This window comes from Robertmurraya sp. GLU-23 (assembly GCF_052983275.1).
Map to the genome: position 1 here is coordinate 1 of NZ_JBRKCV010000007.1, position 115,343 is coordinate 115,343.

93 protein-coding genes, 12 pseudogenes and 1 riboswitch (1 of these 106 running past the window's edge) are annotated in these 115,343 nt (G+C 33.9%); of the genes and pseudogenes, 49 read left to right on the forward strand and 56 right to left on the reverse strand.

All coding sequences use genetic code 11. From position 1 onward, the window contains the following. Positions 1-116: 116 nt before the first annotated feature. Both ACVBAX_RS12730 and ACVBAX_RS12735 read left to right on the forward strand, forming a co-directional pair. Positions 117-716: pseudogene (locus ACVBAX_RS12730) on the forward strand (LTA synthase family protein); the annotation flags it as partial. 234 nt (positions 717-950) lie between these two features. Beyond that, on the forward strand, positions 951-1,349 hold the full coding sequence (locus ACVBAX_RS12735; protein ID WP_447117368.1) for a FixH family protein: 399 nt from the start codon (positions 951-953) through the stop codon (positions 1,347-1,349). Between the two features lie 72 nt (positions 1,350-1,421). On the opposite strand, the gene ACVBAX_RS12740 is transcribed toward ACVBAX_RS12735, so the two are convergent. Then, on the reverse strand, positions 1,422-1,913 hold the full coding sequence (locus ACVBAX_RS12740; protein ID WP_447117515.1) for a PCYCGC motif-containing (lipo)protein: 492 nt from the start codon (positions 1,911-1,913) through the stop codon (positions 1,422-1,424). 335 nt (positions 1,914-2,248) lie between these two features. Here ACVBAX_RS12740 and qoxA point away from each other — a divergent pair, with 335 nt between their 5' ends. The 4 genes from qoxA to qoxD all read left to right on the forward strand — a co-directional run bounded on the left by qoxA (position 2,249) and on the right by qoxD (position 6,087). After that, positions 2,249-3,178: a cytochrome aa3 quinol oxidase subunit II gene (qoxA, locus tag ACVBAX_RS12745; protein ID WP_447117369.1), complete on the forward strand. Its 930-nt coding sequence runs from the start codon at positions 2,249-2,251 to the stop codon at positions 3,176-3,178. A gap of 80 nt (positions 3,179-3,258) precedes the next feature. Further along, on the forward strand, positions 3,259-5,208 hold the full coding sequence (qoxB, locus tag ACVBAX_RS12750) for a cytochrome aa3 quinol oxidase subunit I (protein WP_447117370.1): 1,950 nt from the start codon (positions 3,259-3,261) through the stop codon (positions 5,206-5,208). Further along, positions 5,205-5,801 carry a cytochrome aa3 quinol oxidase subunit III gene (gene qoxC, locus ACVBAX_RS12755; RefSeq protein ID WP_447117371.1) on the forward strand — a complete coding sequence of 199 codons (597 nt, stop codon included), beginning with the start codon at positions 5,205-5,207 and terminating at the stop codon, positions 5,799-5,801. Before qoxB ends, qoxC begins: the two co-directional genes overlap by 4 nt. A gap of 1 nt (position 5,802) precedes the next feature. Further along, entirely contained in the window at positions 5,803-6,087 is a 285-nt protein-coding gene (qoxD, locus tag ACVBAX_RS12760) for a cytochrome aa3 quinol oxidase subunit IV (RefSeq protein ID WP_447117372.1), read from the forward strand. A 22-nt stretch (positions 6,088-6,109) separates the two neighbouring features. On the opposite strand, the gene ACVBAX_RS12765 is transcribed toward qoxD, so the two are convergent. Next, the gene (locus ACVBAX_RS12765; RefSeq protein ID WP_447117373.1) at positions 6,110-6,364 is read right to left on the reverse strand and encodes a hypothetical protein; all 255 of its coding nucleotides are present in this window, start codon (positions 6,362-6,364) and stop codon (positions 6,110-6,112) included. Positions 6,365-6,625: 261 nt separating this feature from the next. Here ACVBAX_RS12765 and ACVBAX_RS12770 point away from each other — a divergent pair, with 261 nt between their 5' ends. Beyond that, positions 6,626-7,966 carry a peptidoglycan DD-metalloendopeptidase family protein gene (locus ACVBAX_RS12770; protein ID WP_447117374.1) on the forward strand — a complete coding sequence of 447 codons (1,341 nt, stop codon included), beginning with the start codon at positions 6,626-6,628 and terminating at the stop codon, positions 7,964-7,966. Between the two features lie 32 nt (positions 7,967-7,998). Here the strand turns inward: ACVBAX_RS12770 and ACVBAX_RS12775 are convergent, their stop codons facing one another. Both ACVBAX_RS12775 and ACVBAX_RS12780 read right to left on the reverse strand, forming a co-directional pair. Further along, positions 7,999-8,760 (reverse strand): hypothetical protein, encoded by a 762-nt coding sequence (locus ACVBAX_RS12775; RefSeq protein WP_447117375.1) that lies wholly within the window; start codon positions 8,758-8,760, stop codon positions 7,999-8,001. Between the two features lie 474 nt (positions 8,761-9,234). After that, a pseudogene (locus tag ACVBAX_RS12780) lies at positions 9,235-9,514 on the reverse strand (ATP-binding protein); the annotation flags it as partial. Positions 9,515-9,719: 205 nt separating this feature from the next. Between ACVBAX_RS12780 and ACVBAX_RS12785 the strand changes: the two are divergent. From ACVBAX_RS12785 to ACVBAX_RS12795, 3 genes and pseudogenes are all read left to right on the forward strand, one after another. Further along, on the forward strand, positions 9,720-9,992 hold the full coding sequence (locus ACVBAX_RS12785) for a copper resistance CopC family protein (protein ID WP_447117376.1): 273 nt from the start codon (positions 9,720-9,722) through the stop codon (positions 9,990-9,992). A gap of 92 nt (positions 9,993-10,084) precedes the next feature. Continuing rightward, positions 10,085-11,008, forward strand: a pseudogene (locus ACVBAX_RS12790) (MFS transporter); the annotation flags it as partial. Between the two features lie 88 nt (positions 11,009-11,096). Beyond that, a complete protein-coding gene (locus ACVBAX_RS12795) occupies positions 11,097-11,318 on the forward strand; it encodes a rhodanese-like domain-containing protein (protein ID WP_447117516.1) in 222 nt (73 codons plus the stop codon). A 127-nt stretch (positions 11,319-11,445) separates the two neighbouring features. On the opposite strand, the gene ACVBAX_RS12800 is transcribed toward ACVBAX_RS12795, so the two are convergent. From ACVBAX_RS12800 to ACVBAX_RS12810, 3 genes are read right to left on the reverse strand one after another with little or no spacing between them, the layout of a single operon-like run. Further along, the gene (locus tag ACVBAX_RS12800; RefSeq protein ID WP_447117377.1) at positions 11,446-11,622 is read right to left on the reverse strand and encodes a twin-arginine translocase TatA/TatE family subunit; all 177 of its coding nucleotides are present in this window, start codon (positions 11,620-11,622) and stop codon (positions 11,446-11,448) included. A 12-nt stretch (positions 11,623-11,634) separates the two neighbouring features. After that, positions 11,635-12,804 (reverse strand): ZIP family metal transporter, encoded by a 1,170-nt coding sequence (locus tag ACVBAX_RS12805; RefSeq protein ID WP_447117378.1) that lies wholly within the window; start codon positions 12,802-12,804, stop codon positions 11,635-11,637. 15 nt (positions 12,805-12,819) lie between these two features. Next, complete coding sequence (locus ACVBAX_RS12810) at positions 12,820-13,833, reverse strand: multicopper oxidase domain-containing protein (RefSeq protein WP_447117379.1); 1,014 nt, start codon at positions 13,831-13,833, stop codon at positions 12,820-12,822. Positions 13,834-14,562: 729 nt separating this feature from the next. Here ACVBAX_RS12810 and ACVBAX_RS12815 point away from each other — a divergent pair. From ACVBAX_RS12815 to ACVBAX_RS12835, 5 genes and pseudogenes are all read left to right on the forward strand, one after another. Beyond that, positions 14,563-14,980 (forward strand): annotated as a pseudogene (locus ACVBAX_RS12815) (Mu transposase C-terminal domain-containing protein); the annotation flags it as partial. Further along, positions 14,973-15,773: an ExeA family protein gene (locus ACVBAX_RS12820; protein ID WP_447117380.1), complete on the forward strand. Its 801-nt coding sequence runs from the start codon at positions 14,973-14,975 to the stop codon at positions 15,771-15,773. The pseudogene ACVBAX_RS12815 and the gene ACVBAX_RS12820, both read left to right, overlap by 8 nt. Before the next feature lie 20 nt (positions 15,774-15,793). Further along, complete coding sequence (locus ACVBAX_RS12825; RefSeq protein WP_447117381.1) at positions 15,794-16,009, forward strand: DUF5348 domain-containing protein; 216 nt, start codon at positions 15,794-15,796, stop codon at positions 16,007-16,009. Between the two features lie 454 nt (positions 16,010-16,463). After that, positions 16,464-17,171, forward strand: a complete 708-nt coding sequence (locus tag ACVBAX_RS12830) for a ZIP family metal transporter (RefSeq protein WP_447117382.1) — start codon at positions 16,464-16,466, stop codon at positions 17,169-17,171. Between the two features lie 56 nt (positions 17,172-17,227). Continuing rightward, entirely contained in the window at positions 17,228-17,566 is a 339-nt protein-coding gene (locus tag ACVBAX_RS12835) for an ArsR/SmtB family transcription factor (RefSeq protein ID WP_447117383.1), read from the forward strand. A 183-nt stretch (positions 17,567-17,749) separates the two neighbouring features. Here the strand turns inward: ACVBAX_RS12835 and prsW are convergent, their stop codons facing one another. Next, a complete protein-coding gene (prsW, locus tag ACVBAX_RS12840) occupies positions 17,750-18,436 on the reverse strand; it encodes a glutamic-type intramembrane protease PrsW (protein ID WP_447117384.1) in 687 nt (228 codons plus the stop codon). Between the two features lie 1,294 nt (positions 18,437-19,730). Between prsW and ACVBAX_RS12845 the strand changes: the two genes are divergently transcribed. Further along, positions 19,731-19,976, forward strand: a complete 246-nt coding sequence (locus tag ACVBAX_RS12845) for a hypothetical protein (protein ID WP_447117385.1) — start codon at positions 19,731-19,733, stop codon at positions 19,974-19,976. A 302-nt stretch (positions 19,977-20,278) separates the two neighbouring features. Here the strand turns inward: ACVBAX_RS12845 and ACVBAX_RS12850 are convergent, their stop codons facing one another. The 4 genes from ACVBAX_RS12850 to ACVBAX_RS12865 all read right to left on the reverse strand — a co-directional run bounded on the left by ACVBAX_RS12850 (position 20,279) and on the right by ACVBAX_RS12865 (position 23,142). Further along, positions 20,279-20,701 carry a disulfide oxidoreductase gene (locus ACVBAX_RS12850; protein ID WP_447117517.1) on the reverse strand — a complete coding sequence of 141 codons (423 nt, stop codon included), beginning with the start codon at positions 20,699-20,701 and terminating at the stop codon, positions 20,279-20,281. An 11-nt stretch (positions 20,702-20,712) separates the two neighbouring features. Next, on the reverse strand, positions 20,713-21,393 hold the full coding sequence (locus ACVBAX_RS12855; protein ID WP_447117386.1) for a DsbA family protein: 681 nt from the start codon (positions 21,391-21,393) through the stop codon (positions 20,713-20,715). Positions 21,394-21,459: 66 nt separating this feature from the next. After that, the gene (locus ACVBAX_RS12860) at positions 21,460-22,551 is read right to left on the reverse strand and encodes a copper resistance D family protein (RefSeq protein ID WP_447117387.1); all 1,092 of its coding nucleotides are present in this window, start codon (positions 22,549-22,551) and stop codon (positions 21,460-21,462) included. A 3-nt stretch (positions 22,552-22,554) separates the two neighbouring features. Next, positions 22,555-23,142, reverse strand: coding sequence for a copper resistance protein CopC (locus ACVBAX_RS12865; protein WP_447117388.1), 588 nt, complete (start codon positions 23,140-23,142; stop codon positions 22,555-22,557). 244 nt (positions 23,143-23,386) lie between these two features. Between ACVBAX_RS12865 and ACVBAX_RS12870 the strand changes: the two are divergent. Together ACVBAX_RS12870 and ACVBAX_RS12875 are read left to right on the forward strand one after the other, a co-directional pair. Further along, positions 23,387-24,646 (forward strand): annotated as a pseudogene (locus ACVBAX_RS12870) (IS110 family transposase). A 1,291-nt stretch (positions 24,647-25,937) separates the two neighbouring features. Further along, positions 25,938-26,804: a peptidylprolyl isomerase gene (locus ACVBAX_RS12875; protein ID WP_447117389.1), complete on the forward strand. Its 867-nt coding sequence runs from the start codon at positions 25,938-25,940 to the stop codon at positions 26,802-26,804. A 258-nt stretch (positions 26,805-27,062) separates the two neighbouring features. On the opposite strand, the gene ACVBAX_RS12880 is transcribed toward ACVBAX_RS12875, so the two are convergent. Further along, positions 27,063-27,899: a hypothetical protein gene (locus tag ACVBAX_RS12880; RefSeq protein WP_447117390.1), complete on the reverse strand. Its 837-nt coding sequence runs from the start codon at positions 27,897-27,899 to the stop codon at positions 27,063-27,065. Positions 27,900-28,580: 681 nt separating this feature from the next. On the opposite strand from ACVBAX_RS12880, the gene ACVBAX_RS12885 reads away from it, so the two are divergent. Next, complete coding sequence (locus ACVBAX_RS12885; protein WP_447117391.1) at positions 28,581-29,438, forward strand: cytochrome c oxidase assembly protein; 858 nt, start codon at positions 28,581-28,583, stop codon at positions 29,436-29,438. A gap of 524 nt (positions 29,439-29,962) precedes the next feature. Beyond that, the gene (locus ACVBAX_RS12890) at positions 29,963-31,213 is read left to right on the forward strand and encodes a murein hydrolase activator EnvC family protein (protein ID WP_447117392.1); all 1,251 of its coding nucleotides are present in this window, start codon (positions 29,963-29,965) and stop codon (positions 31,211-31,213) included. 270 nt (positions 31,214-31,483) lie between these two features. Here ACVBAX_RS12890 and mntR read toward each other — a convergent pair whose 3' ends face one another. Further along, positions 31,484-31,903 carry a transcriptional regulator MntR gene (mntR, locus tag ACVBAX_RS12895; protein ID WP_447117393.1) on the reverse strand — a complete coding sequence of 140 codons (420 nt, stop codon included), beginning with the start codon at positions 31,901-31,903 and terminating at the stop codon, positions 31,484-31,486. A 230-nt stretch (positions 31,904-32,133) separates the two neighbouring features. Here mntR and ACVBAX_RS12900 point away from each other — a divergent pair, with 230 nt between their 5' ends. Beyond that, a complete protein-coding gene (locus ACVBAX_RS12900; protein ID WP_447117394.1) occupies positions 32,134-32,997 on the forward strand; it encodes a cation diffusion facilitator family transporter in 864 nt (287 codons plus the stop codon). Positions 32,998-34,040: 1,043 nt separating this feature from the next. After that, positions 34,041-34,331 carry a hypothetical protein gene (locus tag ACVBAX_RS12905; protein WP_447117395.1) on the forward strand — a complete coding sequence of 97 codons (291 nt, stop codon included), beginning with the start codon at positions 34,041-34,043 and terminating at the stop codon, positions 34,329-34,331. A gap of 442 nt (positions 34,332-34,773) precedes the next feature. Here ACVBAX_RS12905 and lspA read toward each other — a convergent pair whose 3' ends face one another. Further along, positions 34,774-35,223 (reverse strand): signal peptidase II, encoded by a 450-nt coding sequence (lspA, locus tag ACVBAX_RS12910; RefSeq protein WP_447117396.1) that lies wholly within the window; start codon positions 35,221-35,223, stop codon positions 34,774-34,776. A gap of 314 nt (positions 35,224-35,537) precedes the next feature. On the opposite strand from lspA, the gene tnpA reads away from it, so the two are divergent. The 4 genes and pseudogenes from tnpA (at position 35,538) to ccsB (ending at position 40,185) form a co-directional block, all read left to right on the forward strand. After that, on the forward strand, positions 35,538-35,945 hold the full coding sequence (tnpA, locus tag ACVBAX_RS12915) for an IS200/IS605 family transposase (RefSeq protein WP_447117397.1): 408 nt from the start codon (positions 35,538-35,540) through the stop codon (positions 35,943-35,945). A gap of 3 nt (positions 35,946-35,948) precedes the next feature. Then, positions 35,949-37,028 (forward strand): annotated as a pseudogene (gene tnpB / locus ACVBAX_RS12920) (IS200/IS605 family element RNA-guided endonuclease TnpB). Between the two features lie 324 nt (positions 37,029-37,352). Further along, positions 37,353-38,996, forward strand: coding sequence for a cytochrome c biogenesis protein ResB (gene resB / locus ACVBAX_RS12925; RefSeq protein ID WP_447117398.1), 1,644 nt, complete (start codon positions 37,353-37,355; stop codon positions 38,994-38,996). A 13-nt stretch (positions 38,997-39,009) separates the two neighbouring features. After that, positions 39,010-40,185 (forward strand): c-type cytochrome biogenesis protein CcsB, encoded by a 1,176-nt coding sequence (ccsB, locus tag ACVBAX_RS12930; protein WP_447117399.1) that lies wholly within the window; start codon positions 39,010-39,012, stop codon positions 40,183-40,185. A 591-nt stretch (positions 40,186-40,776) separates the two neighbouring features. Here the strand turns inward: ccsB and ACVBAX_RS12935 are convergent. Beyond that, entirely contained in the window at positions 40,777-42,156 is a 1,380-nt protein-coding gene (locus ACVBAX_RS12935; RefSeq protein ID WP_447117400.1) for an alkaline phosphatase, read from the reverse strand. Positions 42,157-42,953: 797 nt separating this feature from the next. Here ACVBAX_RS12935 and ACVBAX_RS12940 point away from each other — a divergent pair. Together ACVBAX_RS12940 and ACVBAX_RS12945 are read left to right on the forward strand one after the other, a co-directional pair. Then, a complete protein-coding gene (locus tag ACVBAX_RS12940) occupies positions 42,954-43,322 on the forward strand; it encodes an ArsR/SmtB family transcription factor (RefSeq protein ID WP_447117401.1) in 369 nt (122 codons plus the stop codon). After that, positions 43,315-45,450 (forward strand): annotated as a pseudogene (locus tag ACVBAX_RS12945) (heavy metal translocating P-type ATPase). Before ACVBAX_RS12940 ends, ACVBAX_RS12945 begins: the two are co-directional and overlap by 8 nt. A gap of 739 nt (positions 45,451-46,189) precedes the next feature. Here ACVBAX_RS12945 and ACVBAX_RS12950 read toward each other — a convergent pair. Both ACVBAX_RS12950 and ACVBAX_RS12955 read right to left on the reverse strand, forming a co-directional pair. Further along, complete coding sequence (locus ACVBAX_RS12950) at positions 46,190-46,396, reverse strand: capping complex subunit for YIEGIA (RefSeq protein WP_447117402.1); 207 nt, start codon at positions 46,394-46,396, stop codon at positions 46,190-46,192. A gap of 1 nt (position 46,397) precedes the next feature. Next, positions 46,398-47,309 (reverse strand): YIEGIA family protein, encoded by a 912-nt coding sequence (locus tag ACVBAX_RS12955; protein WP_447117403.1) that lies wholly within the window; start codon positions 47,307-47,309, stop codon positions 46,398-46,400. A 1,726-nt stretch (positions 47,310-49,035) separates the two neighbouring features. Here ACVBAX_RS12955 and ACVBAX_RS12960 point away from each other — a divergent pair. Both ACVBAX_RS12960 and ACVBAX_RS12965 read left to right on the forward strand, forming a co-directional pair. Next, a complete protein-coding gene (locus tag ACVBAX_RS12960; RefSeq protein WP_447117404.1) occupies positions 49,036-49,329 on the forward strand; it encodes a hypothetical protein in 294 nt (97 codons plus the stop codon). A gap of 522 nt (positions 49,330-49,851) precedes the next feature. Beyond that, on the forward strand, positions 49,852-50,169 hold the full coding sequence (locus ACVBAX_RS12965) for a type II toxin-antitoxin system PemK/MazF family toxin (RefSeq protein WP_447117518.1): 318 nt from the start codon (positions 49,852-49,854) through the stop codon (positions 50,167-50,169). Between the two features lie 1,042 nt (positions 50,170-51,211). Here ACVBAX_RS12965 and ACVBAX_RS12970 read toward each other — a convergent pair. Next, positions 51,212-51,472, reverse strand: a complete 261-nt coding sequence (locus ACVBAX_RS12970; RefSeq protein ID WP_447117405.1) for a hypothetical protein — start codon at positions 51,470-51,472, stop codon at positions 51,212-51,214. Between the two features lie 247 nt (positions 51,473-51,719). Between ACVBAX_RS12970 and ACVBAX_RS12975 the strand changes: the two genes are divergently transcribed. From ACVBAX_RS12975 to ACVBAX_RS13000, 6 genes are all read left to right on the forward strand, one after another. Beyond that, complete coding sequence (locus tag ACVBAX_RS12975; RefSeq protein ID WP_447117406.1) at positions 51,720-54,083, forward strand: heavy metal translocating P-type ATPase; 2,364 nt, start codon at positions 51,720-51,722, stop codon at positions 54,081-54,083. Between the two features lie 551 nt (positions 54,084-54,634). Continuing rightward, on the forward strand, positions 54,635-55,204 hold the full coding sequence (locus ACVBAX_RS12980) for a class I SAM-dependent methyltransferase (RefSeq protein ID WP_447117407.1): 570 nt from the start codon (positions 54,635-54,637) through the stop codon (positions 55,202-55,204). 243 nt (positions 55,205-55,447) lie between these two features. Continuing rightward, positions 55,448-55,699 carry a hypothetical protein gene (locus tag ACVBAX_RS12985; RefSeq protein ID WP_447117408.1) on the forward strand — a complete coding sequence of 84 codons (252 nt, stop codon included), beginning with the start codon at positions 55,448-55,450 and terminating at the stop codon, positions 55,697-55,699. Beyond that, positions 55,692-57,635, forward strand: a complete 1,944-nt coding sequence (locus ACVBAX_RS12990) for a transposase (protein ID WP_447117409.1) — start codon at positions 55,692-55,694, stop codon at positions 57,633-57,635. The genes ACVBAX_RS12985 and ACVBAX_RS12990 overlap by 8 nt, the downstream gene beginning before the upstream one ends. 15 nt (positions 57,636-57,650) lie before the next feature. Then, on the forward strand, positions 57,651-58,157 hold the full coding sequence (locus tag ACVBAX_RS12995) for a hypothetical protein (RefSeq protein WP_447117410.1): 507 nt from the start codon (positions 57,651-57,653) through the stop codon (positions 58,155-58,157). Between the two features lie 49 nt (positions 58,158-58,206). Further along, entirely contained in the window at positions 58,207-58,641 is a 435-nt protein-coding gene (locus ACVBAX_RS13000) for a hypothetical protein (RefSeq protein WP_447117411.1), read from the forward strand. 385 nt (positions 58,642-59,026) lie between these two features. Here the strand turns inward: ACVBAX_RS13000 and ACVBAX_RS13005 are convergent, their stop codons facing one another. Further along, a complete protein-coding gene (locus ACVBAX_RS13005; protein WP_447117412.1) occupies positions 59,027-59,227 on the reverse strand; it encodes a small, acid-soluble spore protein, alpha/beta type in 201 nt (66 codons plus the stop codon). 308 nt (positions 59,228-59,535) lie between these two features. Here ACVBAX_RS13005 and ACVBAX_RS13010 point away from each other — a divergent pair, with 308 nt between their 5' ends. The 5 genes and pseudogenes from ACVBAX_RS13010 to xerS all read left to right on the forward strand — a co-directional run bounded on the left by ACVBAX_RS13010 (position 59,536) and on the right by xerS (position 63,484). After that, positions 59,536-59,919 (forward strand): DUF302 domain-containing protein, encoded by a 384-nt coding sequence (locus ACVBAX_RS13010; protein ID WP_447117413.1) that lies wholly within the window; start codon positions 59,536-59,538, stop codon positions 59,917-59,919. Between the two features lie 30 nt (positions 59,920-59,949). Then, a pseudogene (locus tag ACVBAX_RS13015) lies at positions 59,950-60,651 on the forward strand (tyrosine-type recombinase/integrase); the annotation flags it as partial. Between the two features lie 556 nt (positions 60,652-61,207). Next, complete coding sequence (locus ACVBAX_RS13020; RefSeq protein WP_447117414.1) at positions 61,208-61,414, forward strand: hypothetical protein; 207 nt, start codon at positions 61,208-61,210, stop codon at positions 61,412-61,414. 41 nt (positions 61,415-61,455) lie between these two features. Beyond that, positions 61,456-61,959 carry a hypothetical protein gene (locus ACVBAX_RS13025; protein WP_447117415.1) on the forward strand — a complete coding sequence of 168 codons (504 nt, stop codon included), beginning with the start codon at positions 61,456-61,458 and terminating at the stop codon, positions 61,957-61,959. Positions 61,960-62,359: 400 nt separating this feature from the next. Then, a complete protein-coding gene (gene xerS, locus ACVBAX_RS13030) occupies positions 62,360-63,484 on the forward strand; it encodes a tyrosine recombinase XerS (protein ID WP_160548506.1) in 1,125 nt (374 codons plus the stop codon). 326 nt (positions 63,485-63,810) lie between these two features. On the opposite strand, the gene ACVBAX_RS13035 is transcribed toward xerS, so the two are convergent. Together ACVBAX_RS13035 and ACVBAX_RS13040 are read right to left on the reverse strand one after the other, a co-directional pair. Next, the gene (locus ACVBAX_RS13035) at positions 63,811-64,356 is read right to left on the reverse strand and encodes a hypothetical protein (protein WP_447117416.1); all 546 of its coding nucleotides are present in this window, start codon (positions 64,354-64,356) and stop codon (positions 63,811-63,813) included. Continuing rightward, complete coding sequence (locus tag ACVBAX_RS13040) at positions 64,331-65,485, reverse strand: ImmA/IrrE family metallo-endopeptidase (protein WP_160548504.1); 1,155 nt, start codon at positions 65,483-65,485, stop codon at positions 64,331-64,333. Before ACVBAX_RS13040 ends, ACVBAX_RS13035 begins: the two co-directional genes overlap by 26 nt. Before the next feature lie 393 nt (positions 65,486-65,878). On the opposite strand from ACVBAX_RS13040, the gene ACVBAX_RS13045 reads away from it, so the two are divergent. Beyond that, positions 65,879-66,577 (forward strand): hypothetical protein, encoded by a 699-nt coding sequence (locus tag ACVBAX_RS13045; protein ID WP_160548503.1) that lies wholly within the window; start codon positions 65,879-65,881, stop codon positions 66,575-66,577. A 1,092-nt stretch (positions 66,578-67,669) separates the two neighbouring features. On the opposite strand, the gene ltrA (ACVBAX_RS13050) is transcribed toward ACVBAX_RS13045, so the two are convergent. The 9 genes and pseudogenes from ltrA (ACVBAX_RS13050) to ACVBAX_RS13090 all read right to left on the reverse strand — a co-directional run. Beyond that, positions 67,670-69,436, reverse strand: a complete 1,767-nt coding sequence (gene ltrA, locus ACVBAX_RS13050) for a group II intron reverse transcriptase/maturase (RefSeq protein ID WP_447117417.1) — start codon at positions 69,434-69,436, stop codon at positions 67,670-67,672. A gap of 697 nt (positions 69,437-70,133) precedes the next feature. Next, positions 70,134-71,943: pseudogene (gene ltrA, locus ACVBAX_RS13055) on the reverse strand (group II intron reverse transcriptase/maturase). A gap of 966 nt (positions 71,944-72,909) precedes the next feature. After that, a complete protein-coding gene (locus tag ACVBAX_RS13060) occupies positions 72,910-74,229 on the reverse strand; it encodes a TrkH family potassium uptake protein (protein ID WP_447117418.1) in 1,320 nt (439 codons plus the stop codon). A 1-nt stretch (position 74,230) separates the two neighbouring features. Beyond that, on the reverse strand, positions 74,231-74,884 hold the full coding sequence (locus ACVBAX_RS13065; protein WP_160548501.1) for an NAD-binding protein: 654 nt from the start codon (positions 74,882-74,884) through the stop codon (positions 74,231-74,233). Between the two features lie 69 nt (positions 74,885-74,953). Further along, a riboswitch (cyclic di-AMP (ydaO/yuaA leader) is annotated at positions 74,954-75,081 on the reverse strand. Positions 75,082-75,321: 240 nt separating this feature from the next. Beyond that, positions 75,322-75,795 carry a hypothetical protein gene (locus ACVBAX_RS13070; RefSeq protein WP_340906682.1) on the reverse strand — a complete coding sequence of 158 codons (474 nt, stop codon included), beginning with the start codon at positions 75,793-75,795 and terminating at the stop codon, positions 75,322-75,324. A gap of 539 nt (positions 75,796-76,334) precedes the next feature. After that, positions 76,335-77,629, reverse strand: a pseudogene (locus ACVBAX_RS13075) (IS110 family transposase). 461 nt (positions 77,630-78,090) lie between these two features. Beyond that, positions 78,091-78,504 carry a type II toxin-antitoxin system death-on-curing family toxin gene (locus ACVBAX_RS13080; protein WP_160548499.1) on the reverse strand — a complete coding sequence of 138 codons (414 nt, stop codon included), beginning with the start codon at positions 78,502-78,504 and terminating at the stop codon, positions 78,091-78,093. Then, entirely contained in the window at positions 78,501-78,638 is a 138-nt protein-coding gene (locus ACVBAX_RS13085; protein WP_160548498.1) for a hypothetical protein, read from the reverse strand. The genes ACVBAX_RS13080 and ACVBAX_RS13085 overlap by 4 nt, the downstream gene beginning before the upstream one ends. Before the next feature lie 548 nt (positions 78,639-79,186). Then, positions 79,187-79,330 (reverse strand): annotated as a pseudogene (locus tag ACVBAX_RS13090) (transcriptional regulator); the annotation flags it as partial. A gap of 382 nt (positions 79,331-79,712) precedes the next feature. Between ACVBAX_RS13090 and ACVBAX_RS13095 the strand changes: the two are divergent. Next, a complete protein-coding gene (locus ACVBAX_RS13095; protein ID WP_160548497.1) occupies positions 79,713-80,612 on the forward strand; it encodes a cytochrome c oxidase assembly protein in 900 nt (299 codons plus the stop codon). A 90-nt stretch (positions 80,613-80,702) separates the two neighbouring features. Then, on the forward strand, positions 80,703-82,607 hold the full coding sequence (locus ACVBAX_RS13100; protein ID WP_447117419.1) for a copper resistance protein CopC: 1,905 nt from the start codon (positions 80,703-80,705) through the stop codon (positions 82,605-82,607). A 560-nt stretch (positions 82,608-83,167) separates the two neighbouring features. Here ACVBAX_RS13100 and ACVBAX_RS13105 read toward each other — a convergent pair. Beyond that, complete coding sequence (locus tag ACVBAX_RS13105; protein WP_160548495.1) at positions 83,168-83,788, reverse strand: methyltransferase domain-containing protein; 621 nt, start codon at positions 83,786-83,788, stop codon at positions 83,168-83,170. Positions 83,789-83,959: 171 nt separating this feature from the next. Between ACVBAX_RS13105 and ACVBAX_RS13110 the strand changes: the two genes are divergently transcribed. Continuing rightward, positions 83,960-84,343 (forward strand): hypothetical protein, encoded by a 384-nt coding sequence (locus ACVBAX_RS13110; protein WP_160548494.1) that lies wholly within the window; start codon positions 83,960-83,962, stop codon positions 84,341-84,343. A 349-nt stretch (positions 84,344-84,692) separates the two neighbouring features. Next, the gene (locus tag ACVBAX_RS13115; protein WP_160548493.1) at positions 84,693-86,102 is read left to right on the forward strand and encodes a fused MFS/spermidine synthase; all 1,410 of its coding nucleotides are present in this window, start codon (positions 84,693-84,695) and stop codon (positions 86,100-86,102) included. A gap of 104 nt (positions 86,103-86,206) precedes the next feature. Here the strand turns inward: ACVBAX_RS13115 and ACVBAX_RS13120 are convergent. The 4 genes and pseudogenes from ACVBAX_RS13120 to ACVBAX_RS13135 form a co-directional block, all read right to left on the reverse strand. Then, positions 86,207-86,802 (reverse strand): annotated as a pseudogene (locus ACVBAX_RS13120) (cell wall hydrolase). Positions 86,803-87,052: 250 nt separating this feature from the next. Next, positions 87,053-88,339 carry a murein hydrolase activator EnvC family protein gene (locus ACVBAX_RS13125; protein WP_447117420.1) on the reverse strand — a complete coding sequence of 429 codons (1,287 nt, stop codon included), beginning with the start codon at positions 88,337-88,339 and terminating at the stop codon, positions 87,053-87,055. 311 nt (positions 88,340-88,650) lie between these two features. Then, complete coding sequence (locus ACVBAX_RS13130) at positions 88,651-89,247, reverse strand: DUF1405 domain-containing protein (protein WP_160548492.1); 597 nt, start codon at positions 89,245-89,247, stop codon at positions 88,651-88,653. A gap of 123 nt (positions 89,248-89,370) precedes the next feature. Then, on the reverse strand, positions 89,371-91,341 hold the full coding sequence (locus tag ACVBAX_RS13135) for an LTA synthase family protein (protein ID WP_447117421.1): 1,971 nt from the start codon (positions 91,339-91,341) through the stop codon (positions 89,371-89,373). A gap of 588 nt (positions 91,342-91,929) precedes the next feature. Here ACVBAX_RS13135 and ACVBAX_RS13140 point away from each other — a divergent pair. Then, a complete protein-coding gene (locus tag ACVBAX_RS13140; protein WP_447117422.1) occupies positions 91,930-92,610 on the forward strand; it encodes a response regulator transcription factor in 681 nt (226 codons plus the stop codon). A 171-nt stretch (positions 92,611-92,781) separates the two neighbouring features. Here ACVBAX_RS13140 and ACVBAX_RS13145 read toward each other — a convergent pair whose 3' ends face one another. The 4 genes from ACVBAX_RS13145 to ACVBAX_RS13160 all read right to left on the reverse strand — a co-directional run bounded on the left by ACVBAX_RS13145 (position 92,782) and on the right by ACVBAX_RS13160 (position 97,132). Next, positions 92,782-93,738, reverse strand: coding sequence for a metal ABC transporter solute-binding protein, Zn/Mn family (locus ACVBAX_RS13145; protein WP_447117423.1), 957 nt, complete (start codon positions 93,736-93,738; stop codon positions 92,782-92,784). A gap of 147 nt (positions 93,739-93,885) precedes the next feature. After that, positions 93,886-95,385, reverse strand: a complete 1,500-nt coding sequence (locus tag ACVBAX_RS13150) for a UDP-N-acetylmuramoyl-L-alanyl-D-glutamate--2,6-diaminopimelate ligase (protein ID WP_447117424.1) — start codon at positions 95,383-95,385, stop codon at positions 93,886-93,888. 65 nt (positions 95,386-95,450) lie between these two features. Beyond that, positions 95,451-96,206, reverse strand: a complete 756-nt coding sequence (gene motB / locus ACVBAX_RS13155; RefSeq protein ID WP_447117425.1) for a flagellar motor protein MotB — start codon at positions 96,204-96,206, stop codon at positions 95,451-95,453. 752 nt (positions 96,207-96,958) lie between these two features. Beyond that, positions 96,959-97,132, reverse strand: a complete 174-nt coding sequence (locus tag ACVBAX_RS13160; RefSeq protein WP_160548485.1) for a hypothetical protein — start codon at positions 97,130-97,132, stop codon at positions 96,959-96,961. A gap of 279 nt (positions 97,133-97,411) precedes the next feature. Between ACVBAX_RS13160 and ACVBAX_RS13165 the strand changes: the two genes are divergently transcribed. Further along, the gene (locus ACVBAX_RS13165) at positions 97,412-98,083 is read left to right on the forward strand and encodes a response regulator (RefSeq protein ID WP_160549373.1); all 672 of its coding nucleotides are present in this window, start codon (positions 97,412-97,414) and stop codon (positions 98,081-98,083) included. Between the two features lie 329 nt (positions 98,084-98,412). On the opposite strand, the gene ACVBAX_RS13170 is transcribed toward ACVBAX_RS13165, so the two are convergent. From ACVBAX_RS13170 to ACVBAX_RS13230, 13 genes are all read right to left on the reverse strand, one after another. After that, a complete protein-coding gene (locus ACVBAX_RS13170; protein WP_447117426.1) occupies positions 98,413-99,348 on the reverse strand; it encodes a F510_1955 family glycosylhydrolase in 936 nt (311 codons plus the stop codon). A 129-nt stretch (positions 99,349-99,477) separates the two neighbouring features. After that, the gene (gene spoIIP / locus ACVBAX_RS13175) at positions 99,478-100,641 is read right to left on the reverse strand and encodes a stage II sporulation protein P (protein ID WP_447117427.1); all 1,164 of its coding nucleotides are present in this window, start codon (positions 100,639-100,641) and stop codon (positions 99,478-99,480) included. A gap of 180 nt (positions 100,642-100,821) precedes the next feature. Beyond that, complete coding sequence (locus ACVBAX_RS13180) at positions 100,822-103,254, reverse strand: heavy metal translocating P-type ATPase (RefSeq protein ID WP_447117428.1); 2,433 nt, start codon at positions 103,252-103,254, stop codon at positions 100,822-100,824. Positions 103,255-103,599: 345 nt separating this feature from the next. After that, positions 103,600-103,806, reverse strand: coding sequence for a copper chaperone CopZ (gene copZ, locus ACVBAX_RS13185; RefSeq protein ID WP_447117430.1), 207 nt, complete (start codon positions 103,804-103,806; stop codon positions 103,600-103,602). Between the two features lie 185 nt (positions 103,807-103,991). After that, positions 103,992-104,621, reverse strand: a complete 630-nt coding sequence (locus ACVBAX_RS13190; protein ID WP_447117431.1) for a YdhK family protein — start codon at positions 104,619-104,621, stop codon at positions 103,992-103,994. 100 nt (positions 104,622-104,721) lie between these two features. Next, on the reverse strand, positions 104,722-105,534 hold the full coding sequence (gene lgt, locus ACVBAX_RS13195; RefSeq protein WP_447117432.1) for a prolipoprotein diacylglyceryl transferase: 813 nt from the start codon (positions 105,532-105,534) through the stop codon (positions 104,722-104,724). A gap of 334 nt (positions 105,535-105,868) precedes the next feature. Beyond that, positions 105,869-106,366 (reverse strand): QcrA and Rieske domain-containing protein, encoded by a 498-nt coding sequence (locus ACVBAX_RS13200; RefSeq protein ID WP_447117433.1) that lies wholly within the window; start codon positions 106,364-106,366, stop codon positions 105,869-105,871. 99 nt (positions 106,367-106,465) lie between these two features. Next, on the reverse strand, positions 106,466-106,666 hold the full coding sequence (locus tag ACVBAX_RS13205; RefSeq protein ID WP_447117434.1) for a DUF2933 domain-containing protein: 201 nt from the start codon (positions 106,664-106,666) through the stop codon (positions 106,466-106,468). Positions 106,667-106,702: 36 nt separating this feature from the next. After that, on the reverse strand, positions 106,703-107,098 hold the full coding sequence (locus ACVBAX_RS13210; protein ID WP_447117435.1) for a hypothetical protein: 396 nt from the start codon (positions 107,096-107,098) through the stop codon (positions 106,703-106,705). A gap of 425 nt (positions 107,099-107,523) precedes the next feature. Beyond that, the gene (locus tag ACVBAX_RS13215; RefSeq protein WP_160549364.1) at positions 107,524-107,775 is read right to left on the reverse strand and encodes a hypothetical protein; all 252 of its coding nucleotides are present in this window, start codon (positions 107,773-107,775) and stop codon (positions 107,524-107,526) included. 14 nt (positions 107,776-107,789) lie between these two features. Next, positions 107,790-108,455, reverse strand: coding sequence for a response regulator transcription factor (locus ACVBAX_RS13220; protein WP_447117519.1), 666 nt, complete (start codon positions 108,453-108,455; stop codon positions 107,790-107,792). Further along, the gene (locus ACVBAX_RS13225; RefSeq protein WP_447117436.1) at positions 108,442-109,836 is read right to left on the reverse strand and encodes a sensor histidine kinase; all 1,395 of its coding nucleotides are present in this window, start codon (positions 109,834-109,836) and stop codon (positions 108,442-108,444) included. The genes ACVBAX_RS13220 and ACVBAX_RS13225 overlap by 14 nt, the downstream gene beginning before the upstream one ends. Before the next feature lie 257 nt (positions 109,837-110,093). Continuing rightward, positions 110,094-111,173 carry a YncE family protein gene (locus ACVBAX_RS13230; protein ID WP_447117520.1) on the reverse strand — a complete coding sequence of 360 codons (1,080 nt, stop codon included), beginning with the start codon at positions 111,171-111,173 and terminating at the stop codon, positions 110,094-110,096. Positions 111,174-111,351: 178 nt separating this feature from the next. Between ACVBAX_RS13230 and ACVBAX_RS13235 the strand changes: the two genes are divergently transcribed. Beyond that, positions 111,352-112,593 carry a hypothetical protein gene (locus ACVBAX_RS13235; RefSeq protein ID WP_447117437.1) on the forward strand — a complete coding sequence of 414 codons (1,242 nt, stop codon included), beginning with the start codon at positions 111,352-111,354 and terminating at the stop codon, positions 112,591-112,593. A 199-nt stretch (positions 112,594-112,792) separates the two neighbouring features. Here the strand turns inward: ACVBAX_RS13235 and ACVBAX_RS13240 are convergent, their stop codons facing one another. The 3 genes from ACVBAX_RS13240 to ACVBAX_RS13250 form a co-directional block, all read right to left on the reverse strand. Beyond that, the gene (locus tag ACVBAX_RS13240; protein ID WP_447117439.1) at positions 112,793-113,317 is read right to left on the reverse strand and encodes a DUF2269 domain-containing protein; all 525 of its coding nucleotides are present in this window, start codon (positions 113,315-113,317) and stop codon (positions 112,793-112,795) included. Next, a complete protein-coding gene (locus ACVBAX_RS13245; RefSeq protein WP_160549362.1) occupies positions 113,301-113,537 on the reverse strand; it encodes a hypothetical protein in 237 nt (78 codons plus the stop codon). Before ACVBAX_RS13245 ends, ACVBAX_RS13240 begins: the two co-directional genes overlap by 17 nt. A 551-nt stretch (positions 113,538-114,088) precedes the next feature. Beyond that, on the reverse strand, positions 114,089-115,343 hold the 3' portion of the coding sequence (locus ACVBAX_RS13250) for a 4Fe-4S binding protein (RefSeq protein ID WP_447117440.1). It continues 104 nt past the right edge of the window; the window shows 1,255 of its 1,359 coding nt (coding positions 105-1,359); its start codon lies off the right edge, out of view; it ends in the stop codon at positions 114,089-114,091.

A 115,343-nucleotide genomic window follows, 5' to 3' on the forward strand; every position in this document is an offset into this window, starting at 1 on the left:
GCTCCAAATTTATCCTTACGAGATAAATCCAACCATAGTATCGAGCTTAAACTCTAAAATTACAATTTATAAAATACTGAGAATACTGGAGAAAACGCGAGTTTTCACTTTGTTTATTGAGGGAGTTTTTTGACTATCTAAAGAAGTCTGGTTTATACGACAATTCTATCATCATCATGTATGGTGATCATTATGGAAATTCGGTTAATCGTAATAAAGCAATGGAGAAAGTATTAGGAAAAGAAATTACACCTTTTGAGAGTGCGGGTTTACAAAGAGTACCATTATTTATTCGTGTACCTGGGATAGAAGGTGGAGTGAACCAAGAATATAGTGGTCAAATAGATATTTTACCAACACTACTTCATTTACTTGGAATTGATACAAAAAATTATATACAATTTGGAACAGACCTATTATCAGAAACTCATAATGAAGTTATTCCGTTTCGAAATGGTGACTTTGTAAGTCCAGAAGTTTCATCCATAGAGGGTAAATATTATGACTCGAAGACTGGCCTTGAATTGCTTCTTGAAGATAAGTTAGTGCTTGCAAAGGAATATAAAAAAAATGTAGAACTTAAATTAGAGGAATCCGATAGAGTAGTAAACGGAGATTTGTTAAGGTTCTATACTCCAGAAAACTTTACTCCTGTGGATAGATCTAATTATGATTATAATAAAGATGATACCCAGGAAGTTAATAATCAAAAATAAAACACAAAAAGGCTGAATTGAGAATAGCTCAATCAGCCTTTTGTGTTTTATTTTCATTAATCAGTTATTAGTTTATATAAATTCATTTGTAAAAAGAGCGAACCTCAAAATACCCAATATAAATATAACTATTGGAAATAATGACGTATATTTGTCACAATGACAACTTCTATATGTGATAAAATTAATTAAAGTAAATTTATTAAAGAAAAAAGTGTAGAGGTGAGCTTTTTTATGGCGAAATTCGGAACCTATTTATTGGCCATATTATTTTTTGTGGTTGGTTGTAATAACAACGTTGAAACTCAAATTAATGATGAGGTCCCTGAAATAATTGAGGTTACGGTTGAAACTATCCCTGATGAACTAAAAGTCAATGAGGAAGTAATTATTCAAGCTAAAATTACACAAGGAGAAGATATAGTAAAAGATGCTGACGAAATGCAGTTTGAAGTTTGGAAAGAAGGTCAATCTGATCAGGAACATGTAAAAGTAGAAGGAGAGTTAGATAAAAAAGAAGGTGAATATTACGTCAAGAAGACTTTTACCGAACCTGGTCTTTATTTTGTAATTGCACATGTTACGGCAAGAGGGATGCATAATATGCCAAAAGTCGAGTTCCAAGTTAAATAATAGATGAAAAGGAATGTATACAAGGTTGATAATGAATAAGACCGGTAGCTTTGAAGCTGCCGGTCTTATTCATTAACCTTTAGGCATTGGAGTAGGTGTAGCTGGTGTACCTAAACCTTCATATTTTTTGTCAATGATTTCACGAATGGTTTTTAAATCTGTTCCTTTTTCATATTCTAGTTTCGCCTCACGGGCGATATCCACACAGACACCTCAGCCAAAGCCCATGGTATCTAAAAGGGCTACATCACCTTGTATTGAATCCACAAAGCAGTTTGTATTGCTTGTATGTCCGTCTTCTTCATAACAACCACAATAACATGGCATGTAATCCAAAACTTCTGGATGTTCAACTGCAAATTGATAGGCTTCTAAAATTTTGGGATTGTCTGTTAAATCAGTAACTACAGACCAATCATTACTTCCTATTGTATACTCTAACTTTGGTTGAACTTGTTCAGATTTGCTAGGTGGTTGCTCTTGTTCATTTTCTTGACTCTCTAAGGATGAACAACCTGTAATAACTATTGTACTAAATACTAGAGTGGTAATTATTTTATTCAGATAACTCACCTCAGTTTTTACAATTTTGATATTAAAATAATATCATTGGTTGTCTTGTAATACAATTGCCAAAAATTCGAATCAAATTAAAGTGAATTATCATGGAAACCTATAGGAAGTAACGGATTAAATGTAAAAAAATAACAAAAATTTGAAAAAAAATCCTTTTTAATATTGTCACATTTATTCTACTAAACTAATGTTATTATTATAATTGCATAAATTCTTATTTGTATATCTAACTTTGTGAAGAAATGTGCATGTAAGCAGAGATATCTATGAGTATATGTGCACTTATTAAAATGATGAAAATATTTAAAGAAAGGGGTACCTCTATGAAAATGAAATTGGCATTATTTTCGTTAATTTTCACTATTGCCACTGTGCTAACGGGATGTGAACCGCTTCTCGTTTTAGACCCGAAAGGACCTCAAGGTCGTACAACATCCGATGTTATAATGATTTCGATTTGGACAATGGCTATTGTCGTAATTGTAGTCTTCACACTCTTTGTGTATATAGTTAGGAAATATCGTGCTTCTAAACAAAGGGAAGATTATGAACCACCTCATATTGAAGGAAGTATTAAATTAGAAATTCTTTGGACATCTATTCCAATCTTAATCGTTGCTTTCCTTTCGTTTATTACTGTTAAGTCAACCTATGAAGTGGAGGATGTCCCAAAGGGATATGAAGAAGAGCCATTAGTTATTTATGCTTCTGCATCTAATTGGAAATGGCATTTTAGTTACCCAGAGGAAAATATTGAAACGGTTAACTATCTCTTTATTCCGACGGATCGTCCCGTTCAGTTTAAACTATATTCTTATGGGCCAATTGCGAGTTTCTGGATACCACAGCTGGGAGGTCAGAAATACGCAATGTCTGGAATGGTAAATACCTTAAATTTAGCAGCTGATGTTCCTGGTGAATATATGGGTCGAAACGCTTCGTTTACTGGAGAAGGATTTGCTGAACAAACGTTCAACGTTCAGGCAATGACTTCTGAGGAATATGATGAGTGGGTAAAGGAAGTTAAAGAAACTGCTGAACCTCTTACAGAAGAAAAGTTTAACGAATTATTAAAACCAGGCCACCTTGGACAGTCGACCTACACTGGAACACATTTAGAGTTTTCGCCACCTCCGGCAGCTCATCATAATGGTGGTTCAACTGAAAATAATGAAACAGACACAGAAAAAGCAGATCAATCTGACTCAGATTCATCTGAAGGGAATTCTGATCATAGCAACATGAATCATTAATAATTAACTCTCACTAGCTCAAAGTTAGTTTTTATGAAGAGCAATTAGCAATATTATTCCTGAAAGGAGTTAAAAAAAGTATGGATTTCTTTGATCGATTTGCCGTACCTAATCCAGGTCCAACAATATATGCATCGATGGCAGCCATTGCACTTACTATGATTGCAATTGTTGTTGGGTTAACCTATTTTAAAAAATGGGGGTATCTTTGGCAAAACTGGTTAACAACTGTTGACCATAAACGAATCGGTATAATGTATTTAGTTTCTGCCTTATTGATGTTATTCCGAGGCGGAGTAGATGCGATTATGATGCGTGCTCAAACTGCTGTACCTGATAACAAATTGTTAGGTGCACAAGAGTATAATGAAATATTCACAACTCACGGAGTTGTGATGATTATATTTATGGCTATGGCTTTCATTATGTTTTTTATGAACTTTGTAGTACCATTACAAATTGGTGCTCGTGATGTGGCCTTCCCTAGATTAAATGCAGTAAGTTTTTGGTTATATTTTTTCGGAGCAATGTTATTTAACATTTCGTTTGTAATCGGTGGTTCACCAGATTCAACCTGGACATCTATTTTCCCTTTAGCGGGTAATGAATTTAGTAAATCTGTAGGAACGAACTATTATATGATTGCTCTTCAAATTTCTGGTTTAGGAACGTTAATAACTGGTATTAACTTTATTACGACCATTCTCAAAATGAGAGCACCTGGATTGACATTGATGAAAATGCCGATGTTCACATGGTCTGCTTTGATTACAAATCTAATCATCGTTTTTGCCTTTCCAGTATTGACTGTTGCTCTTGCAATGGGTACTTTCGATCGTCTGTTTGGTGCTAACTTCTTTTCAATGTCGAATGGTGGTATGGATATGCTTTGGGCAAACCTTTTCTGGGTTTGGGGACATCCGGAAGTTTATATATTAATCCTACCGGCATTTGGGATATATAGTGAAATCATTTCAACTTTTGCAAGACGTAATCTTTATGGCTATAAATCAATGGTTATCTCTATGGTGGCTATTTCTGCACTATCATTCTTAGTGTGGGTTCACCATTTCTTCACAATGGGTCAAGGAGCATTTGTTAATAGTATTTTTTCTATAACAACCATGGCTATTGCGGTACCGACTGGTGTTAAGATTTTCAACTGGTTATTTACCCTTAGAAAAGGAAAAATTGTCTTTACAACACCAATGCTATACACATTGGGCTTTATTCCGATTTTTACTATCGGTGGTGTAACAGGTGTTATGCTTGGTATGGCTAGTGCTGACTATCAATACCATAATACTATGTTCTTAGTTGCTCACTTCCACCTAGTGATTATTCCTGGTGTAGTTTTTGCAATGATTGCAGGACTCTTTTATTGGTGGCCAAAAATGTTCGGCTTTATTTTGAATGAACGATTAGGAAAATGGTCATTCTGGTTCATCTCTATCAGCGTTTGTGTAACATTCTTCCCAATGTTTATTTCTGGTTTAGATGGTCAAGCTCGTCGTATGTATACCTACTCAGAATCAACTGGATTTGGAATTTGGAATATGATTTCGTTTATCGGTGCATTGGGATTAGCGGTAGGGTTTGCTTTAATTGTGTACAATATATATTACAGCATTCGCTACGCACCAAGAGATATACCTGCTGATCCATGGGATGCACGTTCTCTTGAATGGGCTACTCATAGTCCGGTTCCAGAATACAATTTTGCAATTGTACCTGAAGTTGATTCAACGGAAGCATTTTGGGATTCAAAGAAAAAGGGATATAAATTGTTTAAGGGGGAAATTAAAAAAATTCATATGCCAAATAACAGTGGAATGCCGTTTATCTTAGGAGCAATCTTTTTCGTATGGGGCTTTGCGTTTGTTTTCGGTATTTGGATTCTTCTAATCCTTTCGACAATCGGACTTTTTGCTTGCTTAGCATTTCGTTCATTTGAGAAAGATCATGGTCGCTACATCTCTGTTGAAGAAGTAAAAGAAACAGAAGAAAAATTGGGAGGTACTAGAATATGAAGATAGATCACTCGCTCCCTCTCGAATATAGTACAGAACAAAACCGTTTAAATATCTTAGGGTTCTGGATTTTCCTTGGAGCCGAAATTGCACTTTTTGGAACGCTCTTCGCATCGTATTTTACATTAGTAAATGGAACTGGCAATGGACCAACAGGAGCAGAGATTTTTGAGATTACTCCAGTACTAATTGAAACAATCTTACTATTAACAAGTAGTTTTACAATTGGCCTTGCGATCCATGCAATGCGTATTGGAAGACTAAAAGCAATGATGACATTCTTTGTCATAACACTAGTTCTTGGCCTAGGATTCCTAGGAGTAGAAATATACGATTTTGTAGTATATATTCACGAAGGCGCTACGCTACAAACTAGTGGTTTTACATCGATCCTTTTCCTTACGTTAGGAACTCACGGTGCTCACGTTGCGTTTGGTCTATTCTGGGGTCTGTTCATCCTAATACAAATTAAGAAACGTGGATTAACCCCTGAAACAACTAATAAAGCGTTCATTTTCTCTCTTTACTGGCATTTCTTAGACGTAGTATGGATCTTCATCTTTAGCTTCGTCTTCTTGAAAGGAATGATGTAACTTGAAAGAATTGTTCCCAATAAACCAAGTATTAGGTTTTGTATTTTCGTTAATTTTAACTGCTGTTGCACTAACTGTATACTTCTTTGATTTATCATTCACAGTAGGTGCGACAATTCTTCTAGTGACAGCATTCATACAGGCAGCCTTACAGTTAATTGTGTTTATGCACGCTGGTGAATCAAAGGATAAGAAAGCAATTTATACGGCAGTTTATTATGGTTTCTTCATAGCTTTAGTTACTGTATTTGGTACCTTACTAACTCTTGTATGGGGATATTATTAATTGCTTTTTCCAGGGGGCGTCTTTAATGGCGCTCCTTTTTTGTTATAGAAACGATTCTATTTGGAAGGTACATTTTATTAAGAATTTCTTCTGTTACTACAAAGAATACACCCATAAGAAAGATAAAAACAGAACCGATTACTATCCCAACACCAATTGGTGTCAAAACACTGTAACCGTTTACAAACAGTCCGATAAAGAAAGAAATGATTCCAAATGTAAGACTCGTTAAACTAACGTACTTTACTACATTAAGTATTTTCACTTTAGATTTCATCACATTCATCTCCTTCATTTCTTTATATATAAATTATTCACTAAGTTCACAAAGTTGTCAAACATTTTTATAAAAAGATGCAAAATTACGCTTGACTTTAAAATGAATTTCGGTGTAAGTGGAATGTGTGTTTAAATTTCAATAAAATCCATTTAAAAGTAGATTACAATTTTGTAACATTTTGTCGATTGATAATTTCGTATGTTATTATAGAAAGGGATTGAAAGAATGGACATCAAGTTTATAGGGAAGTGGTAACTTTTGGCCTCAAATAATGTTATAAAAAAAATATTATACATAACATCCACTTTATTAATAGTATCAAGCTCTATTAGTTCGGGAGAAGCTTCAGCCAAAGTTGAGTTGCAAAAAATTTATCATGTTTATGTAGGTAATCAATATATTGGCATTGTCCACGATATTGATGAAGCTCAATCAGCTATTAAGCAAAAGATACAGGAATCAAAAAATAATTATCCTAACTTAGAAATGGACACGTCAAAAGAGGTTGAATTTGTCCCTGAAAATACTTTTCAACCTAAAGAGCATGATCAACAAACAATAGAATGGATTAATAATAATATTGAAATCAATGCAGTTGGACTGGGAATTAGATTCGGTGATCAGGCAGTTTTTGTAGCTAGTAAACCAGAAGCTGAAGAAGTAATAAAAAATCTAAAGTTAAAGTTTACTAGCGATAGTACGGTTACAACCTACATTTCACCAGAACCTATTGTTGAAGAAGTAAAGGTAAGTCCCGAAAATGTATTAAAGGTTACAGATGCTGTTAACTACATTTTAAAAGGAACTCGTAAAAACGATTACCACCTAGTAAAAGAGGGCGAAGTTCTGGGGGAGATTATTAATAGTTATGACATATCTAAGGAGGAGTTTTTCGAACTTAACTCTTTTAATGAAAACTCCATTTTACAAATTGGTCAAAAACTAATAGTAAAATCCTACAAACCTATTGCTGATGTAATAGAAGAGAAACTTGTAACTGAAAACGTGCCTATTCCTTTTGAAACTGAAGTTGTAGAGGACGAGTCTCTATACAAGGGGGAACAAAAGGTTAAACAAGCAGGTTCAAATGGTGAAAAAGTAGTTCAATACAAGTACATTAGTAAAAATGGTCAGTTAGAAAATAAAGAAGTTGTAAAAGAGGATATTATTAAACAACCTGTGAAACAAATTGTGGTTAAAGGGACAAAAGTTATTCCATCAAGAGGAACCGGTACTTTCACATGGCCAACAGTTGGTGGCTATGTATCTAGTAAAACAGGGGAAAGATGGGGTACCTTACATAAAGGTACAGACATAGCTAGGCCAAGTGATCTTTCTATACTATCTGCAGATAACGGTACAGTAACATTTGCGGGATGGAACGGAGGTTATGGGAATAAGATTGAAATATCCCACAACAACGGCTATAAAACGATCTATGCACATTTGAACTCTATTAGTGTAAATGTTGGTCAAACCGTGGAAAAGGGAAGTAAAATCGGAATTATGGGAACAACAGGTGATTCTACAGGTGTTCATCTTCATATTGAGTTATATAAAAATGGACAATTAAAAAATTTCTTAGATTATGTAAACTAATTATATAAAAGAGAAGGGAGAGACCAAATTACTTAGTCTCTCCCTTCTCTTTTTGCTGTAATTGTAGCACATATGGTAATTGTAAAGGTAGTAAGAGTCAAATGCATGAAAGAGGTAAATACATTTTGCTCGTGTAATCTTGGTAAGACCCCAAATAAGATAGTTAATAGTAATGTTGCTATTAAATATATTGATCTTGTTTTATATACATTATAAGAGATGGATAAGGATAGGATATATGCAGCAATTAATAATATTGTAATTCCAAGTATTCCATGTAAGGAGTATACCGTACTTGAAATTATTGTACTGCTGACCAAGGAAAGATTTTTCATAGCTGAATAAAGTAACTCACTATTATTAGAGTGTTTAAAAAATGCACCAATAAAAGTTTCAACAAAAATAACTATTAATAAGATTTTTGCTGGCTTCTTAATAAAATTTAAATTAACAACTTCTTTTGGTTCTTGTAATGAGTAGTGCAAATGAATAACAGAAGTGAGTAATAGTAGATTTAGCATAACTTCTATTGTTGAAAATTCGAGCCTCTCGTTTAGCACTTGTAGTAAATAAAGAAAACTAGAAAGTACTGCAAAGACCTTGAAATTCTTCTTATCTGGATTTTTTGATGCGTAAATAGAAATCAGAAATAAAAAAAATCCTAACACAATATAAATTGTTCGTTGACAATATTCGATCCATTTTTCCCCAGAATCCGTAGTAATCCCTAAGTTTCCAATAACAAGTCCAATTATTGTTATAAAGATAGTAAGTTTTGTAGTCTCTTTTATCATATAAATCATCCCAATCTATATATATGAGTATATTTGCATATACTCTTTTTATAATATCATGTAAGGGTCCTAGGCTCAATAATAAGTCACTATTAACATTTGAGTATTTGTATAATCGGATTATCCACAATCAAGGTAGTAGTACTATTCAATCCCTTCCGCTATTTAGGCAAAAAGCCAAATATTATTGGGGTTTATTAAAACAATTAGATTTAGGGTTAAAACAAGACCCTATGAATTGTCATATTACATAAAATAAGTGAGACTGTTTTTAAGTTGATTAGTGTTGTGAGGACTAATGAAAGAAAGTGGAAATTCTTGAAAATTACAGTTTTGTTATTATGTTAACCATTGTATGTTTTCATGTGTAACCTCATATCGGTAAATATTTGCTTGTTCAACTTCGCATACGCTTGCGTATAAATGTCAACACAAATATGTTGTACAATTACGCTTGTATAAGGATGTACAATATTACTCATTTTCTTTTGCTAAATGATCTTTTAAGCGATAGTACTTTCCAACCATTGTCACGATAGTGGCATGATGTAAGATACGGTCTAAGATTGCATTTGCTAGTTTGGATTCTTGGAAACCTCATCCCATCCCTTAAAGTTTTCGTTCGTAGTAATGACGGTACTACGTTTTTATATCTCATATCAATAAGCTAAAAAAATAGTTTTGCGTCTTCATGATCGATAGATAAGTAGCCTATTTCATCAATAATAAACAATTTGTACTTGGTATAGTTCTTTTTGATGGAAAAGGTCTTCCTGTACATAAGAGAGGAATTACCAGAAAAAAAGGGTTATACTTCTTAGGGATGCCCTGGCAATATCGCAAAGGCTCTGCCATACTGCAAGGGGTTGGTATGGATGCGAAACATCTAACTGAAAATCTATAAAAAAGAGGTACGTATATGAAAAAAGGTTATTATTTTTATTAGCATGTTGATGTTGGTGCTGCCAATAGTTGTCTTTGCACACACTGAAATTACTTCTTCGACGCCAGAGGCAGGTCAAGTGGTTACGGAAGAACCAATAGAAATCTCTTTAACGTTTGGTGGGGAAATTGAGTCATTAAGTACGATGACGCTAGTAAAGGATGGCCAGGAAATATCTTTTACGAGCGTAATACCTCGCGGAAATCAAATGATTGGTACCTTATCTGAGCCTTTAGAGAATGGTTCTTATACGATTCAGTGGATATTGCTGGGATCCAATCACAGGTAAAATTCCATTCAGCGTTCAATTACCTGAAGAAGAAACCAAAAATACCATAGAAGAAGAGCCAATCAAGGCTGAAACTACTCAAGAAGAAAAGGTTTCTTTTATTTGCTTCTCTACTTATTTATGGTGCAGGTACTGCAACAAACTTACAAGCCCGTTATGCAGGTACGGACTTAGCAAATAATAAACAGCGAGCGACTGCTGTTAGTAGTACGATGGTTTTTACAACATTCGGTGCAGTTGCAGGTCCCAACTTAGTGAATGTCATGGGTAATTTTTCTATTTCTATTGGTGTTCCATCACTTGCAGGTCCTTTCATATTATCAGCAGTAGCATATATCTTTGCAGGTCTTGTACTTTTCATAATGCTTCGTCCAGACCCTTTAGTTATAGCAAGAACGATAGAAGCATCCCTCGGAGAACAAAGTGGTATAGGGCATTTGGCTATAACTGACCATATAGAAAACAAACGAGGAATTATCGTAGGCTCAACAGTTATGTTGCTTACTCAGATCGTTATGGTCGCCATTATGACAATGACACCTGTCCATATGATACATCATGGACATGGCTTGGGTACGGTAGGTCTTGTTATTGGTTTTCATATAGGTGCAATGTATCTGCCTTCACTGATTACAGGAGTTCTAATTGATAAAATAAGTCGAACAGCGATGGCGATAGCTTCTGGAGCTACTTTACTTTTGGCAGGTCTAGTAGCAGCGATTATTCCAGGAGATTCAATGCTCCTTTTAGTAATTGCTCTTTCCTTACTTGGGTTAGGGTAGAATTTTGGTTTGATAATTGGGAAAGCTCTGATTGTTGATTCAACTGAAACTTCAACACGGGCAAAAACTCAAGGTACAGTGGATGTTCTAGTTGCGTTATCGGGAGCTTCAGGTGGTGCCTTATCTGGAATGATTGTGGCTAGTTCAAGTTACACTACGTTATCCTTGCCTGGAGGAATATTGTCCTTATTACTGATTCCAGTGGTAATCTGGTCTCGTGGAAGTAAGAAATAAATAACCTATTGTTTATTCAATAAATTGATGTAGGAGGCATTTTTAAATGAATAAAATGAATGAAATGATTATTGATGTTAGGGAATAGCTGGAATATGATAAAGAACATATCCCTGGTGCCCAATCCATTCCTGTTTCAGATTTAGAAGGACGTTACTCGGAGTTAAATAAAGACTCACCCATTAAAATTGTATGCAATTTCGGAGGTCAACGTAGTCATAAAGCTATTGAAATATTAAAAGAAAAAGGATTTCAAAATGTAGAAATAATTGAAGGCGGAATGTGTAACTGGGAGAAAAACGATAAATAAAGACGTGAAAATAAAACCACTCAAAAAAGGTTGAGAGGTTTTACTTTTATTGATTCAACTGTAACTTCAACAAGAACAAGAAGGCAATGTGCAGTCCAAGCTCGATAAACCACCTTTTATAGTTGTTTTATTTATTTTCCTTTTCACTATCGTGACTATCATCCATTAATCCTTTTGTTGATTGCTTAAACTCTCTTAGAGTAGTGCCCACTGCACGACCAAGCTCCGGGAGTTTTTTTGGTCCAAAAACAATTAATGCCATAACAATTATTAAAATTGCCCCACCAATTCCTATATTAGCCATCTCAAACACCCCTTAAAATTTTACAAAGAAAGCTGTAAAATACATGATTAATATTCCAATTGTAAATCCCGCAAAATTCATCCAAGAGACCGTCGGTTGATTATTCTTTTTATGGTCTTCAATTAGCATTCTGGCAATAACGAATATGACTTGTAAAATGGCACCTGCACCAATACCTAAAAATACCGCACCCCAAATTGGTGAAAAGATAAACCCTCCGAACCAAGTTCCCAAAATCGCAGGCGCACCTGCAACCGTACCTAATAAAATAAATTGGCTAATCTTTGGCTGGGTTTTTAATAAAGGAGCTGCAATTCCAATTCCTTCTGTAATATTATGAAGGGTAAATCCAATCACTAAAAATGTGCCCAACGCTGCTTCACCTAATGCAAATGATGAACCAATCGCCAACCCTTCACCAAAATTATGCAATCCAATACCTGTTGCCATCAATAAGGCAATGCCCAACGGAGAAGAACTATGTCCTTTCTGTTTTTGATGTTGATATTGGTCAAATCCAATCAATAGAAGGAAGGTAAGGACTGTACTGATTATTACAACCATGTTTCCTTGGAATACAGATGGTGCTTCAGCTCCTATTTCAAATCCATCAAATAGAGTTCCAAAAAATAAGAATAATAAGAGCCCAACTGTTAGTGCAAGAATGGAATTAATCCAACTTCCTTTCAAACGTTTCATAAATGGATACCATAATAGTCCTAAAGTAATAGGGACTATCCCTACATAAAAACCTATAAATCCGTAATTCAACAAATTATCCCAAGTATATTCAGGTGTTAATGTGGCTGCATCAATGACAGCTTCTGTTATAATTCCATTTTCTGATATTAATAGAATGGTATGGGGGTCACCTTCCACCCATGGATAATTAATCGTAATCTTTCCGTCTTCAAACCGTTTAAGTGTTGAATCAGGAGTTATTGAAAAATTCCATACCGAATCATCAACAATCACTTGAGATATGGTTAATTTCTCTGGGCCAGTATTGCTAACAGCTAGCTCAAATCCCGAAGGTAGAATTTTAATCTGTTCAACATTTAGGACTTCAATCGGAGCAGCAGGATCTCGTTCCACTCCTGCACCATTTTTAAAAACCCATCCTAATACCAACAATAATAGAACTAATGGTATAAGAAATGTAATTAGCCATTTTGATTTCATCTTTTACACTCCTTTCTATTCAACCTCAAAGAATCCCATCCAGCCAAGTTCGGCAAATTCACTAACATGAGCGTGAAACATATATCTTCCTTTGTATGGAAAACGAACTTCAAGTATCCCACGTTCACCTTGGCATTGCATAATGGTGTCTGTAAATGGAGATGGGTTTTCATTTCTGCCAGTAGGAATATAGGTGAAATAGTTGGCGTGTAAGTGAAATGAGTTTAATAAGTCGAATTCTGTTAAATTGCTTAAATAGATTCTGACAAGTTCATCCTTTTTGATTTTAATGGGATGGTTCATAAAAGCAAAAGCGTATCCATTCACTGTATAAAATTCGTTTGCACCATCCAAATCTAAATCATATGCATTCATGACCATATTTAATTCGAGTGCGGATTCTCTTGGGGTTTTTGGATCAATAATAAAATTACCGTATAATCCTTTATGAATGTGTCTTGCTAAAGGTAGTACATGGCAATGATAAATTTGTAATCCATATGGTTTTGCCTCGAATTCATACGTAAAACTTTGACCTGGAGGAATAGGTGCTATTCCGTCCATTTCAGGTGGATGAATCCCATGAAAATGGATGGAATGTGGGTGACTTCCTTTGTTAGTAAAATGAAATTTTAATAAATCTCCTTCAGTACAACGAAATGTGGGTCCTGGAATCGTTCCATTATAAGTCCACCCAGGAAACTTAATTCCTTTTGCAATTTCAATCTCCTTATCAATTGCTACTACTTCATACTCTCGAAGTGTCCGACCATCTGAAAGTCTTGTTACCTTTCCATAGTCAAATTCTGTGAGGAGACGTTCTGCCATCTTATAGCCTTCTGTTTTAGTAGCATCGTTCATATTCATGTGATTTCCAGAGTGATTTTTGTGATTTGATTGTTGATTCTCTGCATGAGCCACATTGGAGAACGGTGCCATTTTATTTAGATAAATGCTCCCAGCTATACCAAGGGCGCCAGTTGTTCCAATTTTTAGAACATCCCTCCGAGAAATTTTTTTATCTTCCATTCTTTTACCTCCCGTTAAAAAGTTTCTCTAACGCAAAAATATTTTCGTATGCCAATAATATATGATAAGGACAATCTTTTTGTCAATAACCAAAGAGGGGATTTAAATAAATTATTCAAATAATTGTTTGAATATCAGAATTCTTTTGTATATTATAATTTAATGAATGTTTGAATAAAGGAATAAAGGGGAGTAATCCTATGAAAAGGAGATTTTTTGAAGCTCGTCAGGAAAAATTCAAAATTCTATATCCTCAAGAAGATGTTTTGTAGGATAAGTATGATTCAGGTTGGCTGCATTTAAGGCGGCTTTCTTTAATGGTATTTCTAGGTTGTGAAGAATTTCACCTAAATGATAGAGGGAAAGTGCAGAAATTGTGGAGAACAATTTATTCCTTTTGAATTTAAAACCAATCGAAAATAGATATTAATCGAATAACCTTAGTTCTTATTAATAATATAGTTTATTAAGAGGTATTTCCCCTAAGGGGGTTAGATAAATTTAAGCTGCATATAACACTAAGAGTTTTTAATAGAAAATGGATAGGAAAATACTTAGAACTTTTTAGTCTTATTTAAAGGAAAAAACTTTTTTCAAAATCATCTCTTCTGAAAAGTAGCCTTTTTCCATCATTAACATGTGGGCCAGAAATTGAGGCGATTTTTCTAAGTGAATGTTTTTTTAATACTTGTTTAATTTGTATATTTAATTCAAGGGCAAGTTCAAATGTCAGCTTTCCGTAGTGACCGAAAGGCTCTTCGATTTATTGATCAAAATACATTATCAAATGCCTTTCTTCATTGTGAAACACGAAAAGTGGATAAATCAGGGTGTATCAGTTTCTTAGATCAAAGTATGAGGTTGGTCTTACATTCGTCGGTCGCCAGGTAGAAATTGTATATGTCCTTCGGATCTTGAGGAATTGACTATAGAATATGAGGGTTATACCCCTTGGAAAGCTAAGAAGCTCGTAATTGGTGAAAGATCGGGAAAACGTCCAGAATTACCGGAGCACATGCAGAAACAGGAAGCTGAATCTTCTCGACTATTAAAAGCAGCTGAACAGAAAAATCATAATCGTAAGATTGAACAGACACCTGCTGTAACCTTCCGTCCTATTTGGAAGGAGGAAGACACCAATGTTTGAATCATTTTATGAGATGGAAAATACCCCATTCACCCGAGATGTACCTAAAGATCAGCTATATGATTCTACTATGATGCACGAAATTCTGGGAAGGTTAAAATATGCAGCTGTAAGACAGCTTTTTGCGGTTCTAACTGGGGATTGCGGCACGGGGAAAACTACAACTATACGGAAATTTGTCGACCGGTTGGATAAGGGAAAATATCAGGTTTTATATCTATCAGATTCAAAATTAACACCACGTCATTTTTATAAGGGATTGTTAGAACAATTAGGTTCTGAAGCTAAGTTTTATCGTGGAGTTGCCAAGCGTCAGCTTCACAGAGAGATTGAATTAATGAGAGGGATACGTGGCGTTCAGCCTTTGGTAGTCGTTGATGAAGCTCACCTGCTTGATCGAGAAATGCTTGAGGAAGTAAGGTTTCTACTTAACTTTAAGATGGATGCCCAAAGTCCAATGGCACTTATTCTTGTAGGACAAAGTGAAATATGGGATCGTCTTCGTCTACAATCATATGAAGCGATACGGCAGAGAATAGATATCCAGTTTCGTCTAGGACATTTCGATCGTGCTCAAGTTGGGGAATATGTGTCCAAGCACATCCGTTATTCGGGTGTTGAGCAGCAGATTTTTTCTGATGGAGCACTTGATGAAATTCATCGTATTTCCGGTGGGGCTGCAAGGCTAATTAATAAACTTTGTACCCATAGTCTTCTTTATGGATCTCAAAATGGACGTAGGATTATTGATGATCATATGGTTAAGCTTGTCATTCAAGGTGAGCTCTCATGAAGAAGTAGCGATGGAGGGAAATGAAATATAATGAAGAGCTCGATTGCTGGGTAGTTTTTTGGGAAGAGAGTACAGGATGCAAGATGCGCTGCGGTGATTGGTTTGAGCTTCACCTTGGAGAGGGAAGAAAACTTACATGCCGTATGGAGTTAGGGAGAGATTGGTACGTCATTGTTGGTTTTAATGAAACCAAATTATATTTAAAACCAAACGAGGTTTATCAAGTAGACATATAAAAAACTAGGAGGCTTTGGGTTTAAGCTTCCTCTTTTATTATTTTGGACACAAAATCCGTCAGAATTTGGACAATATAAACCGTCAATTAATAGACATTTTAGACCGTCAGTAACACCATATCAATCATCCTTTTTTTGTCTCTCGAGTTGAGAGTATGGTCCCATTCAATCTTAAGAGAGGTTTGAAAATTGGAAATCATGTGACTCATTTTTTATGCGATCAAATCGTATAAAAGTGACTCAAATCTAAATTATCAAAAACAATTATGTAGAGATTTATGGGAAGATAGTACAAATGCTTTTTCAGAAAAGTAAAATTTACCATAAACCCTCTGTTGTTGTTTTAAAAGTTAAAATACTAGTTATAATTCTAGGGATGTAGATGAATGATTATAAATTATAAGCATACATTTTACTATGGAAGTGTTCTTAATAACTTTGAAAGGGAATGTGCATGGTACCTATATGGATTTTTTCCGCATCCCTTATTGGATTATCATTAGGGGGATTTCTAGCAGTTGTATTAGTTGGATTAAGGAACAATAAAAGTACCGTTATACTTTTTAGTGGGGGGATGATTTTAGGTTTACTTTTATTGGAAATAATACCAGAGGCACTTGAAGAGAATCATATTCTTTTATTAATTGGAATAATTATTTCTATTGCATTTTACATTATAGTGCATGATCTATTAGACAGATTCAAATTTATTAAGAAAGAATCTAATAATAGCAAATCTTTAAAGGCTGGATTGATTATTGTTGCCTCTTTATTAATGCATAACTTTCCTCTAGGTGTAACTGCAAGTAATCAATTACTAGAAGGCAACAGGACATTCCTTGTTGCAGTTTTGATTCACAACATACCGGAAGGGGTTATTCTAGTTAGTCCATTATTATCAGCAGGTTTGCCATTCATAAAAGTTATTGCTCTAATTATATGTGTAACAATTCCAACAACCATTGGTGCTTTTTCAAGCATGAATGATATTGTTGGTGTTGAAACAGTTATACAAATTGTCTTCCTAGGAATAAGTATTGGGATGTTATTATCAGTTGCCTTAAAAGAAATGATAATTCCTTACATAAAAGAGGGAAGAAGTAATATATTATCATATATAACACTAATATTGGGCTTTTTGTTGATCTATCTCGTATTTTAGGAAGGATTAATTAATGGTATAATATCTAATAATACTTGATAGAGGTGTATAGCAATATGTCTAATTATGAAAATGATGATTTAATAGAAAAAGGTGAAATAAATGATGACCTTGATGAGGAAACTTTATTTATCGTTTCTCAGACCTTTAAGGCTATTTCTGATCCTACAAGGATAAGAATTCTACATCTGTTATCGCAAAGGGAATATTCTGTAAATGAGATGGCAGATAAACTATCAATGTTGCAATCTACGGTATCACATCAATTAAGGTTTCTAAAAAACTTGAGGCTGGTGAAATACCGACGTGATGGTACGTCCATTTATTACACTTGTGATGATAAGCATGTTATGGATATACTTCAACAAACTATAGAACATGCGAGACATCATTGATATTCTTATTAGTATTTAAACATTATTTAGAGCAAAGAGACTAATTTGTTTCCTCCGTGGCTATCGATAACTCCTCGATAGCTTAATTTTTGTTTATTTTACACTGTTATTATATAGTTTTGAATCTTATAAGGATTGGGACAAAAAATAAGATTTTTGTTAAGGGTTAAGTAAGTTAAACTATTATATATGGTTATAATTGATTGTTTTATCATCAATCCTTTCGCTAGAACTGAAGGAACGTGCAGTTTTGACTTTTCTTAAAGCTAACCACCATAAATAAGCCATAAATGGGACTATAAATAGTAACCAGTTCACGAAAGAATTTATTATGAAATCATATGTTCCATGTAGGAGAAAAGGAATTAGGAGGGAGAAAGTTAAACATCTTCTCCTTATAGAAGTGCTAAACTTACCTGTTCCTAAGTAAAACCCCATAATTACTCCAAGTAAACCGTGTATGGAAACTGGTAAAAGTGCTCTACCTATGGCAACTTCGATACCATTTGCAAATATATACAGGATATTTTCAGCAGTAGCAAATCCTAAAGAAGCTGCTACCCCGTATACAACTCCATCATAAGGCTCATCAAATTCAACATGTTGATAAACTGTGTAAATTAAAATAAACCATTTGAAAAATTCTTCAAGTAGACCAACAGTTATAAACGACTTAATAAAATTAGAGTTTATTAGGTTTTCTACATCAATCACATACTCAATAAACATGGTTGGAAATACAAGTAGAGCCCCTAGGATAAACACTTTAAATACCAACGAAATAGGCTCTGGTTCATATTTATCTTTTAAGTAAAAATAACTTAATAAGGCTAATCCAGGTGCAATCCCAGCAGATAAGATCCCTAGCATAAACTTCCTCTTTCCGAACTGTTTTTTTAATCGTATCATTTAATGACGAAATAGCAAATGATTGTTTACTTTTTGAATTCACCTTTATATTCATATTCAGACTCATTATATAATAAGAAAGTAGGTGTTTTTATGGGAAGGAATAAAATGGTCAGATTAGTAGAAAATTAATAGGTATTTCTTATTAGATATATTTTAAACATAAGGAGAAGATGTTTTTTAGAGGAAGGAGAAAATGAAGATGAAGTGATTTCAATTGAATAAATTGTATTAAGTGTCCCAGCAATTGTAGTCTGCACTCTAACAAGAAAACTAAATAATAGAGGAGTATCGTCCATACCCTAGTTATTTCAATTGGTGTCTTATTCATGTTATAACAGGTTCTGTAGGGGCTGTTCCCATTCCTAATTTAATGACAAAGAATTTAGCAGAACCTTTCTAACCCTAGAAATACAAGAGTGTAAAGACATTCGAAAGGCAGAGAAGGGATAGTTTAAAAAGTCTTGAATCAACAGAGTATGCTCGTTTAGAGGAGACGCTATACTGATGGCATTGCCAAAACATTTGAAGCACTTATTAATTTTGCATTAATCGTATCTTTTGTAACGAGACTTACCATTCAGGCAGTCAATAGCAAATCAACTTTGATAAATAACGTCAGTGGAATAGTGATTGGTTAATTGTATTTTTTATAATAATAAAACGCTTTTCAAAGGGAAAAACTTTTAGGATATAACAAATGTTGAGGAAGGTGTGATTAATGTAAAGTGTCCAGAGTTATAAGGATGATGTGACTAACCACTAAAAAATGCGCGTACATTATTTGAGAAAGAAGAACCAAATGTTGTAGTTTATCTGCGAGAAAACATTTTAGAATAACTCTAGATTATTGTGGACAAAGTCAGGCAATCTGCTTTAAAGCTACAAGGGTCATTAGGGGGAAAGAGATACCACTCACTAGAAAGACTATGAAGAAGGACGGGGAGGAATTGCGTTAGTAACAATTGAAGATAACATAATCTTTATACAAGTCTATCAATAGTAAAGCGTTTTTAGTATGGATTTTATTCGTATCATTGGCAAACTACTTAGTAATTGCTATGGAGATGTGTTTGTTCTAGGATTACACTAATTTGTCTATACTAAAGATGCAAGTTACTCAGGTAACCGTTAAAATAAGTAGGAGTCACTTTTCTACATTATTCCTAAAGACACAAGGTTCTATTGAAAATATATGAAATAAATATCTGAAAAGTTCGTATAACTAATATGTCTAATAGTTAGGAGTGTTAGTTTGAAAACCGACAATAATAATCCGTTTCAAAACCATGAAATTACAACGGAAAACGAAGTGAGTATGAGGAAATTATTAAATGTAATAGGTATTTTTATCTTTGGTGGCTTAGTATTAACAAATTTCACTACTCCACTGCCTTCATATGAATCGACTAAAGAGTATTTAGTCTTTATTGCTGGAATTACTTTTATCTATTACCTTTTAGTAAATATATATTTCAAAGGAGGCCTAGGAAAAAAATAGATATACTTACCAAATTAACTTGTACTTGTATTTTATATCTTTCGATAAATTAAACTCAATATAATAACTTAGTAACAGGTGCTTTAGTTGAAAGGAAGAATAGAAATTATATGGTAAGAGTCTATGTTGCAACCAGGGGTTTAATGATTATTCGTTTCCAAATAGGTAAATATTGTCGCCCGAGCCCCTTAAATATATATGACTCTAATATGTTTATTATCCCAAATAATCATAAGACAAAATGTAAAGGGGGAAAATTTTAAAGCAGTTCAAGATAAACCTTCAAACTGCTTTTAATATATTTATTTTTGTGTCTGCTTATCTAGCTTTATAAAAATCATCAAATATATAATTATTGTAAAGGCAGTTAGAGCTAGAAATGGAATTGTAACTACTCCAAACCAATTTATATATTCCGTTGTACAAGGAACACCATTAACACAAGGTTTTATTTCTGCAAATCCAGGTACTTTTTGCAACATGTAATGATAAAAGGAAATGCACCATCCAATAATAGCCATAGGTAATACAATCTTTTTAATGGATAAATCATTTTGAAAAGTTCCAATCCCAAGTATTAGGGTTAGTGGATACATCAGAATACGTTGATACCAACAAAGTTCACAGGGTATAAAACCCCGAATTTCACTAAAATAAAGACTTCCCAGCATGGCGGTGGTAGAAACAATCCATGCCATATACAAATAAACTTGATTAGAATTAATTTCTTTCATTTTTATTTATCCTCTAATTCTTTATTTATAAGACTTTTAATTTTTTCATAGTCAAAAGGATCATCAAGCATTGTGCCGTTAACCATGATGCTTGGTGTCTGTTGGACATTGAAATCTTCTACTAGTACTGAATCTTTGTTTACTTCGTCTATTACTGACTGACTCTTCATATCTTCCTCCAACTGTGTCACATCGATATCAGGTATTAAGCTAGCAGTTTCCTGAATTTTCTCCATTGTGATCCATAATGAATCGTGGTCTTTATCTGGTTGTTCACTAAAAAGTTTTTTGTGGAAATCCCAATATCGCTCGGGATTTTGTTTATAGATAGCTTCAGAAGCTACAGAACCCAGTTTCGACTCGTCTCCATGAAATAAGACGTTAATGTATGAGAATTTAACTTTCCCAGTATCAACATAATCTTTTACTAACTGTGGAAAGATGGTTTCCCCCCAATTTTTACATGCAGGACACTTAAAATCACCGAATTCAACTACAGTTACAGGTGCTTCCGATTCTCCTAATGTTGGTTGACCTTCAATTGATGGTTGTATTTCATAACTAGTTCCTATGCTCGACTCAGAAGTTTTCTTATTTATTACAATTAATGCACTCAATATGAAAAATAAAAATATGGTGATAATTACTGCAACTTTAAAAGGTGAAGTCTTTCTTTTTGTCATCTTTATGACTCCTTTATTATGAGTTTGTAACTAATTAAAGTGATAGGTAATAAACCTATCGAATGACTAACTAATGCTTAGTATTAATGTTAGGTAAAAACAAATAACAGATAACATATTCATTAGGAACGATAAACTAGTAGGAGCTCTTCTTATAAATGAGAAAATTGATAAAACCAGGAAAAGGATTGCTAATAAGAAAAACGTAAAACCTGTTAAGTTTAGTACTAGCTGAACACTCATATCAGGTTGAAACTCTCCCTGATATAATATTGTAAATAATTTTGAAAGAACACCTTCTACTATCGTCGTTTCATGAGGAGGAGATTGTTGTCCTAATGCTGCTGTTGCAGAGAAAATAAGTAAAAGCACAATACTTTCTACTCGTACCCAGGGTGTAGGGTTAAAGGTAATATCTTTTTTTATTTTCTTTTTAACAAGTAAACTGTTTATCACTATGTATACCATTAACGGAATAATAAGGATATGCTTTATTAATAAGGCTTGCCCATAAGGGATCATCCACGAATTTGCATAATCCTTAAATTCTACAACAAAGGTCATTAGAATAAGCCCTGTTAAAATAGTAATAATGAAACAAAATAGAGCAATAGGAGTAAACCATTTTAAAAACTTTAACCAATTTGAATTACTTTTCGAAAACCAACTAACAACAATTAAAATCCCAACCCAAATAGTTACGGCAGTAAAATGAGATGTATGAGTTAAAAACCCTTTTACTTGATCATATGAGCTAGCATGACTGGACCAGCCTAGAGCAAGAATTAAGAAAAAGGTAAAGATAAGACCGATCCAGCTATATTTAGCTTTATTTTGGTAATCAAACCATATGACAAATATGTATAATAAATTTGCCACAATAAAAGTGAATACCCACGATTGTCCCACTTCAAACGTAAAAAGTACAGACAGGAAAGTTTGAGCAAAACCAATATCAGGAGATAAAAATAAAATTAATTGTAAAACGGGAAAAAATGAAAGAATGGCGATTCCGCCTGTTGCAATCATTAAAATTCCCTTTGGTACCATAATATCCGGACGGTGTGTACTTGGTATTAGATAAAGTACAAAACTTCCTAACGTTAATGAAAAGCAAAGGTATAACAATGTCTGACTAATAATTCCAATAGTAAGCATTTTCTATTTCTTCCTTTTCAAAATTAATAAGAAACTTCCAATAACGATAACTATCAGAATTCCAATAATAGAGGGTATAACATACGACGGTAATTTGTTTTGTTGAACATCTTCTTGTTCTGTTTCTATTCTTGTTTCTGTATCTGTATCTTCGTTTGTTTCGGTGTTCTCTGTATTCGCCGCACCATCTGGTTGAGATTGTGGTTCCTCAGTATTTTCGGGAGCGGTTTCAGAAACAGGTACATCTACCGAAAATGACAACTCGCCTTCTATTGGGTGACCATCTGCACCGATAATCTTCCAATTTATTTGATACGTCCCATTTTCTAATGGATTTATTAAACTTCCTACCATCTGAAATTCGGATAAAGTTATATTTTCAACGGGGATAGTATCTCCATTAGAATATTTAAGTTCAAATGTACTGTTCTGTTCGACTTTTGTTTCAAAATTTAGGGTAATTTGTTTTAATTCCTCTTTAATTACTTGTCCATTTTGAGGAATGGAACTTTCTAATCCTGTGTGAGCTAAAGCGTTGTTAACAAAGCCGATGAAAAAAATAATTGTTAACAGAGATAATTTTTTTAACATTAGTAACCTCCAAATAGTATTAACTTATTTACGAACTTAATTTTAGCAAAGTGTTATATCTAATTCAAAAACCCATTTGAATAAAATGTGACAAATTTGCAAACTTTCAACTTGATAATTATTGCTTGACAGGTTAGCATTCCTGTAGATCGTTACATATCAGGTTTGAAAAAAATAGAGCCCCTCAGTAAGATACGAGTATAGAGTCCAATCTAACTCAAAGTCTTAAGGAGGAAGCCCTACTATGAATTTTAAAATGCAAGACAAACAAAATCAACTAATAGAAAGAATTTCCGATACACATCTAATTGTAGGTGTGGATATAGCCCAACAATTACACGTTGCTCGAACTGTTAACTTCCGTGGAATTGTAGTGGGAGATCCTCTTACATTTGAAAATAATGAAGAGGGGTTCGTAAAACTATTAAGCTGGATTCAAAACTTACAAAAACTAAAAATATTTGAAACAACAATAGTAGGTATGGAGCCTACAGGCCATTACTGGCTAAACCAATCAAAATGGTTATATAACCAAAACATTGAGGTAGTAACAGTCAATCCCCACTTAGTAAAAAGGAATAAAGAAAATCGTGATAATACCCAATCTAAAAGTGATAAAAAAGATGCACTCGTTATCGCAGATATGGTCAAAAATGGCTACTATTCCTTTATTCGCCCTTCATCAGAATCATTTGAGAAACTAAGAGTTCTAATGTCTAATCGTGATGTAATTGTAAACGTCTTGTCATGTCTATTAATCAAATAAATCGATGGGTAGATGTTGTCTTTCCAGAGTTGCGACAAGTGTTTAACTATGTTTCGTGAAAAGGGGCCATCGCAACCCTTCGTTTATTTCCGACTCCAGGTGAAATATCTTCAATGGAGTCACTAGATGTTATGACAGGTTGGAAGTCATTAATGAAAAGACAACCAGAATCTAAAAAAGCTCAATTACTGATCAATCTAGCAAAATTATCTATTGGAACTGGACAAGCACTTGATGCTTAGAAATTTCATCTAGAACAATTATTAGAAGAATATTACCTCGCTGTAAAACAACCCGAAGGAGTTGAACAACAAGTAAAAGAAGTTCTCAATCAAATACCATTCGCAAAGAAGCTGCTTATGATAAAGGGAATAAGTGAAATCTCATTAGCAGGTATATTAGGTGAGGCTGGAGATCTAAGTGGATTTTCCCATGGAAATTCTCTATTACGTCATGCAGGATTACATTTAGCTGAAGCAAGTTCTGGTAAATGGAAAGGTCAGATTATCATTTCGAAGCATGGAAGGTCAAGACTACGACGTTTCCTCTACTTAGCAACCATGAGCCTTGTGATGAATAAAAGCCATGCATTCCCATAATGTTAAGGTTAAAAAGATAAAGAAAATGAACTCAATCCTGAAATGTATCGATAAACTAGAAAGGGTTTTTGTAGGAATAGCACGACGAAACGAGCCTTACTGTCCTAATATAATCCAAGAATTAATCCCTTTAGCTTAGAAAAAACCATTAGAGAATAAAATATATCAATAATAAAATAATTGAATTTAATTTTGTATGTTGTCTTATTCGTAGGATTTCAAATATGTACGGAGTACCAGGTTTATTTAACAATAGGGCACTGTGACCCATCAGGTTAGCATAACTGGCCTCCACCCCTTGGATAGGCATGACGAAGGAATGAGAGGGCAATTAACCCGTTGAGACATGGGAGGGAAAGCCTCCAGGGGCGGCGTGGAGATGTGCATCATATGGTAAAATATGGAGTAGTAGCTAACTCCTTTATTTAACTATGCCTTCACGAAGCCAAATGATCTGAATTCATTCCAATTACCCGTCATTCTTTTTATAGAGGTTATGGAATCCTGCGAATAAGTGAGCATTCAAGAGATATTCGTATCAAACTGAGGGAGTTTAATAAATAGTATTACTAAATGAAATTTTATAGAAGATATTAAGTAATTTAAAAACCGTTCGGAATTCGAACGGTTGGGTTATTTGTTAATAATTGGATTTAATTTTTTTCTAGTATGTAGGGTGATTTTTCCTAATATTGAATTTTTGTAGATCCTTTAATCAATTTGTTTTTCTTCTTGACCGAGTTCCCTTAACTCTTTGTCAGATTTTTTCTTGAATATATATATAACTCCTAGAGAGAAAAGAGATAGAACTAAATAAAATATAACAGTATACAACATTTGAATCACTTCCTATTTATTATAGATTAGATTGGTTAGTAATGGAAAGGATTTTGGGATTAGAAAAAATACCTTGTACTATAAAAGATTCAATAAAGATATAAGCCAGGATTTTGCTCATTTTCAATAAAATAAAATTGTTTGTAGTATTAACTAATACCTTTTTTCGAAGGAATTATTTACAGTTGTTTTTAAATATTCAATACTTTTTAGTCCTTTAAAGTAAAAGTAACCTTTCAACTTCATGTTAGCATAAAAATCAGGTCCTTGATATAATTCTATTAATAAAGATTAGAAAGACTATTCGTTTAATGTACAAATAAATTTAGAAGCACTCAAATAGAGTGCTTCTTTTTAAATAGAAGGGTAAAACGTCCTAGACCTCTATACTATATCAAAAGTTTGCAGAAACTGTGCATTTTTCAGAAAAACTGGTGAAAAGTTAAAGGTAATCTCAAAAAAACAAATATGTGTTATTTTAGATAAAAGAATAGATTGACTTTTTTTGGTTAAATATCATAATATATATGAGCATCTATTCATGGATAGATATTTGGAAAATTATTTAATACTAAAACAAGAGGAGTGTTCGTATGAAAAAATTGATTTTAGCAGTTTCTATGACTGGTGGTCTTATTGCTTTAAGTGCTTGCAGTTCTCAAACTACTAATTCAGAAGCAATAGTCCAGACAAAAGTAGGTAATATTTCAAAAGAAGAACTTTATACTGCCATGAAAGATAAATATGGTGAACAAGAACTTCAGCAACTTCTCTATGAAAAAGTGTTAGGTAATAAATACAAAGTAGAAAGTGAAGAATTAAATAAAAAATTTGAGGAATTTAAAGCACAATATGGTTCTAATTTTGAAATGATACTTGCACAAAATAATATAAAAGATGAAAGTGAATTTAAAAAAATACTTAAGTTTCAACTCCTAGTAGAAAAAGCCGCAATAAAAGACATAAAAGTTACTGAAAAAGAGTTGAAAGAAAGTTATGAAAACTATAAACCAGAAATAAAAGCAAGACATATTCTCTTAGAGGATGAGGAAACAGCTAAGGAAGTAAAGAAAAAGTTGGATGAAGGTGCCGAATTTGAAAAGCTAGCAAAGGAATATTCAAAGGATCCTGGTTCTGTTGAAGCAGGAGGAGATTTAGGGTGGTTTGGTTCAGGTAAAATGGTTCCTGAGTTCGAAAATGCTACCTATTCACTTGAAATCAATCAAATTAGCGAACCAGTAAAAACTCAAAATGGATTTCATATTATTCAAGTTTTAGAGAAAAAGGAAAAAGAATCGTTTGAAAAAATGAAAAATGAACTAGAATACAATATTAAGGTATCAAAAATCGACGACAGTAAAATTCAAGAAGTTTTACAAAAAGAACTGAAAGACGCTAATGTTGAAATAAAAGATGAAGATTTAAAAGGGTTACTTGAAACTGCTAGCACCCAACAATAATTCTTATAGAATTTCAAACGCAGTAGTAACAATTAAATAATGAACAGTTCACAATTCAATTTAATTTAAGAAGGATTTTTTTTACAGTATAAAAGAATGATTACCCGTTGGGCAATCATTCTTTTTTTTATAAATAGTTAAGTTTGGGAAGCGGTAAGGAATTTTGATTTTATTTTATATTGTTTCTTATCCATCTCTTCACTAGTTTGGGGGTACTTCGTTTTCTTTTAACTCTTTTGCAGTGTTTTTTGAAGGTTACTATTTATATTTGTCTAACTTAATTAAGGCCTCATTTTGGATTATATTTATTAAATGTTCTCCATACAATTCTTGAAGCCTTCTATAAATACTCAAATACATTTGAAAAATGTATTTTTCATCTTCTTTTACCTTCTCAAACCGAACGAGATTTCCATATTTGAGTCTTCTAAAGCCAAGTTTTAGTTCGACTTGTCTGTAAAAATCAACCTTATATTTTATTCCATACTCGTTCATTATTTCTTTTTGAGTATATAACTTAACTGGAAAAGAATTTATATGTAAATTCTCTTGTTGATTTTCAAATCTAACAACTCCATTTTCGTCAGTGAAATATTTTTTCTTCAAAATATCCGTAATTCTTGTCATATGAGATTGTAGAGTTAGCTTTTTGCCTTTTTCGTTACCTCTAGCAATCCTCTTTTTAATTTCGTCAATAAATTCAGGTTCAAAATCATTTTCTGAGAATTTCTTGTATGAGATAACCAGCTCTATTGAATTGCGGATGTGTTCTTTAAAATTATCTTCAGAGAGAAGTATTCTCTTAGTGAACAATCTAGCTCTTCTTTCTTCAATCCCATTGTCTTTTGCGTATTTCATTAAAATCATTTTACTAAGACGGGTAATTCGAATATGTTTCACCTCAGGGACAATCGTATTAATAACATACGGACCTGTACAATTAAGATAGGTAGCAGCATCATCTATCGTAAGACGATATCCATTCTCAATGTAGTGAAGGTATTCCGAACAAATATCCTTCCTACTTTTCGATTCGATTCTAATAAGATTTGTTTCTTTATAAGGTTTCTGTTCATTTTTTATTACTCGATCCATGTTAAATAAAGCCCCTTTTATATCAAAAAAACGTGTTTAATTTATTATTAACATATGTTTAAAATATAAAAAAGAAATTAAGAAAAAGGGCTTATACGCTCCTATAATTCTTTTCTTATAGTTTTCAAGGCATTATTTTATAATATTTCTTCAGATTCACCTTAAATACACATTAGCTTTGCTTATCCATCAAAATGGGTGTATTTGTTTTAATATGGTTGGGAAGTCTTCAACAACAGCTATTATGATATAACACAATTACCCTAAAATTTTGATGTTGAATAATTTTTAGGTCAATCACAAATTTAATCAATACAAAAATAGACAAAATAGAAATTAGATATATTAGTAGAAACCTAATCACATTACTTTTCATGGATTTAGAACGGACGAGATTATATAAAACCTTTGATATCCCTGAGTTTTTGTGATTTATATTCTATGAAGTTTCAAGGGATAGCCCCTAGTAAACAATTATTTATGGAAATGTTTAAAAACTATTGATTATAATAAATATGAACATATACTCACGAAATAAGGAGAGGTTTTATTTGCTTGAATCATTCTTTTACGTAATCTTTTTGTTAGTAGTAATTTGTTTGGTATATGGTTTATTTTTATACAAAGTTTATAAGCGGAGAAGAAGGTAATTAATATTAAAAAGGGAGAATATAAAATTATATGAATATGCAACATAAAGCACTTAGTGAACTTTATTTTGATTGGAACATACCGTTAATTATTGTTTGGGTGGCAATTACTTTTTTATATGAACATAAACGAAAAACTATGGAGTTCCATCTAACAAAACATCAAAAAATCAGCTTTCATCTTGGAGTATCGCTTTTAGCAGTATCATGGGGTTCACCACTAAATAGTGTTGGGCATTATCTTTTTTCTGTTCATATGTTCATCCAATCAATAATTTACCTTGCGGTCCCACCTTTAATTCTTTTCGGATTGCCAAAAAATGAAGTGGGGAAACTAATTAACAAATATAAAATCGTAAGGAAAACAATACATATCGTTACAAAACCTGTACTAGCTATTCTTTTGTTTAATGTTGTTTTTTCGTTTTATCATGTGCCTTTCATTTTTGATTTTATAATGGGAAATCAACTTTATATTAATCTATCCATTCTTTTTCTTTTCTTTCTGTCTTTCATTATGTGGTGGCCTATTCTTCCACCCGTTGATAGTATAGAAGGTATGAAACCGCTTTATAAAATAGCTTATATTTGTGGTATGGGTATTCTTCTTACTCCTGCTTGTGCCCTGATTATTTTTTCAAAGGATATTTTATATTCTTCTTACATGCATATGCCTAGACTATTCGGGATTGGTACACTGGATGATCAACAGGCTGGTGGTGCACTTATGAAAATTATTCAAGAGGCGATATACGGATCTGTATTGGCTGTAATATTTTTTAAATGGGCAAAAGAACAAAGAAACTTAGATTTAGAAAGTGAGATTGATAGAAAGGAAGAAGAGTATCTACAAAAATTTAGAAATATAGATACGGATTCATTAAGCTAAGATAATTCGAACGATTCAAACTGAGGAAAAAAGAAGAGAGTTTACCAAAGCCTTGGATGAATAAATTAATTGACTTTGGTTCTGATAAATAGAAAACAAGTGTATGGATTGAATCTATCCAATAGGTATACCTCAAATATTCTATTTCGCTAATGTGCAAATAAAATGCCTTGTTCTGCATAAAATCAGTAGGACTAAAAAAGAAGATAAGCACTTAGGCAATCGAAAAACTTTGTTGAGTGGTCTAACTCTTTTAATAAGGTAGAAAATATCAAAATATCTTTAAATGATTTTTTTATTTTTTATATGGAAGTAATTTTAGTTCATTCCGATAGGGAAATGATAACTTTAATAACCCACTAACAGGATAGATAATTTTATTTGAAAAGAAACTGTAATAAAATTGTTTTAGTATTCGACAAAAACAGATGTTATTATTTAGATAATAGGAATTAAAACGACAAAATAACTGAAGAATTCCCATATTTCTCAGATTCTAAATATAGTTAAAGGTGAGGTAAAAAGTGAAGAGTACAATAATTTCAGTTTCAGTTCTTACTTTGTTAGGGTTCGGAGTAACTTTATCAGAAGTGCCGACAAAAGTATTAGCTAAGGCTAATTTAGAAGACTTGAAGGAGCAAAAAAATGAGATTGATAGTAAACAGTCATCCATTGAATCTGAAATTGGTGATACGGAAAAAGAAGTAAACAAAATTAAAAATGAACAAGCAAAATTAGATGCTGAGATTAAACAGTTAGATTTATCAATTACCGAAGCAGAAGAACAAATGCTGTCAAAACAGAATGAAATTAGGGAAACCGAGAATCAGATTTCTAAATTAAAAGAGGAAATAAAGATAGTCGAAGAACGAATGGCAAAGCGTAATGAGCTCCTAAAAAACCGCGCTCGTTCCTTCCAAGAGAATGGTAGTATGATTAGTTATATCGATGTTTTGACAGGAGCAAATGACTTTAGTGAATTTATAGATCGGGTAGAATTAGTTACCACCTTATTAGAAGCAGATAGAGCTATTCTAAGAGAGCATAAAGCAGATAAAGAACTGCTGGAGGAATCGAAGAAAAACTTAGAAAAAGAGGCGGAAAGTCTTCTAATAAAACTTAAAGAAATTGAAGTGTTAAAGCAAAACTTAAATACACAGAAAGATGAAAAAGATAAGTTAATGGCATCTTTGGAACTAGAGGAAAAACAGTTAGAAAACTATAAAATGGATCTTGAGGAAGAAGGACAGCTATTATCCTCTCAAGAATCAGCTATAAAAAGGGCAATTGAATTAGAACAAGAACGCCAAGCAAATAAAGCTAAAGAAGCCCAAAATTCCGGAAGTGGTGCTTCTGTTTCGGCTCCACCTGTTTCTAGTGGTTATTTTACAAGACCAACGAGCGGAGTTGTATCATCAAGTTTTGGTTCAAGATGGGGTGCAAATCATTTTGGGACAGACATTGCTCAAAAAGGTACAGTACCTGTTGTTGCAGCAGCTGACGGGGTTGTTATAAATTCATACTACTCATCTAGTTACGGTAATGTGGTCTTTATATCCCATTCTATTGAAGGTGTGACCTATACAACAGTATATGCTCATATGAGCAGTCGTTTAGTTGGTTCTGGTGAAGTTGTTTCTAAAGGTCAAATGATTGGTTACCAAGGTAATACAGGTCAGTCATTTGGACAACATTTACATTTCGAGCTTCATAGAGGTGCATGGAATTCTGGAAAAACTAATGCAATAAGCCCTATTGGCATTGTCCCATTGTAAATAATTATTAGATTATAAGAACTAAATAAAAGAACAACCTAGAGCATCTCATTAGGTTGTTCTTTTATTTATATAAGCATATGGATTTTTTTAGATAAATATCTATTTTATTAGGTTAACAGACCGGTGCCCATTAAGTAAACTACTAGAACGTAAAGTTTATCGTGTCAAAACGGGTGAGAATCGGAAAATAAGAATGCATCCTTTATTTATTTTAAAAATTTTATACTAATGCATTAAATACATAACATTTGTCCAAACAAATCACTGTTACCTTTTATACTTTCGATGAATTTCTTTTAATGCCTTTATCCGTTGTTCATCCTCTTCGAAAAATTGTACCAGGCCATTTATACAATCCAATGTTTTCAGACTAAGATGGTGTTCAATTCTTTCAACTTCCTCATAGATTAAATCTTCGTCAACCCCAATGATCCGAAAGAGAGATTCCAATAATTCATGTCTATAAACAAGTTGTTTTCCTATGTTTTGACCATATGGAGTAAGAATTATTCCACGGTACTTTTCATAGATTAAATATTTATTTTGATCTAATTTTTGAACCATTTTCGTAACCGAAGAAGGGTTGACACCAAGAACATTAGCTATATCAGACACACGTGCATACCCCTTATTTTGAATAAGTAAATAAATTTTTTCAATATAATCTTCCATACTAGGTGTAGGCATATAATCCTCCTATATATTCAATACCTTTATACATTATAACGAAATTTGAATAAAAGTTGCACTGTCATCATAAGTTAATGAAATATTTTGTTTTTTTTTGTAATTTCTTAATAATCTTTAGTACTGGTTCCCACATTTATTATTTAAAGTATCTACTTTAAATAAAAATTCAATGAAGTTAAATACTATATATAACTTGTGCATTTTCGAAGGTACTTTTAGAGGAGGATATGATGATTAATACAAATTTAAAGAAAGCTGAAAGAGGAGTTTGGATTAGTATTTTAGCATATATTTTTCTTTCAGTTATTAAGTTGATTTCTGGTAATATAGGTAATTCGGAAGCCTTAAAAGCCGATGGGATAAACAATCTAACGGATGTTATTGCATCAGTGACTGTTTTAATTGGGTTGAGATTTGCCCAAAAACCTGAAGATGAAGATCATAAATATGGTCATACAAGAGCAGAGACTATTGCCTCTTTAATAGCAGCAATAATTATGTTTATAGTAGGACTGCAAGTTGTTACAGAGGCCTTTAAAGAATTTTTTTCTCCAACGGATGAAATACCAGAATTATTTACTGCATTTATAGGTCTTTTCAGTGCCATTTTTATGTATTTTATATATAGATATAACCGTAAATTATCAATGGAACTTGAGAGTAAGGCACTTTATGCAGCTGCACAGGATAACCGTTCAGATGCATTAGTTAGTATTGGTGCTGTTATTGGGATAATTGGTTCATATTTAGGTTGGGGTTTCTTAGATCCTGTTATTGCTGCAATAGTAGGCTTTGTCATTTGTCATACTGCCTGGGAAATATTTAAAGAGGCTGTTCATGAATTAACAGATGGTTTTGATGCTGCAAAGCTGAAAGTGATTGAAGAAGTAATAAAGAATACACCTGGTGTTACCTTAGTTAAGGATTTAAAGGCAAGGGTATCCGGTAACATAACAACTGTTGACGCTATAGTGTTTGTTAAGTCAACTCTTTCAGTTCATGAAAGCCATTTAATAACTAATCGAATTGAACAAAGCCTTCAAGATATTTACAATATCCAAAGGGTCCATATACATATTGAACCTTATTAATATTGCTTTACATTATTGGATAATTTTGATTGGTAATGAAAATATTGGGTGAACAATACAAAGAAAAATGTGTTATAAAGAAAATCCTATAGTGGGGGAGACATAATAAAAGATTATGACAAAAAAACCGCATTTCCTGCGGCAGAAAAGAGTAGGTAGTGTTTCATACTTACAACCTAAGTATTGCTTCTAATATTGTGCTTTAAAATGTAATAATTTCCTAACTTTATTTTCAGGGATAATATCAAAGCACACTCAGGAAGTTGGAAATCCTATATTCTTAAGGATTCTGAGAAGGAAAATGATAAACTGATATTTATATTTGTACAACTACCACATTCGTCCGTTATTTTAGGAGCAGAATATTCGGTATAAAAGGTAAAAAAAGCTGTCACAAGTCAGAAGACAACTTTTTCTGTTTTTATCAACCTAATAAGAAAATTTATCTCTTTACCAATCTTAGTAATATACAATGACAATCGCCTATATCATTCATAGGATATTAAAGAAATGGGGTGAAAGGCACTGAGAGAAAATACAAAGAATATTCTATAAATTTGACAATGAGGAACAGCTTACCTAGCTTGAAAAAAGAGTATCCATTGCTTCTGGATGATATTCATTGGCTCATTACTAGAGGGAGTTCAATATGTTCTAAATGAGAAACAAGTATTACAAGTAATTTGGATTCAGACCATAGGGTAATTCTTTGACAGTTATGGTATAACAAACAAACTCTTTCAAGAGAGGAAACAATTTTGGGTTGACTTAGGAATAATCTCAAATATAGGGATTGGATACAGAGTATTAGGTGGTATTCTTGAGGCTTACCAAGAGAACTAGTTAATAATGAAGATATAGAAAATTTGAAATCATATCTACTTATTCAATAATTAGAATAATTAGATATATATTTTCAAGGAGACCGGAAGATGGACAATAATAATTTTATTGAATACGGAGTTTCACTAAAAAAGATTGGCGAGGGAATAGTTTAATCTTCAATATACTCTGTTATTCATATTGGTGAGGATCTAGATATAATGCTAGATAAACTAGAACGTCAAGTAACTTCACATGAAACAAATGCTGTCCGATTAGAATCAATAGCCCCTCCAAGTATTATAGAAAAAGAGCATTTAGAATTAATCGATTTTTTAAGTTACCAAGCAATAAGAAAGAAATATATAATTGAAAACATTAAATTAAGCGGGGAAAATATTAATTTGGAAGAAATCTTTACCGAATTAAAACAATTAGACAATAAGGGATTTAATATTATAAATATATTTAAATCAATGATTTTAAATTTGTTTAATAGCTTAGAGAGGTGACTTTCTAAAAAATGACCTTAAGTCCTAATCTACAAAATTTTTATGGTAAAGAAAATGATAGGTTACTTAAATCCTGTAATTCTGTTTAGTTATTTTGGTTATTTCGATTGTCTTTTCTCATCTTTGTAAGCCCCTTTTTCTAAAGAATTAGGCTGTAAATACCATTGATTCTAAGGCTGCTTCACCATCTTCGAACCATGACCAGATAAGATAAATTGAACTGCATACTGCTTTTTCTATAGGAGCCAATCCATTGTGTTCACGTTATTAAATGTGTTTAATATATCTTTAAAGAAGAAACATGTTGGGTCTTCTCAAAAGCATCAAGATAATATCTTTCCAATCAGTATGCAATCTAGTTTATTCAAAAAAGTCCCTTTGGAGATTCCAAAGGGACTTTAAATTTTTGAAAAAGATTATTGAGTTTATTTAGTGGTTGGGTCTAATTGGATTGATTTCTCTCCGTTTTTGCTTCTCTAAAAGTACCTATTAGTAATAAGAATACCCCACTAATAAGGAAGACATCTGCTGTGTTGAAAATGGGGTAATTTATAAATCGGATATCAAACATATCAGTTACTTCTCCGAAGATTAATCGATCTGTTACATTGCCAGCGGCACCACCAATAAAAAAACCAAGGGCTAATCGTGTTAGTTTATCCGTTACTTTTCGGGAATAAAAGATCATTGCAATAATGGCAATAAAAGCTATGCTGATTAGAAAGAATTTTTGTCCCGAAAAAATTCCCCATGCAGCTCCTGGATTACGATGGGAGGTTAGATGGAAAAAGTTATTAATAATAGGAATGGTTTCACCATATTCCAAAAAGTTTCTGGTCATATATTTAGCAAGTTGGTCAATTGCTAGTGTGATAAGAGCAATCCAGTACAAGACTTTTCACCTCAACATTATAATATAGAGTTCCTATTATTTACACCCCCTCGCATAATATCTTTAAAACGTTCAAATAATTATTTGAGTATTTTGTATTTCTAGATTAAAATTAATAGGGAATTATGTCAAGATTCAAATAAAAAAAGGGGGAGTTTTAACGATTTCCGACAGAATTCCCCTTCCTCAAGGAATGTGAAGGGCGAAGCCTAATGAGTAGGGAGGGGATGATTGTCGGTTAGGTGACAGTCTAAAGGCTCTTTATTTGCACATTTTTACATTCAGTCGTGGAATATAAATGTGAGGTGAAAACAGTGCATTTAGATACAAATAATCATTCAGTATTCAAATTGAATTACCACCTTATTATGGTTGTGAAGTATCGTAAAAAAGTTATAGATGATACTATCTCAACTAGATTGAAAAACATGTTCGAAGACATTGGGGCAAAGTACCACATTGCTGTTCAAGAGTGGAATCATGATGTTGACCATGTGCATGTTCTGATGACAGCTAAACCAAATTCAGAATTATCTAAGTTCCTCAATGCTTATAAGAGTGCTAGTTCGCGAAAAATCAAAAACGAATTTCCTCAAATCAGAAAAAAGTTATGGAAGGAATACTTTTGGTCGCAAAGCTATTGTTTATTAACGGTAGGTGGAGCACCTTTAGAAGTCCTAAAACAATATATAGAAACACAAGGTGAAAAAAAGGGGGTGTAGGACATGTTGAAAGGATATAAGTATCGTATTTATCCAAATAGGGAACAACAAATATTCTTTGTCAAAACATTTGGATGCGTACGTTTTGTATACAACAAAATGCTTGCTGATAGAATCAATTCTTATAAGGAATCTCAAGAAAGTATTGATAAAACCATCAAGTATCCTTCACCCGCACAATACAAGGTGGAATTCCCTTTTTCCTGAAAGAAGTGGATAGCCTTGCTTTAGCTAATGCTCAAATGAACTTAAGTAAAGCATATGCTAATTTCTTTCGGGACAAATCCCCACCTTCAAAAGCAAAAAAGAGAACTACCGAAGCTACACAACGAATAATCAAAAGGGAACGGTCTGCATTGAAAATGGCTATATCAAACTACCAAAATTAAAAACGATGGTACGAATCAAGCAACACAGACAGTTTTTTGGCACAATAAAGTCTGTTACGATTTCACAAACACCAACAGGGAAGTTTTTTGCTTCTGTTTTGGTGGAGGAAAACGAACAGTTATTTCCTAAGATTGATACTAGGGTTGGCATTGATGTTGGATTGAAACACTTTGCTATCCTGTCTAACGGAACTAAATACAAGAATCCCAAATGGTTGAGCAAAGCTGAGAGAAGATTAGCTTTCTTGCAACGCTCTTTGTCACGCAAAAAGAAGGGTTCGAAGAGTCGCAACAAGTTGAGATTGCAAGTTGCAAAACTACATGAAAAAATCGCGAATCAACGGAAAGACTTTCTTCACAAAATTAGTAATGAAATCACAAACGAAAACCAAGTCATTGTGATTGAGGACTTAAAAGTGAAGAATATGCAAAAGAATCACAAGTTAGCCAAAGCTATCAGCGAAGTATCGTGGTCTAAATTCAGAGAATACCTTGACTATAAATCAACATGGAAAGGTCGCGACTTAATAATTGCACCTAAAAATTATGCGAGTAGTCAGTTATGCTCTTGTTGTGGTTATAAAAATAAAGAGGTAAAGAATCTAAATCTACGTGAATGGGATGTCCAGTGTGCAATAGTCATCATGATAGAGACATAAATGCAAGTATCAACTTGCTAAAACTAGCCATGTAAAATGGTAACTTTCATAGGGGCAGGAACTGCCCTTATAGCTTGGTAAATATAGATAGCTAGTAAAAGTATCTACTTCCCAAGAAGCTCCTTCTTCAATCAGACCATAAGGTCGATAAGGAGGGGTAGTTCACTCTTTGTCACTCTACCATTCTATATAGTAGGTTTTTTGTTTTATGATGGGAGTAAAGTTGTATTGAAAAAGATATTGTAGTTTTAACAAGGGTTTTAAGTATTATTATGATCTTTGCTTTGAAGAGTATTAAGTACTGCTTAATAATAAAAAGTATATATAAAAATAATTAATATTGGTTAGGAGCTTTTAGAATGGAACTTGTCAAATGTGAATGTGGTTATTCCATTCCATATGGAACGGTTCTTTGTGAATCTTGTGGACGAACTATCAGTGATAACAGAGGAGAAGGTTCAAATACTCTACTGGATATGAGATATGATGGAGGTGCCAGACGCTCACAAACGTATAAAAAATCAATTATTGATAAAATTTGGAACTTTTTTTCATCCGTTAAAGTGGGAGTTTGGATAATTGTTCTTCTTTTAATTGCATCTGCAATTGGAACAATTTTTCCTCAAGAGATGTATATTCCTCCAACCGTTGTTCCACAAGAGTTTTATAAGGAAAAATATGGATTTCTTGGTCAAGTGTATTTTGAATTAGGTTTTCACAATCTTTATGGTTCATGGTGGTATTTTTTATTAATTGCAGCTCTCGGTATATCACTTGTTATTGCAAGTTTAGACCGGTTTATTCCACTATATCCGGCTTTGAAAAAACAAGGGATTACACGGCATGAAAGTTTCATGCGCAGACAGCGCCTTTTCAGTGAAACCATTGTGACAGAGAACATTAATGAGCAATTGACTTTGTTAAAATCTAAATTAAAAGGAAAACGTTATAATGTAAGGGAAGAAAACGGTAATCTTTTAGCTGAGAAAAATCGATTTTCAAGATGGGGGCCTTATGTAAATCATGTCGGCCTTATTATCTTCCTTATGGGTGGGATGTTGAGATTTGTTCCAGGAATGTACATAGACGAAATGCTTTGGATTAGTGACGGTGAAACAAGTGTTATCCCAGGGACAGATGGGATATATTATTTAAGCAGTGATAAGTTCATTATTGATACTTATCAAAAAGAACAAGAGGATGAAGTTTTTGCAAATACTCTTACGAGAGTTGGAGATGGAAATGTGGTAAAAAACTTCCAAACAAATGTGACTTTGTATGAACGAAAAGGAGAAATTGTTCATGGAGCGAAGCCCGAATTAAAAAAGGTGAAAAATGAACAAATAAGAGTTAATTATCCTTTAAAATACGATTCATATGCTCTTTACCAGACTTCTTATAAATTAAATGAATTGAATAAGTTTACTTTTAGTTTAATAGACAAAGAGACAGAAGAAAGTTTTGGTAAGATTACTGTAGATTTGCTAGACCCTAAGAAGGAGTATGATTTAGGCAATGGGTATAAAGTAGAAATAGTTACTTATTTTCCAAACTTCTATTTCAATAACGAAGGTGAACCTGATACAAAAAACAGAGTTCCCGACAACCCAGCATTTGTTTTTAATATGATATCTCCTGCAAATCCAGAAGGTGAAAAAAGCTTTGTTTCCATCCAACAAACGCTGGACCCAGAGGAAGACAATCAATTAAAACTAAAATTTGAAGGTCTTGAAACGAAAAACCTTTCGGCTTTGACGGTTCGGAAAGACCATACTCTATGGTTTCTTGGTGTAGGGGGAGCTATTTTCATGATGGGAGTTATTCAAGGAATATACTGGAATCATAGACGAATATGGATTAGAAGAGCCGGTGACAGCTTATTAATTGCAGCACATACAAATAAAAATTGGTATGGAATGCGAAACGAAATAAACGGTATTTTAAAAAAATCCAGCATTAATAAATTATGCGACCAATCAAACGAAGCTGTAAAAAATAAATAGAGGAGGAATAAATGTGGTAGCTCTTAGTAGTAATTTACTATATACAGCATTCTTACTTTATCTAGTTGCAACATTCTTATTTGGTGGAGCCATTCGAGATAAAAGAAAGCTATACGAAAAACCTAGTAAATGGGCGACAGTCGCAATAATTGTCACCATCCTAGCTTTTGTTTCACATTTGGGCTATTTTATTACACGATGGGTTGCATCTGAACAAGCGCCTGTTAGTAATATGTTTGAGTTTATAACTGCTTTTAGCATGATGATGGTTCTTTCATTTATTATACTTTATTTTATTTACAAGGTAGCTATACTCGGCTTATTTACTTTACCAATTACATTGTTGATTATTGCTTATGGGAGCATGTTTCCAACAGATATTGCTCCATTAATACCCGCTCTACAAAGTGATTGGCTCGCTATCCATGTAACAACAACGGCACTAGGATCAGCTATTTTAGCTAGTAGTTTTATTGCGGGGGTCATTTATTTACTTCGTTCTGTTGATCAGACAAAAAGCTCAAAAGGGAATTTTTGGCTAGAGGTGGTCTTGTACACGATTGTGGCGACGCTTGCATTTGTAGTAATTACAAGCATATTTATAGGAATAGGGTATGAGGCGGTCTATAAATGGGTTGATAAAAATGATCAGGTGGTTGAGTTGACGTATAATTTACCATCAATTATAGGGCCTAATCAAGGAGAATTACTTACAAAGAGTAAAATGGAAGCTCTTGTTGAGGTACCAGCAATCGTCGCAGCAGGTAAATTAAACACGGTGATTTGGTCTGCTGTTACAGGTTTAATTCTATACGGAATTCTTAGACTTATTTTTAAAAAGAGAATTGCTGCAGTTCTTCAGCCATTAACAAAAAATATCAAACTTGATTTGGTCGATGAAATTGGATACAGGTCAGTTGCAATCGGTTTCCCAATATTTACTTTAGGGGCTCTTATTTTTGCAATGATTTGGGCGCAAATAGCCTGGACTCGTTTCTGGGGATGGGATCCTAAAGAGGTATGGGCCTTAATTACGTGGTTATTTTATGCTGCCTATTTACACCTCCGTCTATCGAAAGGATGGCATGGTGAGAAATCAGCTTGGCTTGGAGTAATAGGTTTTGGTATTATTATTTTCAACCTAATATTCGTTAATTTAATTATTGCTGGTCTACATTCATATGCCTAAAAACAAAATTTAATCACTAAGAAAAAAGGAACTTATGCTTAAAATTTATTTTGAATTCCAAGTTCCTTTTTAAAATATGGGAAAATATGGGTGTTTATTATTGCAGCAGGTGCAATTTTAGAGGTTTTTTTGATGTGTTTCTTATTTCTACAAATAGTTTAATAAAATCAAGCTCTTCAGCTTGAGTATAAGAGTGATAGAAATCAATTATGCTATAATCTGGTTTAAATTGGATTATCTTGACTTCTCTTATAGTTAATTCGATTTGACCTATTAGAAAAGTTTTAGTTTCATTATTTATTGCCTTTAATTTTCCCTCACCTTTATGATCCTTAAATGAATGCCGTAACTCTAGTATTGTTCTGTCATCTATCACTTGAGGAATATAATCTTGATAGTATCCATATTCCATTAGTAGAAATTGTTGAATTGGATTTTATATCTTGGTTTATCTCTGTAGTAACAGATTTAGTAGTAGTAGTACTACTATTGGAGCAACCTAGCGATATAAAAGATAATAATAATCATAGAAATATTGTTTTAACTCCCGCCGTATGTTAAAAAGAATGGCCATTCTTTTATTCTATCAAGTTATTTATCGTTAATGTTAACTTTAGATTTCAATAAATCAAAGATAATTTTTGCGTGGTCAGTATTGTCAATAGTGCCAACAAATTTATCACTTGATGGACCGAAGGCATATACTGGGACGTCTTCACCGGTATGTCCACCAGTTGTCCAGCCAGTTTTAGAACGTTCATTAAAAATTCTTTCAATGGCATTGTCTATATTTGTGAAGTTTTTTGTTACAGCTGCATCTTTAACAGTTTTAATTTCTTTATTAGTTAATTCAAGACTAATGAATTGTTTTAAAGTTTCCTCCACGTTTCCGCCATTTAAAATTTGATTAGCCATAAAATCTGGAGAGCGTTTTGCTGCATTGATTGGCTCGCCAAACCAGTTATAATTTCCGTTAGACCCTATAGAAAATCCCCCTGTAGAGTGATCTGCTGTGGCAATAACTAATGTATTCTTATCCTTTTTAGCGAATTCAATTGCTACTTTGAATGCTTTTTCAAAATCTTCCATCTCACTCATTGCTCCAACGATATCGTTATCATGACCAGCCCAATCAACCTGGCTTCCTTCAACCATTAAAAAGAAACCATCTTTATCTTTTTGTAAACGGTCAATTGCTGATTTTGTCATTTCCTCTAAGGATGGCGTATCATTTTCGCGATCTATCGCTTTTGCCATACCTGTTGGAGCAAACAAGCCAAGAACTTGTTCATCATTATTATTCAATAAATCACTACGATTTGTTACGTAACTATAGCCATCTTTTTGAAACTCTTCTACCAGGTTACGATCCTGTCGTACAAAAAGGTCTGTACCTCCACCTAGCATAACATCTAATTTATGTTTTCCATTGATTAACTCATCATAATAATCATTTGCAATAGCATTCATATTTTTACGGCTAATATCATGAGAGCCGTACGAGGCAGGTGTTGCATGCGTAATTTCAGAGGTAGCCACAATTCCAGTTGCTTTCCCTTTTTCTTTTGCTGCTTCCAAAACGGTTTTTACTTCAGTTCCATCATTATTAACAGCAATTGCATTATTGTACGTTTTAATACCAGCTGACATCGCTGTTGCTGCAGAAGCTGAATCCGTAACATTTTGTGATGGATCTTCCGGATATGTCATTTGCTGACCCACTAGGTACTGGTCAAAGGCAGTTTGTTCTGTCATTTTTGTAGTAGGATCATCTTTAAGATATCTGTATGCTGAAGTATATGATGTACCCATTCCATCACCTATTAGAAAAATGACGTTTTTCACTTTAGCGTTATTTTGGCCATTTTCTTTTGCTTCAGCTGTTGAGAAAGAGCCTGTAAAGCTAGTTAGAGCTAATGAAGTAACAACTGCAAAAGGTATTATTTTCTTTTTCAAATTCTTATTAAACATATTTTTCCCTCCCAATTTGGTCTACAAGTAATATAATATTTTAATAGTTTTAAGCACTTGTTAAGGAAGGATGTTTATATTGTAAATGAATGAATAACCATTAATGAAACTTGATATTTATACCTTTCTTTGAATTCGGGTCTATAATACTAGGTGTTGCCGAGGTAATACTTTAATAGAATAAGCTAATGTTACTTTTGATTAGTTACTTTGTACCTAGCATATAATTTAATGGGTATAAATGACATTTGTGATTTGTTTACAAATTTAATTCCTGTTTACAATTGAAAGGCAGGAAGGAAGGAGAAATTAAGATCAAAAGACTATATGAAATTAGGAGAGTTGGTACTGCTTAAAATATGTTGACATCAAAAGCGATAGCATCTCCCGATAACCAACATATTACCAGTGGGTAGGATCCATGAGATTACATTTGTTGTTGAAGAGTTTAGATTTCATCTTAACATGATAAATTCACTTATTCTATAATTGCTATAATATCCACTATTTAATAATGAGGCAAATGATCGACCTAGGTTTTCAATTATTCAAAGAGTGAGATTAAGGATATCATAGCTAAAATTGTATCCATAAAGCCATAAAAAAACACAAACAATAAAATGTTCTATACGGAAGGTATTGATGTTTTACTACAATAATACGTTCAATTCTGTAGTTACAACAATTAATAAAGGTACAGGAGGAAGAATCGTTAAAAACTCTAATAATGATTGACTGATAGACAGTATTTACATATACTGATAATCAAATGAGTGTTTGAATAATGAGGTGGATTGATGAAAGAAAATGATATTTGTGAAATTTCCTGTGTTGACGAGGAGAAAGTAAATAAAGTTAAAGGATTAATATCAACAATACATACTTTAGCTGTTGCACAAATATTTAAGGCTCTAGCTGATGACACAAGAATTAAAATTGCATACTCCTTAAGTGAAGAAGATGAACTCTGTGTTTGTGATGTAGCAAATATCGTTAATTGTTCAACGGCAACTGCATCCCATCACTTAAGACTTCTTAGAAACTTAGGGTTAGCTAAATATCGTAAGGAGGGTAAATTAGTTTATTACTCTCTTGATGATGATCATGTAAAACAACTTATAAAGATTGCAATTATACACCAAAAGGAGATAAAAACTCATGGGTAAAGCAGTTGAACAAACAAGTCAAAAGACCGTATATCGAGTCCAAGGATTCTCCTGAGCTGGCTGTGCGACAAAGTTCGAAAAGAACGTAAAACTCATGGATGGTGTTTCTGATGCGATTGTAAATTTTGGTGCTTCAAAAGTAACGGTATACGGTGACACAACGATTGAAGAATTAGAAAAAGCAGGCGCTTTTGAGAACATAAAAATAATACCTGAAAATGAACGTTTTGATGAAAAGAATGAACCCTTTTTCTAAAAACACTCAACTGTAATCATGTCTTTAATTTTTCTATTAATGGGTTGGTTTTCAGGTAACCAGTATGGAGAAGATAGCTTACCTTCTATTATAGCTTATGGTGCTTCAATTCTAGTTGGTGGTTATAGATTATTCACAACTGGATTAAAAAATTTATTACATCTCCAATTTGATATGAAGACACTCATGACTATTGCGGTGATAGGTGCTCCCATTATTGGAGAATGGGGTGAAGGAGCGACAGTGGTTATCCTGTTTGCTATCAGTGAAGCCTTAGAAACTTACTCCATGGACAAAGCACGTCAATCTATACGCTCTTTAATGGATATTGCTCCACGTGAAGCCCTAATAAGAAGAGGCTTAAAAGAACTTACGGTAGCAGTAGAGGATATTCAAATTGGCGATATTATGATAGTCAAACCAGGTCAGAAGATTGCTATGGATGGTGTGGTTGTAAAAGGGTTATCTTCTGTTAACCAAGCGGCTATTACGGGTGAATCTGTTCCAGTATCCAAAGGTGAAAATGATGAAGTGTTTGCAGGAACTTTAAATGAGGAAGGGTTACTCGAAGTTAAAGTAACTAAGCATGTGGATGACACCACAATTTCAAAAATCATCCATTTGGTTGAAGAAGCACAAGCTGAACGAGCACCTTCTCAAGCTTTTGTAGATCGTTTTGCTAAGTACTACACTCCTGCAATCATGCTTTTAGCATTAGGGGTAGCTATTTTTCCCCCATTATCCTTTGGTGAGGATTGGAGTACATGGGTCTACCAAGGTCTAGCAGTGTTAGTTGTAGGTTGTCCATGTGCTTTAGTTATCTCCACCCCTGTTTCAATAGTCACAGCTATTGGTAATGCCGCTCGAAATGGGGTACTAATTAAAGATGGAATCCATTTAGAAGAGTTGGGGGCAATTAAAGCCATTGCTTTTGATAAGACAGGAACCTTAACAAAGGGAGTGCCAGTAGTAACAGACTATCTACCTCAACAAGATGTAGATGTTCATGAACACCTTTCTATAGTTGCTGCGTTAGAAAATGGTTCTAAACATCCGTTAGCTTCAGCCATTATGAAAAAAGCTGAACAAATGGACTTACGATACCAAAGCACATATGTTGAAGATTTTACTTCAATTACTGGTAAAGGTATTAAAGGGAAGGTAAATAACCAATCATTTTATGTTGGTAGTCCTAATTTATTTGAAGAACTATTAATTGATGGAATTACTGCTGATATTAAGACGTTGATTGCTGAATTACAAAATCAAGGGAAAACTGTTATGGTTACAGGTACAGATGAAGAGGTTCAGGCGCTTATTGCTGTAGCAGATGTTGTTAGAGATAACAGTAAAGCTGTTCTTAGTAAATTACACTCGCTAGGTATACAAAAAACAATAATGCTTACAGGTGATAACCTAGGAACTGCTAAAGCGATAGGAGCTCAAGTTGGGGTTTCCGACGTTAAGGCAGAGTTACTTCCACAAGATAAGTTAGCCTTTATTAAAGAATTAAGAAGTAAATATGATCGAGTTGCTATGGTGGGGGACGGTGTAAACGATGCCCCCGCACTAGCAGCGTCTACAGTAGGTATTGCCATGGGTGGAGCAGGGACAGACACTGCATTGGAAACGGCTGACATAGCTTTAATGGCAGATGACCTTGGCAAGTTGCCCTTCTCTGTCAAACTTAGTAGAAGAACTTTAATGATTATTAAACAGAATATTACCTTTTCTTTAGGTATTAAACTCGTTGCTTTGTTACTTGTCATTCCTGGATGGTTAACCCTATGTATTGCAATATTTGCAGATATGGGTGCTACCTTACTTGTTACTTTAAACAGCCTCAGACTTCTTAAGGTAAGAGATAAATAATAAAAAAGGCTTCTCAAGAGAACACAAAGCTTAATAAGCGGAGAGTATTTCTTAATAGTTCCATGACACGAAGAAACATTACATCTTCCATATCAATTTGATGACGAATTAGCATAGCTATTTGGTTTCTTTTTTTTTTCTAACAATCATTAGCTTATAAGTTAGTAGTAATCTTAAATATCAGGCTTCATTATTCAGGTGTAAATTACCATATATTTCGTTACGTGTTAATAAACAAGTTCGATACTGAGTAATAATTAATTTCCACCCAAAATAGGTATGCTAATAACCAAGCGATCAAAGTAAATGAAAAAAGGGAAGAACGAAAAACACCTTAACTAATTTTTGGAACAGATTAAATTAAATAAAAGACTACCTTTCCAAACTTCTAAAGAAAAGACTTTACTAGCTTTTTATTCTGGATTTTATTACGAGGAATATTATAAAATTTACCTTTTAGGATATTAAACAACTAATGATCTAAAAAATTGTTGAAGGTGAATTATCATACGTAACAACAAACCTTAAAAGTCTTAATGAAATTCCGGAAATTACCTTTAATTAATCCTTAACTTTTTTTGTATCTTTTTGCATTTTATCCTCTGGCTAGTCTCCTTCATCAACACGATCATTTTCTAAATTTTGTCTGACACTTATTGTATACTTACCTTCCTGATAGGAATTAACTTTCCTTGATTTATCAGTCATAATAGTTTTCTACTTGCAAATTATTTTAATTTTATACTCTTAAAACAAGATAATCTCCTGATTTCATTTGAACAACATCAGCTTTCATTGCTTTGGCGATATCTACGGTTAAAGCTTCTGCATCTTTTTCATCTTTTGCCAATAATAAAAGGGGACTACCACCTAATACTTTTTCTTTGTCCGTAGTAATAAACGCTAAAATCTCATAGTTTGGTTTTTGTGTTGATTCACGTCCCATATTACTCTCTCCCCGTTAGATTTGTTTGCATTACAGCATGGCTTTTCTTCGCACTTTCAAGCAATGGAGTGTTTTTAGCCGTTTCAATAAGTTTATTAATATCATTGACGATTGGAACTAATGCAATCACTATCCGACCTTCTTCATAATCTTTTCTTGTAAAATGATATCTCTTCACCCCTAGGGACCTTGTAGCTTCAAAGAGTATAGCCTGTCTTTGACCATAGTTATCTAAGGTAATGCGAAAGTGATCTTCACGAGGATAAATGACTACTGCAATGCCTTCATTTTTGAATAAATTCCGAGCATTTTCGGTTCCCAATTGATTTGATACATAGATCCCGTCAACAAATAGTTCAGACCCTTTGATTTCAACCTTTCCTTCTTTTACATTAGCAATATCTCCAACGGTCTTTCCCTTTGAAAATCGCTTTAATACAAAAAGAACTGTAAACCCAATAATAATTCCACACAAGATTCTTAGCCAAATTGAATTAATATCTATCAATTGGATGGTTAAGGCGGTTGCAAAAGAAACAATTAACGCAAAGTAATTTCGTGCTTCAAATGTTTTTGCAATTCCATCAATGTAAGCATCGCCTCGGAAAGCATATTCAGTGTTTTCTAAGTCTTTTAAACTTTCTCGCTCCGTTTTCCGAACGTCACGAAACTGCTGAATAGCAAGCGTTAGGAATGTTACTGCAACGAAATTTTTAGTCATTAGTGCTGGAATAGCTACTGCTCCTAAAGAAGCTGCAACAAATCCAGTAAGTAAATGAATCAAATATCCGTTAGGATAACTGGGGTATTGCCGATAATCCTCTTTAATGGTTATTGCACGCGCAAGAGTCCCAACAATCAGTGCTGTTACAATAATGGCAATATGCTCTGTTGAGATAACACTGTCTTTCATTATTTCACTCCTAAAATTATATTTATTTGTAGTTTATCTTCCTCTTCAATATAAAACGTATATAATATTTAGGATGTAACTATTTAGTTTTTATATACTACTATTCCTATATCTAAAGGTAATAGAAATATCGTCATTAATTTCTACAAAACATTCTCCTCTTCTGTTTCATCTGTTATGTTATATATACCTTCATACCCATTTTATTTAGCCGCTTTCTTAAAACAGCCATCATTGTTCTGTCAACTGATTCGAACAATTCATCAATCTGCTCCCCTCATAAGTAATAAAATAAATTTTAATAACAAACTATTTGACCTTTCTTCTAAATAAATGCAAATCCTAAGGGGAAGTAATGGAGTGATTGGTAATGACTTTTAAACCAGGTGGGAGACCAATATTTTATTTAATGATTTTTGTTTATTTTTTTAGTAATGGAAACCGCTGACCGGGAGTTTTCTAATTGATTCTGCTGTTTCAATAGCACTATACGTTCCCTTTCCACCTTACCTTTGGTAGAAAGTTTTTAAAATGTAACGTAACAGCATTTGCTACATCCTCAGCAGTATTTTGATGATCTCCAGTTGAAGTTATGGTTTATTAACTTCTTCTTTAAATTATAAAGTTGATGTCAAGATAACATATATAAATTCAAATGACATCAAAATAATGATCTTTAAGAAGACAGGTAAAATACTTTTTGACTTTTACCTGTCTTCTTTTATTTAAATTCTAGGAATCGATGAAGGTTCTCTGATTTCAATTGGCTCCCTTGATTTTAAAGGTTGAGTTACCTCAAGCATTGGGGGATTTATCCTTGAGAAAGTTATATCCTTAATTGGACTAATTTCTGATGGTTCACCCATATTAGTCATTACCAAAGGAGATGTGTTTTGATTAGCTATTTTATCACCACCAATACATAGTATTGCTCTTTATGGGTTTAATAATTAGAATTCTTAAGCTTAAATATGGAATGTCCATAGCATTCATAATCTCCTTATTGAAACGTATTATTTAATATTAGGCTCACTAACAGGGGACCATAATATTGAAAGTTCACACGCTAACGAACCATCCGTGAATATTTATCTAAATGAATATTTAGTCGCAGAAGTACGTGGGAATAACCCTTCACTCAAACAGTTATAACTATGAGGGAAATAAGTGATTATGAAGTAGCATGAAAGTATAAAATAAGCGTAAGGAGAAATTTAAAAAACGATCGTGTTGATGAAGGTGTTTATCCTGAAAAGGTCTAAAGAATACAAATAACAAAGTGACAGGGAGAAGTAGGTTCCTTACATTATATATAAAAAGGATACCTGATTAATAAAATAAGTAGTTCAGATAACGTGGAGAAAATCTTTCTCTATAGAGGTTGCTTTTACTCACTTTAAATTTGAGCAAATTGTTTAAAAACTAATAAGCGGGTATCCTAAAGAGTTTAACAATAAAGATGCAATTAAGGAGTTTGTGTTTTCTAAACAAGCGGATTACCTTCGGGGAAGGATGTCAAAATTTATTAAATCCATCACTAAAAAAACCGGTATATTCCACTGCTATTATAAGCTAACTGATGAAACAACTGATTACATAGAGACACTTAAAGCCCTTATATACATAGGGTAAATGTGTTTTTTTATGATGTAATCATTTTTTTTTCGTTCAGTCTAGATCAACGCTTAAACTTATACCTGCTTTACCAAAGTGAGGGATTTCATCATTGTCTAAAGCCTTTAACCTCAGTTCGTGTTCAAAAGACTTTTTTTGTAAAAGAGGGAACTTATATGCATTAACAGAAGTGTTAAAGAAGACTTATAGATTAAACAATGATCTAAAATTTATATCAGGAACTTATAAAGACAATCTTATTAAAGGGCTTGAAGATGCAATGAATACAAGTAACTTTAGTGAAGTAGAACATTATTCTGAGTTACTTGCAAGTGAACTAGTTTACTCCGGATGGTCTCCAAGAAGCTTAGCACGACTAAGCATTGGTAAAGAAGCAATAAAATAAAATGACCATGAGAATAAAAATGTATAAGGGAACTAAGTTTAGCTACAACTATTCGTATAATACGAAAAAAAGTCAAGCAAAGAAGGGCTCCTAAATTTCGGTAACCTATTATTTCTTAACTTGAGGTTTAATTGACTATCTTCCTTAAATTGGGTTATTATAATAATAAGGATCATTGCATATACTACATCATCTGACTGTAAAGGTGGTGTTCAGATGCAACGGAGGGGAAGGCGTAACATGCATTTAAAACGTAGTAGCTCTACGTCTATAACTAAGGTTAAATCAACCAAACGAAGATTCAGAGGAACTGGTCGCACTAAACTATCAGTAATAAACGAAAGATTAGCAAGTCAAATTAACTTTCAACAAATAGTGGAGAACAACCCTGTCATAGAAATTAAAGACGGTATTGCCGTAAACATGGATTACTCTAATCCGCAACATCTCAAATGGTTGGAGGATTAGTATCATGGTAAAGGAAGGAGAGATTTACGATATAGGGTTCCTTTTAAGCCGCCGATTTTACCAGGACAACCGTCAGGTAAATTTCGACCGGCTCTTGTTTTGTCTGTTAATCCAAAAGGAACAGCGACGGTAGTTGCTATTAAGATCACAGGTTCAGCACCGACACCAAGGTTTCCTTTTCGAGTACCTATAGTTGATTATACAAGTGCAGAATTGAGCAAGGTATCTTATGCTGAGATAGATTCAGAGATTCTTATTCGTATAACTGGTACTAGTATTTATAGAGGTACATTGAATCCAAGTGATTTTAATAATGTACTAAGAACATATATAAGCTATCAAAGAAGTGTCCGACGTAGGCCAACTAGATAAAACACTTTAATACATAAAAGGGAACAACCTAAACTTGAATTTCTCCGTAAATATTAGACACCAATCTATCATTTACGATTTTTTTATGGATAAATTTGAGAAACGGATTTTTACGAAAAACATGGAGAAGTGTTTAATTAATTAAAGTTTGTCCGATCGAGGAAGGTACTTAAGGTAAGGGGTGAACAATTAGGAATAACGAGAACTCAGTGTATTCTTCTTACGTTGAGGCAGTCAATCTGGAAAGGGGTTACCTAAAGGAGGAAATGATAAATCCGTGGGGGACTTTAGGAGTGCGATTAGGCTATCTATCACTAGATAGGGTACCAAGTGTACAATCTTTCTCTCCATCTTTCTCTTCATCTACGGTTTCTCTTGTATTGCAGCTTATCCAAAGATATCTAGTTATATGAAGTTCATGTTCCTCAGATCGGAGGTTTACCGCTCACTTCCTTCAGATCCCACGTCACCGTGGACACCCTTGTGTAAAGCTAACTGTTACCTCTAGTTATACAAATTCGGGACTTACACCCTATAGATTGGACCCATGTTGGGCACACAACGAAAAAGATCCGGATTGAACCGGATCTTTAAGGGGGAATGAAAAAGGCTTGCTAGTGTCCTAGCTACATAATCATTATGTAGTAAAAATATTAACATTATGTGAACAAAATATTACATTATCATTAACTTTAGGCTAAAGCTTCTCTTTATTAAAGATGTGTTTTACCAAATGCTAAGACATTTCCAATAGATTCGTTATAGCTAAGAGTTAGGAAATTCTCCCTAATTTTCTCTTTTAATAATGAGAATCCTCTCTGGTGAACTAACTAAACAAAAGAAAACTTATATCAAATAACTGAAGACAAGAGGCACATTGAAGATGGATTAACTGTTGTATTTGTTAGCGTTAATTTTAGAAATTCGAACCATTCATTTCATCTAGAGAGGTACAAATGCAAAGAAATAAGTGCTGTTCATAAGGCAAAGGGAAGAAATAAACAATAATTCTGTCTTGAAGTCATTATGACACCGAATAAAACTAACGTACAGATGAGGCAATTACTAAACAAATGAGGGTAGATCGAGTATTAGCTGAGGTACTTAACGAAGATAAACCTGCAGAAGTTGAAAAATAAAAGGAGAGGGTTAGATTGCTACAATGGCTGTAGACGGTATTAATGATGGCCGGACCTTCTGGCTGCGCATATTGGTTTATCAATGGTACCGGAACGGATGTGGCCATCGAGGCGGTAAACGTAACCTTAATGGAGGTAACTTGATGGGGAATCGTTGATACCATTCGAATACCTAAAGCAACTATGCGCAAGATACGCCAAAAATAACTTTGCGCATTCAATAATAATTTCATTTAAATTCTGTTGATACATAATTCATTGACATTTAAAGAGGCCTCAACATATAATAAAAACAAATATATGAATAAATGCTCATATATATAAACAGGTGGTTTCTAAACGATTGCAAAAGAACATAAAATGAACCAGTTCATTTTATTGTAAAAAAATAAAAATAAAGCGGGTGATTATATGGAAGCTAGATCAGAAATTAAAAGAGAGTTTGTGCTTGAAGGCCTTGATTGTGCTGGATGTGCTGCTAAAATTGAAAAAAACGTCAAAACAATTAACGGTGTTGACGAATGTTCAGTCAATTTTGTGACGAAAACACTGACCATGGAAACAGCCGAAGTAAACAGTGATGCTGTTGTGACAGAAGCAAAGCATCTTATAAATAAACTGGAGCCTGGAATTCGTATAAAAGATAAAACAATAGGTTCCGCTGCAACAAGGCAGGTTTTGTTTTTAAAGGGACTAGATTGTGCTAACTGTGCTTCAAAGGTTGAAAAACACGTAAAAGGCATGGAAGGTGTAACAACTGCAACCGTGGATTTTGTTTCAAGGAAGCTAATTATTGAGGCACAGGACTCAAATACTATGAGCAGAATTGTAAGTGATGCATCGGTCAGCATCCCAAAAATTGAACCGGATATAGAGGTTGTCATTGAACAAAACTCTTCAACTAATGATGGTGGAGAAGATTCAGGTATTAAAAGAATGGTTTTCCGAATAGCAGCTGGATTCATTTTAGGGGCGATTGCTTTAATTGGGGATTTGGGTACATCTGTCGAGCTGCCTTTATTTATTATTAGTTATTTGCTTGCTGGCGGCGATATCCTTTTAAAAGCAGGAAGAAACATCATCCGTGGGCAGGTGTTTGATGAAAATTTGTTAATGTCTGTTGCAACAATTGGGGCATTTGCAATCGGGGAATATCCAGAAGGAATTGCGGTTATGTTATTTTTCCAGGTCGGGGAATTATTCCAGAGCATTGCAGTTAACCGTTCCCGTAAATCTATAAGTGACTTAATGGATATCCGCCCCGAATTCGCTACCTTAAAAATTGGAACTGAGACAAAGCGGGTAGCTCCTGAAGCGGTTAATGTCGGCGATATTATTTTGGTAAAACCTGGTGAGAAAATCCCGCTTGATGGAATAATCCTTGAAGGACATTCCATGGTTGATACATCCGCCTTAACAGGTGAATCCGTTCCAAGAGAAGTGGAAACTGGGAACGAAGTGTTAAGTGGATTTATGAATACAAACGGGATCTTGACTATTCAGGTCACCAAAATATACGGAGAGTCAACGGTAGCCAAAATTCTCGATTTAGTACAAAATGCAAGCAGTCGTAAAGCGGCAACAGAGAAGTTCATCACACGATTTGCACGATACTATACCCCGGCTGTTGTTATCATTGCTACACTACTTGCTGTTATTCCGCCACTTGTAATTGAGGGAGCAAACTTTTCTGATTGGCTTTATCGGGCGCTTGTATTCTTAGTTATATCTTGTCCGTGTGCTCTTGTCGTCTCCATCCCACTTGGTTTCTTTGGTGGGATCGGTGGAGCCTCTAAAAGTGGTATTCTCGTAAAAGGAAGCAATTATTTAGAAGCATTAAATAATGTGAAATATGTTGTATTTGATAAAACTGGAACCTTGACAAAAGGTGTATTTAAAGTGACAGGCATTGTACCAAAAGGTGATTTGACAGAAGAAAGCTTATTGGAATATGCCGCGCTTGCTGAAAGCTATTCAAACCATCCTATTGCCCAATCCATTTTAGTTGCCTATGGTAAAGAGGTAAATAAAGGTGCAATTGAAAATTATGATGAAATTGCTGGACACGGAATAAAAATTGAAGTGAATGGGAAAACGATATTAGCTGGGAATAAAAAGTTAATGCACAAAGAAGAGATTTTATTTATAGAAGCAGATGTAATCGGAACAATGGTGCATCTTGCTGTGGATGGAGAATATGCCGGTTACATTGTTATTTCTGATGAAGTGAAAGAAGATTCCAAAAAAGCGATTGAGGGCTTAAAAGCATTGGGAATTAAAAAGACAGTCATGTTGACAGGGGATGCGAAAAAGGTCGGAATTGCTGTCGGGCAAAAGCTTGGTTTAGATGAAGTCCGAGCCGAATTGCTACCACAGGAAAAAGTCGAGCAAGTAGAATTGCTTGACGGTCAAAAACAAAAAGATGAAAAATTGATTTTTGTAGGCGATGGTATTAATGATACACCAGTATTAGCAAGAGCAGATATCGGAATTGCAATGGGCGGATTAGGATCAGATGCAGCGATTGAAGCTGCAGATGTTGTAATCATGACGGATGAACCGTCAAAAATTGTTACTGCTATAAAAATCGCTAAACGCACCCGCAGAATTGTTTGGCAAAATATTATTTTCGCTCTTGGTACCAAAGGAATCGTTCTATTATTAGGAGCATTTGGACTTGCTACGATGTGGGAAGCCATTATATCTGATGTGGGTGTAACATTGCTTGCAGTTCTTAATGCGATGCGTGCATTAAAAGTCGACCATTTATCATAATTACTAAACAGCTAGCTTATTCAAGGTACCTCCAGGAAATGTATAAAATTATGGATAAAAATTTGGATAATTACGGTCTACGGGGCAATATTGAACAGATATCATATTATTTTAGCCACAATCCCTTTAATTATTGAAAGTGAAATTAATGAAATATATTGAGTCTAGTTAAACTAATAGGTATCAAGTTCAATAAGTGTGCCCCGGACTAATACCCTTGACCTTGAGCATAGTTATTCTATTTGCGACATTATTATTATTGCTAGTTCTAAGTTCTATAAATAAAAGTCCCTTTGGAACATGATATTATCCATCTTGTGTACGCAGTTAGAAAAAAGCCCATGCTGTTTATGAACTGCACCACTTAAAGTAGATGTTGAAAAACCCCCTTCAGGGCAACACTACTTTAAAGGGTGATTTTTTATGTCAATTAAAGGACACAGTACCAAAACTATTCATTCGACTTGAAAATTGAAGCAATCAAAATGAAACAAGCTGGTTATATTATTTGGATGTTTAGAATAATTTGTTTGATAAGAGGTGACAGATGAGTGGGGAAATGGTTTCCATCAATTTACGATGTGGCAATGAAGCCACTGGAACAAACCACGTTTAAAAAAGTTAGAGAAGAACTAATTAGTAAAGCAAAGGGAAGAGTACTAGAAATTGGTTCTGGGACAGGAGTAAATTTTCCATTTTACAAAAATGCTAATCATGTGGATGCAGTCGAGCCAAACTCTTTGATGGTAAAAAAATCATTAAGCCGAAAAAAACAAGCTAAGGTTCCGATTAAAACCTACCTGTTAAAAGCAGAGAAACTGCCTTTTCCAGATGATGCTTTTGATTCTGTCGTTGGAACGCTTGTTTTTTGCACTATTTCGGACCCTTTGAACGCTTTAAGAGAGATCAGACGTGTGAGTGAACCGAATGCTAATTTGTTATTTTTCGAACATGTTAGAATGAATCAAGTATTTTTAGGGAAAACACAGGATATTTTAACTCCGGTTTGGAAGAACATTTGTGATGGTTGTCATTTAAACCGCAATACTCTTGAATTATTTGAACAGGCACATCTATCTATTGATAAAGTAGATGCCTATTATAATAACGGGTTCGGTTGATGAGTACAAAAAAGTAAATAACAGTATAAAAAGGGGTTCAATTCGCATATGAATTGGACCTCTTGAATTTATTGATATGTAGGGATTGTTACCCCTTTAATTGGCAAATTAACATTAGAATTCGCAACGTAATTAGCAAGAGACTGCTGTTCAGCAGACAGCTTTCAAAAACTGTGTTAAAATGTGTGCTAATTGGACATACTAATTGTATAACCAATTTTAGTATACGGAGGACGATAACAATTGAAGTTTATTAAGCCAAAGAACAACAAGGTAGAAAATGTAGATTGGCTTATTTCCGAACGGGTCAGGGCTATCGTGAAGACCTATGCAGAATATACGGAGTATAGTGAAAGTGAAGTCGTAGATATGTTCCTACTCAACATTTTGGATGATAAAGAGTTTCTAAAATGGATTGAAAATAAGCGAAATAACAGGAGGATTGTTAAGCAATTAGAAATCGAAGATTTAGTGGAGACTGATAAAATTGGCTAAATTAAAGCGATTGACGACCAAAGATGATAACCCAGTATTTATCCCTTCCCCTGTTTCTTCGGAAGAAATATCGAAAAGAGTTAAAGACTATGATGTGTTAACTCCAAAACAGTTCGGAACGAAATACAAGGATTTGTTGTTTATGCCGATTGACTTCACTTGGAACGGTAAGACTTATAGCATCCAATATAATCATTGTTCCAATCCTTATTGCAAATGGCACGGATTTCCTCAAGAAAAGTTTCCAGCGAAAGGAAAGTCTAGCCGATACAAGTTATCAGGTTCTGGAACAGATAAAACTATAAACTGTAATCCAGACCCAATACACCCGACCGCAGGGGCAACATTGAATTGTCATACTGTTACATTATCAAATTGGTCGATTGCTCAAGAAATTGAGCGACTGGTTCGAATTAATAGTGTGCAAGATGTGGAACCTGATTATGAGTTTCATAAAGAGGGATGTAGTGCAGCAGGCTCGACTCCTTTTACTGAGCCAAATGCTTTTTATAAACGAGGAAAAAGTTCGGGCAAATCACAACGATGGCAATGTAAGGTTTGCAAAAAGTTTACGAATGTTTTGCCTAACCGTAAACAGGCTATCACTTATAATCAAAAGAGAAGTGAAATTCTCCCCTTGTTTACAAAGTTATTGTTGAGCCGAGTTCCGATAACCAGAACTTGTGAAATTTTAGAAATCGGAAGAGGAACCTACTATGACAAACTAGAATTTGTCTATCGAAGATGTTTGGAGTTTTTGGAACGGCACGAAACAAAACCTCTTCAGACGATGCAGTTTAAAGAAATGTGGTTGAACACCGATAAGATGACCTATTTTCTTAACAATGTTCGGAAGAAAGGGATGGGCGGCAGCCAGTATGACGATGTGGAGGAAAGTCAGTTCCCTACCAGTGTGGTGGTTACTGCCGATGTATTTTCACGATATGTGTTCCGTAGTGATGTAGCATATAATTGGGATATTACATTGGGGGATATTGCCCTAGATACGGTTCTTATGAAAGAAGACCATCTAAATGAGTTCGCCAAGAAACACGCTCGAATTCCGAAATACTCTCATTATCCGATGCCGCCATCCAAAAATGACACACAAACCAATTCGGATTATCAGAAGGATTTAGAAAAAATTGAACGGAGAGCCAAGTATTTGGATGGATTGCACGTTAACGCTACTTATACGACCATTGCCCATTTTTGGCTTATTAAACAGCTTGTGAGGGCTTCTGAATGGCGTTTCGTGACCGATGAAGATAATTCTTTAATGACTTCCCTTAATCGTGTCTTTGCCAAAGAATTTCGCTTGTCTGATGCCCACCACTTTCTCTACCAAACCGATAAAACAAAACCAAGGAAACAAGCCCGTGAAGAGTTTGTTCAGGCAAGAGTAGACTTGGTGAATTGGGGAATCAATTCAAGGTATGATACAAAGTCGTTACGGAAACTGGCGTTTCTAAAACTAGAGGAGCTGTTCCGTACCCACCAATTCCACAAAGAGGTTCGGACGGGGGGTGCCAGCCATTATGAATATGCGGATAATCCGATTGAGCATCCATTAGGGACTATTGACAGAGGCTTTCGCTGGGTAGATTGCACAACCAATCTTTCATCACTAGAACCCAAAGATATTGCAAATCTTATCTTGGAAGTGAACGATAATGCGACTAACATTTTTATACAACAGATTCGCAGAAGATTGTCCATTTTGGAAAGACCATTGACTACTGCCCGTGGTGATGGAAAAAGTTATATATATTCCAATTTCAACCCAAAGTACGCTCAAATGGCTTTGACCATCCTGCGAACTTATTACAACTTTTGTTTTGCGTATAAAACAAAAGATAGGATAGGAACTCCAGCACAACGATTAGGAATTACAAAGAGGGTATTTGATTTAAAAGATATAATATATATGCAATAAAAGGGAGTGGTGTCAATGGCGATAACTGATTTGTGTGAAGCCTGTAAAAGAAACGAGATTAATGTTGTAGAAACATCTGATGACTCTAATCAGCCTTATAAATTATGCAATCAATGTCACGAAAGGCTATTAAAATATTCATTACGACCTATTGAATGGTACAACCTAGCGGTTGTCCATTCTCCTAATAAATTTTTATTGCACGATGATTTTTATGAAGAAGACGGAGAGGCTTGCCAACCAGAAGAAGATGTAGTTGTAACTAAAAAAGATAAAGCACCAACATTACGAGATGTTCGATATAATTTGGAGTCTTTATTAGACTTTTCGATAACCAGATGGTTTCTTGAGGATGATGTAATAAATGCTCTTAAAAAACACGATAACCAAAAGACTTTGAGTTCAGTGAAATCTAGATATTATGGAACCGAAAATTACGAATTAAAATCAAGAATGTTGGAAATCGTAGCTGGATGTTTTAGGTACTTCTGCTTCGGAATGGGTAAGAGAACTTTGGGGTAATTATGACGAAGATTTTCTCTATCCAATCTCTTGGGCAACGGCCAGTAGTTTGCCAGCCGAAGAGGGATTAAGTAATGTATTTGAAAAATTGAAATTGGTAAGTGAAAAAGAATTGCCAATAGCGGCTTTTACCTGCCTATACCGTTTCCGTTCAAGTAATATACTTGATTGGATTGAGTCAACTTCCACAATTTTTAACGATAATTGGGGAAGGCTTGCAGCCGTATGCTTCCCAACCTGGGAGAGAATGAAAACTTGGCTAAACAAAGGAAGACCTTTAAGTTTAATTGCACTGGATACAATGGCGAACTGTGTTAAAGGTTATGGCGACATTTATGTTGAGCAATTTTCTCCTAAGATACTTGGTACAGACAAATATGAAGTAGAGCAAATATTAAATGATTATTATCAAAAAGATGGAGTTCCTCGTGTCAAAATGAAAGTAGCCAGAATAGTGGAAAACAAACAAGAAATATTTGAATAAGGCTAATAAAAGCGTGTGCTTAAATCGCACACGCTTTTTTTGCTTCTATTTTTACTGCTAATTGATACACCAAATACTTGCTAATTTGAATACTATTTAGCTTGTTATTTGGAGTTTTGTACCTCTGAACCGAACCCGTTACTATTATAAGGGGCTTTTTTTAGCCATTGAATGTTCAAATAATAAATAGGATAAGGTATTTCATGATAATCTATATTGAATAGTGAGGCTATTAAGAACTAAATTCTTGTATAAAATATTAAATTAGAATAAAAGAATTAAAATGAATGGAAAATTAACTGAAAATAATAATTGACATGGTTAGCTGTGTAGAAACTTAGTACAGATTAGGTGAAAAGAGGAGAAGGTTACTCCTCTTAAATAATTAGAAACATCCATTCATAGATTGCTGATCCATTGAAACTAAACGTTTAGTAGTTTCCCCACCAACTGAACCATTAGCTCTTGAAGTAGTTTCAGTTCCTAGATTAACGCCAAACTCTTGAGCAATTTCAAGTTTCATTTGATTAATAGCTTCTTGTGCACCATTTACTAATAATTGATTGTTATTATTGTTACGTGCCATCAACAAACAACTCCTTTAAGCTATTTTTTAAATGGTATATTGCAAGCTTGCTTAAGTGTAGTTTGATGTAATTTAATTTAGTAAGAGTGTCTTCATACGGATCTTATACAGATGGAGAATACTTACTAGTTGCTCATAACCGAACTGGTACATGAGTTTTCACTTTGTTTATTGAGGGAGTTTTGTTGAATAACGTGGGAACATTGGCAAAAGATAAGTACGAATATTGTATAGGATACTGTTTCTAATCCTTGTTACATAATGAATTTTTTCAAATTTATTAACTTAATTAAAAGGATGGTTAGAGGATGTTTGATTATACTGTTTCGACTAATAAAAGTGTAGAGGCAACAATTAAAAGTATTGAAATAAATTTAAAGGACGAAAAATTTGGAGTTCTTTGGATGTTTGATATTAAAGATAAGCTTCAAGAAAAAGGATTAGAGTTTGAAAAGGAATTCAAAGTATTAGAAGTTTGTAATCCAATTGAGGCTCAGGGGATTCTACTTGAAAATGAAATGGCTGGATATTTCCTTCCATGTAAGATTGTTGTTTATGAAAAGGATGGAAAAACAAATATAGGAATGCCTAGACCGACTTCATTAATCAGCTTATTAAATGATGAAAAATTAAAATTCTTAGCTAAAGACATTGAGAATAGACTTATTACTTGTATTGATAATAGCAAATAAGTAGAAGTACAATTAGAGTCTTATTTTTAGCGGAATGTTATGGCTAAAATCGAATTTAATGATATGTCTGAGAACCCTGAGACGGTAGCAAACCGAATGGAAGGAAAAATCCTGATGAGCGACGAATACGAGCGTTTTAGAGGCTTTGTTGCCTATGAGTATGGTGTACAGAACAGTTCGAACAAACATATAGTAAGATTTCATGAGTTAAATAAAGAGAGGAATCCAGCCATTGTTTCCTTGTTCTTAGGGTCAGGTTTAAGATTAACGGAATTGGTATGGTTAAATATCGAGGACATTAACTTCTCTAAATCATCCGTAAGAGTCATTAGAAAGGGGAATAAGGAACAATACGTTTATTTCAGTGAGCAGGCTCAACTGGATTTAGAATCCTATTTAAGCGTTAGAGGAAGTAAGTACAATGTCCCTAAAGATAACAAGGCTCTGTTTGTAGCAGCTCCTATGGGTCCTAAAGGCACAACCAGAAGGCTATCAACCAGAGCAATCGAGAAAATGGTTGAAAAATATGCTAAAGCGTTTGGTAAGCCATCATTATCAGTACACAAATTGAGACATTCATTTGCTACCAGGTATCATGCTGAAATCAATGATGTGCCTAAATTAAGAAGACAATTAGGGCATTCCTCTATAGAGACAACTATGATATACACTCATATTAAAAATGAAGATTTAAAAACAGCTATTAATAAATTCAATATGCCAAAAGAATAAAATAAATATCCATCTGTTTTATATCGAATTCACAAGATATTTAGTATTATTGTGTCATAGTTTCAGTATTATTGTGTCATTTTCTTAATTCATGTCGCAACCTTTTAATAAAATGGATCCCTGGAGCAAATAATTAGAATAATTCCTCAGAATTAATCTTAAGATACTAGACACAACATGAGTTTCAGTATTATTGTGTCACTTTTGTAAGTATTTTTGTGTCGCTCGTCATCAAGTTAGGGAGGGGTATTTTATTCGTTCCTTAACTTCGCGTTAAATCGTAATTTAATGCACAGTTGGAAATAGACATATAGAACATCTGTTTGATATAATAAAAGAGACTAGAAATCATTAATTCTAGTCTCTTAGTACATTTATAAGTATGTCGATTAGTTCAGCTCTGTAATAAACGGTAGCGGGGAAAAACTAATACAAGGTTGTAGTGCAGCCCTACAGTAATCGGTAGCGGGGAAACAGATACAACTTACTTAAATATATTACCTATTAATATTCTTTTAGTCAACCAAAACAACCTAATGTCATATTGGAGACGCCTATGAACTATTTAATTTATTTCGACGAATCTAATAAAATTGATCAATTCAATAAGCAGTATTCATATTATGGAGCTTATGGTGAGTTAGACACTTCATTAGCGGTCATCGTTGAAAAGATACGCAAAATATTTAAAAGCAGTGGATCTAAAAGCGAGCTACACTTTACTGAATACACTTTACTGAATACACTAAAGACCGTCATATAAAAAAGTATTTCCAAGCCTTACATACAGCCATTAATGAGAATATGAGAATTAACATTCTAATTGTAAATAACCAGGATGCTCTTGCCTCGGCCGCCAAAATAGGATTAAGTACACAAGAATTGCGTAATTTATTCTACATAAAGATCCCAGAAAGGCTATCTTATGGCCTGACCAGAGATTTATCCCACTTAGACCATGCAAATCAATTAGTACAGGTAAAAATAAAAATCGATAAAAACGATGAATACGATCGAATTAAATTAAATGAAAAGCTAGTCGAACAAATGAATGCCCATTCTGCCTACAGAAATAAGAATTATCGAATCCTTAAAGCCATCTCTCAAGACTCGAAGAAGTCCATCCCTCTTCAAATAATAGACACATTTATGGGAATTGTAGTTTTCTTACTTGAGAAAAGTTATATGGAGGATACAGATATAGCTGCTATAAAAAGTGACCTTATTTATAGGTTTTTGATTGAACAAGATAACCTATTAAAGTTTCAAAAACAGATTAGATTATTAGAGTGGACAGGTAGTGAGTAGTTAGCTCCTATTAATATTGGAGAGCATCTCTCCCCTTTTATGGTTCATAAAACAAATTACGATATTAATGAGTTAAGCAAGGTTCAAAAGATTCTATTAGAAAACCCTTTAATCACAACTAAGGAATTAAGGGAAAACATGGGCTACACTAATGCAAAACTACGCTTACTACAAGGTTATAGAGATCAATTAACTGGGTATGGAAGAAATACTTTTATAAGTAACTAATACTTTATTTTCGAAATTTTTTCTTTCACTATTGAATTTGTTATTAGACTTCCTCTTAGTAATGGATAACTTTCATTTAGTTGACAATAAATAAATTATGGTTAACTATGCGTAAAGATTGGATTTCACGCATACTTTCGACAAAATCCGACAAATAAGGTGATGATGTATAATGGCTGGTCCTTCTCGTGAAAAATTAATGCACGAAAAACGCTTAGAAAGTAAATTGGTTGATATGCCGGAATATGTTATTGAGTACATCCGTGCAAAAAAACGAGCGAAATTTTCTGTTTCTACTCTCCTTGGCTATGTTCACGACTTTCAAAAGTTCTTTGAATGGCTGAAGTCGGAAGGTTTAACTCAAGTAAATCACATTAAGGACACACCACTCTCTATTTTAGAGATACTTAGCAAAGAGAACGTGGAATATTATAAGGAATTATTGGAAGAAGAAAACATCAGTGAACGCGAAAATGTAATTAAAAAGCGTTCAGAGCAGTCAGTTCATCGGAATATAAGCGCTCTTAAATCTTTATTTAACTATTTAACAACGGAAACTGAAGATGAAAATGGTGAATGTTATTTTTATAGAAACGTATTTAAGAAAATAGTTGTAGGTAAAGAAAAAGCAACCGCTAGCAACCGTGCAAGGAAAATAAGTTCAGTAATATTAGGAGACGACGAGATTACGGAATTTTTAAATTATTTGAAGAACGGATATGAGAAGAATCTGGAATCAAAGAAGAAATCTCTCTTTCTAAGAGATAAGGAACGTGACATTGCTCTTATTAGTATGATGTTAGGCAGCGGTGTTCGGGTAAGTGAAATTGCTAGCCTCACCCTTCACTCTATTGATTTTCAAAAAGAGCAGATTGATATTGTCCGCAAAGGAAACAAGGCGGATACAGTATTAGTCCTCCCTTCTGCCATGAATGATTTAAAGGAATACTTACGTGTTAGACAAGAGCGATATAAACCTCAAAACAATGAACCTTACGTATTTTTGGCTAAATATAAAGGGGCTGCTCAACCTATATCTGTCCGAGCTATTCAGAGTCTTGTGGAGAAATACACCCGGGCCTTTAATTCAAATGAAGAATTTGAAATTGGAAAAGCTTTAAGTCCGCATAAATTTCGTCACTCCTTTGCAAGCGAATGGGTTCGTAAAGGTGGTGGAGCAGTTTTATTGAGAGACCAACTGGGCCACAGTTCATTTGAAACAACTACCAAGTATACAAACTTATCTATTGAGGAAAGTAAAAAAGTCATAGATCACATTGAATCTACTAGAAAATAACTCCAAAATACAATTATAAATCTAAATGGATAAAAAATGACCCACCTTGGTCCGCATTGTTAAGAGGCGTGGTGGGTTCTGTTAAAAATATAGTATAAACTTTAGATGCTCTTGTCAAAGCAAATCAAAGTAAACAATGGAATCAGGTTTCGAAAATCTATCTTTCTTCGATAATTCGTAATGTAAGTATTATCAAATAGTTGAATTCAAAGAGAACTCTGTCGAAGTATAAACTAAAGCATATATGTGAAAAAAAACGGACCACTTTCATGGTCCTTTTCTACCTAACTTACTTCATTTATATTCTTCGCTACTGAAATCCTTCTTTATGACTCTTTTATTTTATAGTAAGAAAATAAGGCATGCTTTACTTTACGCCCTAAATAAGCTGAGCATTCCGGAGAGAACAATTTTTTTACTAAACGATGGAATTCTCCCTTACTGATAAGTCCGTGCTCGAATGCACAACAAAGTATTCCCACCGTCCCTGTACATTCGATTTCATATTCTTGACAAATACTCATGACTCTTTTTTCATTTGATGTACAGTAAATCATTTTTTCCCTTGCAATAGCAATACATTCGGCATCATATTCAGAAAGAGCCGGCTTTTCATCCAATATTCTCGATAAGAACTCAAAGGATTCGAATTGTTCTAAGGCGGTTGGTTGGTACTCCAACCACTCCATATTAGATTGAATGGTTTCAAGTATTGCTTCACGATCCAGTATACTTTGGGGAATATAGACTTTTACAAAAACTTTATTAATTAAAGATATACATTGAAGTTCTGTGAAATCATTTAGGATATTATTATCTAATACTCCTACTTTGCCTAAAAGGCTTCTAATCTTCTGTATATTGATCTCCATAGTCCTCTTCTTCAGCCCATGCTTTAACAAGCAGGCGTGCCTCCTTGTCGTTTAATAATAACAATTCGGCAACCTTATTTGTAGTCACCTTATCTTCTAAGTATAATCTACGAAGAATGGATTTCATTTTTTTATTTTTTTCAATATATTCAATAGGTTGTGGCTCTTTAAAATCAAACCCCATTCTTTTTAAGTTGTTAAATAATGCTCCAAAAGTCTTTTGTTCTATATATCCTTCTTCTTTTAAGGCCATCAGCAAAGCCTTTGCGCTAACACCAAATTCTTTTTTAACTTCATAAACATTGCTGAAATTTGAAATGAATCCACGGAATAGTTTTTTATATCCTCTAAGTTGATTTCTTGGAATTAAGAAATAACTTGAAAAATTATCAACTAATTTTTCGTTTATATTATTACGTGATTTACTATATGCTAATTCTCCCGGCTCCCTGTCATAATCCTCTCTGTGGAAGATAAGGTGCCCTAGTTCATGAACAGCACTAAATATCTTTCTCTCCTCAGGGATATCAGGATGATCATTAATGATGATAAAAGCACCCTTATCCTCTGAATAAGCCGATAATCCAAATATCTTACTATTGTCCATTCTTAATGCCAACACATTAATATTATTTTTTTCAAGTATGGAATAGATGTCATAATCAATAACCTCATCCACTCCAAATGCTTTTCTTTGTTTTTCGGCAATTTCTTTTATTAATTCATGGTCATCATCAGTCAGTTTATTTTCTTTTAGATGTAATTTATATGCTTGAGGCAAAAAAGCTAAGTTATTTTCTCCAGCCAATTCCAAGATTCGGATGTATTCATTAAGAAATTTGTTTAGATAATGGGCTAAATCATCGTCAAAGTTTTCCTGAGGATTATCAGCTCTAAACATAAATGACATGGATTCTTCATCTGAAACTAAAAACCATTTTAATGGCAGGTTATATTTATTAGCTAACCTAAATAATCTGGCACTATCAATGACCTGATCACCCGATAGGTATTTAGCTACTGTAACTCTGGTCACCCCAATTATGTTACCGATGTCTTCATTGGTTAATCCTTTAGATTGCTTCAACCTTTCGATGTTCTGTCCAATCACCTTCGCTATGTCTTCCATCTTAAACACACCTCCTCTTAGTTGAATCTTATGTTAAAAATTCTTTCCTTATTTTCATTATATTATACTTTTAATGTAAAGAAAAGTTTCTTTTTCGCTTGACCACATAAAAAAAAACAACTATACTAATAATCAGATAGTTGTTTTTCCCATAGACCAACCAATCATACTGATACGGCAATATCAGTCAAAGGGATGTCTACGTTCCATTATTAAACATATAAGCATTATATAAAAATTTTTTTAAAAAGGCAATGTAAATTGTCTTATAAAGGAATGGAAAATACGGAACAAGGCTTATCCATGTGATTGTGTAAAGAAAGGGGAATCAATGGTAGTAGGTCTTTTGTGGAAAAACCTCCATCTATAACAAACTCTATGGAGGTAAGAAAAATGAACATTATTTTTTTGCAGGAAATGACCGCAACTATTCAAAGGCTTTCCCGTTACAATGAAGGGCGTTCTGACCGGGTTAAAGTTCAAACTCTCCTTCAAACTGTTGAGGCAATTCCAGAAGGGCAATTTTGGTACATTCCATCTGGGACTAGTGTTCCACCGCATGTATTGGAATTTCTACGAAAGGATGCTGAATCAAGAGGGGAACAGTTTCAGCTGCCTATGATTCCACTAAAAGCTGACATTCTTGAAAGTACAGAAGATATCCAGGAACACGCAGTGTTAGGAAATCTAAGAGAGGTCTTGGATGATGTAAACAAGGCCATTCTGGTTTCTGTAATGAAAAAAACCGAATTGACGAAACTTCCAGGACGTTCAAAGGAAGGTCATTTCGTTTATGAAATCACCTATGAGCACAACATTTATGAAGTACCAGGACAACCAAATCATTATGAATTTGTTACTCAACTTCCTTTCTCCGGGTTACAACTGTACCCAAGTGGAGGTAGAGTCGAATTAGTGGTGTTGTTGCCAACTAGCGCGATTGTTGATCAAAACTTAACAAAAGGAATCGATGAAAATGGAGCGGAACTTCAGAAATACTTTACCCCAATTCCTGCTACCAACAAAACTGTTGTTTCTTTTGATTATCGTTTAGACCCAATATTCACTGTACATTATTCTTATAACGAATAGAAGTACAATAAAAGACAGGTGACCGAAATGTCATCTGTCTTATTATATTTCCCCCCTACTACTATGAATAAAAACAAAAAGTAAAACCAGAGACGACTTCCTCTCTGGTTTTGAAATGAAATAGCATTGTTTTTGTGTATCCAAGATAATCAATTAAATTATCTAAAAATTTCTTTTCTTAAATTATCTATACTTTTTTGTTAATAATCATGAATAGTAATATTAAATTCAACCATTTTTGGGGTAAGCGAAGCCTTTTTCGCTGCTACAACAGCATAGAATGCTCTACACTTTCTCCACTAAAGATACCATCTGAAGGAAACTATTTGTTTTCGTCTCGCCTATATGTGTCTAGATAACGACTATGTTTTTTAACATTGTTCCGCAAACCCTTAATGCAGAATTGAACATATTTTTCTATTCTATATACAATAGGACAAAATACGGAGTCTATAACACCTTTTTAAATAATTCACAAAATTGGTGTTATACGAATTGTTGAAGTACCTTTTCTATTACTATACTGTTCCCTTTGTTCTGACTCGAGCGACACAAAAATACTTACAAGAGTGACACAAACATACTGAACTGATGTTTTTTTCAGTGTCCTTAGATTAATTTAGAGCATCTACTTTAATTATTTGCACCTGGAATCCATTTTATTAAAGATTGCGACATGAATTAATAAAATGACACAAAGATACTTAATATAAAATGACACAATAATACTGAAAGGCTTTTTGGTTTTAGTATTATGATGTCACTCGTCATTTTTTCTAACTGGTGTTACTTCTTATAGGTCCCCTTTACCGTTACCAGCTTACGCGATATCTCTAAAAGTCTGTATTAGTACTCTCAAAAGTAAACCTTTTTGATATAAAAAGAGTTTTAACCCTTCTAAGATTATTACTCACTTGCAGCAACATTGAAGTTCCTTTTGAAACATGTTATTAATACAGATAGGTAAGGGTTTGAGATTATCGCTCCCTTTTGTCGGGTAGAAGGGCAACCTCTCAGTCACCGTCCCCCCTAAGAACCGTACGTGTTAGTTTCCCAACATACGGCTCAAGCATGCCTTTGTCCAAACTTTGGCTAGATTAGTCCTGATAGTTTCTTGCCCTTGATATATCTCTTGACACTTCTATGTTGAATGTCATTTGGAGTTTCTCCAATAGCTGGGAATACCTTGTGGTATTCAAGGTGACAAGAAATGTGAACTAATTCTAGATTTTTATATTCATTACTTCCGCCTTTTACTCTAGGGATTTTGTGATGTGTTTCTAACCCTTCAGAACCATCTGTTATTGAGTGGGTGCATAAAGGGCATTTGTATTTTTGCTTTTTGGCTAACTTTTGCCTATACGCTACATTATTTTTATCGAACTCTTTAATATCACGTTTTTCAAAGTATCCTTTTAGGTATTTGTTAAAAGGACTGTAATTGTATTTGATTTGTACATGCCTTACAATCGGTGTCCAGGACATCCTTTTGAGTTGGTTATTGGTTATAGGGTCAGTTAGTATCCACTTACTCTTACTTTGACCAGTTTTATCTGGTTTGTAGTACCTTTGAATAATCCATCGCCCACTCTTTTTTGGGTGCAGCCTTCTTAGAAACTTATATTGGGTTGTCCAAATATGAGAATCCATTTCGGAAAAGACTTCTTTGGCGACACTTGGACTCCAATAATTTGCCGTACCTATTATTATAGGATTAAGTGTACTGACAAGCACTTGTACGTTTTTTCCATAGAATTGTCTTGTTTTATCGGTTAACTTCTTTTTAGCAACTTTGATGCTATCCTTGGACGGTTTGATAAGAACTTTGTTCCCATTGTGAGTTTTGTATTTTCTTATATTAAAACCTAAGAAATCAAACCCATTTTCGATATGAGTTACTTTTGTCTTTTCTAATGCTAACTCTAAACCTCTTGTTGTTAGATAAGGTTTTATCTTGTTATATAATTCGTAAGCCTCTTCCTCAGATTCACACATGATGACGAAGTCATCTGCATACTTTACCACTGCATACTTAGTCTGATTTACAAAAGATACCTTAGTTTTTCTCTTTTCTTCTCTATAACTAATATTGAGCAGACTTTCTAAACCATGTAATGCAATATTAGCTAGAAGAGGTGAGATGATACCCCCTTGCGGGGTGCCATTTTCTGATACATGAAAAACCTTGTTGTCGACAAAGCCTGCTTTTAGCCATTTTTCTACCACATTAAAGGCTGGGAATCCCTTTATTTGTTCAAGGATATAGTCATGATTGAGGTTGTCGAAACAGCCCTTGAAATCACCTTCAAAAATCCATTGCTTTTTGTTTCCAATAGTATTGAAGATTCTTTCGATAGCATCGTGACAATTCCTTTTTGGTCTGAACCCATATGAGGTTGGTTCAAATTTGGCTTCCCACTGTGGTTCAAGAGCTAATTTAGCAATATTTTGATAGACTCTATCTTTAATCGTTGGTATCCCCAGTGGTCTAAGTTTACCGTTCTTTTTTTCGATATATGTCCGATAAGTTGGTTTCGGTCTATGGCCATTGATGTTTAGATTTTTCATTTTATTGTAGAGTTCTACTCTCTCATATGGAGTCAAGGCTTTATATCCATCGACCCCTGCTGTACGTTTCCCTTTATTGATTTGGGTAACCCTACGAATTGAGAGCAGTAATGCGGCTTGGCTTTTCATAAGTAGCCTTTGTAAGTCCCTTACTTTGCGGATTTTCCCAAAACGTTCGGCATGGTATATTCGTTGTTGGAATATCTCTACATACTGACTAATCTTTAACCAGTTAATACGATCCCAATCAGTAATGTCTGGTAATGCGGACTTCTTTATAGAAGTATACATCGTCTGTTACCCTCCTTTGGAATTATTCTTAAACGCTTTATCCCATGTTGCACACCAATTGGAATTCAGCACCCTTTCGGGTTTGTCAGAAGACATTATCCACCCAGTTATTTCCGATTTCTGTTGCCTTTCGACATGGTGGCGTTTGCTTTTTCCAACCTCCTATATCCCCTTGGGGAATTGGGCTTCGCTTACGCTAAGCTTACCTCTATGTTTAGGACCCCAAATGGACTTACCAAGTTCAACTTCTGTCAGATGCGAGTAGATTAGGTTCCTCCAATACACCGATAGGTCTGTGGGTTGCATTGAAAGTATTAAAGGGGAAAATACTTTCCCTACCTATAAAAACGCTAGTATTGCTGTGTCCTATCTAACGACTGTGTTGACGATGCTTATAAAGATTCACTTATCGTTAACCATACTACTCTTTCCCCTAGCCTCCATCTGCTAAGACACTGGCATCTGGTTTGGCATCACCTTATGCAACCTACATTACGATTACTCATAATGCAGTTTCGGAAGGGAATATCTTATGCAACTAGATAGTCTCGAAGAGACACTGACTTTGTGCGGAAGAAGTTGCTTCTTGTCGCACCCCCCTGTTCACACCGTACGTGCGACTTTCACCGCATACGGCGTTCCAACTAATCCAATTCATTCAATTCTATGTACTCAAGTGAAATTAGTTTAATTCCAATCAAATCGTATAGTTTTTACATAAGCTTCTGAGTTCATTTACTTTTCCCTTTAGTTTGCTGTTCAGTTGTAAATCATCAAGAATAGAATTAATTTTATTAATATCTTTCAGATGTACGAGCCTGTGAAGAGTTTCATGTAGAACTATCAAGTTTGAATAACGGTCATCCTTTGAGATATGGTAAGGAATCTTATGATGACAATGCCAATCACTCTTACCAAGTTCTGCTCCTGTAACTGCACATTTTCCATATTGAGCAATGAACTTGCTAATGCGGTTATCGTTATATTCAATCGTTCGATTTGGAATAAAGATTTTCATGACATGACTTAAAACGCTCTTGTTAATCGCTTTTAAATTGTTGTGTATTTTCTTTCTACCTTCGGCAGTATAATTACTTATATCTTGCGAGAAGCAAAGATTCGTTTTATGCCGTTGGGCATAGATAGGGACAAACACCATGTTTTGAATTTTAAAGAATTGTGGTGAATATCCTTTATAGCGTTTTTGGAGCGTGGTAGTCATTTCATCAAACTTAGCTTTTGTTCTGAAATGCTTTAGTCGATTATATAAAGTCTTGTTTAGGTGGGAGGACAACTCACTTAAATTATTAGAAATGTTAGTTGCTGGTGCGTAATAGTTTTGAATTCCCATTACTACTGTATTGTAGTGCCAAACTGTTTCGGCACACGGTTTTTTCTGTATTGTTTTTATAGAATCTTTAATTTTAATGAGGGCATTGGACTTAGCTTTCTTCGTCATATTGGATTGTGCTACAAATCCAAACCTAGTTTTCCCTTTTTGTATCGCTCGAAATGAGAACCCAAGGAATTCGGAAGAATTCTTCTTTAAATTGATAACCTTCGATTTTTCATCACTTGTCTCTAGATGTAATCTGTTTTTTAGAAAATCCGTAATCGCATAATTCATTTTTATCGCTTGCGAGCGAGTGACAGAGTACCTTAAAATCATCAGCGTACCTGACAATGTAACATTCCTTTAGGTTTGACTTCTTGAGTTGCTTAACTCTACTTCCATTCTGTTTATATTCATGGTTACTCTTAAACGTTTCCCATTGATTACTGACCCACCAATCCAGTTCATTTAGAACAATATTTGATAAGAGTGGTGAAAGTATTCCCCCTTGCGGGGTTCCTTTGGTTGGCAAACCCTCTCCTTCAATCTCTGCTTTCAATAGCTTTGAAATAATAGAGAGTAAGGATTTATCTTTAATGCCCATAGACCATATTTGTTTGAGTAACTTACTATGGTTGACGTTATCAAAAAATCCTTTTATGTCCACATCTACACAATGATAAAGACCCGCCATATTGATAAGCGATTCTAATCTCGCTTTTGCATGGTGGGTACTTCTATTTGGTCTAAAGCCGTAACTATGTTTATGAAATTTTGCTTCACAGATGGGTTCTAAGACTTGTAAGATACATTGTTGGATAATTCTGTCCCAGATTGTCGGTATTCCTAGTGGTCTTACTTTTCCATTTGCTTTAGGAATAAAAACTCGTCGTACACATTCTGGTTTGTATGATTGAAGCGAATTTTGAACGTGTTCAATTACTCCTTCTACCGACAAATGCTTAATGTCATCAATGGTTAATTTATTTGTCCCTGCTGTTTTACTCCCTGTGTTTCTTTTAATGTTTCGATAAGCAAGACGTATATTTTCATCGGATCTGATCAGTTTCATTAAGTCATAGAAATTTTGACCATCGACACTTTGAGAATATAAATTATCGAAGCAATGTTGCATATCGTAATATTCATTGTGTCTCAGTTTCTTCCGTTTCAACAAGTTGGTGACTCCCTTGGGAGTTGAACCTCTCTTAGTCTCACAAGAACCTTATTAACCGATAAAGAACTGTGTTACATGGTTGAATGATTCTTTTTAGTCTAGTGGCTATCCCTCCAGGTTGATTAGACCTTTCCTTGGTACTGTGCCACCACTTTCACTGATACAAAGACAAGTTATACAGTAACTATTTTCATTACTGCTTTCCTTATCAACGCTTCTTAGAGAGTAAGCTCTCCACGATATCAGCTTACAATGTTGAATTATATCTATTATAGAATGAACTTAGGTGCTTCCTGTAAGCCTGTTAACCGTTCATATGCCTGTAACATATCATGGACTTTTATATTTGTTAGTCTTACTCATCCACTGTTAACCTCACATTAAGTGATATACACATTTCTATGTATTGGGCGTGTAGACCCGTACATTCAGAAGTTCGTCAGCTTAACCTTTTATTATAGGTTTATTTGCATTCTCACCATATTCAATCAACTCAAGCACCATGAATTACACCACTCCATCGAGGAGGCTTTCGGCAGCCAAAACTGCTACGGTAATTTCTCACGCCTTTTCGCCGAGCTTATAACACTATCATTCTTACTAACTCAAATGCTATTCGACTAAGAGAGAACCCTTCAGGGCGTTACCCCATCATTTGATTCTTCGATATAACCCTTCAGTTCCGACAGGAACTGTCTGACCTTTACCTGAGTATTGTAGCCAATCTCAATTTGAGCCAGAAACATTTCGCACAATAAAAGCCCCCTATTATTTAAGTGTATGGGTTCACAATCATAGCTTTAAATTTCATTCTCATTATCTCATTAAAGGATGCTGCCCTTAACTGCAATAAAAGATTCCATAAGAAAAAGCATTAATCTTTCTAAATTAATGCCCCCTATCACAAACTTGAAATATCTTTAATAAAGCCACCTTAAAGGTGGCCAAATGAATCATACATACTTATCCTGTTAAAACATCCTCTTGAGGATAACGTATTTTAGATTTTTCCTGCCGTGCAAGAGAAAATGCGAGTGTTAATGGCCCTAATTTACCAGTGAACATGACTATGATAATAACTATCTTACCAATAATTGAAAGGGAAGCAGTAATCCCCATAGATAAGCCTACGGTACCAAAAGCAGAAACAACCTCAAACAAAATTGGTAAGAAAGTTGAATCCTCCGTAATGGTTAATACAAAGACAGCTAAAAATACTAATGTTAGAGCAATCATAGTAATAGCAAGTGACCGAAAAATGATGGTATCGCTTATAGATCTTCTAGCAACAACGATTTCTTTTTTTCCTTTTAAATAAGTAACAACCGTCAACACAATAATTAAGAATGTGGTTAGTTTAATTCCCCCACCTGTAGAAGCACTTCCAGCACCTACAAACATTAAGAGAATCATTAGATGAATAGTGGGGTCGGTTAAACTCCCAATATCTAAAGTGTTAAATCCTGCTGTCCTAGGCGTAACAGCTTGAAAATACGATGCCCACCATTTTTCCACTACAGATAAGGACCCTAATGAATTGGGGTTTCCATATTCCAAGAAGAATATAAAGAACATGGCTAATAGGTTTATAACAAACGTACCAATGATCATAATTTTCGAATGTAGGCTAAGCTTTTGAAACGTTCGTTTATTCTTTAGGTCGGCTAAAACGGTAAAGCCAATTCCCCCTATGATAAAGAGTAAAGTTATAACAATATTAACAACTGGATCTCCAACATAACGGCTTAAACCGTCAGACCATAAGGCAAATCCAGCATTATTAAAGGCTGAAATAGAATGAAAAAAGCTATAATAGATTCCTTTAGCAAACCCCATTTCAGGAACCCAACGCAGAGATAGTAAAATCATGGCTATTAGCTCGATACCTAATGAAAAGATGAATAGATTTCTTACTAATTGAACAACCCCTCCTAGAGAAGTTTGATTTAAAGCCTGTTGGACGAGAACTCTTTCTTTAAAACCAATCTTCCTTCCAAGAACCAAGTAGATAAGGACAGCAAAGGACATGATCCCTAATCCCCCTAACTGAATTAAAGAAGCAATGACGATCTCACCAAAAAGAGTATAGGCTGTTTCTGTATCAACAACTACAAGGCCTGTAACTGTCATGGCTGATGTAGCTGTAAAAAGTGCATCCAGCCAACTAACAGTAGTTGTCGTTGCAAAAGGAAGTTTAAGAAGAATTGTACCCAATAGTATAGAAATAGCAAAAACCAAAACCAATAATTGCGACGGATTTACGTTTATAAATTTATTTTTCATGTTACACACCTTTTTCTTCAAAACGGTTTAAATCGGAATTATGTCCTATCACAATCAAAACATCTCCTTTTTGTAATACCTCTTCCGCTACTGGTGCAACAATTACGTCCTCCCCGCGCTGAACAGCAACCACACTGCACCCATATTTTGCTCTAACATCGAGTTCAAGTAAAGTTTGATTATGTAATTTATCGGATGCTACTATTTCAACGATACTATGGTCCTTAGAAAGTTCAATATAATCAATAATTTTTTCGGATGCGATATAATGGGCTACCCGTTTGGCCATGTCCCTTTCTGGGTGAATAATTCGATCCGCACCAATTTTATCTAAAACTTTATGATGATAGTCATTTTGAGCCTTTGCCCACACTTGCTTAACTCCCAGCTCTTTTAAATGGAGGGTAGTTAAGATACTTGCTTCAATATCGTCTCCGAATGAGACAACCACTAAATCAAAATTTCTAATACCTAAATGCTTCAGAGTAGGTTCATCAAGAGTATTTGCTTGGATAGCATGAGTGGCATAAGAAGCAAATTCATTTACTTTGTCTATGCTTTTGTCTACTGCCATTGTATCAATTCCTAATTCATTAAATTCTTTAACTAAACTCCCTCCAAATCTACCCAATCCTAGTACGGCTATTTGCTTCATTTGTCTCCGTCCTTTCCAGAAAATAAAAAAGACCATTCTAAAAAATAGAATGGCCCGTATCATTAAATACATTCCACCCTCAATTCGCCTACGAGGTTAGCTGACGGATTAGGAGTTGAGAGTCTCCTTCTACTAAACGTAGATTCACCCCAAAAGATTGGTTCCCCCGCTCAATTTAGATTAGGCATTTCATTTAATTTTTTCTTAGACAAATATATATCCACTTTTTCTCGTTGTCAATAAGTGGTTTAAATGTTGAAGCTAGAAGAAAATATCTACAAAGCGTAACTTTGTTTTATGTCTTTATTTTTTTGCTATTCCTCTTGAGTAAAACTGCTTCTTTTATACAACAAAGAAATTCAACAGAAATAGGCATTAATCCACCTCTGGATCAACACCCTTTTAACAGTAGCTAGCGTAAGCGATATATTTTATAACTATAATTTTAGTCTACTCTCATTTACAATCGTTTTTTCGATGACATATTGATATCCGTAGATAATAATTGATAGCAATATACAAATAAAGTACCAGCTAGTATGAGTGATTTTTTTAAATTTAAATGCACCCACCTTTTCCCACACAGTAGCCATAGGAAAAGCATTAAAGATATTTAGCATTACATTAACAATCAAATATTTCGGGAAATTACCATAAGTAAATTTAAATATCCATAATGTTGCTACAAAGTATGGCCCTAATATGTATGAGAAATCTACATTCCCTGGGGAGAATGGGTTTTTATTTTTCCACCATCTTTTCTTATTGCTGATGACACTAAAGACACTTATAAATAGATTAACAAAACTTGCAACAGGTAAATACCTTAAGAATGATTTCTTGTCCATAAACAAAACAGAAAGCCAAGGAATGACTATCATAGTTAGAGAAAACATTTGCTTTTTCTTCAATAACATCGACCTTTCAATTTGTTTGTGTATATCATTCCCGAAGAAATCCTTCTCTATTTATACCTAATGCAATTACCAACGATTTTACTAATAAGAATAGTTCCTATTCCATAAACCTCCCTCAATAAACAAAGTGAAAACTCACGTTTTCTCCAGTATTCTCAGTATTTTATAAATTGTAATTTTAGAGTTTAAGCTCGATACTATGGTTGGATTTATCTCGTAAGGATAAATTTGGAGCTTTGGAGTAAAAAGACTGATAGCTCATCAGCCACGCACTTACAAAAAAATGGTGGATGAGTAAAAATATGATCGCACTGGTGGATATCCACATATCTTATGGAGGTCAACCCTCCCATGCCTCACAGAGTCTTCGCTCTCAAATTCCTTCGTCCAACCTTTCCATGAGGTGGATGTCAGTCATGCTGCCCCACAGGGTCCTTGCCCGAAGTTTTATTGCTTTGCTGACTAATCCGTGCTTCAAATGTACGAGACTTCTAACACCTAAAACTCTTTTCTACTATACTGGTCCTACTGATTTAAGCTGTTTTTTCAACTTCTACGTTTACTCTCATATGAGGGATATCCTTTAACATTCGCTCTTCACTAAACTCAAATTGTTTTTTACCAATGGCAAATAATATACGTATTAACTTATTGCACAAGGCTATCAAAGACTGCATTTTCTTTAGAGGATTATCCGGACGCTGCGTGTAATAGGCATGTAACGCTTTAAAAGCCGAATTCTTCGCAACCATAATCATACAAACCCTGAAAAGGAGAGCCCTTAGCTTCTTCCTACCTCGTTTGGTGATTTTTGTTTGTCCTTTATGTTTGCCAGAGGTATTCTCCTTCAAGCTCAGTCCAGCTAGCTTTATGATTTGTCTAGGGTGAGAATAATCTTGAAGATTTCCTACTTCCGCAAAGAAGCCGGCAACCGTATCTCTGCCTACTCCCTTAATAGCTAACATTTGTTGAACACCAGGAATATGTTCAATTAGGTTATCTATCTTATCATCTAGTTCTACGAACTTCTTTTGTATCTAGTCATACTTATCAAGCAGAGTTGCTAGTTCTAATTTAGCCATACCAGCACCTTGGCGAAGTCCGATGGACTCTTTTGCTGCTTGTTTTAACTCTAGTATTTTGTTTAGTCCCACACTCCGACTAACTGCCTTTCGTAAATGTTCCAATAAGAACTGATTAGTGAAATCAGTCAGTTCATGTGGTAAGGCTCCTAGCCTTAAAAACTGTAAGGCTGCTTTCCCTTCCCAACTCTTAAAGACGGTTAAAAACTCAGGAAAATACCGATCTAGCCAGTTGTGAATCTGGCCTTGCACCGTTTGAAGGTCATCAGTTAGGAGATCACGTATTTTTTTCGCCACGCGGAGTTCTGCATAAACACCTTGTGGAATCGTTGGTTCAGCATATCTCCCGTCCTTGACCAACTGAGCGATGACTTAGCGTCTTTCACATCGTTTTTAGTCGGTGAATTATCGTCAAGTTCCTTACTCCTCTTAACATGTATCGGGTTCACAGCGACAAACTTTATATCATTCTCTTTTTGTATATGTGCTAGGTTTAGCCAATAGTGGCCAGTAGGTTCCATTCCTACTATCACTTTTTGCATCTGTTGTTCTAGCTTTAATTGATTGATCCAATTGAGAAACAGTTCAAATCCTGGCTTGGTATTATCAAAATAACACGGGGAACCAAACTCCATTCCTCTATAGTCCTGTGCACGTGCGACATGCTTGTACTTGGCAATATCAACACCTATAATAAGAGTTTGAGAAGTGATTTGAGCAATCTTTTCATTTTGGTTATAATTCATTTTAAGACCTCCTGGTGTTAATTGAGTTCGTCCTTTTTGCTAGCCGGCTTTAGGACTCTCTCATTCTACCAAGAGGTTATTTTTTTGTTCAAACCTCATTTTCATTCATTACAGGAATGCTGCCCCATATCTTGAATAAGGATGTTTGGTAAGTTCGATTAGTGTTAATAGAAATTTTGCGAACAACCTAAGCACATAAAAAAACGCCCAAAACCCATTGATATCAATAGGTTAAGGCGGTTTAGACTAAATCGGTAATTAGTGTTAATTGGTGTTATACGAATAGTTGAATTATTAATTTATATCTAAAAGCACTCTTCATTTTGACGTCCTCTGTTACCTTTAAAGAAAAAATTCTTCAAAACATAGTGGTGGCTAATAAATAACTATTTTAGTCATATTCATAAAGTTTGCATTAAAAAATGATTACTTATCTCTCTATATAGACAAATAAGTAATCATTAATCAAGGTCATCTTGGTAATAATAAATCTCAGAATGTTTTTCCAACCAAATTTCAACATCTTCTAGTAAAGGTCTAGAGTTTTTGTCAGCAATCTCTATACATCTATTAAATAACTCTTCATTTGAAACGGTAATTTTATAACCATTCAAATTCAAAAAAGTACTAGCTGCTAAATAACCAGTTCTTTTGTTTCCATCTTTAAAACAATGATTAATAGTAATGAAATACATATAAACTGCAGCTTTTAGAAACAATCTAGGATAATATTCGAAATCGCCGAACCCTTCTTGTGGCATTGCAGCCTTTGCTTCTACACAACCCTTTTCATAACCTGCCAAACCACCGTATCGTTCTAGTGCAAGATCATGTATTGCTAATAAATCTTCATATGTTAAATATTCAAAGTTCAATTCTTACTCAACTTTCTAAGAGCTTCATCGTTACGATCACATGCTTTATTTACAAGAGCTAAAATTTTCTTTTTTCGTGCGTTTTTTTGCATTTCTTTCAGCTCCTTTTCAGTATATGTTAAATCTATAGCCATTTCGTTGTCTTCCTCCTTATTGCACATACAATCACCTCTAATACCATGTTAAACAGGTTTATTGTGTGATGTATATATAAACTTTATACTAAATTCAAACAATTTTCAAGGAATATGAGAATAAAATAGCGGAAGGTGTCATATAATGTATAATTTAGGCTAATTAGTGAGTATTCGCGGATTAGACTAAAATCTATTGTAGTTTAATTCTTATTCTTATTATAGATTTAGGGTTATTTCAAAATATAGAAAACCCACTATGGTCCCCTTTTTCTAGAGGAGTAGTGAGTTCAATAATGATCAAAATGTTGTAGATGTGATGTTATCAATGACTTAAAGATTATCTGCCACATCAATATTACAAATAATATAAAGCATATTTTAATTACTTCTAGTAAACAAATTCATAACTTCTAATATGTATTATAGATTTTAGCTATTAGGAATAATATAGTATTTAAATTTAAGCAACTATTTATTAGTTAATTTGAGCTATTTGCCTTTGTAAATTGTTATATTTTTCTGCGATTTTGTCGCGGTTTCGCTCAAGCAATTTTAATCCTTGTGTCATCTGCAAGAGCCTTAAATATTTGTGCAACAGCGATAGTGTTTTGGTTGGAGACTGATTCCTTCACTTTTTGTACTTTTTCTCCATCCACACAGGATATTTCACAAACATCATCGTGTTTCATCACTACACCCCTTATTCAAACGTTTATTTGTATATTAGTATATGTAAAACTTTTCTTTTGGTCAATTAGATGTTTGAATGTTAAATAATTTATTTCTATGTGAACTGCTTATTAAATAACTATTTGGTATTCGTGGGTGTCAATATTGTATAGGAAGAGGAAGTTGCCGATGCTGTCATGGTAAGCCAAGATGGGGGTATAGAGGTACAGAGGACTAACTTTGCCAAAACTAATACAAAAGACTAATTAATTACTACTTAAACTATAGAAACAATTGGTTTCACTAGAGGATGTACCTTTACTTATGTGTTTCTTCACATTTTCAACAAATTTATATGATAGTATTACTTTGTAAAAAAATTTAACGAAGAGAGGTTTTCCTATGACCTTCATGAAAGGAATCATAATTTTAATCGTATTTTTCATCTCATATCTTCCGAGAGGTGTATATGCTTCAGGTATAGAAGACCAGCACCTTGAACTTTCTAGTTATACTTTTTTTGAACTTTGGAACCCCTTACTTTTTATTTCAATCCTATTAATCCTTAGAATCTATCTTTTTAAAATACGAAAAAGCAAAGAAATTTTTGTTAATGGTTTAGGGAAAGTAACGTTCTTTTGCGGATTAATGATTATATTTCTCGCATTAGGAAGTCCTCTACATATTTTAGGTGACAAATATCAATTTAGTGCTCACATGCTTGAACAATCACTCATTTATATTGTTATGCCCCCTTTGGTTTTACTAGGCTTGTCAGAACAAATGGTTACACCGATTATCAACTTTGTTAAAAAATATAAGATATTTATAATCCTAAGGAAGCCCCTCATTTCTCTATTATTATTTAATGTTTTATTTTCGTTCTATCATATTCCGGTGATATTTGATGTATTAGTTTCAAATACTATACTGCATAATATTACTCACATAATTTTGACCATTACAGCATTTTTCATGTGGCTACCAGTTGTACCTCCAACAAAAAGCTTAGAATCTTTATCAGCTCTCAAGAAAATTGCTTATCTATTTGGGGCTGGAGTTTTACTCACGCCAGCATGTGCTCTAATTATCTTTGCGGATAGTCCTATGTATACGACATATGCTAATGCACCACAGCTTTTTGAAGCGTTACCTCCATTAGATGATCAACAGTTAGGTGGGGTAATTATGAAAGTTATTCAGGAGATTATGTTTGGCTCAATTATTGGTTATGTCTTTTTTAAGTGGGCAAAGATAGAAAGCTTAAAGGATTACGTTCCTGATAAAGTTTTTTATAAGTAATACTCTTATTGGAGTACTAAACTCGTAAAGAGCAAGAGTAATAGATGCTATTTCTTGTTTCTTTTTTGTTATTGAAAGGAGTTCTATATAGTGAGTTTTTTTATTAAGGAAATAGGAAAAGTTAGTCTCCTATTCATTTTCATATTCTCTATATTTCCAGAAAGTTTTGCTCAAGCTCACTCATCGCTAGTTAAAACGCTACCGGAAGGTGAAGAGGTATTAAAAGAAAGTCCTCAAACCATTGAAGTTTGGTTTCTTGACCCTGTTGTATTACATTCAAACACAATAACATTGATGGGGTCTTCGGGTAACCGAGTAGCGTTTGAAAATGCTTATATCGATCCCAAAGATCCAACCCATATTATCGGGAATGTTCCAGATACTTTACCTGCTGACAGATACACAGCAAACATTAATGTTATTGCTTTAGATGGCGATATCTTAACAGAAACGTTTAGTTTCAAAGTTTTAAGAGAAGAGCCCAAGAAGCCAGAGTCTTTAAAATTAGTGAAACATTCTCCGGTTGATGGCCAGATATTGAACGGTAAACCTAATAAGATTGATTTATGGTTTACCCACAGTGCAGAATTAACAGCAATCGGTGTTTTTGATAGGACTCAGCAATCAATAAAACTAAAGGAGCCTTATAAAGACCCTGAAGATCCAGCTCACATAATTGTTGAATTTGATGAACCACTTGAAGACGGAACATATCAAGTCACCTGGTATGCAAGCTCAAGTGAAGAGGAACTAAGCAATCAATTAGAAATTGTAGATGTCTTCTATTTTGCAGTCAATGAATTTACATCTATTGAAGATGGCAGCATTGGGACAATGATACAAACATCTTGGTTTCCTGATTTGGACTTAAAACAGTTTGGCTATTGGTTTATCTTTCTAGGATTATCCATCCTGTTTGGTTCCAATTTTTTTATTCATCTGGTTTCAAAGGAAGTAAAAGAGTATAAACGATGGAAACGAATTTCATTGGGATTAATCTTCATGACCACTATGGGAGCTAGTTTTTTAATTCGTCAGCAAAGAATAGAAATGGCAGACCTCCCTTTGCTAGAGTTTTTCTCTTTACAGTATATTTGGATTCCGGTTGTTCAAATCGTTCTTCTTTTGTTAGGCTTTATGGTTAAGAAGCTAGAATTTCTCGCTTTTGGAATTGCTTTACTTATGGGTCCATTTGTAATGGGACATGCCTCTTATCCCCGATACGGTGGATTTTTAACTATAATGGTAAATATCTTGCATCTGGTTGCCGCTTCTATATGGCTAGGAGGTTTATTTGCTTTACTCACCATGGCCAAAAGAAATGAATTTGGAGAACTACTAAAAAAGGTTGGAACAAGTTTCTCAAAATGGGCATTCTGGAGTTTGCTTGTTATCATCTTGACCGGCTTTATCATGACTATCCAGTATGTTCCATCTTTTTCCTTCGAAAGTTTTATAAAAAGTCAATGGGGAAAAGCTGTAATCATTAAAATTGGATTAACCCTACTTATTGTATTTATAGGATTTTTACAGAGAAATACACTTCAAAAGTTAGCCGCCGCTCTCGTAAATAAATTTTATAGACGGGGGATTATCGAAATTTTGTACGGCGTATTTCTTCTACTATTTGCTTCTATTTTAGTTGTTTCAACTCCTAGTGCGGCGGAACGGGGGATATATCCACTAAAAAGCTCGTACGAACAGGAATTAAAAGTTGATATATCTCCTTTAAAGGAAGGACTGAATGTGTTAACACTAGATTTTAAGAAAGAAATCGATATGGAGAATGTGAAAATAAATATTTCTATGCCTCCAGAAAATGATATAGAATATGATGCATTTAAAATAAAGGAAGGAACGTTTAAAATAACAGGAAATATTCTACATGGAGCGGGCTCTTTATTGATGAAAGTTGAAGCAAAGGAGCCAAATGGAGACATTCGTAAGTATGAATATACCATTGTTGTTCCTGGTGAAAGAATGGTCAAGGAGTAATAAGTAGAATCCTTAAGCCAAGTAAATAAATTACTAACCCAACCATTTCTTAACCTCCGCAGTAGAGAAAGCATACCTATTCTTTTTGCCGTTTATATGCTTAGAAATGAATTCCAATTCTAATATCATTTTTTAGGACTTTATTGTCCATGTCCTTATCTGTTTCTTCCGGTTCCATGTTCCCAGTATCTTTGCAATTAGAAACTCTATAGCTGTACTCTTGCCTTTTCTATTATGATATTGAATTAATCGGACAGGAACAAATGGGAAATAAAGCAGGCTTTATTGTACGAAAAATTGAGGAGTATGAAAATTTATTTTAAAGAATAGTAGTTTTAGAAGAATACTCACCTGTACTCACCTCTTAATTTATGAAAATTAAGAGGTGAGTTCTTTATGAAAAGAATAGCGGTTCATTTCCCTTTAACGGTTTTTTATTATTATTTGAGAGAATTAATACATATGACATATAAAAATCCCCTTCACTAAACACACCTTTTAACCAAAAACCATAGTTATAGGACATGCGAGTAAAAGTAAATACTCTTTATAATAAATCCTTATTTCTTTGGTGTAAGTACAAGTTTCCTCATGATTGTTCCCATAAGGTATTTTTCAGATATAACTGATAACCCGGCTGCCTCAATATTATTCATGGTGTCACGGTTAATGTTTGCACCCCAAAGTTTTACAGGAAGGGGATTTAATAGATCCATTATTGCACCAATAATTTTGTTCTCACTCCTCATATGTTCAAGCATTAGAATTTGCCCGTCTGGTTTGCATACCCTTCTAATCTCTTTAAGCCCTTTTATAGGATCGGGGACAGAACAAAATACACACGTCGAAACAACAGTATCAAATGTATGGTCTTCAAAAGGAAGGTCTTGGATGTCAGCCTCGAGAAACATGGTAGGGTGAGATTGATTGATACTCCCTGCCTTTTGTTTGGCAATATTTAGCATCTCACTGCTAAAATCCACCCCAGTTAATGATGATATTCCTTTTGGATATAGTGGAAGGTTAATACCTGTCCCTACCCCAACTTCTAATACCTCTTTTGAAGCTAAGTCCAAAAGGTCCCGCCTCCACTCTATTCTAATCATTTTATCCATGTAATCATATATTTTTGCCACTCTATTATATCGTTTAATTATTACTTCATTGATATTTGCTGACATAGTTAAACTCACCTTCCTCATCTGAAGAGTAATGATACTTATACTGAATCAAATAAGTGTTATTTAAAAATAGTGTAACTTAAAATTATGCATAAAGTATGGAGAAGGGAAAAATTTATAGTCGTTCCCAAAATGGTGAATCTACAATATAATAATAAGGAGGTGATAAAGATGTGTTTTTCCTATGATCAAATTGAACTTCAATCGCATAGACTGGCCAAACAGATAATTCAACAATCAAAACATAATCCAGTACGTCTAAATTTAGTTGGTAATAGCAGTATAGAATTAAAAAATCGAAATTTAGAATTTGATAAAATGCAAACTCAAGATGGATCATTACCCCTTATTAAAAATGTTATCCTTCAGGATCAAGTTGGTAAGCTTTACAGCATTGAACCTTGTGAAAATGGATTGAAATTTGCCCAAGGAGAAATCACCTATAAAGAATATTTACAAAACCAAAAAGGAGAAAACAAGAAACTGATTGGTTTTTCATTAGCATTTATAACATTATTTCTGGCTAGTGGTTGGGGACTTGTTACATTTTTATAATTAATATAGATTTTACTAAAAAGCTGCCATTTCTTGGCGGCTTTCCTCATTTTTGGAGATTAAACCTAAACACATTGCTACATATTTACTGGTTATCTATAGTTGTTACTATATAGATATATAAATAGCCAAAGTATATATTAAGGTCAAAATTTTTAAACATAAGAAAATCTGCATAACTTCTTCACATTTTAGTGGTATTTTATAATTTATTTATATAAAAAAGAATAAGATTTAGAAGTTTTCAATACTGTATAGTGACTTCTTAAACAATCTGTTCTTTACAGGTTCCAGATTAGAGATCCTTACTAACAACTACTATAGAAATCAAAAAAGAATGGAGTTAATAATGCAAAAAAAAGTATATTTTAATTTATTCGTATTCAGTTTTGTTATTATGGGACTAGAAATGACCGCTTCAAGATTTGTTGCACCTACATTTGGTAATACAGTTTATACTTGGGGAATTGTAATTTCAATCTTTTTAATAGGATCTTCAGTGGGGTATACAATAGGTGGATTTGTAGCAGACAGAAATTCTAATAAAACAATATTACTTAGCCTTAATTTAATAGGAATACTGTTAGTAACTCTTATACCTACCATTAAGGATATAACATTTCCCTACCTTAGTCCTTTACCCAATGAGGTAGGTACAACGTTGGGGGTAACGGTTTTATATCTTTTCCCTAATTTAATCTTCAGCATCATTGTTACTGTCCTAATGAAGGTTGGGCTCAGTGATAATACTACTGGAAGAGTTATTGGAAATCTCCATACATTCTCTGCAGTAGGTAGTGTATTAGGAACTATTGTGACTACATTCTGGTTAATTCCCGTTGGAAATATTAATACTGTAATTGGTATATTAGCTTTAATGGTATTTATAAGTTCATTATTTTTTTATGAGACAAAAACACGCTTGGAAATTATATTAGTTGTAATACCAGCTCTCTTTATACTCCTGCTTTTTTTGGACTCTAAAAATGAGCCGGTTGGTGAAATATTATACCAGGACACTAGTTTATATCATGAAATTGTTGTCTATCAGACTGAATACTTTGATGGGAAAAAGGGACCTTTCCGATACATGAACTTCGGAGATGATGACACAATTCAAGGATTGATGGAGATAAATTACCCTGACCGACTTAGCTTGGACTATTCAAAAAGTATATGGGAAATATCAGAGACATTCAGACCAGATAGCCAAAACGTCTTTATGATTGGTCATGGTATAGGCACGCTGACACAAAAGTTTGAGAAGAATGGAAAAAAGGTAAAGGTTGCAGAAATAGATAAGCAGGTATTAGAGGTAAGTAGAGAATACTTTGGTTATGAAGGAGACAGCGTAGAAATCGGTGATGGTAGAAGAATTTTAAGTAAGCAACTAAATAAATTTGATGTTATGGTGTTAGATGCTTACAATAATACAGAGCAAATTCCATTTCACTTAATTTCAAAAGAATTTTTTACTTTAACAAGCGATAAACTAGATGAAAATGGGCTCCTACTTGTGAATGCTATTGGAAAAACAAAGGGAGACGAACTCATCAAGTCGATGAATTCTACATTAAAGTCGGTCTACCCATATGTATCCGTATATTCTTTTGAAGATAAAAAAGGTATTCAAAATCTGACATTTGTTGCTAGTAAGAGTAAGTTTGACAAGAATAAAATCAAGCAACAAAAGTTATTCCAAATTGGCGAGGGTGAAATAATCTTAGATGAGAATACCAAGTTAAGAAACGTAAACTAATTAGCCCTATATTATAGGTAACAAAACCTTATTCGTAAGATAAAAAAAGGTCTTCCGAAGTTGACTTCAGAAGACTTTTTTATGTAGCTAACACACTATGATAACTATTTTGCAAAACGATGATTACCAATAGTTACAGTGACTTCACGAGAAAGGATCCATTTGCTCGTAGCCGTTTTTGGATTATAAAAATATAATGATCCTTTTCCTTGTGCTCTATTTGCTATAGCTTCTTCTACAGCTTTAATAGATAATTTATCGGCCGGTTGTTTAATGGTTCCATTCTTAACTGGTGTAAAAGCATAATTTCCATTTACCCTTTGATATATAACCTCTTTTATTGTATTTGGGAAGCTTTTGCTATCCACTCTGTTAAGAATAACGGTTGCTACAGTAACTTTTCCTGCGTATGGTTCTCCTTTAGCTTCAGCAGATACAAGACGATCCATAAGTTGTTTATCTTCAATAGAAACGGTTTTATTTGGAATTAGTAATTTTTCTCCAGCTTTTATGGAATCATTAGACTTATTGTTTATATTTTTTAGTTCAGCCACAGATATACCATACATATTAGCTATTCTCCATAGTGTTTCCCCTCTCTTAACAAGGTGGTTATAGTCGATGCATTAGATTGAGAACTGAATCCAAATAGGGATAATGTAAGAGTTGTGACAATTAATAGTTTTGTTAGATTCTTCATAATTACCTCCTATATGTGCGTCTGTTTGTAAATGATCAAATGTAACAATGTAATTCACTAAAAACATATGGTAATCAATATATTTTAGATAAATATACTAATCTACTAACTTAATAGATTGGATAAGTTTCTTATATTGTTTGTAAGAAGACCGTCCCTTACAAAAAGCGATAAAGACAACAGCTTAGCGAAATATCACTAAGCTGTTCTTTTCCCTATGGATCCTGTAGATATTGTTGGCAAAAATATTTTATAGAGGAACAATACCAATAGGGTTTATAGCATTTGTTTTTCCTGCATTCCAGGATCCTTTATGGAGCTCGAAATGTAAGTGTTGTCCAAAAGACTGGCCTGTATTTCCTTGGTAACCGATTTGTTGACCCTTCGAGACAGTTTGACCTGTACTTACTAATCTACTACTCATATGAGCATATACGGTGGTGTATACTTGTCCTTCAATAGAATGGGAGATAAAAACAACATTACCATAGCTCGATGAGTAGTACGAATTCATTACAACTCCGTCCGCTGCTGATACAACCGGTACTGTGCCTTTTTGTGCAATATCCACACCAAAATGATTAGCTCCCCATCTTGAACCAAATCCTGAAGTCAAAACTCCGCTGGTTGGTCTCGTAAAAGATCCATTTGAAACAGGAGGAGCTGAAACTGAAGGTGCGGAAGTAGCAGGTGCTGAAGCAGAAGTACCACCACCGCTACTTACAGCATTTTGAGCTTGTTTTGCTGCTTGATTCTTTTTCTCTAATTCAATAGCTTTTTGGATAGCGGATTCTTGAGAAGATAATAACTGTGCTTCTTCCTCAAGATTCATTTTATAATTTTCAAGTTCTTCTTCTTCAAGTTGTAAGGAAGCCATTAACTTATCTTTTTCCTCTTTTTGAGTATTTAAGTTTTGCTTCAATGTTTCTATTTCTTTAAGCATCACTTGGAGGCTTTCTGCTTTTTTTTCTAAGTCCCTTTTTGAGGTTTCCAACTGATCTTTATCTGCTTTATGTTCACGTAGGATATCTCTGTCAGCTTCCATTAAAGTTGCAACTAGTTCTACTCGATCGATAAACTCGCTGAAATCCCTAGCTCCTGTTAGCACATCAATATAGCTAATCATACTACCGTTCTCTTGAAAAGAACGGGCACGATTTTTGAGAAGTTCGTTACGCTTTGCTATTCTCTCTTCAAGTACCTTTATTTCCTCTTTCAATGCTGCAATTTGAGTTTCGGTTTCACTTATCTCCTTCTGTTTTGCAAGCATTTGTTCTTCAGCTTTTGTAATGGATGAGTCTAATTCCTTTATTTCAGCATCCAATTTTGCTTGTTCACTCTTTAGACTGTTAACTTTCTCTTCGGTTTCATCTATTTCTGATTCAACTGAATTTTGTTTGCTATCTATTTCACCCTTCTCTTCCTTTAAATCTTCTATTTTCGTAGTCTCAGCAAGTGCTTTTATTGGAGATTCAGATAATGTCACGCCCAAACTTATTAAAGATAGGACCGAAACTGATAATATTGTTTTTTTCACCTTTTTTCTCACCTTTAACTATTAAATTTCATTTAATCAATATTCAAACATTATAGGGAAATATGTTAATTATTCGGTTATCTTGTCGTTTTATTGCCCTTGTTTAAATTTTATCATCTGTTTTTGTCGAATTCGCTGATAATTTTATTACAGTTTCTTTTCAAATCTGTCTATTGGATGACATTTGGATGCCTCCTTCACCTATGCCTGTATTTGTTAACTAGAAAACAATACTTGTTTTTTATGCCTGATGAAAATAAAAAGCCAAGATCGAGATTTTGATCTTGGCCTTTATGCTTATTAATAAGGTACTATAGTGATAATTCTTTCTTTTGAATCCTTCCAGCTAAATAAGCAATGGCAATTGATATAACGCTTAACCAAAACGTAAAATAACCTATTTGAGGCATGTAATTTCCTAATACTCCATACCATGGCATCATAGAGAAAACATAGTCTATCACATCATTATGAAGCGTCCAAACAGCTGCAATAGCTAAGTGCCATAATTTAAATCGATAAAAAGGCGCATACAATAGTCCTTGTATGGCCATTGCAGCATGAGAAACGATCAACATATATCCTGTCCAGTGAAGGTTGCCTGTTACTTTTAATGTAAGTATATTCATGACAACAGCCCATACCCCATACTTAAACAGGGTAACTATGGCTAACGCTTCAAAGAGTGGCCAATTCCTTTTAAGAAGGAATGCTCCCAATACAAATACAAAGAACAAACTAGCAGTTGGGCTGTCAGGGACAAAAATGATAAATTTAGCTGGGGTTTCAACTAGTTGATACTTGTACCAAATATAACCATAAACTGTTCCCAATATATTAATAATAAACAAAGCCCAGATAAACCATTTTTTTCCTAATAAATGATTAAATAAATACAATTCTGTCATCCTACTTTCTTGATATTTACCAAAAAATAAATAAATTTTAAAACTATACCCCGCTTCTAAATCAATAGTTTAAAAGCGGGGTAGTAGTTTTTCTGCTAGGATACTAATTGAAACCTTAATTTCCTATTCTTCTTCCTCATCTTTTTCCTCATCTTGCAAGGATTCTTCATTTAAATGGATAGCCTTTGAGTAATCTAGTGTAGAAGGGTCCGTCTTTTTAATGGAGTCTAGTTCGTGAAAACGAAGTAAGTCTCCATATACAACTTTATCGGACATTTCCAATTCACCTTTTACAATCTCACTATATCTCTGATATATGGTTTTATCTTGTACTTCTAGTCCAGTAAGGTTATCATAAATTTTCCCTTTAATAGATGTTACTTCTTCTGTGATAAAGTCTCCGTTTCTAAAGCTAACAATTCCATCTCTTTCTTTGGAGAGTAAATCATCCCCAAATGATACTTGATGTTTAGTATCAATTCCTAAAAGGTGTAGGACCGTTGGCCGGACATCAATCTGACCACCATAAGTGTCACTCATAAACCCTTTTAAACCTGGTGCATAAATGAATAGAGGAACCCTTTGTAATTGAGCTTGTTCAAAATCAGTTACCTCTTTGCTAATAACTTTTGACATAGCATTCTTGCGATTCTCCGAATTTCCATAATGATCCCCATACATGACAACCATTGTATTCTTACTTAGGCCTGATGTATTTAGATCTTCAAAAAATTGTTTTAATGCCTCGTCAAGATAACGTGCTGTTTGAAAATATCTATCAACTGTTTTGTCACCTGTGTTAGCTGGTTCAATCGATTGATCCTCTTCATCTAATGGATATGGAAAATGGTTAGATAATGTAATTAGTTTAGTATAAAATGGCTGTGGCAAACTTGTTAAATATGGAATGGTTTCTTTTAAAAATGGTTTATCTTCTAACCCGTAATTTAACACATTCTCCTCTACCATATTATAATACGTTGCATCATAGAACATATCGTATCCTAAAGACTTGTACATTGCTTCTCTATTCCAAAACGTCTTATAATTCCCATGAAATACTGCAGAATAGTATCCTTTGTCTTTAAGGATAGCTGGTAAACCTTGGTACGTATTTTGTGCTTTAGTTGTAAATACGGATCCTTGGGGAATAGGATATAAAGAATTTTCCATTAAAAATTCTGCATCAGATGTTTTCCCCTGGGCCGTTTGATGGAAAAAGTTTTTAAAATATATCGTATTTGGATCTCTTGTCAAAGAATTTAGGAACGGTGTTACCTCTTCACCATTTAATTTATAGTCAATTAGGAAGTTTTGGAATGACTCCATAGAAATATAAATCACATTCATACCCTTAGCAGACCCAAAATATTCAGGCTTTGGGCTTGTATAATTAGCATTGGTGTAATTCTCTACTGTTGTTATATCGTTACTGTCTGCCAATACTCTTTGTGCAGAGGACCGGGAATTTTGAATAATATCATATATGGTAAAATTATAAGCCCCTAGATATTTTACTAAGTAGTTTCTATCAAAAGTACGTGTTAGTAACTGTGGGCGGTCCAATTCTGCAAGTGCTATATTTGATGTTAAAATGATAAATCCTGTAATAAACACTGCAGTCAAAGATCGTTTTGGAAGTGCTTTTATAGGTTCAACCTTCTTCATAATTATGAGTAATAGTAGGATTATAGTGTCTGTAAAGTAAAAAACATCATAAGGGTGAAGAAGTGCCCCTACACTTCCTCCGAGATCTCCAAAATTTTGGGTCTGGAACAATACTGGTACGGTAATGAAATCACTAAAGAACCGATAATAAGCTACGTTCGCATATAATAAAAAGGATAAAAAAGCATTAATGGACAATAGTATCCATTGCTGTTTTCGACCTTTAAAGAACAAAGCGATACCTAAAAATATAACTGCTGAACTAATTGGATTTAACAACAGCAGAAATTGCTGCATTCCATTGCTTACACCTAAGTTAAATTCTCTGAGATAGACAAAATAAGTTTTTAACCATAATAAGACTACTGCTATAAAATATAGCTTCAATATTTTAAATGAAAATAACTCTAGTTTTCTTTGAAACATATAATAATATCCTCCTTGATCCGATGGGTTAATTTATAGTTCGAATAATATAAAAAATGATATTCATTACACGAAAAAAATATTAACCTTTGATCTATACCTATACAAATTCTCCACTCACAAAAATTCGTTATCTACTTCTATATTAGGGGGATTTTTATTTTTAGGTTATTTGATGTTTACTTATTACTAGTATAAGTAAGAATATAAATTTATGAACAATACCCCAATGCCAATACAATTTTTCCTTTGTCCCCTACTCTTACTTTCACCATTATGGTTTAGATTCTTTTTCTCATCTTAAAATGCATAAGACATAAAATAAGTATGCCATAATATTTTGAAGAAAGTGTGCAGATGAATTAATAATTTTACCTTGGATTATTTTACTAATTAATTTTTTGGTATGTTATGTAATTAGAGATTAAGTAACACGGTTAGCTAAGTTAATTTCTAATATGAGAATATCTATGTTGATGTATAATCTGCACAAATTTATCAAATTTAAAGTGTATACTCTTTTGAAAGGAATTTAAATAAGGTTAATAAGTTAATAATTCTCACATATTTTCAAAGGAGCAAAGGGAAATGAAAACCATTTTAATAGTTGATGATGAATTGATGATGTTAGACTTATTATCTTTATATTTGACACCTGTAGGATATAAATGTATCAAAATGACATCTGCAAAAGCTGCAATCCAGTATTTGGAGTCTAATCAGGTTGACTTAATTTTATTGGATATTATGATGCCTGAGATGGATGGTTGGGAGGCTTGTAAAGAAATTCGAAAGTATTGGAGTACCCCCATAATCATGCTAACTGCGATGAGTGAAAAATCGGATATTGTAAAGGGTTTAAAATCTGGAGCTGATGACTATATTTCTAAACCTTTTGATGAGGATGAATTGACAGCTAGAATTGAAGCTGTATTACGTAGACAAACGAGTGATAGCAGCAAAATCTCATTTAAAGGCCTGATTTTAGATCGTGACTCATACGTACTTCAATATTACGATACAGAAATCTCACTTACACCAAAAGAGTTTGGTATTCTAAGTTTGTTGTTAACTAATCAAGAAAAAGTATTTAGCCGAGAGCATTTAATCAATACTATTTGGGGTTTTGAAGTATTAACAGAAGACAGAACAATAGACTCGCATGTAAGGAACTTAAGAGAAAAATTAAGGAAAGCAGGCTTTCCAATTGAGAATCATTTACTTACCATCTGGGGAGTTGGATATAAATGGGCCGGAAAGGAAAATTGATGAATCATTTTTCTTAAGTAAAAAAAGATCAAAGACCAGTAGCTACATTATTCTACTGGTCTTTTTACTATGATTACTTCAAGTTACATGAGCTAAATTAGATTAAATGTCTATTCTTGTAGTTATATAGAATTGATTTAATTAGTTATTAACAACTATTTTCAAAGAATTTTATTTCAATACCTGTCTAATCGTTTCAATATTCTTTTCCATAACTGAAATATAATCTTCGTTATTTTTGACATCTTCTTCAGTCAGTGATTCTAAATTGTGAAGCGTTAATGTATCCGCACCGATTTCTCGTTTTATTACCTCTGCAACTCGATTTTCTACATTTTGTTCGAATAAAACATACTTTATATCTCGATTCTCAGCAACTTTAATAATTTCCTCTAAACTTTTTTGTGATGGTTCATTGCTTGGAGAAAGACCACTGATACCAACTTGTTCTAATCCGTAAGCATCTTGCCAATATCCATAAGCAGAATGAGAAACAATAAATGTCTTATTAGGAGACTGTTCAACCATCGATTTGAAAGATAAATCAAGTTGTTCTAGATCTTTCTTCAGTAGATTAAAATTCTCTTCAAAATACTCTTTTTGTTCTGGTTTCATCTCAACTAAGGCATTTTTAATATTCTCTGCTAGTTGAATTGACCTCTGTGGGTCAAGCCATACATGGGGATCATTGTCACCTTCATTTTCATCTGCATGTTCCTCTTCTTCACTTTCAGTTTCATTTAAAGATTCAGATGAACTTATTAGACGGACTCCTTCGGAGGAGTTAATAATTTTCGTATCTTCATTCTTCATTGCGTTGATTACAGCATCTGTAAATCCTTCTATCCCAGTTCCTAAATAAATAAACATGTCACCTTGAGCTATTTTTATCATTGTTTTATTTGTTGGTTCAAAAGAATGGGCGTCTGCACCTGTCGGGACAATGTTTTCAACTTCCACAAACTCTCCGCCGATTTTTTCAGAAAAGTCTAAAAGCGGATAAATGGTTGTATATATTTTAAGTATTTCTTGGTTATTTGTTTCTTTATTATCGTCTTTAGAAGTCGATTCACTACATCCAACCAATAAAAGAATAATAAAAAAGAGTAAAGATACTAATTTTTTCATTCTTGGTCCTCCTCATATCTTTCGTAAATAGTAATCATTACGATTAATATATTATATTATAAATAAAATAAGTCAACATTATCTTTGAAATATGCAGAAAATATGGAGGGAGAGACCAGGAATTAAAATAGATTATTTAGAATTGCGTTATACCTGTTGTTGATTGAAGCTTAAGTTCCGCCGAAGTTCTTTTTCAAGCTGCCCTTGAACATACAGAACTGTTTCTTTGTCAGTATTTGTTGGTAAAACAAATGGTTGTTTATATTGTTCAGGTCCCTTACCTGTAATTACGATCCAGTCGCCTGTTTTTCCCATTTGTTGAGCAGTCTGGATGGCGAGGGTTCTATCTAGAATAATTAAGCCTTTTTCAGGAGAGTTTTTACTTGTAAGATTCTCCATCATATGGAACATCTCATTGACCTTTTCGTTGTTTAGATCATCTATAGTCAAAATGTAATAATCGCTGATTTTTGACGACACCTCTACCATTTCAGCTCTCTTAGTTAAGTCACGCCCACCACGAAACCCAAAGATATGAATGATTCTTTTGGCACCGCACTTTTTGACAGTTTGTAGAATAAACTCAAAGGCATCTGCAGTATGAGCATAATCCACAACAAAGGTTGGACCCAAGTCATGTCTATAAATTTCAAATCTCCCAGGTACTCCTGGGAAAGAGTTTAAAGCAGATAATATACTCTCCTTTTGTATAGACATGCATCTAGCAGTAGAGTAAGCTAATGCAGCATTATATAAATTATGGAGCCCTGGTATAGGCAATTTAATTGCTACCGACTGATCTTCTTCTGTTAACAAAATAAAAGGATTTTTTGCACTTTCATAAGTAGTAATGATCAAATCGTTAGAGTTAGACGTTCCTACTAAATAAGTTGTAATTTCCCTCTCTTGTAGTATTTTATAAAGCTTCATTCCCCAATGATTATCACCGTTAATAATGGCAAAACCACATGGTTTTAATTTTTCAAAAAGCAATGATTTTGCCAGAAAATATTCGTCCATTGACCCGTGGAAATCTAAATGCTCGTGATAAAGATTGGTGAATATACAATAATCAAATTTGATTCCCTCTAACCTATATTGAGCTAATCCATGGGAAGACACCTCCATTATTACAACCTGATCTTTGCTAGAATGTAATAACGAATTAAGTTTTATCGAACCGGGAGTTGTATTTTCAGAAATCAATTTTTTACCATTTATAATATTGTTTATCGTGCCGATAACAGAACAGGTTATCCCATTTTTCTCTAAAATTTGTTGCAACATAAAACTTGTAGTTGTCTTTCCATTAGTACCCGTAATTCCAATCATTATTTTTTTACTACTAGGGTCATTGTAAAAATTCTTAGCAATTATACCTAATGCCCTTCTACTGTTATTAACTTGTAGATAAGGAATTTGTAAATTGTCTATCTCTTTTTCTCCAATAACAATGGAGGCACCAAAACTTACAGCATGTTCTATATAGTCATGACCATCAGAGCTATAACCACTCACTGCAACAAAAATATATCCACTTTTTACTTCTTTAGAATTATCTGCTATACCTGTTATGAAGATATCCTTATCCGAAATATTCGGATTATTTTTGACTTGTATTCCTTTAATCACATCCTGGAGTATCATTCGTCATTACACCTTCTTTCTATAATTAATCATTTTTAATAAAGTTGTAAGGGAAACGGACGGTACTATTCCCGATGAAGCACAAGTATTTCAACCCTTCTATTTCTAGCTTTTCCTTCCTCAGTATCATTTGTTGCTATAGGTTTAAATTCTCCAAAACCTTTTACACTAAATAAACGAGGATCTAGCCCTTTATTATTAAGTAAGATTTTCATGAAATTCACTGCTCTCTTAACACTAAGTTCCCAGTTTGAATCAAAGTCTGCATATTGAATTGGTACGTTATCTGTATGGCCACTAATAACAATCTCCCTTGGTGTATCCATGATAAGTAACTCAGAAATATCTTTTGCAATTTCAATATTTTCTAATCGAATCTCAGCCGCTCCAGAATCGAATAACATATTATTATTAATGGTAATTAACAGACCCTCATCTGTTATCTGAGTTTCTAAACTCTTTTGTAGGTTCCTTTCATTAATGTAGGTTGTTACTTTATTTTGAATCTTTTCCAATTCATTTTGTTCTACATCCGTGGATAGGTTATTATTCTCATTCTTTTGTTTCTGCTGCTCTTGGGTAGTATCCTTTGACACTGAGTTGTTATTATCAGGTTCTGGATATTCCATTACACCCGTTCCACCTGTTAATACCTCGTTAAATGCTTGGGACATTGCATTGAATTTTTTTGCATCAATTGAACTCATTGAAAATAAAACAATAAACAAAGCAAGTAACAAGGTTAATAAATCTGCATAAGGAATTAGCCAGGACTCATCCACGTGATCCTCATATTTGCCCTTCTTACGTTTTTTACTCATATTAATTTCTCCCGCTTTCAGCAAGTAATATGTTCCATCTCAATATAAAAAGTTGTTCTTAAGATAAAAAATAAAGTTATACAAAATAGATGAAATTTAAAATAACATATAATTGTGTAGATATTATGGAGATTTCAGATAAAATTCATCTTCCCTGTTTGGTAAATAATTGGATCAAAATAAATAAGGGGTGTCGAGTTTTAAGAGATTTGATCGTGGAAGGGGACAACTAAAAAAGTTTAGATAATCATTAAACAATGTGAAACTGCGAAGACCCAAAGGTTTAAGAAAAGGTAATTGTAGTAATAAGGAGGATAACAGGAAGGATGATATTAAATTCATAAAGTAACTTTGATAGCTGGATTTTATAGTATAGGTTAGCTATTGAAAGGGTAATTTTAATTGTAAATATATTTTATAAATAAGAGTATAAAGGAACCCAATTGTACTTCATATTTTTTTAAAAAGGCTTTATGAGATATTCAATTTACCTCTATATTTTTAATCCTATTTGTCCATGTATTCAAGGATTTTATATACGCTTGCCAGGATCATCAATAGCAATAAGGAATAACTCCCAAGGTATAGTGTAAAATTAAAAAAATCCATCCAGTTCATAATGCAAACCTCTCATTTTTATTTTTTTATCAATGTATATAAAATAGTTAATCTATAAATAATCAATTTGCCTAATTTGAATGTTTTATACTCTTCCAAAATGTTTACCTACTATAAGCAGTATTGTTGAGTCCTTACAATAAATTATGATCATTTTCTCTCATTTTTTTGTATCTTTGAATATCTACAATTTTGTTGGATTGGCTATATGAGATATGACCATAATCCTTTCCTTTATTCATCAGTTTGATGAATTTTACAACTAATATGAGAACAATAACTAGGCTGATGACCCCCAACAATTTCATTACTTCCTCTCCCCCCCTTGAGATACTGCCATTCAATTTTTTCTTCCTATCAACCATATTGTATTTAAATAAGATATGGATATCGTTTATTAAGTATTAATTAATCAGATGTAGAAATGTTCTATATAAACTATACCAAGATAAATTGCAGATTTTATGCATTTAATTACTTCACATTTATTTTTTAGGGGGAGCAACAAAGTTTTTTTCTCCATATTTTTTTCATATTTTTCAGGTAAAATTTAAACAACCTAAATTATTCAAAGGAGTATCTAATATATGAAGACGATATTAATAGTTGATGATGAGCCACGGATGTTGGATTTGATTAGCTTATACCTAACGCCAGTTGGTTACAAATGTATAAAAATGAACCAGCCAAAGGAAGCACTTAAGTACCTATCACAGAATAAAGTTGACCTTGTTTTATTAGACATTATGATGCCTGAGATGGATGGATGGGAGACTTGTGTAGAGATAAAGAAGATTGTAGAAGTACCTATTATTATGATAACTGCACGGACAGATAAAGCAGATGTTGTTAAAGGTTTGAGTATAGGTGCAGATGACTATATATCTAAGCCGTTTGACGAAGAGGAATTATTAGCGAGGATAAATGCTGTACTTAGAAGGAACAATAATACTTCTAATAAAATCGTATTTAAAGGATTAGAATTAAATCCAGAGTCATATGAGTTGCGGCATAATAAAAATCTTATATCATTAACCCCAAAAGAACTTTCTATTTTGAGTTTGTTTCTAACAAATCGTAATAAAGTTTTTACACGTGATCATCTGATTACCACTATTTGGGGTCATGGAGTAAATACAGATGACAGAACGATAGACTCCCATGTAAGAAATATAAGAGATAAATTAAGAACATCTAGTTTCCCTGTGGACGATCATTTAAGCACTGTTTGGGGAGTTGGTTATAAGTGGTCTGACTAAATAAAACTTAATGCGTTTAAAAAATTCTGAACCATCGGATTATCTAGGTTTATTGAAGAAATGGACACATTTAATGTGAATAGGTGGCATAGTTTCGTAACGGAACTATGCTTTTTCAATTGAATATAATACATTCTTTCAATATTTTTATTACAAAAAAGACACAATTCCAATACACAAACAAAAAAATAGAACATGCATTCTTAGTGCATGTTCTAATCTGGCATAAGGTTTTGAGATTAACTAGTATATGATATGAACAATTGAATATAGAATATTTAGCCAAGCACATGAACAGTCAAAATACATTTAGTATACTGAATTACTTATCATTCCTGGTTAATACCCTTACCTAAATTAACTATACTTTCCCAATCCGCTCCATTGTTTTTACTAACATATACATTGATCTGATCTGTAGCAATAGCAATCTCATCGGGGTTATTATAGTTATTAGTAATATACATAATGTTACCATCTATATTTTTAGGAAGATCAACATTCTTAACCTCTTTGTTATTTAAACCTATTTTGATTATTTTTTTCTCATCAGTATTTTGACCAACAATTAATTCATCTTGACTAGAGATAGTTCCAGTACTTGCTATTATGTCATCTGATAGTAATTGAAAGGATTCTCCGTAATCATTAGATAAATAAAGGCCTTTATCTGTCCCAATGACCACCACTCCTTTTTGTGTTGGGTGTGCTATGATTATTCTAGGATTTCCTGTAAGTCCGTTTAAGGCCATCTCATTCCAAGATTTAGCTTTATCCTTTGAATAGTAAAATCCTGCTTCCTTCATCTTTGAATTTGGTTCAGGTGTATAAACATATAAGTCTTCCGTTTCATATCCTACCGTTAAAGAATGGAAATCAACTTCCCCGTGTAAATCCACCACGTCTATAGTCTTACCATTATCCTGACTCTTTACGATCCCCAGAGGGTTTTTTAAACTTGATGTAGGGCCAGGATGTCCACTACTATAGAACCCATTTTTTATAGGTGAATAACCCATATAATCATTTTTCTCACCATCAGGTGTTGTCCATTTTCCATCACTATATTCCCTTAATCCGTCATGTACAGCTGCAACTAACTTTGTATCATCTGAAGAAAAACTTAAACCATGTAGATCAGGGAAGCTAATATTCTCTGTTTTATTTTTTGGAATGAAAATTAATCCAATAAAAACCACCATAATCCCTAAAAGTAGCCACCCTAATCCGTTTTTACTCTTTTTTTGCATTTTCTCTCTAGACATAAACTTTGCCTCCTACCTCTTACTTTCAAGGACAATAATACATTTAAAGTGTGCATTTTCTATGAATTCTTACTTCTAATATTGTCCTTTTTCGAAAAGAATGGAGACTATTGAAAACTAGCATTATGCCTAATTCCCACTACCACTAACCTCTTCTGCTTTCCAAAAATATTCACTAAATACTTCAGCAAAAGCTTTTATAGAATGATCTAGCTCCATACTATTATTTTCTACTCCACCAAATTCAAGAAGCATAGATTGGCTAGATAGATCTTGATTATAAACTCCATTCCCATCATCTTTTGTCTTAATAAAGACACCTCTACTAATTCCTGGGTATTTTTCTTCAAGTTTCTGATTGAGTTCTTTGGCTAGAGCAAGGTTACGTTCGTAGTTTTTATTTTCCTTACCTACAATAAAAAATAACCTTGCATAGTCTTTTTCGTTTATTTTGGTTGTTGTAAGCTCTCTATTTTGAGAGTCTCTATGAATATCGATCAAATATTGAATAGATTCCTCTTGTGCCATAGCCTCTTGAACTAGTTCTCTCGAGAGAATGTAGGATTGATTGTAATTCCAGTTCTTCTTTTTTAATTCTTCTGTCACATTAGCTTTACTTTGACTCGCACCTATCCCACGTTCAGCTAATTCTTCCTTAAGTTTATTACCAACTGCAATCACATTTTTGGTTTCTGCAAGACTTACTGCTTCATTTGCAGTCTTATTTCCTTCTAAAAGCGGCAAGAATGCTTCCCAACTATGAGAATGATAAATGAACACAGCATCTTTCTCAGTCTTTAAGGCTGGTGGATTAGCTGGGAGATTCTCCTCACTATTTGATTTCGCAATCTCCGCTTCAGCTTCCTCTCTTTCTTTTAATAAAATCTCTAAGGGAGGCGGAGACTCCAGTGGCAAAGAGGTTAAATTTGTACCTATACCAGCAACAGCGATTTCTGTATTAAAAGTTGAAAATCCAGGTAGCTCTCTCCCCAGAAAGGTTCTAATGTCTTCTGGCCAAATATTAAGAACTGTTGAAAATAGTACCTTTGTTAAAGGCGTTTCTGCTTGGTCGGTATTAGGACTAAATAGACTAATTTCAGATGCCATAACATCTATGAAAAATTCTGTTGAAACATCTTCAAATGATCTAGAAAGCCAACTATAGGAAAATTTATATTTTAAATCAAACAGGCTTGTGATAAAAATGATACTAAACAGAATCAAAAAAAATCCCAAGTAAATAGATTGGAGCTTTAATATACCAGGCACTTTTATCAATTTTATATTCCTCATAACAACCTCCGTCATTTAAATTGTGCTTAGTATAATCTATTATTTTTATTAAAAAATAGAATTATTTTTTGTATTTTAATAGTTTTTCCCTAATGCAATTATCTATATAAAACTGAAAAATTTATTGATAAAAAATAACCTACTGAAAATCAGTAGGTTATTAAGTACTTTGTTTTTATTTTATCGTTGAGGTTTCCAATTACGAAGAAACAAGGTGTTTCCTACGACAGAGACCGAACTAAACGCCATTGCTCCACCAGCTAGGATCGGATTGAGAAGACCAATCGCAGCTACCGGTATTAATATAATGTTATATGCAAATGCCCAGAAAAGGTTTTGTCGTATCTTCCTCATGGTGGTCTTGGATAGGCTAATTATGTCCACTATTCCCAATAAATCTCCACGCATCAAAGTGATATCGGCAGCTTCAATGGCTACATCTGTTCCAGTTCCTATCGCAATACCTACATCAGCTGCAGCAAGGGCAGGAGCATCATTAATTCCATCTCCAACCATTGCAACGACCTTTCCTTCTTGTTTAAGCTTTTCTACCTCAGCCGATTTATCTTCTGGAAGCACCTCTGCAAGAACTCGATCGACTCCTACTTGTCTTGCGATCGCTTCTGCAGTGAGACGATTGTCCCCTGTTATCATAATAACTTCAATTCCAAGTTCTTTCATCCGTTTTATTGCTTCTGCTGAGCTCTCTTTAACTGTATCTGCGACAGCAATGATTGCTTCAAGCCTTCCTTCTATTGCAATTAGCATAGCTGTTTTTCCTTCGCCTTCTAGATTCTCCATTCTACCAAGGGCATTTTCAATATTAACTTTATTTTTAGCCATTAACTTTTTATTTCCAATCAAAATATTTTTTTCCTTAATTTCAACTTGAATTCCATGCCCCGGAATGGCGTTGAAGTTTGTTCCATCTATCAATTGGTAGCCTTTTTCCTTGGCTCTATTAACAATGGCTTCACCAAGTGGATGTTCTGAACCTTTTTCTGCGGAAGCAGCTAGTTGTAGTATTTCTTCTTCAGAGTAAATACCATAGGTTACAATATCAGTAACATCTGGTTCTCCTTTAGTAATGGTTCCTGTCTTATCTAAGACAATCGTGGTTAGACGCTGAGAATTTTGGAGATGCTCTGCTCCTTTAATTAAGAGACCATTTTCAGCGCCTTTCCCGGTACCAACCATTACTGCTGTTGGTGTTGCTAATCCTAAAGCACACGGACAGGCTATAACAAGTACGGCGATAGTACTAACCAGTGCTGGGGTAAATCCTACTAAGAAATAGGTAATTATAAACGTTGCTAAAGCGATTAAAATAACAATCGGTACAAAAACTCCAGAGATTTTATCTGCGAGTTGTTGGATCGGTGCTTTTGACCCTTGTGCCTCTTCAACGAGCTTAATGATTTGGGATAACGCTGTGTCTTTGCCAACTTTAGTGGCTCTAAATTTGAACGAACCATGTTTGTTAACTGTAGCACCAATCACAGTATCTCCGTATCTTTTACTAACCGGCATGCTCTCACCCGTTAGCATTGATTCATCTATCGTAGTCGTCCCCTCTATAATTTCACCATCAACAGGAACTTTTTCGCCTGCACGGACAAATATAATATCACCCAGTTGAACATCCTCAATAGGAATATCCATTTCTTTATTGTCCCTAATTACTCGTGCAGTCTTAGCTTGAAGTCCCATCAATTTCTTTATTGCTTCTGAAGTTTGTCCTTTAGCCCTCGTTTCGAGTAGCTTTCCTAGAACAATAAGTGTCATAACTATTACTGCAGCTTCGAAATATAAAAATTGACTGGTTCCCATAATAGTAACAACCAAACTATAAAAATAGGCCGCTGATGTACCAAGAACTACTAATACAGCCATATTAGAACTACCACCTCTTACCGCGTTAAATGCATCACGGTAATAGTGACCACCTACATAGAATTGAACCGGAGTGGCAAGTAAAAACTGAATCCAGGGATTCATATGAAAGAATCCACCACTTCCATACTCCATTGTAAAATCGGAAATCATTTGCGCTAAGAAAAATAGCGAAAGAAAAGCCCCAACCATAAATTTTATTTTTTGTTTTTTATAGGAAGCTTCCCGTATACTTTTTTCATAGTCTTCATCAACCTCCCCGATTACCTTAGCATCATATCCTGCTTTTTTAACAGCTGTAATTAGCTGATCAACATTGGTCTTTCCAGGAATATACTCGACTGTTGCTTTCTCCGTTGCAAGGTTTACGGCTGCTTGTGTTACTCCTTCGATTTTACTTAAACCTTTTTCAATCCTAGTTGCACAGGCAGCACATGTCATTCCTAGGATGTTAAACTTTACTTTTTCCTCTTGAACTCCATAACCAATCTTTTTGACTCTAGATATAATGTCATCAATTGACACCTCTGAAGGTTCATATGATACAGATGCTTTCTCTGTTGCAAGGTTTACGCTAGCTTTTTGGACCCCAGGTATTTTATTTATGTTCTTCTCAATCCGGTTAGCACAAGCTGCACATGTCATACCAGTGATATTTAACAAGACATTTTCCATGGCGACATTATGAGGTTGATTTTTTAATTTCGCTATTTCTGTCATGTCCTCTTTCCTCCTAACTAATTTACACACAATGTTCTTATTTTTAGTAAATTTTAAATGATGGTACTATTTGTTTAAACTGATAACATCATTCTTCTAACATCAATCTAGATATAAATTTTCGTTAAAGACTGGGAAGTCAAACGCTTCAGTATCTCCTGCCTTGACAATGTCTTTTTAGCATAAATTCTTTTCTGATTAAGACTTGTTATTAATTCATCAATAGTGGAAATATTACTGTTATCTTTTTCCTTTGACATGTTTCTTCACCTTCCATACCCGTGCGGGGTATATATTTTTTAAAAAGAGAACGTGCTTACATTAGCACGACCTCCTTCTCCATTCTTAGATTACATCATAACCCTGTTCATCAATGGTCCTTTTTATCGTTTCAAGTTTTATATCATTTGAACTATATTCTATCTCAACGGTTCCTTCCTTAAGGTGAACTTTGACCAAAGAGACACCTTCTAGTTCATTTACACTACCTTCAATCGAATTTACACAATGACCACAAGACATCCCCTGAACTTTAAGTGTTACCTTTTCCATTAGATCTCGTCTCCTTTATGGTTTAGTTTGAATTATATTCTTAACTTACCTTTATTATAAGATACCCTAGTATGGTATGTAAAGTGAATGTTCTGTGACAAAAATATGGGGTTTTTATGATGTTTTAAAATAAAAAGAGGAGCTGTTTTCTTATAGAAAACAGCTCCTCTTCTTCATATTAGACTTTATTCAACTGGTGAAAGTTCGCTTTCAGTAACCCATTGGTGATTGGTTACTCTTTCACCACCGGTAGTAGGTGTAAAATCGATCATATAGACGGTTGTCTCTTCTGCTGAGTCAATTACTGCCTTAGCCCCATCCATTCCTTCCATATGTTCAGCATTAATTGTTACTTCAGTGCCCGGTTCTAGTGGCTGTTCACCAGCATCAGGAATTTCTTCGTGAATAACCCACTTATGGTTTTCTACTGGTTCTCCACCATTTGTTGGGGTATATGAAATGGCATATGCAACCGTATCATAAGCACCGACAATAGTTGCTTCAGCACCTTCCATACCTTCCATATGTGCATCTTTGATGCTTGCTTTACTTCCGACTTTATATGTTGGATTTTCTGATACCTTTAACCCTTCAGGCACTTCTCCTGTACCAGAATGATCCATGTCCATGCTTTCTTCCGATTCAGAATCATCATTTTCTTCAGTATCTGAACCCATATCCATATTTGAGTGATCCATGTTTTCCATACCTTCATCCTTGTTGGAATCACTCTCCTCATTACCAGCACACGCAGCTAAGGTAATTACTGTAAGTATAGAAACTAGCGCTAGCAATATTTTTTTACTTTTCAGCATAATATAAAATCCTCCCTTATTTAAACTACGAGCATAGTATATACAATAAATTTGCAAAAATTATGCAGTTTCCTAATGTTTACAAGTAATTTCCTTTTTTTTATATAGATTTAGCGGATTTGCTATTTGAAAAGCCTTTCCAACGTCTAATTCCTATAATAAATACTGCAATACCAATTAGGAGTAATGACAATACTTGTGCAATTCGTAATGAATCAGTCAACATTAGACTATCAGTCCGTAATCCCTCGATGAAAAACCTTCCAATAGAGTACCAAATAATGTAAGAAAAGAATAATTCACCACGATAAAGTGGGAACTTCCTTAGTATGATCAATAATGAGAAACCTAATAAACTCCATAGGGACTCATACAAAAACGTGGGGTGGTAATATGAACCTCCAATATACATCTGATTAATTATGAAGTCTGGGAGATTTAGATTTTCTAAAAAGCTTCTTGTAACTGCTGTTCCGTGAGCTTCTTGATTCATAAAATTTCCCCATCGACCAATTGCTTGCCCGAGAATAATACTTGGTGCTGCAATATCTGCAAGTTTCCAAAATGAAACATTCTTTTTCTTTGCGAATATAACAGCGGTTATTATTCCTCCAATTAAAGCCCCATGAATAGCAATTCCGCCCTGCCAAATCGCTATGATTTCACTTGGATTCTCTACATAGTAATCCCATTTAAATAACACGTAGTATATTCTTGCACTTATAATGGCTATTGGAATTGCCCATAGTAATAAATCTGAAAATATATCCTTATTGAGTCCTGATTTTTCAGCTTCTTTCGTCGCAAGAAACCACCCTAAAAATATGCCAAATCCAATAATAATACCATACCAATAGATAGTTATTGGACCCAAATCTAAAGCTACTCTACTTAACGGTTGAATACTATCCATATATTTCCCTCCCTAAGTTAGTTTTATATTTACTTTATTAATGATACAAAAAGAATATGGAGAAAGTATGCAAACATCACAATATAAGAATTTGATATTGCTTTCGCCAAATAAAATGGTCATCGAAAAAATCCCGATAACCAATACATTGCTTTTATAGAATTTATCTTTTTTCTTTTTAGTACAAAATTAATTAAGGAATATACTATATAATCCTATTGCACCTACTACTAAAACCCAAATGGCAAAGAATTTAAAGGGGGAAATTTTTTTTCTATTATTAGACTTTCCTTTACAGCAACTCACTGTAGTCTCAACTCGCTTCTTTATTTGTTTACCTTACAGTTGGATTTAATATAGATATATATACATTTCCATTCTCCACATATGGGCTAAACATATCTAACGGTCTTGGTGGTGGCCCACCTACATTTACTCCGTATTCATCGTACTGACCACCATGACAAGGACAATAATAACGAATGCCCTCCTTTTGCAAATTTTCATCAGCATCACCTACAACACAACCCAGATGCGTACAAATAGGAGACAAAATAAGTAAATTATTATCTTCTGAATTCTTGATTATATAAACAAATCCCTCCATTTTTTGTTCGGTCCAAGCATCTTTTATATTTACTTTATAAGGCACCTTTTTGGGAAATAGCCCTTTATTAAGTTCAGTTAGGGGACCTAGGTTAACCATAGAGTCTGTATCCAAAGATAATTCTTTATTACTACATGCGCTTAATCCAAGAGGTACAATAGAGATTACAATTAAACCCGTAGTTCCTTTCAGCGATTTACTAATAAAGTCTCTTCTGTTTAACAAAAATACTTCCCTCCCCAGTAACCGATCTTGTAACTATATTATGAAAGTGGGTAGATTATAGAAACCGTGAATTAGTGTTAACAGATGTTTTAAATTATTTTATGACTCTTTTTTTACTAATGAAGAAAGTAAGTCAATTTCTCTTTTCAATTCCTCATTTTCTTTCTCTAAGTTTGTTAACTTACTTGAAATATCTGAATTAAAATGATTATCGTGCTTCTTATGATTACCATGTCCCTTCATACAAAAAATCATCATTAATGGACAAAGTAATACGAGCAAATAGGAAAGCCATTCCATACAGTTACACCTCTCTAAAAAAATTTAAAAATAATATTATTGAAAATTATTACTATTTTCTGATCCACCTGTACCATGCATATCCTTATACATCTCCCCTAATTGTTGCTCTGTTAATTCGGGATGCATTTCTTTCATATGATCTTTCATCTGTCCGAAATTCATATTTTTGTCATTCATCATCTCTTGCATGTCGCCATTCATCATCTCTTGCATGTTGCCATCCATCATTTCTTGCATGTTGCCATCCATCATTTCTTGCATGTCACCATTCATCATACTATCCATGTTTTCAGTATTCATTTTTCCAGAATTCTTAACGGAATTATCCTGAGTTCCTACATTCTCTTTTGCTGAGGCGTAATACAGGCCAGTGCCACCTCCGACAATTAATGCAGCTGCTAAGGTTACTGTAATTAGAGTCTTTTTCATGATCTTTTCTCCTTTTTAATTAGATTTAGTAATTATTAAAGATGGACCAAAATTTTAAATCGATAGCTCCTCCTTACTAGTTATTGTTTTCTATGTTTTAACTATAAAAAACAATCATGGAGAAAGTATGGAGATAAGTGTAGGATAGAAAAAAATTTCAATAAAAAAGCGTGTCTCCACAGAGACATGCTTCAGCTAAAGAATACAGTTTTTTTATAATAATGACCATACATAATAAGGGGTATGTCAAATAATACTTTACATTGAACCATCATTATTGAGGATTTCATATTTAAATAGAGAAAAAATTATTAGAAAAATAATGTAATTAATTAAAATAATTTCAGTTAAACAATTCCTTTACATTCCTTTTTTTGACCCCATCATAATCAAGAATAGAATATAACAGTAGTTTAAAGTGATAGTTATTGTTTTTCGTTCCCTTTTTCCTTCTTACTAATGAAAATCCAAATTAATAAACCAATTCCAATCATGATTAAACATACCCAAAAAGTCTGATTAAACCAATACTTCACATGATGAAACATCATCTCTTTACTCATCATCATACCCATTGATTCAGGAGGAAACCAAACCATCTTTAACACAAAGAAAAGAAAAGAAAAACCTAATACAATAAATATACTTAAGATAATTACCGGCCATTTTTTTTTCATATTCTTTTATCACCCTACTCCACTTTGTAGCCAATTCCCCAGACCGTTTTTATAATGGACTTTTCAAAACCGAGGGAACTAAGCTTTTCACGTAAATTTTTAATATGGGAATCCACCGTACGATCTTCTCCGGAAAATTCTAAGCCCCAAATCTTCTCTACAAGTTGCTCTCTAGATAAAACATTTCCTCGATGTTCAACAAGAACTTGTAACAAATCAAATTCTGTTTGTGTAAGATTCAGTTTTATTCCTTCATGAAAAATCTCTCTAGAAGTTAAATTAATGATAATGCCACTGTATTTAATAATTTCATCGTCTGATTGATTAAGATTAGTCCTTCTAAGAAGGGCACGTAATCTTACAACTAATTCCGCTTCATCAAATGGTTTGACCAAATAATCATCAGCTCCTGAAGAAAACCCAGTTACTTTGTCCGCGACTGTTCCTTTTGCTGTTAACATTAAAATAGGTATGTCAGAGATTTCTCTTATTACCTCTAGTGTTTTCCACCCATCCATTACAGGCATCATTACATCAAGAATCATTAAGTCAAAATCATTTCTTTTTACCTTTTCAAAGGCTTCCTGACCATTCTCAGCTTCATAAATATCATAATTCTCCTGCTGCAAGTAAATACGAAGCAGTTGTCTCATGGTTTTTTCGTCATCAACTATTAGTATCTTTTTCATTGTTCTCTTCCTTTTCTAAATAAATGGTAAAAACGGAGCCTTCGTTTTCTTTACTTTTAACCTGTATATTTCCGTTGTGAGCATCAATGATCTGCTTAACCACATAAAGACCTAATCCAGAGCCTCCAGTTTTCCTAGTTCGAGATTGATCAACTCGATAAAAGCGTTCCCATATTTTAGGTAAGTCCTCTGAAGGGATACCAATTCCCGTATCAGAAATTTGAAGAACAATAAAATCTCTTATTAATGTAGATTTAATCGTAATAGTACCTTGAGAAGTATATTTAATGGCATTTTCAATTAAGTTATAGATTACTTGCTCCATCCTTTGAGGATCGATAGATATTTCGGGTAATTCTTCATTCAGGTTTAGAATCAATCCAATCCCTTTCTCATTTGCAACAGGATTTAGATTTTTTGTCGCTTTTCTGATAACGTGATTTATGTTAGTTAATTCTTTTTTTAACACAAACTGTCCTGTTTGAAGTTTGCTCATTTCAAACAAATCATTTATTAATATTGATAATCTATGAGCTTCTTTATTAATGATAGTTAGATACTCTTTTTGTTCTTTACGATCTTTAATTATGTCCTTATTTAAAATATCACTATAACCTTTTAAATAAGTAAGTGGGGTTCTAAGTTCATGGGAAACGGCAGCCAAAAAATCACTTCGACTTTCTTCAAAATACTGTAGCTGATCACCTAAATTTTTAATTGAAAGCCCAAGTTGTGCTACTTCATCATTACCATTTACCGGTATATTCTGCTTATACATTCCCATTGCCATTTTTTTAGTTGCCTCTTTCATATACAAAAGTGGGCGTGTTAATCTTCTTGATAATATGCCTATTAAACCAAATGCTAGTAGCAAAATTCCAATGGTAGCTACAATAAGTAGAAGATTCATAACAAAAACAATTTCTCTAAGAATCGATGCTGGATAGTACATATACACGTAACCTAAATGATCTCCAATAGGGGTTACCGAGATTAGATAATGATGCTTTTTCCAATTTTCCTCCAAAATGGTTCCATTACTAAGGCTTTTAGTAATAAGATGGTCAACCATCTCTTCATCTGGTTTTTTTGAAAAAGCGACAAGTTGTTGTTTGTTGTCTGTTACAAGTACATCTGTCATTACACCTTTTTCCATTTCGACTACGTGATTTATTGCAGATTGATTAAAATCTTCTGCCAAGATACGGGCATGATTTTGTCCTTTGGCTAACAAATCCTGTTTTATATAATCCACAAACATATTTGTAAATACGCCATATAATATGAGCCCGAGAAGAAGTAATAATGTAATAAATACACCGCTAAATAATAGCCCAAGTTTGAAAGAAATACTGTTTAGCTTTGAACTCAATTTTTTCTTACCCCTTTAATTCGTACAAAAATTAGTACGTTCTCGTATATTTAATTTCTCTAATCACATCAGTCCTCACTTATATTATATCTTCCGTTTTCATAATTAAAGGCTGTTTTCGTAAAGTTTGTTGTTTTGGAAAAAGAGCCTAATTAAATAATAAGTGTTATAAATGAAGAAATTATGAAGTTTCTATGTTTCTAATAAAAAAGTTTAAGTCGTACTCTATTTTGAGTACGACTTAACTGTAATTTTCACTAATCCATTATACTTATTCCATTAGGAGTCTCTCCCACTTGAATGGTCCCAGTTACTTTGTAGGTTTCAAGATCGATGATACTCACTGTATTCTCATACATGTTTGTTACATAGGCAAATTGATTATTGGAACTTAAAACAACACCGTGAGACCCTTTGCCTGTTTCAATGGTTGTTATTATTTTCTTTTCTTTAATATCTATAACACTAATAGTATTAGAGGGTTGATCTGGTGTTCCTTGATTGGCAACATAGGCATATTGATCTTTAGCGTCAATGTAGACTTGAGCTGGTCCAACGCCAACATCAACTTTTGAAATACTTTCTGTTTCCACATCAATGATTGCTAGCTTGTTTTCTCCATTAAGTGTTGCAACTAACGTTTTTCCGTCGGAAGTAATACCAGTAGTAACTGGAGTTTCCCCTACTGTAATTCTTTTCTCTTCCTTCATTGTTTCAATATTTATTACACTTACCGTGTCTTCACCCATATTTGCTACATAAGCATATTGATTATCTTTAGATGTTCTAAATCCATGAGGTCCTTCACCGGTTGAAATTGTATTTATAACAGTATAGGTACTTAAGTCGATCACCGAAACGGTATTATCCTCATTATTTGTTACTAATCCATATCTTCCGTCATCTGTAAAAACAACGTGAGCTGGATGATTACCTACTTCTACCTTGTTTTGTAGTTCATTTGTTTGAGAATTATAGAATAGAACAAATCCTGGCATTTCCATGTCGCCATGGCCGCCTTCTGCGGTAGGAACCAATGTAACTGCAAATACTTCTCCATTTGGAGACGTTTGAATGTTGTGGACAGCTCCATCTACTTCAATGGTTGAAACCACTTCATTATCAGCAACTCTAATCTTGTTTATGGATCCCCCTTCATTAGCGGTAAAGTAGAATATTTCCTTATTATTTTCCTTTATTTCTTTTGGTTGTTCAGTATTTTTCTCGGCATCTGTTGATGTTTTACCCTCATTTCCATTAGTATTGGAACTACAGCCAGTTAGAAATATTGCAAAAATGATAAGTAAAAATGAGATATTAATTAAGCTTCTCTTCATCATTAATGGCCTCCTTAAGTTATGATAGTCTTATATTAATTAGAATCACTTATTTGAAATGTGATACACATCACATTTCAATTATTTAGAAAGAGAATCTAACAATTTCTTGAAAATCGATAGTTTCTGCAAAATTATCCTTTAAAATAAAGATTTCATTCTTTATGGAGGTAGAGTAATGATGGGAAAATCAATTGAGAACGTGCTAAAGGAATATCGTGAGGACGAAGAAGCGGTTTTTAATAACTGGTTTATGAATAACACTGAACGCTTAAAGGCTTTTAGAACTATTCGCAGCGGTTTACAAATTGTAATTCGTGAAATTGAGACAAATGAGTTTGGAAATGATTTTAAAGGGTCATCTCTTGAAACCGTTATTACGGCTATTTCGGAACAAAAGGAAATTTTCGAAGGAGCTGCACATGCTTTTTATTGGAAACCAAAGCTAAGAATTCCAGATATCTATGAAAACGAGGCTAATAAGAAAGCGTTCGCTCGGTTTTTAAAAATGTGTCTTCAGACAAGTAATGAAAAACAACTTTTAGAGCAAATCTTTCTATTAGACTCCCAAAAAATTAAAGGTTTGGGCCCAGCGGTTGCTAACATCCTCTATTTTATGCACCCTACTATTTTCCCTCCTTTTAATACCGCTATTATTAAAGGGGCTAATTTGTTGTTTAATCAACGCTTAAAACTTGGTTCTTGGGGTGAGTATTTAAAAATGAGAGATTTAATCCTCGATTTTAACCATGAACATAGTAAATTTTTGTCAAAAGATTTAGGTGCAGCTGGTGGCCTTTTATATGAGATTGGAAACGGCCGAATTATCACTAGTGGAAATTATGAAATTGCTCTAGAAAAGATTGAGAAAGATAAAAGAAAAAGACACAACTCCATTCAAAATGAAATGCTTGAAGAGAATACCCATACAGAGATGCAATTCCATCTAGCGACATTAGGAAAAGCGTTTGGGTATAATGTTTGGATTGCTCAAAATGACCATAAAAGGACCTGGGGGAATTCTGCACTCGGGGAATTTTCATTAACGGGTCTTAGCCTTCCTCATGTTAAATCCAGTGTAAAGGATACGATTCAATTGATAGACGTACTATGGCTTAATAAAGATGGAGAAATTATTTCTGCGTTTGAAGTAGAGAAAAGTACATCGATTTATTCCGGCATCTTAAGATTAAATGATCTTTCAAAGTCTTTATTACATAACGACTGTAATTTTTTCTTAGTAGCCCCTGATAAGAGAGAAAAAGAAATTAAAGCCCAGTTGCTGCGCCCCTCCTTTCATAATGATCATACATGTTCACTTTCTTACATATTATTTTCGGATTTAAGAAGTAATTGTGAAGCCATGTGCAAATTTGGTACGGACGTTAATACGTTGTCAAAGATTAGCAAGACGCTTTAGATAGTTTGTTAGCTTAATAGCAGAGTTGATCCAAATTATAATAAATCTAAGAAGAAAAAAGGATGGTTAACATTTGTAAACTAACTCAAATGTTAACTATCTTTTTATTCTTTCCTTAAATAAAATGTTATTTAAGGAAAAAGTTCTCTTCCCAAGTTAAATTCATTGAATTTATACCAACTTGTCTCTACTAGTCTCGTCACTGACTAGAACCCTTTCGACTTTTCTGTTGTTTTTGCCAACCGTATCGAGTCATACCCTTGGGCTTGTAAACCGAAAGAATCATAATTATTAATAGAATTACTAGAGCGCCAACAGCGTGGCTAATACCTGCTCCCATTTCTCGTAGTTCATTTAACGAGGTCGTTGAATCTGCGGCTATGCTTACCATCCGGGTGAGTGATTGTGTAAATGCTAGTAAAATAATAATAGAAAAAACAGTTAATATTAATTTGAAAATTACCCAGTAGTGCCGAAATAATCCCCATGAGGTTCCGAGTGAGATAACAATCCCTGTAATTAGAGATGCAATCGCTAACGGGACTAGAACATAACTTGTAATTGGTTCCAAAGCAAGATAAGCAGCGCGTACCAACGAAATATCCTCACTTGTTTTAATAACAACCGCAAGAGAAAGGTAGGCTAAAACGGCACCTAACCATCCGACTGAAACAGTGATATGCGCAGTGAGTGTGAACTTACGCAATCTAGATGACATGTTCATGTATCGGTCCCTCAATCAAGTCTTGTTTCATATTTATGATCTGATCACCCCGAACGGCTTGAGCCGTAGAGAAGTGGCGACCAGGTCCGTGATTACCACCGATGCCGGTGAGTTTAAGAATAATGAACAGTACTATCAATGCTACGATGATAATACCTGATATTTTCACCCAACGTGGTGTGCTTGGTGGCTGATTTCCAGAGTTTGTTGGTTTACTCATCTTACTAACACTCCTATTATTTAGATTTTGCTTTTGATATTTTGATATTGCTCACAAGTTATTCTTGCTAGGCAAAAGTATAAACAAATATTAACTATTTGGTAATTAACAATTACAAAAGAATTACATCAATCAGATGAAACTAATCAGATAAAGGTTACCATTATTCTCTGAAATAATATAGAAATATCTATCAATTTCACTTTCGAAAATATCCCGTTAATCCTCTAAAACTTTTTTTCGTTAGGAGTTTCTTTTTATTATTATTTAACCGTTTCTTTTTATATAGTATCAAACAAATAAATTATGTGTCAGCACAATAATTGGGCAATGTAAACTCTCACTTTAATTCGCTTTATCAATGTCTATACAATAATAGCAGCTTACTATTATTAATTTCGTCATCTAAACTTCTTTTGTCATTTCTTTTTATTATTAATAATTGAAAAACTTTAATACATAGAAAAACGTTCGGGGGATAATCCCGAACGTTAAATCAAATCAGTTTTAATTAATAGTGTTTTAATTAATAGTTATCTTACTTTTTCTACCTATACTCTATGGCTCATTGGTAGTGAGAATAAATAGATATTGATAATTCCCAAAATTAGCATTAGAGCATAATATGGGAGCATGGATTTAAATGTTGCCTTTTTCCCCATTTTATAAGCAGTGTAAGTAGATCCAATGAAACCTATACCTATAATTAAGTATTGTAAAAGTTGTACAGTAGATGTAGATGCTAAGCTCAGATCACCTGTAGTAACTTTACTACCAAATAAACTCAATGAATTAAACCAGATGGCTTTCCCCTCTGTGATAATATGAAACAAGTTATGACCTAAATGTCCAGCTAAATCTAAAGGAATAAATGCGTATCCAAAAAGAGTGAAGTTTTTCTTTACGGAGTTAGGCATTCCCAATACGGTTGCTAATTTAGCTGCTCCTAATAATAATAGGATAGGTAACGCCATTGAGAAAATGAATGCGATTGTAAAATTCACTTGGTAATTAGTGGTTCCGGTAAAAGAACTGATGATTGATAAGATATCTTCCCAAATTTCTAACATTGTGATGTTTTGCACAAAAACAATACCCATTATAACTGCAGCTAATGATGCATGCTCAAGCTTTGGATTCTTAAGGCCCCACAACTCTTTTGTAGGAACTCTTAAAGATAATCTTATAGAATCATTCGGACAATTTTTCACACAATTTCCACAGATATTACATTCGGCACTGGAGTCCATGGTACGAGGAAACTGGAACATCGGACACCCTTCTGCTTTATCACTTCCCTTAAAACACGATTGTGTTTTACATGTTTTACAAATATCGGGTGTCCCTCGTAACTCTAGCGCACCTGATCTTGAATAGTTACCTGCTAACCCTCCAAGAAAACAAAGTGTTTTACAAAATGTTCGTCTCTCATAGAATACTGAAGTAGCCACAACCATAGTTACCAATAAAAGGAGAAGGTATCCTGATCCTCGAGGAGATTCAACTATCCCCCAAACATGATCGCTATACGTTATCGCAATAAAAAATAAATCAATTAACCATATTCCATATTTCCTTAAAAATTTAGGCATAGGACGTTCGCTACCGACAAGCTTTCTGACAATATCACTAACTTTACCGAATGGACATATTGCACACCAGAACCTTCCCGTAGCAATAAACAAGATAGGAATTAATGGCCACCATAGAACCCATGTCATTGTTGTACCAAAATTTCCGTGGGGACTAACTGTTCCTACAACTAATTCAAATACAATAACCGAAAATACTACTAAAACCATCCAC

Coding starts and splice junctions, on each gene's coding strand:
- ACVBAX_RS12825 (WP_447117381.1), top strand. CDS start 15,794: ATGAAATATAATGAAGAGCTCGATTGCTGGGTAGTTTTTTGGGAAGAG.
- ACVBAX_RS12885 (WP_447117391.1), top strand. CDS start 28,581: ATGAATATGCAACATAAAGCACTTAGTGAACTTTATTTTGATTGGAAC.
- ACVBAX_RS12975 (WP_447117406.1), top strand. CDS start 51,720: ATGGAAGCTAGATCAGAAATTAAAAGAGAGTTTGTGCTTGAAGGCCTT.
- ACVBAX_RS13010 (WP_447117413.1), top strand. CDS start 59,536: ATGTTTGATTATACTGTTTCGACTAATAAAAGTGTAGAGGCAACAATT.
- ACVBAX_RS13160 (WP_160548485.1), bottom strand. CDS start 97,132: ATGAAATTGTTGGGGGTCATCAGCCTAGTTATTGTTCTCATATTAGTT.
- ACVBAX_RS12970 (WP_447117405.1), bottom strand. CDS start 51,472: ATGGTATCAACGATTCCCCATCAAGTTACCTCCATTAAGGTTACGTTT.
- ACVBAX_RS13035 (WP_447117416.1), bottom strand. CDS start 64,356: ATGGAGATCAATATACAGAAGATTAGAAGCCTTTTAGGCAAAGTAGGA.
- ACVBAX_RS12875 (WP_447117389.1), top strand. CDS start 25,938: ATGAAAAAATTGATTTTAGCAGTTTCTATGACTGGTGGTCTTATTGCT.
- ACVBAX_RS13005 (WP_447117412.1), bottom strand. CDS start 59,227: ATGGCACGTAACAATAATAACAATCAATTATTAGTAAATGGTGCACAA.
- xerS (WP_160548506.1), top strand. CDS start 62,360: ATGGCTGGTCCTTCTCGTGAAAAATTAATGCACGAAAAACGCTTAGAA.
- qoxB (WP_447117370.1), top strand. CDS start 3,259: ATGGATTTCTTTGATCGATTTGCCGTACCTAATCCAGGTCCAACAATA.
- ACVBAX_RS13095 (WP_160548497.1), top strand. CDS start 79,713: ATGACCTTCATGAAAGGAATCATAATTTTAATCGTATTTTTCATCTCA.
- qoxA (WP_447117369.1), top strand. CDS start 2,249: ATGAAAATGAAATTGGCATTATTTTCGTTAATTTTCACTATTGCCACT.
- ACVBAX_RS13060 (WP_447117418.1), bottom strand. CDS start 74,229: ATGAAAAATAAATTTATAAACGTAAATCCGTCGCAATTATTGGTTTTG.
- ACVBAX_RS12765 (WP_447117373.1), bottom strand. CDS start 6,364: ATGAAATCTAAAGTGAAAATACTTAATGTAGTAAAGTACGTTAGTTTA.
- resB (WP_447117398.1), top strand. CDS start 37,353: ATGGAACTTGTCAAATGTGAATGTGGTTATTCCATTCCATATGGAACG.
- ACVBAX_RS12855 (WP_447117386.1), bottom strand. CDS start 21,393: ATGACAAAAAGAAAGACTTCACCTTTTAAAGTTGCAGTAATTATCACC.
- qoxC (WP_447117371.1), top strand. CDS start 5,205: ATGAAGATAGATCACTCGCTCCCTCTCGAATATAGTACAGAACAAAAC.
- ACVBAX_RS12950 (WP_447117402.1), bottom strand. CDS start 46,396: ATGGGACGTGAATCAACACAAAAACCAAACTATGAGATTTTAGCGTTT.
- ACVBAX_RS13245 (WP_160549362.1), bottom strand. CDS start 113,537: ATGAGTAAACCAACAAACTCTGGAAATCAGCCACCAAGCACACCACGT.
- ACVBAX_RS13240 (WP_447117439.1), bottom strand. CDS start 113,317: ATGAACATGTCATCTAGATTGCGTAAGTTCACACTCACTGCGCATATC.
- spoIIP (WP_447117427.1), bottom strand. CDS start 100,641: ATGAGGAATATAAAATTGATAAAAGTGCCTGGTATATTAAAGCTCCAA.
- ACVBAX_RS13140 (WP_447117422.1), top strand. CDS start 91,930: ATGAAAACCATTTTAATAGTTGATGATGAATTGATGATGTTAGACTTA.
- ACVBAX_RS12805 (WP_447117378.1), bottom strand. CDS start 12,804: ATGAAATCAAAATGGCTAATTACATTTCTTATACCATTAGTTCTATTA.
- ACVBAX_RS13025 (WP_447117415.1), top strand. CDS start 61,456: ATGAGAATTAACATTCTAATTGTAAATAACCAGGATGCTCTTGCCTCG.
- ACVBAX_RS12995 (WP_447117410.1), top strand. CDS start 57,651: ATGGCGATAACTGATTTGTGTGAAGCCTGTAAAAGAAACGAGATTAAT.
- ACVBAX_RS12865 (WP_447117388.1), bottom strand. CDS start 23,142: ATGTTAAAAAAATTATCTCTGTTAACAATTATTTTTTTCATCGGCTTT.
- ACVBAX_RS13150 (WP_447117424.1), bottom strand. CDS start 95,385: ATGATACTCCAGGATGTGATTAAAGGAATACAAGTCAAAAATAATCCG.
- ACVBAX_RS13165 (WP_160549373.1), top strand. CDS start 97,412: ATGAAGACGATATTAATAGTTGATGATGAGCCACGGATGTTGGATTTG.
- mntR (WP_447117393.1), bottom strand. CDS start 31,903: ATGCCTACACCTAGTATGGAAGATTATATTGAAAAAATTTATTTACTT.
- ACVBAX_RS13115 (WP_160548493.1), top strand. CDS start 84,693: ATGCAAAAAAAAGTATATTTTAATTTATTCGTATTCAGTTTTGTTATT.
- ACVBAX_RS13020 (WP_447117414.1), top strand. CDS start 61,208: ATGAACTATTTAATTTATTTCGACGAATCTAATAAAATTGATCAATTC.
- ACVBAX_RS13230 (WP_447117520.1), bottom strand. CDS start 111,173: ATGAAGAGAAGCTTAATTAATATCTCATTTTTACTTATCATTTTTGCA.
- ACVBAX_RS13130 (WP_160548492.1), bottom strand. CDS start 89,247: ATGACAGAATTGTATTTATTTAATCATTTATTAGGAAAAAAATGGTTT.
- ACVBAX_RS13180 (WP_447117428.1), bottom strand. CDS start 103,254: ATGACAGAAATAGCGAAATTAAAAAATCAACCTCATAATGTCGCCATG.
- ACVBAX_RS12775 (WP_447117375.1), bottom strand. CDS start 8,760: ATGATAAAAGAGACTACAAAACTTACTATCTTTATAACAATAATTGGA.
- ACVBAX_RS12940 (WP_447117401.1), top strand. CDS start 42,954: ATGAAAGAAAATGATATTTGTGAAATTTCCTGTGTTGACGAGGAGAAA.
- ACVBAX_RS13085 (WP_160548498.1), bottom strand. CDS start 78,638: ATGGCTATAGATTTAACATATACTGAAAAGGAGCTGAAAGAAATGCAA.
- ACVBAX_RS13215 (WP_160549364.1), bottom strand. CDS start 107,775: ATGAAAAAAAAATGGCCGGTAATTATCTTAAGTATATTTATTGTATTA.
- ACVBAX_RS12955 (WP_447117403.1), bottom strand. CDS start 47,309: ATGAAAGACAGTGTTATCTCAACAGAGCATATTGCCATTATTGTAACA.
- ACVBAX_RS12810 (WP_447117379.1), bottom strand. CDS start 13,833: ATGGAAGATAAAAAAATTTCTCGGAGGGATGTTCTAAAAATTGGAACA.
- ACVBAX_RS13210 (WP_447117435.1), bottom strand. CDS start 107,098: ATGAAAAAGACTCTAATTACAGTAACCTTAGCAGCTGCATTAATTGTC.
- ACVBAX_RS13170 (WP_447117426.1), bottom strand. CDS start 99,348: ATGTCTAGAGAGAAAATGCAAAAAAAGAGTAAAAACGGATTAGGGTGG.
- ACVBAX_RS12830 (WP_447117382.1), top strand. CDS start 16,464: ATGGTACCTATATGGATTTTTTCCGCATCCCTTATTGGATTATCATTA.
- ACVBAX_RS12905 (WP_447117395.1), top strand. CDS start 34,041: ATGCTAGATAAACTAGAACGTCAAGTAACTTCACATGAAACAAATGCT.
- copZ (WP_447117430.1), bottom strand. CDS start 103,806: ATGGAAAAGGTAACACTTAAAGTTCAGGGGATGTCTTGTGGTCATTGT.
- ACVBAX_RS13135 (WP_447117421.1), bottom strand. CDS start 91,341: ATGTTTCAAAGAAAACTAGAGTTATTTTCATTTAAAATATTGAAGCTA.
- ACVBAX_RS13110 (WP_160548494.1), top strand. CDS start 83,960: ATGTGTTTTTCCTATGATCAAATTGAACTTCAATCGCATAGACTGGCC.
- motB (WP_447117425.1), bottom strand. CDS start 96,206: ATGAGTAAAAAACGTAAGAAGGGCAAATATGAGGATCACGTGGATGAG.
- ACVBAX_RS13190 (WP_447117431.1), bottom strand. CDS start 104,621: ATGCTGAAAAGTAAAAAAATATTGCTAGCGCTAGTTTCTATACTTACA.
- ACVBAX_RS12935 (WP_447117400.1), bottom strand. CDS start 42,156: ATGTTTAATAAGAATTTGAAAAAGAAAATAATACCTTTTGCAGTTGTT.
- ACVBAX_RS12880 (WP_447117390.1), bottom strand. CDS start 27,899: ATGGATCGAGTAATAAAAAATGAACAGAAACCTTATAAAGAAACAAAT.
- ACVBAX_RS13105 (WP_160548495.1), bottom strand. CDS start 83,788: ATGTCAGCAAATATCAATGAAGTAATAATTAAACGATATAATAGAGTG.
- ACVBAX_RS13235 (WP_447117437.1), top strand. CDS start 111,352: ATGATGGGAAAATCAATTGAGAACGTGCTAAAGGAATATCGTGAGGAC.
- lgt (WP_447117432.1), bottom strand. CDS start 105,534: ATGGATAGTATTCAACCGTTAAGTAGAGTAGCTTTAGATTTGGGTCCA.
- ACVBAX_RS12835 (WP_447117383.1), top strand. CDS start 17,228: ATGTCTAATTATGAAAATGATGATTTAATAGAAAAAGGTGAAATAAAT.
- ACVBAX_RS13145 (WP_447117423.1), bottom strand. CDS start 93,738: ATGAAAAAATTAGTATCTTTACTCTTTTTTATTATTCTTTTATTGGTT.
- ACVBAX_RS13040 (WP_160548504.1), bottom strand. CDS start 65,485: ATGGAAGACATAGCGAAGGTGATTGGACAGAACATCGAAAGGTTGAAG.
- ACVBAX_RS13065 (WP_160548501.1), bottom strand. CDS start 74,884: ATGAAGCAAATAGCCGTACTAGGATTGGGTAGATTTGGAGGGAGTTTA.
- ACVBAX_RS12735 (WP_447117368.1), top strand. CDS start 951: ATGGCGAAATTCGGAACCTATTTATTGGCCATATTATTTTTTGTGGTT.
- ACVBAX_RS13045 (WP_160548503.1), top strand. CDS start 65,879: ATGAACATTATTTTTTTGCAGGAAATGACCGCAACTATTCAAAGGCTT.
- ACVBAX_RS13205 (WP_447117434.1), bottom strand. CDS start 106,666: ATGGAATGGCTTTCCTATTTGCTCGTATTACTTTGTCCATTAATGATG.
- ACVBAX_RS12800 (WP_447117377.1), bottom strand. CDS start 11,622: ATGGCTAATATAGGAATTGGTGGGGCAATTTTAATAATTGTTATGGCA.
- ltrA (WP_447117417.1), bottom strand. CDS start 69,436: ATGTATACTTCTATAAAGAAGTCCGCATTACCAGACATTACTGATTGG.
- ACVBAX_RS12900 (WP_447117394.1), top strand. CDS start 32,134: ATGATGATTAATACAAATTTAAAGAAAGCTGAAAGAGGAGTTTGGATT.
- ACVBAX_RS12860 (WP_447117387.1), bottom strand. CDS start 22,551: ATGCTTACTATTGGAATTATTAGTCAGACATTGTTATACCTTTGCTTT.
- ACVBAX_RS12820 (WP_447117380.1), top strand. CDS start 14,973: ATGTTTGAATCATTTTATGAGATGGAAAATACCCCATTCACCCGAGAT.
- prsW (WP_447117384.1), bottom strand. CDS start 18,436: ATGCTAGGGATCTTATCTGCTGGGATTGCACCTGGATTAGCCTTATTA.